The 112,726-nt window shown below is 73.2% G+C and carries 111 protein-coding genes, 7 tRNA genes and 1 other RNA gene (2 of these 119 running past the window's edge); 69 read left to right on the forward strand and 50 right to left on the reverse strand.

Features of this window, described 5'->3' with window-relative positions; genetic code table 11:
- Both Q6350_RS07250 and Q6350_RS07255 read right to left on the reverse strand, forming a co-directional pair.
- Positions 1-1,026, reverse strand: the 5' portion of a protein-coding gene (locus Q6350_RS07250) for an aminotransferase class I/II-fold pyridoxal phosphate-dependent enzyme (RefSeq protein ID WP_305065857.1). Its footprint begins 174 nt before the window's first position; 1,026 of the gene's 1,200 nt are visible here — the first part of the coding sequence; it begins with the start codon at positions 1,024-1,026; the stop codon falls past the left edge of the window.
- 144 nt (positions 1,027-1,170) lie between these two features.
- Complete coding sequence (locus tag Q6350_RS07255; RefSeq protein ID WP_305065858.1) at positions 1,171-1,716, reverse strand: hypothetical protein; 546 nt, start codon at positions 1,714-1,716, stop codon at positions 1,171-1,173.
- A gap of 217 nt (positions 1,717-1,933) precedes the next feature.
- On the opposite strand from Q6350_RS07255, the gene Q6350_RS07260 reads away from it, so the two are divergent.
- The 13 genes from Q6350_RS07260 (at position 1,934) to Q6350_RS07320 (ending at position 13,423) form a co-directional block, all read left to right on the forward strand.
- Entirely contained in the window at positions 1,934-3,196 is a 1,263-nt protein-coding gene (locus Q6350_RS07260; protein WP_304603504.1) for a CpaF family protein, read from the forward strand.
- Positions 3,196-4,053: a type II secretion system F family protein gene (locus Q6350_RS07265; RefSeq protein ID WP_304603505.1), complete on the forward strand. Its 858-nt coding sequence runs from the start codon at positions 3,196-3,198 to the stop codon at positions 4,051-4,053. Before Q6350_RS07260 ends, Q6350_RS07265 begins: the two co-directional genes overlap by 1 nt.
- Positions 4,050-4,982 (forward strand): type II secretion system F family protein, encoded by a 933-nt coding sequence (locus Q6350_RS07270; protein ID WP_305065859.1) that lies wholly within the window; start codon positions 4,050-4,052, stop codon positions 4,980-4,982. The genes Q6350_RS07265 and Q6350_RS07270 overlap by 4 nt, the downstream gene beginning before the upstream one ends.
- A gap of 20 nt (positions 4,983-5,002) precedes the next feature.
- Positions 5,003-5,197 carry a hypothetical protein gene (locus Q6350_RS07275; RefSeq protein ID WP_304603507.1) on the forward strand — a complete coding sequence of 65 codons (195 nt, stop codon included), beginning with the start codon at positions 5,003-5,005 and terminating at the stop codon, positions 5,195-5,197.
- Between the two features lie 68 nt (positions 5,198-5,265).
- Positions 5,266-5,616 carry a TadE/TadG family type IV pilus assembly protein gene (locus Q6350_RS07280; RefSeq protein ID WP_304603508.1) on the forward strand — a complete coding sequence of 117 codons (351 nt, stop codon included), beginning with the start codon at positions 5,266-5,268 and terminating at the stop codon, positions 5,614-5,616.
- Positions 5,613-6,095, forward strand: coding sequence for a pilus assembly protein (locus Q6350_RS07285; RefSeq protein WP_304603509.1), 483 nt, complete (start codon positions 5,613-5,615; stop codon positions 6,093-6,095). Before Q6350_RS07280 ends, Q6350_RS07285 begins: the two co-directional genes overlap by 4 nt.
- Before the next feature lie 26 nt (positions 6,096-6,121).
- Positions 6,122-6,547, forward strand: a complete 426-nt coding sequence (locus tag Q6350_RS07290; protein WP_305065860.1) for a hypothetical protein — start codon at positions 6,122-6,124, stop codon at positions 6,545-6,547.
- A gap of 98 nt (positions 6,548-6,645) precedes the next feature.
- A complete protein-coding gene (locus tag Q6350_RS07295) occupies positions 6,646-8,058 on the forward strand; it encodes a ferredoxin reductase family protein (RefSeq protein WP_305065861.1) in 1,413 nt (470 codons plus the stop codon).
- 6 nt (positions 8,059-8,064) lie between these two features.
- Positions 8,065-8,643: an FMN-binding protein gene (locus Q6350_RS07300; protein ID WP_305065862.1), complete on the forward strand. Its 579-nt coding sequence runs from the start codon at positions 8,065-8,067 to the stop codon at positions 8,641-8,643.
- Positions 8,640-9,428 (forward strand): FAD:protein FMN transferase, encoded by a 789-nt coding sequence (locus Q6350_RS07305; protein ID WP_305065863.1) that lies wholly within the window; start codon positions 8,640-8,642, stop codon positions 9,426-9,428. The genes Q6350_RS07300 and Q6350_RS07305 overlap by 4 nt, the downstream gene beginning before the upstream one ends.
- Before the next feature lie 269 nt (positions 9,429-9,697).
- Complete coding sequence (locus tag Q6350_RS07310) at positions 9,698-10,525, forward strand: hypothetical protein (RefSeq protein ID WP_305065864.1); 828 nt, start codon at positions 9,698-9,700, stop codon at positions 10,523-10,525.
- Positions 10,526-10,652: 127 nt separating this feature from the next.
- Positions 10,653-11,540 (forward strand): cysteine synthase CysM, encoded by an 888-nt coding sequence (gene cysM, locus Q6350_RS07315; protein ID WP_370375382.1) that lies wholly within the window; start codon positions 10,653-10,655, stop codon positions 11,538-11,540.
- A gap of 161 nt (positions 11,541-11,701) precedes the next feature.
- Entirely contained in the window at positions 11,702-13,423 is a 1,722-nt protein-coding gene (locus Q6350_RS07320; RefSeq protein WP_304603516.1) for a vWA domain-containing protein, read from the forward strand.
- Positions 13,424-13,519: 96 nt separating this feature from the next.
- Here Q6350_RS07320 and Q6350_RS07325 read toward each other — a convergent pair whose 3' ends face one another.
- From Q6350_RS07325 to Q6350_RS07335, 3 genes are all read right to left on the reverse strand, one after another.
- A complete protein-coding gene (locus Q6350_RS07325; protein WP_304603517.1) occupies positions 13,520-13,873 on the reverse strand; it encodes a hypothetical protein in 354 nt (117 codons plus the stop codon).
- A 70-nt stretch (positions 13,874-13,943) separates the two neighbouring features.
- Complete coding sequence (locus Q6350_RS07330; protein ID WP_304603518.1) at positions 13,944-14,636, reverse strand: SRPBCC family protein; 693 nt, start codon at positions 14,634-14,636, stop codon at positions 13,944-13,946.
- A 52-nt stretch (positions 14,637-14,688) separates the two neighbouring features.
- Positions 14,689-15,474 carry an HNH endonuclease family protein gene (locus Q6350_RS07335; protein WP_305065866.1) on the reverse strand — a complete coding sequence of 262 codons (786 nt, stop codon included), beginning with the start codon at positions 15,472-15,474 and terminating at the stop codon, positions 14,689-14,691.
- A 111-nt stretch (positions 15,475-15,585) separates the two neighbouring features.
- On the opposite strand from Q6350_RS07335, the gene Q6350_RS07340 reads away from it, so the two are divergent.
- The 11 genes from Q6350_RS07340 to Q6350_RS07390 all read left to right on the forward strand — a co-directional run bounded on the left by Q6350_RS07340 (position 15,586) and on the right by Q6350_RS07390 (position 26,813).
- The gene (locus Q6350_RS07340; protein WP_305065867.1) at positions 15,586-16,701 is read left to right on the forward strand and encodes a magnesium and cobalt transport protein CorA; all 1,116 of its coding nucleotides are present in this window, start codon (positions 15,586-15,588) and stop codon (positions 16,699-16,701) included.
- An 84-nt stretch (positions 16,702-16,785) separates the two neighbouring features.
- On the forward strand, positions 16,786-17,241 hold the full coding sequence (locus Q6350_RS07345; protein ID WP_304603521.1) for an Rrf2 family transcriptional regulator: 456 nt from the start codon (positions 16,786-16,788) through the stop codon (positions 17,239-17,241).
- 44 nt (positions 17,242-17,285) lie between these two features.
- Positions 17,286-18,503: a globin domain-containing protein gene (locus tag Q6350_RS07350; protein WP_305065868.1), complete on the forward strand. Its 1,218-nt coding sequence runs from the start codon at positions 17,286-17,288 to the stop codon at positions 18,501-18,503.
- A 59-nt stretch (positions 18,504-18,562) separates the two neighbouring features.
- Positions 18,563-18,931, forward strand: a complete 369-nt coding sequence (locus Q6350_RS07355; RefSeq protein WP_171247499.1) for an ankyrin repeat domain-containing protein — start codon at positions 18,563-18,565, stop codon at positions 18,929-18,931.
- A 22-nt stretch (positions 18,932-18,953) separates the two neighbouring features.
- The gene (prfB, locus tag Q6350_RS07360) at positions 18,954-20,063 is read left to right on the forward strand and encodes a peptide chain release factor 2 (protein ID WP_171247500.1); all 1,110 of its coding nucleotides are present in this window, start codon (positions 18,954-18,956) and stop codon (positions 20,061-20,063) included.
- A 259-nt stretch (positions 20,064-20,322) separates the two neighbouring features.
- Positions 20,323-21,225: a cell division ATP-binding protein FtsE gene (gene ftsE / locus Q6350_RS07365; protein WP_171247501.1), complete on the forward strand. Its 903-nt coding sequence runs from the start codon at positions 20,323-20,325 to the stop codon at positions 21,223-21,225.
- 3 nt (positions 21,226-21,228) lie between these two features.
- Positions 21,229-22,140: a permease-like cell division protein FtsX gene (gene ftsX / locus Q6350_RS07370; RefSeq protein ID WP_304603523.1), complete on the forward strand. Its 912-nt coding sequence runs from the start codon at positions 21,229-21,231 to the stop codon at positions 22,138-22,140.
- Positions 22,141-22,146: 6 nt separating this feature from the next.
- Positions 22,147-23,700, forward strand: a complete 1,554-nt coding sequence (locus Q6350_RS07375) for a M23 family metallopeptidase (RefSeq protein ID WP_305065869.1) — start codon at positions 22,147-22,149, stop codon at positions 23,698-23,700.
- A 98-nt stretch (positions 23,701-23,798) separates the two neighbouring features.
- Positions 23,799-24,305: an SsrA-binding protein SmpB gene (gene smpB, locus Q6350_RS07380; RefSeq protein ID WP_171247504.1), complete on the forward strand. Its 507-nt coding sequence runs from the start codon at positions 23,799-23,801 to the stop codon at positions 24,303-24,305.
- A 143-nt stretch (positions 24,306-24,448) separates the two neighbouring features.
- Positions 24,449-24,817, forward strand: a transfer-messenger RNA (tmRNA) gene (ssrA, locus tag Q6350_RS07385).
- 199 nt (positions 24,818-25,016) lie between these two features.
- Positions 25,017-26,813 (forward strand): BCCT family transporter, encoded by a 1,797-nt coding sequence (locus Q6350_RS07390; protein ID WP_304603525.1) that lies wholly within the window; start codon positions 25,017-25,019, stop codon positions 26,811-26,813.
- A 169-nt stretch (positions 26,814-26,982) separates the two neighbouring features.
- Here Q6350_RS07390 and Q6350_RS07395 read toward each other — a convergent pair whose 3' ends face one another.
- Positions 26,983-27,951 carry a DUF4349 domain-containing protein gene (locus Q6350_RS07395; protein WP_304603526.1) on the reverse strand — a complete coding sequence of 323 codons (969 nt, stop codon included), beginning with the start codon at positions 27,949-27,951 and terminating at the stop codon, positions 26,983-26,985.
- Between the two features lie 175 nt (positions 27,952-28,126).
- Here Q6350_RS07395 and Q6350_RS07400 point away from each other — a divergent pair, with 175 nt between their 5' ends.
- The 9 genes from Q6350_RS07400 (at position 28,127) to Q6350_RS07440 (ending at position 38,370) form a co-directional block, all read left to right on the forward strand.
- The gene (locus Q6350_RS07400) at positions 28,127-29,281 is read left to right on the forward strand and encodes an ROK family transcriptional regulator (protein WP_304603527.1); all 1,155 of its coding nucleotides are present in this window, start codon (positions 28,127-28,129) and stop codon (positions 29,279-29,281) included.
- Positions 29,282-29,355: 74 nt separating this feature from the next.
- Positions 29,356-30,702, forward strand: a complete 1,347-nt coding sequence (locus Q6350_RS07405; RefSeq protein WP_304603528.1) for an extracellular solute-binding protein — start codon at positions 29,356-29,358, stop codon at positions 30,700-30,702.
- A 99-nt stretch (positions 30,703-30,801) separates the two neighbouring features.
- Positions 30,802-31,743 carry a carbohydrate ABC transporter permease gene (locus Q6350_RS07410; protein ID WP_304603529.1) on the forward strand — a complete coding sequence of 314 codons (942 nt, stop codon included), beginning with the start codon at positions 30,802-30,804 and terminating at the stop codon, positions 31,741-31,743.
- Positions 31,740-32,645 carry a carbohydrate ABC transporter permease gene (locus tag Q6350_RS07415; protein WP_171247510.1) on the forward strand — a complete coding sequence of 302 codons (906 nt, stop codon included), beginning with the start codon at positions 31,740-31,742 and terminating at the stop codon, positions 32,643-32,645. The genes Q6350_RS07410 and Q6350_RS07415 overlap by 4 nt, the downstream gene beginning before the upstream one ends.
- A gap of 1 nt (position 32,646) precedes the next feature.
- Positions 32,647-33,642 (forward strand): ROK family protein, encoded by a 996-nt coding sequence (locus Q6350_RS07420; RefSeq protein WP_304603530.1) that lies wholly within the window; start codon positions 32,647-32,649, stop codon positions 33,640-33,642.
- An 84-nt stretch (positions 33,643-33,726) separates the two neighbouring features.
- Positions 33,727-35,040: an extracellular solute-binding protein gene (locus Q6350_RS07425; RefSeq protein ID WP_305065870.1), complete on the forward strand. Its 1,314-nt coding sequence runs from the start codon at positions 33,727-33,729 to the stop codon at positions 35,038-35,040.
- Positions 35,041-35,062: 22 nt separating this feature from the next.
- Positions 35,063-35,845, forward strand: a complete 783-nt coding sequence (gene nagB, locus Q6350_RS07430) for a glucosamine-6-phosphate deaminase (protein WP_305065871.1) — start codon at positions 35,063-35,065, stop codon at positions 35,843-35,845.
- Between the two features lie 360 nt (positions 35,846-36,205).
- Positions 36,206-36,523 (forward strand): DUF3039 domain-containing protein, encoded by a 318-nt coding sequence (locus Q6350_RS07435; protein WP_171247513.1) that lies wholly within the window; start codon positions 36,206-36,208, stop codon positions 36,521-36,523.
- A gap of 65 nt (positions 36,524-36,588) precedes the next feature.
- Positions 36,589-38,370 carry a DEAD/DEAH box helicase gene (locus Q6350_RS07440; RefSeq protein WP_304607412.1) on the forward strand — a complete coding sequence of 594 codons (1,782 nt, stop codon included), beginning with the start codon at positions 36,589-36,591 and terminating at the stop codon, positions 38,368-38,370.
- Between the two features lie 30 nt (positions 38,371-38,400).
- Here the strand turns inward: Q6350_RS07440 and Q6350_RS07445 are convergent, their stop codons facing one another.
- Positions 38,401-39,831, reverse strand: a complete 1,431-nt coding sequence (locus tag Q6350_RS07445) for a nicotinate phosphoribosyltransferase (protein ID WP_305065872.1) — start codon at positions 39,829-39,831, stop codon at positions 38,401-38,403.
- A gap of 97 nt (positions 39,832-39,928) precedes the next feature.
- On the opposite strand from Q6350_RS07445, the gene clpS reads away from it, so the two are divergent.
- From clpS to Q6350_RS07470, 5 genes are all read left to right on the forward strand, one after another.
- Entirely contained in the window at positions 39,929-40,243 is a 315-nt protein-coding gene (clpS, locus tag Q6350_RS07450; protein ID WP_304607266.1) for an ATP-dependent Clp protease adapter ClpS, read from the forward strand.
- Positions 40,240-40,902 (forward strand): DUF2017 family protein, encoded by a 663-nt coding sequence (locus tag Q6350_RS07455; RefSeq protein ID WP_304607267.1) that lies wholly within the window; start codon positions 40,240-40,242, stop codon positions 40,900-40,902. The genes clpS and Q6350_RS07455 overlap by 4 nt, the downstream gene beginning before the upstream one ends.
- Positions 40,903-40,995: 93 nt before the next feature.
- Positions 40,996-41,799: a glutamate racemase gene (gene murI / locus Q6350_RS07460; protein WP_304603535.1), complete on the forward strand. Its 804-nt coding sequence runs from the start codon at positions 40,996-40,998 to the stop codon at positions 41,797-41,799.
- On the forward strand, positions 41,796-42,602 hold the full coding sequence (locus Q6350_RS07465; RefSeq protein WP_171247519.1) for an MBL fold metallo-hydrolase: 807 nt from the start codon (positions 41,796-41,798) through the stop codon (positions 42,600-42,602). The genes murI and Q6350_RS07465 overlap by 4 nt, the downstream gene beginning before the upstream one ends.
- Before the next feature lie 26 nt (positions 42,603-42,628).
- Entirely contained in the window at positions 42,629-43,000 is a 372-nt protein-coding gene (locus Q6350_RS07470) for a DUF3054 domain-containing protein (protein ID WP_304603536.1), read from the forward strand.
- Between the two features lie 91 nt (positions 43,001-43,091).
- Here the strand turns inward: Q6350_RS07470 and rdgB are convergent, their stop codons facing one another.
- From rdgB to Q6350_RS07505, 7 genes are all read right to left on the reverse strand, one after another.
- Positions 43,092-43,754 (reverse strand): RdgB/HAM1 family non-canonical purine NTP pyrophosphatase, encoded by a 663-nt coding sequence (gene rdgB, locus Q6350_RS07475; RefSeq protein ID WP_305065873.1) that lies wholly within the window; start codon positions 43,752-43,754, stop codon positions 43,092-43,094.
- 1 nt (position 43,755) lies between these two features.
- A complete protein-coding gene (rph, locus tag Q6350_RS07480; protein ID WP_304603538.1) occupies positions 43,756-44,493 on the reverse strand; it encodes a ribonuclease PH in 738 nt (245 codons plus the stop codon).
- Between the two features lie 45 nt (positions 44,494-44,538).
- Entirely contained in the window at positions 44,539-45,330 is a 792-nt protein-coding gene (locus Q6350_RS07485; protein WP_305065874.1) for a LytTR family DNA-binding domain-containing protein, read from the reverse strand.
- Positions 45,331-45,335: 5 nt separating this feature from the next.
- On the reverse strand, positions 45,336-46,670 hold the full coding sequence (locus Q6350_RS07490) for a histidine kinase (RefSeq protein WP_304607270.1): 1,335 nt from the start codon (positions 46,668-46,670) through the stop codon (positions 45,336-45,338).
- Positions 46,657-48,351, reverse strand: a complete 1,695-nt coding sequence (locus Q6350_RS07495; protein WP_304607271.1) for a cation acetate symporter — start codon at positions 48,349-48,351, stop codon at positions 46,657-46,659. Before Q6350_RS07495 ends, Q6350_RS07490 begins: the two co-directional genes overlap by 14 nt.
- Positions 48,348-48,677 carry a hypothetical protein gene (locus tag Q6350_RS07500; RefSeq protein WP_171247525.1) on the reverse strand — a complete coding sequence of 110 codons (330 nt, stop codon included), beginning with the start codon at positions 48,675-48,677 and terminating at the stop codon, positions 48,348-48,350. The genes Q6350_RS07495 and Q6350_RS07500 overlap by 4 nt, the downstream gene beginning before the upstream one ends.
- Positions 48,678-48,739: 62 nt before the next feature.
- Positions 48,740-49,201 carry a hypothetical protein gene (locus Q6350_RS07505; RefSeq protein ID WP_246246648.1) on the reverse strand — a complete coding sequence of 154 codons (462 nt, stop codon included), beginning with the start codon at positions 49,199-49,201 and terminating at the stop codon, positions 48,740-48,742.
- Positions 49,202-49,476: 275 nt separating this feature from the next.
- On the opposite strand from Q6350_RS07505, the gene Q6350_RS07510 reads away from it, so the two are divergent.
- From Q6350_RS07510 to Q6350_RS07520, 3 genes are all read left to right on the forward strand, one after another.
- On the forward strand, positions 49,477-49,800 hold the full coding sequence (locus tag Q6350_RS07510; RefSeq protein WP_171247526.1) for a DUF4212 domain-containing protein: 324 nt from the start codon (positions 49,477-49,479) through the stop codon (positions 49,798-49,800).
- Entirely contained in the window at positions 49,797-51,473 is a 1,677-nt protein-coding gene (locus Q6350_RS07515) for a sodium:solute symporter family protein (RefSeq protein WP_305065875.1), read from the forward strand. The genes Q6350_RS07510 and Q6350_RS07515 overlap by 4 nt, the downstream gene beginning before the upstream one ends.
- Positions 51,474-51,656: 183 nt before the next feature.
- Complete coding sequence (locus Q6350_RS07520) at positions 51,657-52,169, forward strand: DUF1697 domain-containing protein (protein ID WP_304607272.1); 513 nt, start codon at positions 51,657-51,659, stop codon at positions 52,167-52,169.
- A 76-nt stretch (positions 52,170-52,245) separates the two neighbouring features.
- On the opposite strand, the gene Q6350_RS07525 is transcribed toward Q6350_RS07520, so the two are convergent.
- Together Q6350_RS07525 and Q6350_RS07530 are read right to left on the reverse strand one after the other, a co-directional pair.
- Positions 52,246-53,883 (reverse strand): ABC transporter permease, encoded by a 1,638-nt coding sequence (locus Q6350_RS07525; RefSeq protein WP_304607273.1) that lies wholly within the window; start codon positions 53,881-53,883, stop codon positions 52,246-52,248.
- The gene (locus tag Q6350_RS07530; protein ID WP_305065876.1) at positions 53,880-54,824 is read right to left on the reverse strand and encodes an ABC transporter ATP-binding protein; all 945 of its coding nucleotides are present in this window, start codon (positions 54,822-54,824) and stop codon (positions 53,880-53,882) included. Before Q6350_RS07530 ends, Q6350_RS07525 begins: the two co-directional genes overlap by 4 nt.
- Before the next feature lie 149 nt (positions 54,825-54,973).
- On the opposite strand from Q6350_RS07530, the gene Q6350_RS07535 reads away from it, so the two are divergent.
- Complete coding sequence (locus Q6350_RS07535; RefSeq protein WP_305065877.1) at positions 54,974-56,599, forward strand: ABC-F family ATP-binding cassette domain-containing protein; 1,626 nt, start codon at positions 54,974-54,976, stop codon at positions 56,597-56,599.
- A 27-nt stretch (positions 56,600-56,626) separates the two neighbouring features.
- Here the strand turns inward: Q6350_RS07535 and Q6350_RS07540 are convergent, their stop codons facing one another.
- On the reverse strand, positions 56,627-57,196 hold the full coding sequence (locus Q6350_RS07540) for an NUDIX hydrolase family protein (RefSeq protein ID WP_171247531.1): 570 nt from the start codon (positions 57,194-57,196) through the stop codon (positions 56,627-56,629).
- Between the two features lie 144 nt (positions 57,197-57,340).
- Between Q6350_RS07540 and trxA the strand changes: the two genes are divergently transcribed.
- The gene (gene trxA, locus Q6350_RS07545) at positions 57,341-57,718 is read left to right on the forward strand and encodes a thioredoxin (RefSeq protein ID WP_171247532.1); all 378 of its coding nucleotides are present in this window, start codon (positions 57,341-57,343) and stop codon (positions 57,716-57,718) included.
- A gap of 72 nt (positions 57,719-57,790) precedes the next feature.
- Here trxA and Q6350_RS07550 read toward each other — a convergent pair whose 3' ends face one another.
- The 4 genes from Q6350_RS07550 to bcp all read right to left on the reverse strand — a co-directional run bounded on the left by Q6350_RS07550 (position 57,791) and on the right by bcp (position 61,268).
- Positions 57,791-60,106: a glycosyl hydrolase gene (locus Q6350_RS07550; RefSeq protein WP_304607278.1), complete on the reverse strand. Its 2,316-nt coding sequence runs from the start codon at positions 60,104-60,106 to the stop codon at positions 57,791-57,793.
- A 210-nt stretch (positions 60,107-60,316) separates the two neighbouring features.
- Positions 60,317-60,574: a hypothetical protein gene (locus Q6350_RS07555; protein ID WP_171247534.1), complete on the reverse strand. Its 258-nt coding sequence runs from the start codon at positions 60,572-60,574 to the stop codon at positions 60,317-60,319.
- 90 nt (positions 60,575-60,664) lie between these two features.
- Positions 60,665-60,749 (reverse strand) — tRNA-Leu (locus tag Q6350_RS07560).
- 36 nt (positions 60,750-60,785) lie between these two features.
- Positions 60,786-61,268, reverse strand: coding sequence for a thioredoxin-dependent thiol peroxidase (gene bcp, locus Q6350_RS07565; RefSeq protein WP_304607279.1), 483 nt, complete (start codon positions 61,266-61,268; stop codon positions 60,786-60,788).
- Positions 61,269-61,446: 178 nt separating this feature from the next.
- Between bcp and Q6350_RS07570 the strand changes: the two genes are divergently transcribed.
- The 3 genes from Q6350_RS07570 (at position 61,447) to Q6350_RS07580 (ending at position 62,053) form a co-directional block, all read left to right on the forward strand.
- Positions 61,447-61,743 (forward strand): co-chaperone GroES, encoded by a 297-nt coding sequence (locus Q6350_RS07570; RefSeq protein WP_304603803.1) that lies wholly within the window; start codon positions 61,447-61,449, stop codon positions 61,741-61,743.
- A gap of 90 nt (positions 61,744-61,833) precedes the next feature.
- A tRNA-Lys gene (locus Q6350_RS07575) sits at positions 61,834-61,909 on the forward strand.
- A 71-nt stretch (positions 61,910-61,980) separates the two neighbouring features.
- Positions 61,981-62,053, forward strand: a tRNA-Lys gene (locus Q6350_RS07580).
- A gap of 50 nt (positions 62,054-62,103) precedes the next feature.
- Here Q6350_RS07580 and Q6350_RS07585 read toward each other — a convergent pair.
- Together Q6350_RS07585 and Q6350_RS07590 are read right to left on the reverse strand one after the other, a co-directional pair.
- Complete coding sequence (locus Q6350_RS07585) at positions 62,104-62,394, reverse strand: helix-turn-helix transcriptional regulator (RefSeq protein ID WP_305065878.1); 291 nt, start codon at positions 62,392-62,394, stop codon at positions 62,104-62,106.
- Positions 62,391-63,035, reverse strand: a complete 645-nt coding sequence (locus tag Q6350_RS07590) for a DUF2975 domain-containing protein (protein ID WP_305065879.1) — start codon at positions 63,033-63,035, stop codon at positions 62,391-62,393. Before Q6350_RS07590 ends, Q6350_RS07585 begins: the two co-directional genes overlap by 4 nt.
- Before the next feature lie 36 nt (positions 63,036-63,071).
- Here Q6350_RS07590 and Q6350_RS07595 point away from each other — a divergent pair, with 36 nt between their 5' ends.
- The 5 genes from Q6350_RS07595 (at position 63,072) to trmB (ending at position 66,976) form a co-directional block, all read left to right on the forward strand.
- Positions 63,072-63,773: a type II CAAX prenyl endopeptidase Rce1 family protein gene (locus Q6350_RS07595; RefSeq protein WP_305065880.1), complete on the forward strand. Its 702-nt coding sequence runs from the start codon at positions 63,072-63,074 to the stop codon at positions 63,771-63,773.
- 191 nt (positions 63,774-63,964) lie between these two features.
- On the forward strand, positions 63,965-64,891 hold the full coding sequence (locus Q6350_RS07600; protein ID WP_305065881.1) for a hypothetical protein: 927 nt from the start codon (positions 63,965-63,967) through the stop codon (positions 64,889-64,891).
- Positions 64,892-64,966: 75 nt separating this feature from the next.
- Positions 64,967-65,617, forward strand: a complete 651-nt coding sequence (locus Q6350_RS07605; protein ID WP_305065882.1) for a hypothetical protein — start codon at positions 64,967-64,969, stop codon at positions 65,615-65,617.
- 103 nt (positions 65,618-65,720) lie between these two features.
- Positions 65,721-66,128: a pilus assembly protein CpaE gene (locus tag Q6350_RS07610; protein WP_171247546.1), complete on the forward strand. Its 408-nt coding sequence runs from the start codon at positions 65,721-65,723 to the stop codon at positions 66,126-66,128.
- Positions 66,129-66,163: 35 nt separating this feature from the next.
- Positions 66,164-66,976 (forward strand): tRNA (guanosine(46)-N7)-methyltransferase TrmB, encoded by an 813-nt coding sequence (gene trmB / locus Q6350_RS07615; protein ID WP_304603553.1) that lies wholly within the window; start codon positions 66,164-66,166, stop codon positions 66,974-66,976.
- Position 66,977: 1 nt separating this feature from the next.
- Here the strand turns inward: trmB and Q6350_RS07620 are convergent, their stop codons facing one another.
- Genes Q6350_RS07620 through Q6350_RS07640 form a run of 5 tightly spaced genes read right to left on the reverse strand, consistent with a single transcriptional unit; the run spans position 66,978 to position 71,372 of the window.
- Positions 66,978-67,583: an energy-coupling factor transporter transmembrane protein EcfT gene (locus tag Q6350_RS07620; RefSeq protein ID WP_304603554.1), complete on the reverse strand. Its 606-nt coding sequence runs from the start codon at positions 67,581-67,583 to the stop codon at positions 66,978-66,980.
- The gene (locus Q6350_RS07625) at positions 67,580-68,272 is read right to left on the reverse strand and encodes an energy-coupling factor ABC transporter ATP-binding protein (RefSeq protein ID WP_305065883.1); all 693 of its coding nucleotides are present in this window, start codon (positions 68,270-68,272) and stop codon (positions 67,580-67,582) included. Before Q6350_RS07625 ends, Q6350_RS07620 begins: the two co-directional genes overlap by 4 nt.
- The gene (locus Q6350_RS07630; RefSeq protein WP_305065884.1) at positions 68,269-69,366 is read right to left on the reverse strand and encodes a beta-ketoacyl synthase N-terminal-like domain-containing protein; all 1,098 of its coding nucleotides are present in this window, start codon (positions 69,364-69,366) and stop codon (positions 68,269-68,271) included. Before Q6350_RS07630 ends, Q6350_RS07625 begins: the two co-directional genes overlap by 4 nt.
- Entirely contained in the window at positions 69,363-70,778 is a 1,416-nt protein-coding gene (locus tag Q6350_RS07635; protein WP_305065885.1) for a class I adenylate-forming enzyme family protein, read from the reverse strand. The genes Q6350_RS07630 and Q6350_RS07635 overlap by 4 nt, the downstream gene beginning before the upstream one ends.
- Entirely contained in the window at positions 70,779-71,372 is a 594-nt protein-coding gene (locus Q6350_RS07640; RefSeq protein WP_304607286.1) for a biotin transporter BioY, read from the reverse strand.
- Between the two features lie 215 nt (positions 71,373-71,587).
- On the opposite strand from Q6350_RS07640, the gene Q6350_RS07645 reads away from it, so the two are divergent.
- Both Q6350_RS07645 and Q6350_RS07650 read left to right on the forward strand, forming a co-directional pair.
- Positions 71,588-73,072: an NAD(P)/FAD-dependent oxidoreductase gene (locus Q6350_RS07645; RefSeq protein WP_304603559.1), complete on the forward strand. Its 1,485-nt coding sequence runs from the start codon at positions 71,588-71,590 to the stop codon at positions 73,070-73,072.
- A 65-nt stretch (positions 73,073-73,137) separates the two neighbouring features.
- Positions 73,138-74,052, forward strand: a complete 915-nt coding sequence (locus Q6350_RS07650) for a RimK family alpha-L-glutamate ligase (protein ID WP_171247555.1) — start codon at positions 73,138-73,140, stop codon at positions 74,050-74,052.
- Positions 74,053-74,146: 94 nt separating this feature from the next.
- Here Q6350_RS07650 and Q6350_RS07655 read toward each other — a convergent pair whose 3' ends face one another.
- The 8 genes from Q6350_RS07655 to Q6350_RS07690 all read right to left on the reverse strand — a co-directional run bounded on the left by Q6350_RS07655 (position 74,147) and on the right by Q6350_RS07690 (position 79,407).
- Positions 74,147-75,061, reverse strand: a complete 915-nt coding sequence (locus Q6350_RS07655) for an ABC transporter substrate-binding protein (protein ID WP_304603560.1) — start codon at positions 75,059-75,061, stop codon at positions 74,147-74,149.
- A 74-nt stretch (positions 75,062-75,135) separates the two neighbouring features.
- The gene (locus Q6350_RS07660; protein WP_304603561.1) at positions 75,136-75,819 is read right to left on the reverse strand and encodes an ABC transporter permease; all 684 of its coding nucleotides are present in this window, start codon (positions 75,817-75,819) and stop codon (positions 75,136-75,138) included.
- Between the two features lies 1 nt (position 75,820).
- Complete coding sequence (locus Q6350_RS07665; protein WP_171247560.1) at positions 75,821-76,459, reverse strand: ABC transporter permease; 639 nt, start codon at positions 76,457-76,459, stop codon at positions 75,821-75,823.
- Positions 76,456-77,289 carry an ABC transporter ATP-binding protein gene (locus tag Q6350_RS07670; protein WP_171247561.1) on the reverse strand — a complete coding sequence of 278 codons (834 nt, stop codon included), beginning with the start codon at positions 77,287-77,289 and terminating at the stop codon, positions 76,456-76,458. The genes Q6350_RS07665 and Q6350_RS07670 overlap by 4 nt, the downstream gene beginning before the upstream one ends.
- Before the next feature lie 96 nt (positions 77,290-77,385).
- Positions 77,386-77,862 carry a GyrI-like domain-containing protein gene (locus tag Q6350_RS07675; protein WP_304603562.1) on the reverse strand — a complete coding sequence of 159 codons (477 nt, stop codon included), beginning with the start codon at positions 77,860-77,862 and terminating at the stop codon, positions 77,386-77,388.
- Positions 77,863-77,956: 94 nt separating this feature from the next.
- Positions 77,957-78,032, reverse strand: a tRNA-His gene (locus Q6350_RS07680).
- A 58-nt stretch (positions 78,033-78,090) separates the two neighbouring features.
- Positions 78,091-78,729, reverse strand: a complete 639-nt coding sequence (gene orn / locus Q6350_RS07685) for an oligoribonuclease (protein WP_304603563.1) — start codon at positions 78,727-78,729, stop codon at positions 78,091-78,093.
- 604 nt (positions 78,730-79,333) lie between these two features.
- A tRNA-Arg gene (locus Q6350_RS07690) sits at positions 79,334-79,407 on the reverse strand.
- 245 nt (positions 79,408-79,652) lie between these two features.
- Here Q6350_RS07690 and Q6350_RS07695 point away from each other — a divergent pair.
- The 8 genes from Q6350_RS07695 (at position 79,653) to Q6350_RS07730 (ending at position 90,076) form a co-directional block, all read left to right on the forward strand.
- Complete coding sequence (locus tag Q6350_RS07695; RefSeq protein WP_171247566.1) at positions 79,653-79,973, forward strand: DUF3467 domain-containing protein; 321 nt, start codon at positions 79,653-79,655, stop codon at positions 79,971-79,973.
- An 82-nt stretch (positions 79,974-80,055) separates the two neighbouring features.
- Positions 80,056-81,711: a GTPase gene (locus Q6350_RS07700; protein ID WP_305065886.1), complete on the forward strand. Its 1,656-nt coding sequence runs from the start codon at positions 80,056-80,058 to the stop codon at positions 81,709-81,711.
- Positions 81,708-83,291, forward strand: coding sequence for a GTP-binding protein (locus Q6350_RS07705; RefSeq protein ID WP_305065887.1), 1,584 nt, complete (start codon positions 81,708-81,710; stop codon positions 83,289-83,291). Before Q6350_RS07700 ends, Q6350_RS07705 begins: the two co-directional genes overlap by 4 nt.
- 53 nt (positions 83,292-83,344) lie before the next feature.
- A complete protein-coding gene (locus tag Q6350_RS07710) occupies positions 83,345-83,854 on the forward strand; it encodes a single-stranded DNA-binding protein (protein WP_305065888.1) in 510 nt (169 codons plus the stop codon).
- 83 nt (positions 83,855-83,937) lie between these two features.
- On the forward strand, positions 83,938-85,620 hold the full coding sequence (gene ettA / locus Q6350_RS07715; RefSeq protein WP_304603567.1) for an energy-dependent translational throttle protein EttA: 1,683 nt from the start codon (positions 83,938-83,940) through the stop codon (positions 85,618-85,620).
- A 184-nt stretch (positions 85,621-85,804) separates the two neighbouring features.
- Positions 85,805-87,868: a dynamin family protein gene (locus tag Q6350_RS07720; protein WP_305065889.1), complete on the forward strand. Its 2,064-nt coding sequence runs from the start codon at positions 85,805-85,807 to the stop codon at positions 87,866-87,868.
- Positions 87,865-89,541, forward strand: a complete 1,677-nt coding sequence (locus tag Q6350_RS07725; protein ID WP_305065890.1) for a GTPase — start codon at positions 87,865-87,867, stop codon at positions 89,539-89,541. Before Q6350_RS07720 ends, Q6350_RS07725 begins: the two co-directional genes overlap by 4 nt.
- Before the next feature lie 37 nt (positions 89,542-89,578).
- Positions 89,579-90,076 (forward strand): thioesterase family protein, encoded by a 498-nt coding sequence (locus Q6350_RS07730; protein ID WP_304607294.1) that lies wholly within the window; start codon positions 89,579-89,581, stop codon positions 90,074-90,076.
- Between the two features lie 100 nt (positions 90,077-90,176).
- On the opposite strand, the gene Q6350_RS07735 is transcribed toward Q6350_RS07730, so the two are convergent.
- From Q6350_RS07735 to Q6350_RS07745, 3 genes are all read right to left on the reverse strand, one after another.
- Complete coding sequence (locus tag Q6350_RS07735) at positions 90,177-91,790, reverse strand: SDR family oxidoreductase (protein ID WP_305065891.1); 1,614 nt, start codon at positions 91,788-91,790, stop codon at positions 90,177-90,179.
- Between the two features lie 69 nt (positions 91,791-91,859).
- Positions 91,860-92,756 carry an acyl-CoA thioesterase II gene (locus tag Q6350_RS07740; RefSeq protein WP_171247580.1) on the reverse strand — a complete coding sequence of 299 codons (897 nt, stop codon included), beginning with the start codon at positions 92,754-92,756 and terminating at the stop codon, positions 91,860-91,862.
- A 205-nt stretch (positions 92,757-92,961) separates the two neighbouring features.
- On the reverse strand, positions 92,962-93,345 hold the full coding sequence (locus Q6350_RS07745) for a globin (protein WP_171247582.1): 384 nt from the start codon (positions 93,343-93,345) through the stop codon (positions 92,962-92,964).
- Between the two features lie 126 nt (positions 93,346-93,471).
- Between Q6350_RS07745 and Q6350_RS07750 the strand changes: the two genes are divergently transcribed.
- The gene (locus Q6350_RS07750) at positions 93,472-93,711 is read left to right on the forward strand and encodes a glucose PTS transporter subunit EIIB (RefSeq protein WP_171247583.1); all 240 of its coding nucleotides are present in this window, start codon (positions 93,472-93,474) and stop codon (positions 93,709-93,711) included.
- A 75-nt stretch (positions 93,712-93,786) separates the two neighbouring features.
- On the opposite strand, the gene Q6350_RS07755 is transcribed toward Q6350_RS07750, so the two are convergent.
- Complete coding sequence (locus Q6350_RS07755; protein WP_304603573.1) at positions 93,787-94,800, reverse strand: mechanosensitive ion channel family protein; 1,014 nt, start codon at positions 94,798-94,800, stop codon at positions 93,787-93,789.
- A gap of 137 nt (positions 94,801-94,937) precedes the next feature.
- On the opposite strand from Q6350_RS07755, the gene malQ reads away from it, so the two are divergent.
- Positions 94,938-97,112: a 4-alpha-glucanotransferase gene (malQ, locus tag Q6350_RS07760; RefSeq protein WP_304607297.1), complete on the forward strand. Its 2,175-nt coding sequence runs from the start codon at positions 94,938-94,940 to the stop codon at positions 97,110-97,112.
- 242 nt (positions 97,113-97,354) lie between these two features.
- On the opposite strand, the gene pepN is transcribed toward malQ, so the two are convergent.
- A complete protein-coding gene (gene pepN, locus Q6350_RS07765; RefSeq protein ID WP_305065892.1) occupies positions 97,355-99,928 on the reverse strand; it encodes an aminopeptidase N in 2,574 nt (857 codons plus the stop codon).
- Positions 99,929-100,450: 522 nt separating this feature from the next.
- Between pepN and Q6350_RS07770 the strand changes: the two genes are divergently transcribed.
- Positions 100,451-101,182 carry a hypothetical protein gene (locus tag Q6350_RS07770; RefSeq protein ID WP_304603576.1) on the forward strand — a complete coding sequence of 244 codons (732 nt, stop codon included), beginning with the start codon at positions 100,451-100,453 and terminating at the stop codon, positions 101,180-101,182.
- Between the two features lie 90 nt (positions 101,183-101,272).
- On the opposite strand, the gene Q6350_RS07775 is transcribed toward Q6350_RS07770, so the two are convergent.
- Entirely contained in the window at positions 101,273-103,285 is a 2,013-nt protein-coding gene (locus Q6350_RS07775; RefSeq protein WP_304607300.1) for a M13 family metallopeptidase, read from the reverse strand.
- A gap of 74 nt (positions 103,286-103,359) precedes the next feature.
- On the opposite strand from Q6350_RS07775, the gene Q6350_RS07780 reads away from it, so the two are divergent.
- Both Q6350_RS07780 and Q6350_RS07785 read left to right on the forward strand, forming a co-directional pair.
- Positions 103,360-103,821, forward strand: coding sequence for a ribose-5-phosphate isomerase (locus Q6350_RS07780; RefSeq protein ID WP_305065893.1), 462 nt, complete (start codon positions 103,360-103,362; stop codon positions 103,819-103,821).
- A 1-nt stretch (position 103,822) separates the two neighbouring features.
- On the forward strand, positions 103,823-104,815 hold the full coding sequence (locus Q6350_RS07785) for an Fpg/Nei family DNA glycosylase (RefSeq protein WP_305065894.1): 993 nt from the start codon (positions 103,823-103,825) through the stop codon (positions 104,813-104,815).
- A gap of 9 nt (positions 104,816-104,824) precedes the next feature.
- On the opposite strand, the gene eis is transcribed toward Q6350_RS07785, so the two are convergent.
- The gene (gene eis, locus Q6350_RS07790; RefSeq protein ID WP_305065895.1) at positions 104,825-106,132 is read right to left on the reverse strand and encodes an enhanced intracellular survival protein Eis; all 1,308 of its coding nucleotides are present in this window, start codon (positions 106,130-106,132) and stop codon (positions 104,825-104,827) included.
- 64 nt (positions 106,133-106,196) lie between these two features.
- Between eis and Q6350_RS07795 the strand changes: the two genes are divergently transcribed.
- The gene (locus Q6350_RS07795) at positions 106,197-106,526 is read left to right on the forward strand and encodes an MGMT family protein (protein ID WP_304603580.1); all 330 of its coding nucleotides are present in this window, start codon (positions 106,197-106,199) and stop codon (positions 106,524-106,526) included.
- A gap of 1 nt (position 106,527) precedes the next feature.
- Here the strand turns inward: Q6350_RS07795 and Q6350_RS07800 are convergent, their stop codons facing one another.
- Positions 106,528-107,559 (reverse strand): LLM class F420-dependent oxidoreductase, encoded by a 1,032-nt coding sequence (locus Q6350_RS07800; protein WP_304607414.1) that lies wholly within the window; start codon positions 107,557-107,559, stop codon positions 106,528-106,530.
- Positions 107,560-107,667: 108 nt separating this feature from the next.
- On the opposite strand from Q6350_RS07800, the gene Q6350_RS07805 reads away from it, so the two are divergent.
- The gene (locus tag Q6350_RS07805) at positions 107,668-108,057 is read left to right on the forward strand and encodes an MmcQ/YjbR family DNA-binding protein (RefSeq protein ID WP_304603581.1); all 390 of its coding nucleotides are present in this window, start codon (positions 107,668-107,670) and stop codon (positions 108,055-108,057) included.
- Between the two features lie 3 nt (positions 108,058-108,060).
- Here Q6350_RS07805 and Q6350_RS07810 read toward each other — a convergent pair whose 3' ends face one another.
- The 5 genes from Q6350_RS07810 to Q6350_RS07830 form a co-directional block, all read right to left on the reverse strand.
- Positions 108,061-109,074, reverse strand: coding sequence for a DUF1648 domain-containing protein (locus Q6350_RS07810; protein WP_304603582.1), 1,014 nt, complete (start codon positions 109,072-109,074; stop codon positions 108,061-108,063).
- On the reverse strand, positions 109,071-109,427 hold the full coding sequence (locus tag Q6350_RS07815) for a GntR family transcriptional regulator (RefSeq protein WP_304603583.1): 357 nt from the start codon (positions 109,425-109,427) through the stop codon (positions 109,071-109,073). The genes Q6350_RS07810 and Q6350_RS07815 overlap by 4 nt, the downstream gene beginning before the upstream one ends.
- Before the next feature lie 191 nt (positions 109,428-109,618).
- On the reverse strand, positions 109,619-110,251 hold the full coding sequence (cysE, locus tag Q6350_RS07820) for a serine O-acetyltransferase (protein WP_304603584.1): 633 nt from the start codon (positions 110,249-110,251) through the stop codon (positions 109,619-109,621).
- Positions 110,252-110,256: 5 nt separating this feature from the next.
- The gene (cysK, locus tag Q6350_RS07825; RefSeq protein ID WP_171247605.1) at positions 110,257-111,189 is read right to left on the reverse strand and encodes a cysteine synthase A; all 933 of its coding nucleotides are present in this window, start codon (positions 111,187-111,189) and stop codon (positions 110,257-110,259) included.
- Between the two features lie 504 nt (positions 111,190-111,693).
- A tRNA-Gly gene (locus tag Q6350_RS07830) sits at positions 111,694-111,764 on the reverse strand.
- 161 nt (positions 111,765-111,925) lie between these two features.
- Here Q6350_RS07830 and Q6350_RS07835 point away from each other — a divergent pair.
- Positions 111,926-112,002, forward strand: a tRNA-Pro gene (locus Q6350_RS07835).
- A 239-nt stretch (positions 112,003-112,241) separates the two neighbouring features.
- On the opposite strand, the gene Q6350_RS07840 is transcribed toward Q6350_RS07835, so the two are convergent.
- A protein-coding gene (locus Q6350_RS07840; RefSeq protein WP_305065896.1) for a lycopene cyclase family protein crosses the window boundary here: on the reverse strand, positions 112,242-112,726 show its end. It continues 643 nt past the right edge of the window; the window shows 485 of its 1,128 coding nt (coding positions 644-1,128); its start codon lies beyond the right edge, outside the window — the gene reads right to left on this strand; its stop codon occupies positions 112,242-112,244.

Consider the following 112,726-nt stretch of genomic DNA (forward strand, 5'->3'; position numbering starts at 1 on the left):
GTCGTGGCCGTTGGTGAAGCCGAGCGGCGCGCCGTCGGCCACCACGAAGTAGGTGCCCTGCGGGACGACAACGTCGAACCCGGCCCGCTCGAGGCCCGCGCAGAGCAGGTCACGGCGTTCCGCCAGGGAGTCCGCCAGGGCGCGGGGGGTCTCCTCGTCGGCCAGCGCGAGGGCGATCGCCGGCTGGAACGCCGACCCCGAGGTGTAGGTCATGAACTGCTTGAGCGTGCGCACCGCCGTGATGAGGTCCGCGGGGCCGTGCATCCACCCGACCTTCCAGCCGGTGAGGCTGAACGTCTTGCCCGAGCTCGACACCGTCAGCGTCCGCTCGGCCATCCCTGGCAGCGTGGCGATCGGGACGTGCACGGCGTCGTCGAACACCAGGTGCTCGTAGACCTCGTCGGTGAGCACGAGGGTGTCGCGCTCGCGGGCAAGGGAGGCGACCTGCTCCAGCTCGGCGCGGGTGAGCACGGTGCCGGTCGGGTTGTGCGGGGTGTTGACCAGGATCATCGCCGTGCGGTCGGTCGCGGCGGCACGCAGGGCGTCGGCGTCCAGGCGCAGGTCGGCGGTGAGCGGCACGGGCACGTGGGTGGCGCCGGCCATGGCGATCGCGGCCGCGTGGGAGTCGTAGAAGGGCTCGAGGGTGATGACCTCGTCGCCGGGCCCGGTCAGCGAGAGGATCGCGGCGGTGAGCGCCTCGGTGGCGCCCGTGGTGGCCAGGACCTCGGTGTCCGGGTCGACGTCGAGGCCGTAGCGGCGGCGCTGGTGGTCGGCGATGGCGTGGCGGAGCTCGGGTACGCCGTCGCCGGGGGCGTACTGGTTGCGGCCGGCGTCGATGGCGGCCTTGGCGGCCTCCTTGACGTAGTCGGGGCCGTCGACGTCGGGGAAGCCCTGGCCGAGGTTGACCGCGCCGGTGCGGTTCGCCAGCACCGTCATCTCGGCGAAGATCGTCTGGGCGATCGTCCCGTCGTCGGAGAGCAGGCCGGTGGCGGCGGCGACCTGGCGCCACCGAGGTGTGGACGTCATGCAGGCGACACTACCGACGGAAGTCGGTCGGCGGGCTGGACCGAGCCGGGTATCGGACCGCCGGGCATCGTGCACCGCTTCCCCGCGGTTCTGCATCGATCTCTGGCGACGTTGCTCGGGCGCCATGTCACCGGCGCACGCCCGTCAGGGCACCTCATACCCCTCCGCGGTTTTCGCCAGGTAGGTGCTGAGAAGCCGATCGAGCACGCGAGCTCTCCAGCGGACGGTGGGAATGATCGTGATCAGGCCGAGTGCGACAAAGACTGCGCCGCTGACCAGGAAGTCGCTCGCGCCGAGGTCTTGAGGACCCGTCGCCGGGCCTTCGAAGATCGACACGATGAAGTAGATGCATCCAAGAAGTGCGGAGGCGATTCCGACTCCGACCAACAGTCCTGAGACGAACCGCCTCCCTGGCGCCTTCTTCCACAGCTTCTGCCGCAGATGGTTGTCCCGTTCCAGAACCGTCTCCGTCTGGATCTGTCGAATCTCCTCGGCGATCCGCTCATCCAGCACGCCGGTGGCCTGGCCCTGTTCGGCCAGCGTCGCGCGGAGCGTGGCCAGTCGTTGCAGCCGGTGGAGCTTACGAGCGGAGAACTCGCCAGACCACGCTCTGGAGAGCAACGCGAGGATGGGGGCGGCGATCGCCGCGACCCCTGCCAGCAGCGTCGCAACCGTGGTCATCACTTCCATCGGACTTCACGCTAGCCATGCTCGGTGGTGCTCGCCTCGGGGATCTCGGCTCGCGACAGTGATGCCGGACGAGCCCGGTTCTGCGGTCACACCGGTCCGCCCCGCTCGCAGTTGTCCACAGGGTGGATGGCCCCAGGCGCAGCGGGCGGGAACTTCGCTACGCTCGGTCGCGCTTGAGTGGATTTGCCCGATTGACCCCGACGGAGAGGTTCCACGGGTGGACGCCGACGTTCTGACCCACGACGAGGCGGGCAGCCTGCTGACCGGCGAGGTCCGCGAGCTCGTGCGCCGCCGTGGCATCGACCCGGTGACCGATCGCCACGGACTCGACCGCCTGGTCGGGGAGGCCGTGGCCGACTACGGGGACCGGGCCACCCTCGGGGTCGTTCCGCCGCTGGTCGACCCGGCTGCCACCACTCGTGCGCTCATCGACACCTTCGGCGGGTTCGGTCCGTTGCAGCCCTACCTCGACGATCCGGAGATCGAGGAGATCTGGATCAACAACCCGGCCCAGGTGTTCGTCGCGCGTCGCGGAGTCAGCGAGCTGACGACGACGCTGCTCACGGGCCAGCAGGTCCGGGACCTCGTCGAACGGATGCTCAAGTCCTCGGGGCGCCGGCTCGACCTGAGCTCGCCGTTCGTCGACGCCACCCTGCCTGGCGGCGAGCGCCTGCACGTGGTGATCCCGGACGTCACCCGCGAGCACCTGGCTGTCAACATCCGCAAGCACGTCGTGCGTGCCCACCACCTCGACCACCTCGTCCGCCTCGGCTCCCTGACGACGCACGCTGCCGCCTTCCTCGACGCGGCCGTCCGCGCGGGGGCCAACATCCTGGTCTCCGGCGCCACGCAGGCGGGCAAGACGACGATGCTCAACGCTCTGGCGGGGTCCACGCCGGCGGGTCAACGCGTCATCTCCTGCGAGGAGGTCTTCGAGCTGCGACTGCCCGTGCGCGACCACGTCGCGATGCAGTGCCGGCAACCGAGTCTCGAGGGGACCGGGGAGATCCCGCTGCGACGTCTGGTCAAGGAGGCGCTGCGGATGCGGCCGGACCGCATCGTCATCGGAGAGGTGCGGGAGGCCGAGAGCCTCGACATGCTCATCGCCTTGAACGCGGGAGTTCCCGGGACGGGAACCGTGCACGCGAACTCGGCCCGTGAGGCGATCACCAAGATGTGCACGCTTCCGCTGCTCGCCGGAGAGAACATCTCGGACCGGTTCGTCACGCCGACGGTGGCGGCAGCGCTGGACGTGGTCGTGCACCTCGGGGTGACGCCGGGAGGGGTGCGGCAGTGCCGCGAGATCGTGGCGGTGACGGGACGTGTCGAGGAGGGACGGGTCGAGACGGCCCAGCTCTTCCGTCGCAGGCCCGCCTCGGCCGGTGGTGAGCTCGTGCGCGGGGACGGCTTCCCGGCCGAGGTCGAGAAGTTCGAGCGTGTCGGCGTCGACGTGCACGCGCTGCTGGCCGGGGAGTGCTGATGGGAGTGGTCGTCGGGCTCGTCGGCGGAGCCGGGCTGTTCTGCCTCTGGTGGTCCTGCTGGGAGCAGCCGGAACGCGGCCGGCGGCGCAGTCGTCGACACCGCACGGTGCAGGACCTGCTCGTCCAGGCCGGTGCGCCGACGGTGACCCCGGCGGCCCTCTACGTCCTCAGCATCGGGCTCGCCCTCGTCGTCCTCCTGCTCGGGCTGGTGCTGACGCGGTCCCCGGCCATCGCCGCCTGCTTCGCGGTCATGGCGGTCGTGGCGCCGGAGGCGCTGGTCCGGGCACGGGCACGCCGACGCCGCGACGACCTGCGCGAGGTGTGGCCGGACGTCGTCGACCACCTCGCCAGCGGCGTGCGGGCCGGTCTCTCCCTGCCGGAGGCGGTCGCGCAGCTCGGCGAACGTGGGCCGCAGGCCCTGCGGGAACCGTTCGCCCAGTTCGCTGCCGACCACCGGGCGACCGGGCGCTTCGGCGAATGCCTCGATCTCCTCAAGGACCGCCTCGCCGACCCTGTGGCTGACCGCATCATCGAGGCCCTCCGCCTGACACGTGAGGTCGGCGGGACGGACCTCGGTCGGTTGCTGCGCAGCCTGTCGAGCTTCCTGCGCCAGGACCTGCAGACCCGTGGCGAGCTCGAGGCGCGTCAGTCCTGGACCGTGAACGGTGCGCGGGTGGCAGCCGCCGGCCCGTGGGTCGTGCTGGCCCTGCTCGCCAGTCGTCCGGAGACGGCGCAGGCGTACAACTCGGCGGCAGGGGTCGCGGTGCTGCTGACCGGTGCGGCCTGCTCCGTCGTGGCATACCGCGCGATGCGCCGGATCGGCCGACTGCCCGAGGAAGGTCGGGTGCTGCGATGACGCCGATCGTGACCGGTGCCCTGCTGGGCCTCCTCGCGGGATGCGGCCTGCTGCTGGTGGCTGCCGGCGTCCGGGGGCGACGGATCAGGCTCGACGAGCGGCTCGCCCCGACCCTGCGGCCCCGGGACGCGACCTCCGGGCTGCTGCGCGAGCAGGCGACGCGCGGCCCTCTCGGGGTGCTCGAGCAGCTCCTCGCCCCGTGGGTCGACGACGCCGCCGCGTGGTTCGAGCGGTTCGGCTCGACGCGAGAGGACGTCCAGCGTCGGCTCGACCGTGCCGGTCTGCGCGAGACCGTCGAGCAGTTCCGCGCACGGCAGCTCGTGTGGACGACGTTGGGGCTGGCAGGCGGCCTCCTGCTGGCCGTCCTGCTCGCCGCGACCCGAGGCTCCTCGGTCGTCGTGCTGGCCGTCCTGGTGCTGCTCACCGGTGCGACCGGCTTCGTCGGCTGTGACCAGAGGCTCTCCGGTGCTGCACGGCGGCGGGAGGAGCGGATGCTCGCCGAGTTCCCCACCGTCGCAGAGCTGCTGGCGCTCGCAGTCACGGCCGGCGAGGGGCCGGTGCCGGCGCTCGAGCGGGTCGCGACGACCGCCCGGGGCGAGCTGTCCGGCGAGTTCTCCGTGATGCTGGCCGACGTCCGGGCAGGAGCACCGATCACGGCCGCTCTCACGGCGATGGCCGACCGCACCGGTCTGCCGACGCTGTCGCGGTTCGCCGAAGGCGTGGCCGTCGCGCTGGAGCGCGGCACACCTCTGGCAGACGTCCTCCGTGCCCAGGCACAGGACGTCCGGGAGTCCGGGCGTCGGGCCCTGATGGAGGCCGGCGGGAAGAAGGAGGTCGCCATGATGGTGCCGGTGGTCTTCCTCATCCTGCCGATCACGGTCGTCTTCGCCGTCTTCCCCTCCCTGGCCACGTTGCAGATCGGTCTGTGACCTCGACGAAAGGATGCTCCATGACCACCAACCCGCCCGACAGCACGCGCTCCCGGCACCTGCCCGAGGCCGACGACCCGGAACGCGGCGACGTCCCCGGCTGGGTTCTCGTCACGCTCATGACGGCAGGTCTGGTCGTCGCGCTCTGGGCACTGGCGGGTCCGCTGCTCGAGGACGCCTTCACCCAGGCGATCGAGAGCGTCACGGGTCTGTGACGTCCGGGTCATGGGCACGAGCCGATGGCTCGGCGGCCGGCCGGTCCGACGGTGAGCGCGGCTCGGCGGTGGCGGAGTTCGCCCTCGTCTCGGCGCTGCTCGTGGCGCTCTTCCTCGGCGTCGTGCAGGTCGCGCTCGCGTTGCACGTCCGGGCCGTTGCGATCGATGCGGCGGCTGAAGGCGCACGGCTGGCGGCGCGGACCGACCACGACCTCGGTGCCGGTGCCCAGCGGACCCGGGACCTGCTCGCGTCGGCGCTGAGCGAGCGGTACGCGGGCGACGTCGTGGTCGGCACGACGAGGCGCGGTGGACTGGACCTCGTCCGCGTCACGGTCACCGCGCCGCTGCCCGTGGTGGGTCTGCTCGGCCCGTCAGGTGCGATGACCGTCGAGGGGCATGCCGTGGACGAGTCGGCATGACCGGGCGTCCAGACGGCCCCGACGACCCCGAGTCGTCACCGACCGGATCTGGGGAGGAAGGTGCCGCCGTGGTCGAGTTCCTGGGAGTGGGTGTGCTGCTGCTCGTCCCGCTCGTGTACCTGGTCGTCACCGTCGGCCAGATCCACGCCGCGGGGTTCGCCGTCGAGGGCGCGGCCCGGGATGCCGCGCGGGCGGTGGTGACCGCCGAGTCGTCGGCGACCGGTGCCGCACGTGCTCGGGCGGCGACGGAGGTGGCGCTGGCAGATCAGGGCTTCGTCGTCGACGGCGCCGATGTCCTGGAGCTCGAGTGCTCGGCGAACCCGTGCCTGACACCGGGGGCGACGGTCGGCGTGCGGGTCCGTGTCGAGGTGCCGCTACCGTTGGCGCCGCCCGCGCTGCAGGACTGGGTGCCGCTGAGCATCCCGGTCGAGGCGGCCCACGTCGCACCGGTCGAGGAGCACGTCGGGACCCGGCCGTGACGGCGGCACGCGAGGAAGGGCGGATCATGCTGCTCACCGCGGGCTTCGTCGCGGTGGGGCTGATGCTGGTCGGCATGGTGGCCTCGGCCGCGTCCGTGCACCTGGACCGCAAGCACCTGTTCGACCTGGCGGACTCGTTGGCGGTGGCCGGTGCCGACTCGATGACCCGGGAGACCTACTACGGGGAGGCGATGGCCCCGGACGGGTCGGGCGTGCTGACCTTGACGGACGACGGCGTGCGCACCGCCGTGGCCGAGCACCTGGCCGTGCAACCGGCATCCTCGGCCCCAGGACTGCGCGGCGTGAGGGTGCAGGAGGCCGCCACGCCGGACGGCCGCAGCGCCCGCGTGAACCTGGTCGCCACCTCCCACCCGCCGTTGATTCGTTGGTTCACCGACGCCTTCGGTGGGGGCATCACCGTGACTGCCACGGCAACGGCACGGGCAGGTTGAGCAGGTTCTGTCGTTCGCCGGCGTCCGACGCCGCGATCCCCAGGCAATTCGTAGGTTCGTCGCAGGCTCTCCCCGGGTAGGCCGCGCACTGTGGACCTATGACAGCGACGACGAGCCACCCCGGCCCTTCCGTCCCGTTCGTGGCGGGCCGGCACCCTGCGCGGTCCCGCGTCCGTCGGGACGCGGCCGTCCGGTACGTCGCCGTCGCAGCGCTGTGGCTCGCGCTGCTCGGTGTCGACTGGATGTGGGCCGCCGACGGCGGTCTGCAGGCCCTCACCGCCTGGGACACCGCGTTGACCTCGCTCGGGCAGATCACGGGGCTGGCGTCGGCGGCGCTGCTGCTCGCCCAGGTGCTGCTCATGGCCCGGGTGCCCGCGCTGGAGGCGGCATTCGGGCGCGACCGGCTCGTGAGCATCCACCGGCTGGTCGGCCTGTGGTCGTTCAACCTGCTCGTCGCCCACCTCGTCCTCATCACCTGGGGGTACGCCGCCGGGAGCATCACTGCCTGGCCCGCGACGTTCTGGGAGCTGATGTGGCAGTACCCGGGCATGCTGCTGGCCGTCGGCGCGACCGTGGCGCTGGTGCTGGTCGTGGTCACCAGCGTGCGGGCCGCCCGACGCCGGCTGCGCTACGAGTCGTGGCACCTGCTGCACCTGTACGGGTATCTCGGGGCGGCGCTCGCCCTGCCGCACCAACTCTGGACCGGTCAGCAGTTCCTGGCCCGCCCCGCCGTCACCGCCGTGTGGTGGACGGTGTGGGCGTTGGTCTTCGCCGCCGTCCTCGTGTGGCGGGTCGCGCTGCCGGCCTGGCGCACCTGGCGTCACCAGATCCAGGTCACCGGCGTCGTGCCGGAGGCGCCCGGCGTGGTGTCCGTGCACCTGACGGGCCGGCGCCTGCACCGACTGGTCGAGCCCGGGCAGTTCCTGGTCTGGCGGTTCCTGGGCCGGCAGGGCTGGACCCGGGGCAAGCCGTACTCGGTCTCCAGCGCCCCGACGTCCCGCTCCGCCCGCGTGACGGTCGCCGCCGTCGGCCCGGCCAGCACCGCGGCCGCCGACCTGCAGCCGGGCACCCGCGTCGTCGTCGAGGGAGCCTACGGCCGCCTCACCCGCCGCGCGCGCACCCGGCGCAAGGTGCTGCTGATCGGTGCGGGCTCCGGGCTCGCACCGCTGCGCGCGCTGGCCGAGGGCCTGGACTACGCACCCGGGGAGGCCGTGCTCATCGAGCGGTACCGCGAGCACCCGCTGTTCGCGGCCGAGCTCGACCACCTCGCCGCCACCCGGGGCCTGGGGGTGGTGCGGCTGCCCGGACGACGCCGGGCCGACGGCTCGTGGGTCGGGCCCGGGTTCGACGGCGACGACGACGAGCGGGTCCTGCGCGGCTGGGTGCCCGACGTCGCCGAGCGCGACGTGTACGTCTGCGGGCCGCCCGCGTGGACGCAGAGCGTCCGCGAGGCCGCCCTCGCTGCCGGCGTCCCCGCCGCGCAGATCCACAGCGAAGACTTCGGATGGTGACGCGAGATGAAGAAGATCGTCCTCTGGGTGCTGTCGACGGTCACCGTCCTGGTCCTGCTGCTGGGCTACCGCACCTCGACCGACCCTGACGCGCTGAGCACCTCGACGTCGGTGGTGCAGGCGGCGACCGGGACGTCGGGGTCGACGAGCAGCCCCGGGTCGACCAGCAGCACCACCGGTGACGGGGGCGGGTCTCCCGGCTCCGGGTCGACCGACACCTCGAACGGGTCCGGGTCCTCGAACGGCAACGGGCGATCGTCCGGCTCCGGCAGCTCCGGCTCCTCGGGGTCGTCCTCCTCCGGGACGGCGAGCACGACGGCGTCCGGCGACGTCGTCCAGACCCGATGGGGCCCGCTGCAGGTGGAGATCACCGTCAAGAACGGAGAGATCACCGCCGTCGACGTCCCGGTGTACCCGGACCAGAACGGCAAGGACCGGCAGATCAACGGGTACGCGCTGCCGGTGCTCGTCCAGGAGACGCTCGACGCCCAGAGCGCCTCGATCGACATGGTCAGCGGCGCCACCGTGACGAGCACGGGGTACACGCAGTCGCTGCAGAGCGCGCTCGACCAGGCGGGGCTGTGAGCGGCGCGGGGACCCGGCCGGCGGTCCGCCGCCGGGTCGTGCACGTCATGGGGATGCCCGTCAGCGTGGCGCTGAGGGGCCGCCACGCCGAGGGGCCCGCCGCGGACCGGGCCTGGGACCGGGTGGTCGCCGAGCTGCAGCACGTGGACGCCACGTTCAGCACCTACCGGGCCGACTCGGTGATCAGCCGGCTGGCGCGCGGCGAGATGGGCGTCGACGCCCTGCCCGACGAGGTGCGCGAGGTGCTGGCGCTGGGGGAGGAGGCCCGCCGGGCGTCCGACGGCGCGTTCGACGTCGTGCAGCGGCACCCGGACGGCACCGAGACCTTCGACCCGAGCGGGGTCGTCAAGGGCTGGGCGATCGAGCGGGCCGCCCGGCACCTGCGCGCACTGGAGGGAACGGACTTCTGCCTCTCGGCCGGCGGCGACATGGTGTGCCACGTGGCCAGTGAAGACGCCGAGCCCTGGCGGGTCGGGATCGAGGACCCGCACGCCCCGGCGCGGCTCGTCGCCGTCGTGCCGGTGCGGGACGGCGCCGTGGCGACCTCCGGGCTCGCGCACCGGGGAGACCACGTCGTCGATGCGCGCTCCGGGCGGACGCCGACGGCGCTCGCGTCCGTGACCGTCGTCGGGTCGAGCCTGACGTGGGCGGACATCGACGCCACGAGTGCCTTCGCGCTTGGTGCCGACGGCCGCGACTGGCTGCGGACGCGGCCGGGGGAGACGGGGCTGGTGGTCTGGGCGGACGGGCGTGCCGAGCCGTTCGCCGGCATCGGGTCCCGATGATCTGCCGGGACGACTGGCGTGCAACGTCGCCGCACGGTGGGGTCCGGCCGCGTCAGAGGCCTACCCGGTTCACGCAATGTCTCGCCTGCCGCACCCCCCCCGGCACCCCGGGAGCCACCGGGTGATGAGGGTGATTTCTCCCCGCTGAACGCGCCTCGGTCCTCTTTGTCATCGACGATGGGTCACACGGCGACCGTGCACGTTCGACGCTGACGTGCCAGGGGGGACAAAGGCGTCCCTCGCATCGTGACAGATGGGGTGATGGGGGCGTGGCCCGATCCCGTGGACGACTTGCCGGCCTGGCGCTGTCGGTCGCGTCGGCCCTGTTGGTCGCAGGCTGTCTCGGGACCGACTACCGCGACCTGCCGCTCGACCTGTCCGCGTGGGACGACGGGTGGCTCGTTGCGGTCGAGCCGGACGAGGAGCTCTCGGTCGGACTCGACGGCAACAACCTCCACCCCGACCAGGCGTGGGAGCTCGTCGAAATCGATGAGGCGGTGCTGCGGCTGACCACGAGCGAGCACGAGGTGCCGCCTCCGGGGGCGGACGACCCCGGCGACCCGCACATCTCGACGACCGTCTTCGGGTTCGTCGGGGTCGACGTAGGCCGCACGCCGTTGCGTTTCGAGATGGTCGTCGACGGCGAACGCGTCGACGTCGCGGAGTACACGGTCGACGTGGTCGACGACGCCTGCGCGGCCGAGACCGCCGCCGTGGCGAACCGCTGCGGTGGGGAGCTGTTCTCCTACCAGCCGCAGTACCTCCAGGCGCTGAACCACGGCGAGCAGGTGAACCTGGGGGTGGGGGAGGAGACGGAGCTGGTCCTGACCGCGAACGCCCTGCATCCGGACACGGCGTGGCAGGTGGCCGACCACGACGGCGGCGTGGTCGCGGTGGACGGCCCGGTCGACCTGGGTCCGGCCCGTTCGCCGGGAGACTTCAGCGAGGTCGACCCGGAGGTGCGGCACTCGTTCCTGCCGGCCTGGCGGTTCACCATCACCGGTACGGCGCCGGGGGAGAGCCCGCTGGTGCTCGAGCTGACGGTGGACGGCGAGCGGATCGACGTCTACGAGCTCGTGGTGCTCGTCGGCGCGTAGGTCCAGGGGCTGGTCACGAGGCCGGATCTCGCTGCTGGGCTGGCGCCGGCCACCGGGGCGGCGGACCTCTCGTGGCGACCGCCGCCGTAGACTCCGGCGGGTGAGTAACCCACCGACGTACCCCACGATGGAGGACGTCATCGGCGGCACCCCGCTGGTGCGTCTGCAGCGTCTGCCGGGGTCGGAGAACGAACGCCGCGGCAACGTGCTGCTCGCCAAGCTGGAGGGGAACAACCCGGCCGGCTCGGTGAAGGACCGGCCCGCGATCAGCATGATCCGGGGCGCCCAGGAGCGAGGGGAGATCTCCCCCGGCGACACCCTGCTGGAGGCCACGTCCGGCAACACCGGGATCGCGCTGGCCATGGCGGCGGCGATCAGCGGCTACCCCCTGGTCATCGTGATGCCCGAGGACGCCTCCACCGAGCGGATCCAGACGATGAAGGCGTACGGAGCCGACCTGGTCCTCACCTCGGCGAAGGGCGGCATGGAAGAGGCCCGCGACGTCGTGACGCGGATGGAGCGGGAAGGTCGCGGCCGGGTCCTGGACCAGTTCGGCAACCCGGACAACCCGCGTGCCCACGAGGTCGGCACGGGCCCGGAGCTGTGGCGCCAGACCGAGGGACGGATCACGCACTTCGTGTCCGCGATGGGCACCACCGGCACGATCACCGGGGTCTCGCGGTTCCTCAAGTCCCGCAACCCCGATGTCCAGATCGTCGGGGCGCAGCCCGCGGAGGGCTCGAGGATCCCCGGGATCCGCGCCTGGCCGCCGGAGTACGTGCCGAGGATCTTCGACCCGTCGGCGGTGGACCGGACGGTGGAGGTCAGCCAGACCGATGCCGAGGAGATGGCCCGCCGGCTGGCCCGCGAGGAGGGCATCTTCGGCGGTGTCTCCGCGGCCGGTGCGTGCTGGACCGCCCTGCAGGTGGCCGAGGAGGTCGAGGGGGCGACGATCGTCTTCGTGGTCTGCGACCGCGGCGACCGGTACCTCTCCAGCGGCGTGTTCCCCGCCTGAGAGTCGCGTGCGTGACGCGCTGGTGACGTTGTCGTGACGCTCTCGTAGGCGCGTGTAGGTCATGGTCGCAAGGTTGGTGGGCGACCGCAGGGTCGCCTTCAAGACCTCAAAGGGAGGGCCGACCCATGAAGCGGTCGATGCGTGCAGGGGCCGTTCTCGGAATGGCTGCAGCGGGGGTGATGATGGCCGGCTACGCGGTGGCGGGGACCGACTCGACGACGCTGGCCAACGGGGCTGACCTGTCGGTGACGGTCAGTACCCCGACCACGGGGGACACGTTCCTGGTCCCGACGGGGTCGACGACCGTCGACGTCCCCGTCGAAGGCAGTGCCTCGATCGGCGAGGGCGAGCCGAACGTGCACTGGACCTATGTTGTCGACGTCAGCGGCAGCACCGGCGCCGGCTGTGGATCGGTCGGCGGCACCGTGCTGGACTGCGAGAAGCAGGCCGTCACCAACCTCAACAATGCGGTGGTCGCCGACGGGTCCGGCAAGGACGTCGGCGTCAGCGTGTTCGGGCGCGGCGGCGCGTCCGCGGACATGAGTGGCGCCGCCGGCAACCAGCCGATCGTGGCTCCGGACGACCCGGGAGTCGACGTCGTCATCGGCTCGATCGTGATCGGAGGCGTCAACCTCTACACCCCGCGCGCGGTCAACCCCAACGACACGAACTTCAGCGCCGGACTGACAGCGGCGGGCACCAGCGTCTCCGCGTCCACCGCCGCGTCCAAGAACGTCGTCTTCCTGTCCGACGGCGAATCCAACCTGGGCGGCGGCAACTTCAATGCGGCAGTTGCCGCGCTGGACTCCGCGGGTGCCACGATCTACTCGTTCGCCGTCGGTAGCGGTGCGAGCTGCGCCGGCGGATCGGACGGCACGCTCCAGGCGATGGCTGACGCGACCGGCGGCACCTGCACCAACGTGCCGAACCCGGCCACGCTGCCCGACATCGTCCAGAACGTCACCGACACCGCGATGACGGACGTCGCCCTCGAGGTCGACACGGTGAGCACGTCCTTCGACACGCTCACGCAGACGCCCCCGTTCGACGGCCCGGGCAGCACGGACTTCACGGCCACCGCGGCCGACCAGGCGCCGGGTGCGCACGAGGTGTGCGCGTCCGCGACCGGCACGGGGCCGAAGAGCGATGCGAGCTCGGAGCAGACGGTCACGCAGTGCGAGACCTATGACGTGTACGCGTTCTCCCTGACTCCCGAGACCGCCACCAACGAGCTCGGGTCGGACAACGAGCACACCGTCACCGCCACCGTGGACGGGCCCGCCGGGAAGCTGGCGGGATGGCCGGTCGAGTTCGCCGTGACCGGGCAGAACGCCGGGGCGAGCGGGACGTGCGCCCCCGCCTCGTGCGAGACCGACGCCGACGGTGAGGTGACCTTCACCTACAGCGTCCCGGTCGAGCCGAACAGCCTGGGCACCGACACCATCTCGGCCACGGTCACCGTCAACAGTGACTCCGCCACGGTGGACGTGACCAAGGAGTGGGTGGACACGACGCCGCCGACGGCCACGTGCGAGCCCGGACCCAACCCGGGCGGACAGATCCCCGCCGCCCCCGGCGAGGGCGGCCAGGGACAGAACCAGGACGGGTTCTACACGATCACGGCGACCGACGACGTCTGGGGCGCTGAGTCCCTCGACGTCTTCGTCATCGACGACGGCACCGGGACCGTCTTCGGCCCCTACGCGAACCCGACCAACCTCAAGTGGACCGAGGCCAACGGGGCCGATCCCAGCGAGAAGGCCGGCTCGGGTGCCGTCGACTGGGCGCTGAAGGGTCAGGGCGACGCGCAGATCACCGCCGTCGACGGTTCCGGCAACGTGTCGGACCCCGTGGCCTGCCTCGTCCCTCCCGCCCCGCAGTGACGGCCGAACCGACCGCCCCTGCCTGACACCGGCGTGGCCGGTACCCGGACGTCACACTCCGGGTACCGGCCACGACCACGATCCGCTGCGACGCACCTATTCGTCGATGCGTTCGGGTGCTCCCGACGCGGGGACGCACCACACCTCGATCCGCAGCGTCCGCAGTACCTCGGGTGGGATGCGGCGCACCTTTGGCACCACGTCCTCCGGGACGACGACGGCGTAGCGCGTCGCACCGCTCAGGTCCGTCATGCGCCGGAGCAGCTGCCCGAACATCGTGTCAACGTCGAGTCCGGGACTGCTGGTGTGACCTGTTGTCTCCGCGACGAGCGTCCTCTCCTCGGGGCGCTTCGCGATGACGTCGACATAGCCCGGGTCGTCCAGCGTGACCTTCCAGCCCTGAGCGGTGAGATGGTCGGCGAACCGTCGCTCGACCTCGGTCTCCTTCATACCGATCACCCTCCTCGCTGTCACCGTTGGCTCGTCGACGAGGCATCCTGCTCGTGTCGTGGAAGGCGGCTCAGCCGGACCGCGGCGGAGCGGTCGCCAGCTCGGTGAGCCGGTGCATCATGCGCCAGCTCATCACCGCGCTGACGGTGCTGAGCACCTCGGAGACGGCCCGGTCGACCGGCCGCTCCGACTCGTACCGCTCGCGCATGTGCAGCCGCGTCGCCGGCGCCGGGCCCACGTGCACCGGTTCCAGGTGGAAGGCCCACGTGAAGTCGTGGCCCTCGGGCGCGCCCTCGGCGCCCTGGGACGTCACGACGAGGTCGCTGCCGGGCTTCACCTCGGCCACCCGCAGCGCGACGTCCGGGTGCAGCCGGAAGGCGTCGCCGGGGTGGACGTCCTGCCACTCGGGGTGGATGGTCGTGGCACCGGTGATCTGGCACCCGACGAGGTTCTCCAGCGCCTCGAACGAGTAGAAGCCGGCCTTGTCCTGCCCGATCTGGGCGACCCAGGGCCAGACCTCCGCGGGCGTGGCCGCGATGGTGCAGGCCCGGTCGGCCTGCACGACGCCACCGGTCATCAGCTCGTCGCCGGGCAACCAGGCGCGCGTCTCGGGCTCGGTGGCGCCGAGCCGTCGGTGCGCACCGGTGACGAGCACCGCCGCGCCGGCGGCGAGACCTGCCACGACCGGCGCCGCGAGCGCCGCCGTCAGTGCACGGCGTCGTCCCCGCCGCGGGGCGTCCTGTTCGCTGTCGTTCTCGCCCACGGTGTCCAGTCTGCTCCGAACGCCCGCGGTCGCACGGCGCGGCGGCAGATCGTCAGCAGGATTCGAGAACCCGGTTCATCGCGTCCTTCTCGGGCTGGGTGATCGCGAGCTCGTACGCGGCCTTGACCTCGATCTGGGTGGCGACGTACTCGCAGCGGAACGCCTTGTTCGGCGGCAGCCACTCGGCGGCGTTCGCGGCTCCCTTGGTGCGGTTCTCGCCGGGGTCGACCATGAGCAGGTTCGCCGGGTCGTTGGCGAACTTCTCGCGGCGGTTGTCGTTCCAGTCGTGGGCGCCGGAGATCCACGCGTTCTGCAGGGCGACGACGTGCTCGGCGTCCAGGGAGACGGCCAGGTCGTCGCTGCCGCGCTCGAAGGCGCGGTTCTTCTCGCCGGTGTACGGCTCGACGTCGTAGGTCCCGGACAGGACGGTGCAGCCGTCGTCGTCCACCTTCTCGTCGCTCAGGTCGCGGGCGAGCATGTCGTTGCGGGCGTCGCAGCCGTTGCCGTCCGGGTCGGTCCAGTGGTCGAACTCGTCGCGGTCGTAGCCGGTCTGCGGGGCCTTGCCCTTGACGGTGAGCCCGTCGAGCTGCCGGGTGACCTTGGTGACGTCCACCGACCCGTCGGGACTCGCCCCCGAGCCACCGGAACCACCGTCCCCGGAACCACCGTCCCCCGACCCGTCGTCGAGCGAGGCGACGTCCTCGGCGGCGTCGCCGATGACGGCCCTGGCGTCGTCGGCGACGGAGTCCAGGTCGAGGTCCCCACCGCTGCCGGTGACCTGGACGAGGACGAGGGCGACGAGGAAGGCGGCAGCCAGGCCGAGGAGTGTGCGACGCATCCGCACACCCCACCAGGTCCAGGCGACTTCGTCGCGGTGCCCACGCCGGTGCCGCCCCTGCTGGGACGACATCTCGTGCGTATGCTCGCGGTCGAGGAGAGGGGTGGCTGCATGGCTGAAGGGGAGAAGGCGGACCCGCCGTCGCGCCGCAGGGACAGGCTGCGCCGGCGGTCGGGCGTCGCGGCGACGCCCGCTGTGGCCGAGGTCCCGCGCTTGACCCGCTACGTCGAGGACGGACGCCCGAGCCCGGCCCCCGGGGGTGCGAGCGTGGCCGACGGGCTGCGGTTCGCCGAGGGTGCCTCCGACCGCATGACCATGTCGCTCTACCCGCGCCCGACGACGGCCGCGATCCACGAGCTCGCCGAGGCCTGGGAGCTGCACCCGCTGGTGGTCGAGGACCTCCTGCACGCCCGCCAGCGACCCAAGGTCGAACGCTACGGCGACCTGCTGTTCCTCGTGGTGCGCTCCGCCTGGTACGTCGACGCGGAGGAGGACGTCGTCCTCGCCGAGTTCCACGTGCTGGTGCGCCCGGGTGCCGTCGCCGTGCTGTGCCAGGACGGACGGTGGATCGACGGCACGCCGGCCGAGCGCCTCGACGAGTCGACGTTCGGGTCCGAGGAGGAGGCCCGTGCGCTGCTCCCGGGCGAGGACCTGCTGCGGCTCGGTCCGGAGGCGGTCGTCTACCGGTTCCTCGACGCCATCGTCGACGGTTACACCCCCGTGCTGCAGGGCGTGGCCATCGACAAGGAGCAGATCGAGCGCCAGGTGTTCAGCGGCGACGCCGCGGTGGCCGAGCGCATCTACCGGCTCAGCCAGGAGGTCATCGACATGCAGCACGCGACCTCGTCGATGACGGAGGTCGTCGAGGCGCTGCGCGCGGGGTCCGCCGAGCCCGCCATCGCGACCGAGCTCCAGACCTACCTGCAGGACGTCTCGGACCACCTCACCCGCGCCACCGCGCGGGTGGCGGAGTACCGCGAGGCGCTGGGGCAGATCCTCGACGTCAACGCGACGCTGGTGGCGCACCGGCAGAACGAGGACATGAAGAAGATCTCCGGCTGGGCGGCGATCCTCTTCGCGCCCACCCTCGTCGCCGCCGTCTACGGCATGAACTTCGACGTGATGCCCGAGCTGCACTGGGTGTTCGGGTACCCGATGGCGGTCACCCTGATGGTGGCGTTCTCCGTCGTCCTGTTCGTGGTGTTCAAGCGCGGCCGGTGGATGTAGTCCGGGACGGCCTCCGCAGCCTGTGACGTGATGCACACGGCCAAAAGGCGAATCTGAGATGCGTCTTTAGATACGGTGCGGGTCATGCAGCTCACGGCGTTCACCGACCTGGGCCTCCGGATCGTCATGAGGCTCTCCGTGCTCGGCGAGGCCGAGCACGCCACCACCGGCGTGCTCGCCGAGGAGCTGCACGTGCCGGCCAGCCACGCCGCCAAGGTCGTCACCCGGCTCGCCCGCCTCGGCGTCGTCGAGGCGCGCCGCGGTCGCGCCGGCGGGCTGCGTCTGGCCGACGGCGCCGAGCGCCTGTCGATCGGTCGCATCGCGCGGGACCTCGAGGGCGACGGGGAGGTGGTCGACTGCGAGGGGGCGAACCCGTGCCCCCTGCGCAACGGCTGCCGGCTGCGCGGGGCGCTCGCCCGCGCGCGCGAGGCCTTCTTCGCCGTGCTCGACCCCCTGACGATCGCCGACATGGCCGCCCCACCGACCCGGTCCGTCCTCCTCACCCTCGGAGCCGGACCGCCCGCCGGGTCGACGCCGTGACGTCGCCCGCCACCCTGCAGGTACCCGAGGAAGGATCCCTCCCGATGCTCACTGCCGAGTCCACCGCCGTCGTCCGTGCCACGCTTCCCGTGGTCGGGGCCGCGATCGGCGACATCACGCCGCTGTTCTACCGCAAGATGTTCGCCGCGCACCCCGAGCTCGAACGCGACCTGTTCAACCGGGGCAACCAGGCGCAGGGCGACCAGCAGCGGGCGCTCGCGGCCTCGATCGCCGGGTACGCCACGCTCCTCGTCGACGAGGACGGGCCGGACCCGAGGTCGGTGCTCGCGCGCATCGCCCACAAGCACGCCTCGCTCGGGATCCTCCCGGAGCAGTACCAGATCGTGCACGACCACCTGTTCGAGGCGATCGCGGAGGTGCTCGGCGACGCCGTCACCCCGGAGGTGGCCGCGGCGTGGGACGAGGTCTACTGGCACATGGCCGAGGCGCTCATCCAGATCGAGCAGGGGCTCTACGACGAGGCGGGTGTCGCCACCGGTGACGTCTGGCGCTCGGTCCGGGTGCGGCGTCGGGTCCAGGAGTCGCCCGACACCATCTCGCTGGAGCTGGCCGACCCCGACGGTGCCGCCCTGCCCGCCGGCCGGCCCGGCCAGTACCTGTCGGTCGCCGTCCGCCTGCCCGACGGCGCGCGGCAGATCCGGCAGTACAGCCTGACCGGCGCGGCGGACCCGGGCGCGTGGAGCGTCTCGGTGAAGGCGATCCCCGCGTCGCACGACGGCGACCGGATCGCGCCGGCCGGGGAGGTGTCGAACCATCTGCACGCCACGGTCTTCGAAGGGGACGTGCTCGAGGTCTCGATGCCCTTCGGCGAGCTCCGGCTCACCGAGAGCACGCGGCCGCTGGTCCTCGTGTCCGCCGGGATCGGCATCACGCCGATGATCGGGTTCCTGCACCACCTGCGCCGCACCGGCACCGACCGCCCCGTGACGGTGCTGCACGCCGACCGGTCCCCGGCGCGCCACGCGCACCGGGCCGAGCTGGCCGGGCTGGTCGACCAGATTCCCTCGGCGACGCTGCACCGGTGGTACGAGGACCTCGGCGCCCGGCCCGTCGGCGACGGCCTGCGCCCCGGCTACCTCGACCTCGACGGCGTCGACCTGCCGGCCGACGCGGACGTCTACGTCTGCGGCCCGCTGCCCTTCATGAGTCTCGTCCGTGGCGAGCTCCTGCGCAGGGGCGTCCCGGCGGACCGCATCCACCACGAGGTGTTCGGTCCCGGCGAGGAGGTGGCGGCCGCTTGAGCCGTCGGGCCGGGCCGGCGGGGCGCCGTCGGCCCGGCCCGGTCCACTAGGCTCGAGGTATGGCCGACGACAAGCTCCCCGTCGATCTGAACCAGATGTTCGAGCTGGCCCGGGCCGGCGCCGACCTCCTGCTGGAGTTCGTCGACGCCGGCGTGCCGGTGGACCACGCGGACGCCCACGGCAACACCCTGCTCATGCTGGCGGCGTACCACGGGCACGCCGACCTCGTCCGCGGTCTGGCCCGGCGCGGGGCGGACGTGAACCGGCTCAACGAGCGGGGCCAGTCGCCGCTCGCCGGAGCCGTGTTCAAGGGCGACCCCCACGTGATCGACGTCCTCGTCGAGGCCGGGGCCGACGTCGACGCCGGCCGACCGAGCGCCCGGACCACGGCCGAGATGTTCGGTCAGCCGGTGCCGGGGGAGTCGTGAGCGAAAGGTAGGCTGGTTCCTCGTGGCCACTATCGACTTCCCCGCCGAGATCAAGGGGCTCCGCTCCACCCTCGAGTCCATCGAGTCGGTGAGCGACCCCTCTGCCCTGGAGGCGAAGATCGCCGAGCTCTCCGAGCAGGCGGCCGCTCCCGACCTCTGGGACGACCAGGAGAACGCGCAGCGGGTCACGTCCGCGCTCTCGCACGCGCAGGACGAGCTGGAGCGGGTCAAGCGGCTGTCCCAGCGGATCGACGACGTCGAGACCCTGGTCGAGCTCGGCCACGAGATGGACGACCCCGACTCCCTGACCGAGGCGGAGTCCGAGATCACCGCGCTGCGCAAGGAGCTCGACTCGCTCGAGGTCCGTACCCTGCTCAGCGGCGAGTACGACGCCCGCGAGGCCGTCGTGACGATCCGCGCGGGCGCCGGTGGCGTCGACGCCGCGGACTTCGCCGAGATGCTCATGCGCATGTACCTGCGCTGGGCCGAGCGCCACGGCTACCCGGCCAAGGTCATGGACACCTCCTACGCCGAGGAGGCGGGCCTGAAGTCCGCCACCTTCGAGGTCAACGTCCCCTACGCGTTCGGGAACCTGTCGGTCGAGGCCGGCACCCACCGCCTGGTGCGCATCTCGCCCTTCGACAACCAGGGACGGCGCCAGACGTCGTTCGCCGCGGTCGAGGTCATCCCGCTCATCGAGCAGACGGACCACATCGAGATCCCCGAGAACGAGCTGAAGATCGACGTGTTCCGGTCCTCCGGGCCGGGCGGCCAGTCGGTGAACACCACCGACTCCGCCGTGCGCATGACGCACATCCCGACCGGCACCGTCGTGTCGATGCAGAACGAGAAGTCGCAGATCCAGAACCGCGCCGCGGCGCTGCGCGTCATGCAGTCCCGCCTGCTGCTGCTCCGTCAGCAGGAGGAGGCCGCGAAGAAGAAGGAGCTCGCCGGCGACATCAAGGCGAGCTGGGGCGACCAGATGCGCTCCTACGTCCTGCACCCGTACCAGATGGTCAAGGACCTGCGCACCGAGCACGAGGCCGGCAACACCCAGGCCGTGTTCGACGGCGCGATCGACGAGTTCATCGAGGCCGGCATCCGCTGGCGCCGCAACCAGTCGGAGAACTGAGGTCCGTCCGGCCCGGCCCTGACTCGGCGCGTTCCGCCCTGACTCGCCACGGTCGGGCCTGACTCGGCGCGTTCCGCCCTGACCCGGCACGAGGTGTGCCGGCCCGGCCCACCGGACAATCCCGGACGATTGCGGCCAGCAACGGACCGGTGCCCGCGACACGCCGCGTGTCTGCCGTCGGGGGCAGGATCTCGCGTGCGACTCTCGGATCGGGTGAACGCCTGCGCCTGGCAGGCATCCACCCGGTGGGAGGTACGCCGTGATCCGGTTCGAGAACGTCTCGAAGGTCTATGCGCGGGGGGCGCGACCCGCGCTCGACGACGTCTCCGTCGACGTCGAGCGGGGCGAGTTCGTGTTCCTCGTCGGCGCGTCCGGCTCCGGCAAGTCCACCTTCCTGCGGCTCGTGCTGCGCGAGGAGCGCCCCACCGGCGGGCGGGTGTACGTCGCCGGGCGCGACCTGACCCGGCTCTCGCCCTGGCGGGTGCCCGGTCTGCGTCGGGGCATCGGCATGGTCTTCCAGGACTTCCGGCTGCTGCCGAACAAGACCGTCTACGAGAACGTCGCCTTCGCGCTGCAGGTCATCGGGCGCCCACGCCACCACATCCGCACGACCGTGCCGGAGGTGCTGGAGTGGGTGGGGCTCGACGGCAAGGAGAAGCGGCGGCCGCACGAGCTGTCCGGCGGGGAGCAGCAGCGCGTCGCGATCGCCCGCGCCTTCGTCAACCGCCCCAAGATCCTGCTCGCCGACGAGCCCACCGGCAACCTCGACCCGACGACCTCCCAGGGCATCATGCGGCTGCTGGACCGGATCAACCGCACCGGGACCACCGTGGTGATGGCGACCCACGACGACGAGATCGTCAACGAGATGCGCCGCCGGGTCGTCGAGCTCTCCACCGGGCACGTCGTGCGCGACGAGAAGGACGCCGTCTACGGCCGCCGCGAGGAGATCCTGCCGCAGGTCGGCCCCGTCGCCGTCCTGGACGCCCCCGGGCGGGGGGTGCCCGCCCGCCGCATCTCGGTGCGCCCCGAGCCCGGTGACGTCGCCGCGGAACGTGCGGCCGACCAGGCCGCGGCCCGGGGGGTGGACCCGCCGCCGGCGGAGACCGACGACGAGGAGGTCCGGGCGATGTCGGGGGCGTCCCGGGCCGAGGAGGCCTGAGCGGTGCGCCTGCAGTTCGTCTTCGGCGAGGTCCTGCGTGGTCTGCGCCGCAACGCCACGATGGTGGTCTCGGTGGTGCTGGTGACGTTCGTCTCCCTGACGTTCGTCGGAGCCGCCGCGCTGCTGCAGGTGCAGATCGACAAGCTCAAGGGTGACTGGTACGACCTCGTCGAGGTCTCGGTCTTCCTCTGCCCCGAGGGTTCCACCGAGCCGACGTGCGCCGAGGGCGAGGCCAGCCCCGAGCAGATCAGCACCCTGGAGCGCACGATCAGCACCGAGCTCGACGGCGTCGTGTCCACGGTGTACTTCGAGTCGAAGACCGACGCCTTCGAGGCCTTCTCCGCCCAGTATCCCGACGGCTACCAGGGCACCCAGCTCACCGCGGACGACATGCAGGCCTCGTTCCGCCTCCAGCTCGCCGACCCCGAGCAGTACCAGGTCGTGGACGAGGTGCTCTCCGGTCGGGACGGCGTCGAGGTGGTCGAGGACCAGCGGGCGATCTTCGACCCGCTGTTCCTGGCGCTGAACCGTGCCTCGCTGGTGGCCGTCGGTCTCGCCGTCGTCATGCTCGTCGCTGCGGCGCTGCTGATCATCACCACGATCCGGCTCTCCGCGGTGTCCCGGCAGCGCGAGACCGGGATCATGCGGCTCGTGGGTGCCTCGACCCTGTTCGTCCAGCTGCCGTTCATGCTCGAGGGCGCCATCGCGGCACTGCTCGGGGCCGTCCTGGCGGTCGTCGGGCTCTGGGCGGCCGTGCAGTACCTCGTCGTCGACTGGCTCGCCGCGTCGGTGGACTGGGTCGAGCACGTGACCCCGGCCGACGTGCTCACCATCGCCCCGCTGCTGCTGGGCCTGGCCGTGGCGGTCGCCGCCGTGTCCTCCGCCGTGACCCTCCACCGCTACACGAGGGTGTGATCCGCCGTGCCCGACGTCGTCCGCCTGCGCCGCGCCCTCGCCGGGGTGCTGGCCGCGCTGCTGCTGATCGGCCCGACGGCACCGGTCGTCGCCGACGAGCTCGACGACCAGCGTGCCGCCGCGGAGGAGCAGCAGCGCCAGAAGCGCGAGGAGCGCCAGGACCTGCAGCACGAGCTCGAGGACACCAACGACAAGTTCGCCCAGGCGGTGCTCGACCTCAACGAGGTCGAGGGGCGTCTGCCGGTGGCGCAGGCCGAGCTCGCCGAGGCGCAGGCCGCCCTCGCCGAGGCCCGCCGCAAGGCGGCGGTGCTCGCCGACCGGCTCGCCGACGCCGAGGACGAGGAGAAGGCCGTCGCCCAGGAGATCGAGGCCGGCGAGGGCAAGGTCGAGGAGGCGCGGGACGACGTCGCCGCGATGGCGCGCGAGGCCTACCGCCGCGGGGACGACGCCAGCACCATCGGGTTGGTCACGGGGGCGCAGTCCACGGAGGAGTTCCTCGACGACCTGTCCGTGACGGCGTCGGCCGCGCGCAGCCGGTCCCGCTCGGTGACCGAGCTGCAGGAGGCCGAGACCGTGGCCCGCAACCAGCAGGCGCGGCTCGACGCGATCCGGGAGACGATCGCGGTCCTCAAGGCCGAGGCGGACGCGAACGTCGTGGTCGCGCAGGAGGCCGAGCAGCAGGCGGCGGAACGCAAGGCCGAGGTGGAGCGGCTCATCGAGGAGCAGAAGCGGCTCAAGGCCACGATCGCGGACCAGCGGGACGAGACGATCGCGGAGCTCGAGGAGAACGAGGCCGAGCGCGACCAGCTCCAGTCCGAGATCAAGGACATCATCGCCAAGCAGGCCGAGCGCGACCGTCGGCTCGAGGAGGAGCGCAAGCGTCGCGAGGCCGAGGAGCGCCGACGCCAGGAGGCCGAGGCACGCCGGCAGGCCGAGCGCGAGGCCGAGCAGCGCGCCGCCGAGCAGCGTGCGGCGGAGCGCGGCCAGCAGGACTCCGGTGGCGGGTCGGGCCAGGGCGGCGGGGGAGGCTCCGGCTCCGGCGGCGGCTCGGGCGGCGGGGGCGGCTCCGGCTCGGGCGGCGGTTCGGGCTCCGGCGGTGGCTCGAGCGCGGGTGGCGGAGGCGGGTCCAGCTCCGGCGGCTCGTCGACCCCCTCGGGTCCGTTCCTGGGCTGGCCGACGAACTACCGGGTGGTGACCAGCAGCTACGGCATGCGCTACCTGCCGATGTACGGCTACACCCGGCTGCACGCGGGCACGGACATCCGCAGCTACTGCGGCACCCCCATCTACGCCGCCCAGAGCGGGTACGTGGAGCAGGCCTACTACGGGTCGAGCCCCGGCAACAACGTGCTCATCAACCACGGCAGGCACCGCGGGGACAGCGTCATGAGCCGGTACCTGCACCTGTCGCGCGACGTGGTCTACGTCGGGCAGAAGGTCTCCAAGGGCCAGGTGATCGGGTACTCCGGGAGCAGCGGGTCCTCCGGGGCGTGCCACCTGCACTTCGAGGTGTGGCTCAACGGCAGCACGGTCGACCCGATGCGGGGCTGGCTGAACTGACCTGCGGAGCGGCGTGACCGCCCTGAGCGAAAATCCGCTGGTCCCGGAGCCGGGGCCGCGTATCCTGGAGCGTCGCGTCACCCAGGGAGGAGGAGACCGTGTCCAACAAGTCCAAGGGCGCCAAGAAGAAGCAGCAGTCGGCGGACCCGCGCCAGGTCGTGGCGAACAACAAGAAGGCCCGCCACGACTACGTGATCGAGGACGTGCTCGAGGCCGGGATCGTCCTGTCCGGGACCGAGGTCAAGGCGCTGCGCATGGGGCGTGCGTCGCTGGCCGAGAGCTACGTCACCGTCGACCACGACGAGGTCTGGCTCGAGCACGCGCACATCCCCGAGTACTTCCAGGGCACCTGGAACAACCACGCGCCGCGCCGTCGACGCAAGCTGCTGCTGCACCGCGACGAGATCGACCGCCTCGGGGTCAAGTCCCGGGAGAAGGGCAAGACGATCGTCCCGCTGCGGCTGTACTTCCTGGACGGGCGGGCCAAGCTCGAGATCGCGCTGGCCCACGGCAAGAAGGAGTTCGACAAGCGCCAGGCCCTGCGCGAGAAGCAGGACCTGCGGGAGGCCCAGCGCGCCATGCGACGCCAGGAGCTGCTCGGCTGACGGCGCTGCGGCGCACCGTGCCGCGGCTCGCGGCGGCGCTGCCCCGGTGCGGAAATATCTGTGCGACCTGGGGCGTTCATCCACTACGATGGACAGACCGGCGGTGGTCCGCCACGGCCGGTGCGGATCTTGACAAATCCATAGGGGCTGATCGGTTTCGACGGTGGTCGTGCTTCCAGGGGAAGCGGGCCGAGGATGCAGTGCTCATCTCGTTAACGCTTGCCTGCAAACCTATAGGTGCCGATAACAAGCGCACCGACTTCGCCCTCGCCGCCTGAGCGAGCTCCGAAGTCCGTGAGCCCGGGAGCGCTCTCGACCCGGTAGCTCACGTCATCTAGAGAGCCACTGCTCGTCGCCCTCGTCATCGGGGCGGCGGGGACTTCCAGATGACTGGGCCCGTCCGCACCTTGTCTGCGTGAGTGCGGGGGCCGAGAAAATCGCAGCAGACTGCGCCCGGAGAAGCCCTGGAAAAGCGCTACCGGACCCGGGTTCGATTCCCGGCAGCTCCACTCGTCACGACGAAGGCCCGCCTGACACCACGTCAGGCGGGCCTTCGTCGTGCCCGGGGATCACGGTCGGTCAGGGAAGACGGCCGGCCCGACGAGTCCGACGAATTCGCGCTAGCGGTGGACAGCGTGGTCCGCCTTCGCCAAGGTGGACGAATCCCGGCGTGACGGGGACCACCCGCCCGAGTGCGAAAAGAGGTCGGCCATGGCCGAAGCACGACTCGACAGGCTCGCCCGGCGGCTGGGCCTGGAGACGAACCCCACGATCTTCTTCACCTCCGCCGGCCTGATGGTGCTGTTCCTGCTCCTGCTGCTGGTCTTCCCCACGCAGATCGGTGACGCGTTCGGAGCCGGCCGGGAGTGGATCGTCACCAACCTGGGCTGGTTCTTCATCATCGGCGTGACGTTCTGGCTGGTGTTCCTCGCCTACGTGGCCCTGAGCAAGTACGGTCACCTGCGCCTGGGTGACAACGAATCACGGCCCGAGTACTCGAACCTGTCGTGGTTCGCGATGCTCTTCGCCGGCGGCATCGGCACGGTGCTGATGTTCTGGGGCGTGGCGGAACCGATCTCGCACTTCTCGACGCCGCCGTTCGACGACGTGGCCCCGTACTCCGCCGAGGCGGCGAGCGACGCGATGTCGATCTCGCTGTACCACCTCAGCCTGCACACCTGGGCGATCTTCACGTTGCCGGGCCTGGCCTTCGGCTACTTCGTCTACCGGTACAAGCTGCCGCTGCGCGTCAGCTCCGTCTTCTACCCCTTCCTCAAGGAGCGCATCCACGGACCGATCGGCAAGACGATCGACATCTTCGCGGTGCTCGGCACCCTGTTCGGCCTCGCGGTCTCCCTCGGTCTCGGTACCTCCCAGGTGGGGGCGGGGGTCAACGCGCTCTTCCCCAGCATCGAGAACGGCACGCTGCTGCAGGTCGTCGTCATCACCGTGCTGACCATCACGGCCGTGAGCTCCATCGTGGCCGGGCTGGACAAGGGCGTGAAGCGCCTGTCGAACATCAACATCCTCATGGCCGTCGGCCTGATGATCTTCGTCCTCATCGCCGGGGACACCCTGTTCCTGCTGCGCCAGATCCCCGAGAGCGTGGGCGTCTACGCCCAGGACCTCATCGGGCTGGCCTTCTGGAACGACGCGATGTCGCAGTTCACCAGCGAGGGAGGCTGGGGCTGGCAGGGTGGCTGGACGGTCTTCTACTGGACGTGGACCGTGACCTGGGCGCCGTTCATGGGCGTGTTCCTGGCCCGCATCTCCAAGGGCCGCACCATCCGGCAGTTCGTCGGCGGCGTGCTCATCGCCCCGTCCGTGTTCACCATGGTGTGGTTCGTCATCTTCGGCTGGTCGGCGATGGAGCTCGACGGCATCGGCGGCAGCGGAGGCGCGATCTCGGAGGCCGTGGCCGACAACGTGGCGCTGGCGATGTTCACCTTCTTCGAGAACTACCCGGCGGCCACCCTGGTCTCGGGGATCGCCGTCATCGTCGTCGCCCTGTTCTTCGCCACGTCGTCGGACTCCGCGTCCCTGGTGGTCGACATGCTCTGCGTGGGCACCGCCGACTCGGGCCCCACCCGGCAGCGCGTGTTCTGGGGAGTCAGCGAGGGCATGCTGGCCGCGTCGCTGATCATCCTCGGCGGGGTGACCGGCCGGGACGGTCTCGCCGCGCTCCAACAGGTGATCACGGTGATCGGGCTCCCGATCTTCATCCTGAACTTCCTGATGGTCTTCAGCCTCTACAAGTCGCTGCGGACCGAACGCCATACCGCCGTCGAGGCCCAGTTCGCCGGATTGATGGCCCGATGGCGCTTCATGGGGCGCGCCGGCGCGGGGCAACGCGGGGCGTCGGCACGTGCGGCCGCGCTGCAGGGGGCCGCGGTGTCGTCCGGGGCGACGACCGGGAGCGCTGCGGCGACCGAGCGCTCCGCAACCGGCAGTGAGGAGCCGCCCGAGACGGGGCCCGGGGAGCCGGACACCGGGACCAGGACCGACTGACCGGTCGCCGCCGCACGGCGGCGCGGCCGAGGTCGCAGGGCCGAGGGGGCCCGGGGCATGACGTCCCGGGCCCCCTCGGCCGTGCACCAGACCTGCGCGCGACCTGCTCGAGGGGCGGGCGTCGTCCTGCCGGCGCACCCGGGTCCGCCGGCCCGGTGGCCGGCTGCGGTCAGCCGACCAGCTCGGGTTCGCGGTCCGACGCGCCCGTGCTCGGGGCGGGCGACCCCGGACCCCGGGGGTCGTCCTCGCCCCGGCCCGGCCCGGACGGGGGAGCGGAGGACCGCCGCCGACGCAGGAACCACACGATCAGGCCGACGGCACCGATCGGCAGCAGCCACGGCAGCAGCACGCCGAGGACGAGCACGACGGTCTTCGCGGCGGCCACGAGCGCGCTCCACCCGGTCTCCAGCCCGTCGACGAACCCGCTCGCCGGCGCCGTCACCGGAGCCGTCCGGGGGGTGATCTGGATGTGCAGCGTCGACATCGCGACCTGGTCGCTGAGCGCCTCGCGCTGGGCGACCAGGGAGTCCAGCTCCGCCTGGCGGGCCGCGAGCTCACGCTCGACCTCGAGCAGGTCCTCGGTCGAGGTCGCCTGGGACAGCAGCTCGTCCAGGCGCTTCGTGGAGGTCGTCAGAGCCGAGATCCGCGCGTCCAGGTTCTGTCCCTGCCTCGTGACGTCGTCCTTCGTGACCTCCACGTGCTGGACGGTCGCGAGCTCCGAGAGCGCCTCGACGGCGCTGGTCGTCCGTGCCGCCGGGATCCGCACGGTCATCGACGCGGGGCCCGGCTCGCCGTCGAGGTCGGGCGACTCGGTGAGCTGGTCGACGCGTCCGCCGGCCCCCTCGACCATCCGGGTCAGCTCGGCCGTCGTGCGGGAGGGGTCGGGGGAGGTCATCTCGATCCACCCGGTGACCACCACCTCGCGGTCGACGGCGGCGGTGCGGTCCGCCTCGGTGACGACGGACTCCTCGGCGACCGCCGCGGCGTCGGCGGCGGACGTGCTCGCCACGTCGTCGGTGGCGGTGTCCACGCCGACGGAGACGTTCTCGTCGGAGCCCGTGCAGGCGGCGAGCCCGAACGTGAGGATCGCAACGACGGTGAGGGCGGTGGCTCGGCGACCGAGTGCGCGGGTCGGCATGACCCCGACTCTAGGCCCCTGACCAGCGAGGATCCGGTCCTTCGCACCGATCGTGATGCGACCGTGCCAGGACCGTGACATCCGGCCCGGGACGAGTCCAGGGCAGGTAACGATCAAATAACGAAGGGCTCCGTACGATAGACAGGCGATCTGTAAGGACGCTCTACTAACAAACATGACCACGACAACGACGCGCACCAGCCGACGGGGCCTGGGCGGCGGTCTGCGAGCGACCTCCAAGGTGCTCCCCGAGCACGCTCGGGCGCACAACCGGTCGCTGGTGCTCCAGCACCTGTTCCACGAGGGGCCGACCTCGCGGGCCGGCCTCTCCCGGTCCACGGGCCTGACCCGGGTCACGGTCTCCGACCTCGTCGGCGTCCTGCTGGCCGAGGGCCTGGTCGAGGAGCTCGGGACGCAGCCCGGACGCCGCGTCGGCAAGCCGGCGATCCTCGTGGGGATGCGGACCGACGCGTACCAGATCGTCGGGCTCGACCTCTCCGACGACACCGTCCTGCGCGGCGCCGTCCTCACCCTCACCGGCGAGGCCGTCGACCGCCAGGTCCTGCCGGTCGACGGCCGGCGGGGACAGGACCTGGTCGACCTGCTGGCCCGGTTCGCCCGGCGCCTCGTCGCGTCGGCGACCCGCCCCGTCATCGGCATCGGTGTCGGTTCGCCGGGCGTCGTCGACGACACCGGGCGCGTCGTCGAGGCGCCGAACGTCGAGTGGAGCGACCTGCCCCTGGCCGCGCTGCTCACCGACCGGCTCGGCCTCCCGGTGCACGTGGCCAACGACGCCAACTCCGCGGCGCTCGCCGAGTACACCTACGGCGGGGGCGGCGACTCGATGATCGTGCTGACCGTCGGCAAGGGTGTCGGCGCCGGCGTCATGGTCGACGGTGCCCGCGTGCACGGTGCCGGTGACGCCGCCGGAGAGCTCGGGCACGTCACCGTCGTCGAGGAGGGTGGTCAGCCGTGCGCCTGCGGGCGGCGCGGCTGCCTCGAGACGGTCCTGTCCGCCCCGGCGCTCCGGCGCGCGACCGAGGGGCTCGACGCGCACCAGGCCGAGGCCGTGCTGGCCGACGTCGGCCGCACGCTCGGCAAGACCCTCGCGCCGGTCGTCGGTGCGTTGAACCTCGGCGAGGTCATCCTCGCCGGCCCGCCCGAGCTGCTCGCGGAACCGCTCCGGACCGCGGCGCTCGAGACCATCACCGCGCGGACCATGCCGGCCACCTCGGCCGGCCTGGACCTGCGCATGGCCGCCCTGGACGACGACGTCGTCCTGGCCGGGGCGGCCGTCCTCGTCCTGGGCGCCCAGCTCGGCGTCTCGTGACCCGTCCCTCCGAACCTCATCCATCGGCGGCGCGAACAGAGCCGTCCCCGCAACACCGTGGAAGGAACCATCCCGTGAAGAGAACCCGACTCGTCGCCGCCGCCGCGGCCTCGACGATCACCCTGACCCTGGCGCTGACGGCCTGCAGCAGCGACACCACCGACACCGGCTCGGAGGGCACGGAGACCGAGGCTGCCGGCGAACCGGAGGCCGCCGACCTCACGATGTGGGTGGCCGGTGGCGACACCCCCGACGAGCTGCGCGAGTACCTCGTCGAGACCTTCGAGGCCGAGAACGAGGGCTCGACGCTGACCATCGAGGAGCAGGACTGGGGCGACCTGGTCACCAAGCTCACGACCGCGCTGCCCGACGCCGAGAACACCCCGGACGTCGTCGAGCTCGGCAACACGCAGGCCCCGACCTTCACCAACGCCGGCGCGTTCCGCGAGATCTCGCCGGAACTCTACGAGGAGCTGGGCGGGGACAACCTGCTGCCGTCCTTCGTCGAGGCGGGCTCGGTCGACGGCACCGTCTACGCGTTGCCCTACTACTTCGGCTCGCGCTACATGTTCTACCGCGCGGACATCTGGTCGGACGCCGGCCTCGAGGTCCCGACGACGCTCGACGAGTTCGGCGCGGCCGTCAAGGAGCTGCGCACCGACGACATGTCCGGCTTCGCCCTCGGGGGCCAGGACTGGCGCAACGGCATCTCGTGGATCTTCGCCCACGACGGCGAGCTCGCCGTCAAGGAGGGCGACGAGTGGGTCTCCACCCTCTCCGACGAGAACACGATCGCCGGTCTCGAGCAGTGGCAGGACGTCTACCAGGGCGCCTCGAACCTGCCGGCCACCGACCGCGACGTGGCCTACTGGGACTTCCTCAACGACACCGCCGAGGGCGGCGCCCCGGACGCGGCGACGATCATGGCGCCGGGCTGGGCCCGCTGGTCGATCGGTGACCTCACCGAGAACGACGAGGGCGAGGAGGTCCGCGACGGCATGGCCGACGCCTCGACGTTCGACATCTTCGCCCTGCCGGGTGTCGACGGCGGCGTGGCCCCCGTCTTCGCCGGTGGCTCGAACATGGCGGTCTCGGCCCAGTCGCAGCACCCCGAGCTGGCCGAGAACCTCCTGCGGGTCATCTACTCGGACGAGTACCAGACGATGCTCGCCGAGAACGGCCTGGGGCCGGCCAACACGGAGTTCACCTCGGTGATGGAGACCGACAAGTTCGGTGAGGTCACCGTCGAGACCGCTGAGAACTCGAAGCTGACGCCGGCCGCCCCGGGCTGGGCCGCCGTCGAGGGTGCCTCGGTCTACGAGGAGCTCTTCCAGAAGATCGCCGAGGGCGGTGACGTGGCCGAGCTCGCCGCCGAGTACGACGAGACGATCACGCCGATGCTCAACGGCCAGGCGGGCTGACGACCGGCTCGTCACCGCACGCAACACCCTGACGGGCGGGGTGGCGCCGCACGACCAGGCCGCCACCCCGCTCGTCCCATGACCGGGAAGGAGGACCGCATGACCCTGACCACTGGCAGGACCGCCGGATCGGACGGCATCGCGATCCGCCGTCGGCGCAAGCCGGCCACCCCCTATCTCCTGCTGATCCCCGCGGTCGCCGCCCTCCTGGTCGGCCTCGGCTACCCCGTCTACTGGCAGATCATCACCTCGCTGCAGGAGTTCGGGCTCATGCAGCAGTTCGGTGCCCCGCCGGAGTTCATCGGCCTGGACAACTACACCCGGATCTTCACCGACCCCGAGGTCTGGTCCGTGGTGGCGAAGTCCATCGCGTTCTGCCTCGTCAACGCCCTGGTGACCGTCGGTCTCGGCCTCGGCCTCGCGGTGCTGATGCGGGCGGTGCCCGGCTGGGTGCGCATGTCGATGCAGATCACCCTGCTGCTGGCCTGGGCCACCCCGCTGGTCGCCGCCGTGACCGTGTTCCGCTGGCTCTTCGACGACCGCAACGGCGTCGTGAACTGGATGTTCGTCCAGCTCGGCCGGGAGAACCTCGACGGGTACAACTGGCTCGGCAACGTCTGGACGTTCTTCCTGGTGGCATCGCTCGTCGTCATCTGGATGTCGGTGCCGTTCGTGGCCCTGTCCATCTACGCCGGGCTCACCCAGGTCTCCGAGGAGGTGCTCGAGGCCGCGCGCATCGACGGTGCGGGCTCGCGGCAGATCCTGTGGCGGATCATCATGCCGCTCGTGCGGCCGGTCATCGCGATCGTGCTGCTGCTGCAGATCATCTGGGACCTGCGGGTCTTCGCCCAGATCCGGCTCCTGCAGGACGCCGGCGCCCCGATCTCCGAGACGAACCTGCTCGGCAACTACATCTACGAGCTCGGGGTGGGCAGCCAGGACTTCGCCGGCGCCGCCGCCGTCTCGCTCTTCGTCCTGGTGCTCACGATGGTCCTGTCGGGGCCGTACGTGCGCTATCTCATGAAGGAGGACGCGGCATGAGCGCCGTCCTTGCGGACACCGCAGCCCCCGCGGCACGCACCGGGGAGCGACGTCCCGTGCGCCGTCGTCGGATCCGGCCGGGCAAGATCCTGCTGAGCGCCCTCGGCCTGCTGATGGCCCTCGTGTGGGTCTTCCCGGTCTACTGGATGATGAACTCGGCGGTCACCCCGGACGCGATCCTCGGTGCCGACACCCCGCAGCTCCTGCCCGTCAGCTTCACGCTGACCAACCTCCGATCGGTGCTCACCGACTCCGGGTTCCTCAACGCCCTGGGCATGAGCGTCATGGTGACGTTCCTGACGATCACGCTGGTGCTGGCCTTCGCGTTCCTCGCGGCCCTGGCGATCAGCCGGTGGCGGTTCCGGGGCCGGACGAGCTTCATCCTCGCGGTGCTGTTCATCCAGATGCTGCCGGCCGAGGGTCTGTTCATCGCCCAGTACCAGATGATGTCCAGCCTCGGTCTGCTCAACCAGGTCATCGGCATCTCGGTGCTGTACGTGGCCATGCTCGTGCCCTTCACCGTCTGGATGCTGCGCGGGTTCGTCGCGGGCGTCCCGATCGAGCTGGAGGAGGCCGCGATGGTCGACGGGCTCTCGCGGCCGCGGGCCTTCCTGCGGATCACGTTCCCGCTGCTGGCCCCCGGTCTCGTCGCCTCCGGGGTGTACGCGTTCCTGCAGGCGTGGAACGAGTTCACGACCGCGCTGGTGATCCTGCCCGCCGAGTCGGCGCAGACGCTGCCGATCTGGCTGCGCAGCTTCCTGTCGGCGTCGGCCAACCGGGGCATCAACTGGGCGGAGGTCATGGCGGCCTCCACGCTCATCGCCGTGCCGGTGATCGTCTTCTTCCTGTTCGTGCAGGGGCGGATGACCTCGGGTCTGGTCTCCGGGGCGGTGAAGGGCTGACGTGGACGAGAACGGCACGGCGACGCCTCCGGCGTCGCCCGGACCCAGCGTGGGCCTGGACATCGGCGGCACCAAGACGCTCGCCGTCCTGCTCGCCCCCGACGGCACCGTCGCGGCGCAGACGCGCCTCCCGACGGCCCCCGGGCCCCGCGGCGTCCTCGACGGCGCCGTGCGCGCCGTCGAGGGTGTCACCCGCGCGGCGGACGTCCCGGTCGAGGACGTCACCGGGGTGGGCGTCGGCATCCCCGGTCTGGTGGACGCCGTCGACGGCAGCGTGCGCCACGCGGTCAACCTCGGCCTGGACGGGGAGGCCTTCGAGCTCGCGACGCTGCTCTCCGCGCGGCTCGGCGGGATCGGCGTCGGCGTCGAGAACGACCTGAACGTCGCCGCCGTCGGGGCCGCCCACCTCCTCGAGGTCGCCGACCCCACCTCCGGACCTGTCGACCTGGCGTTCCTGGCCCTCGGCACCGGTCTGGCCGCCGGGGTCGTGCTGGACGGCAGGCTCCGTCGCGGCAGCCACGGGGCGGCCGGCGAGATCGGTCACGTCCCCGTGGACCCCGCCGGTCCGCCGTGCGCGTGCGGCCAGCGCGGCTGCCTCGAGCTCTACGCCTCGGGCTCGGCGATCAGCGCCGTCTGGCCGACGACGTCGGGCCGGCCCGCCCCGGTCGAGCTGTTCGAGGCGGCCGAGGCCGGGGACCCGCGGGCCGTCGCCGTGCGCGACCGGTACGCGAGCGCCGTCGCGGCCGCCGTCCGCCTGCTCGTGCTCAGCGTCGACGTGCGCTACGTCGTCCTCGGCGGCGGGGTCTCCCAGCTCGGCCGGCCGCTGCTCGAGGCCGTGCAGGGGGCCCTCGAGGACGAGTCCGCGGCCTCCGGGTTCCTGCGCAGCCTCGACCTTCCCGGCCGCGTCCGCCTGGCCCCCGGCCGGGTCCCGGTGGGAGCGGTCGGCGCCGCCGTCGTCGGGCGCGGGCACGCTGCCCGGGTGCCCGACCTGCGCTGAGGCGCGTCCCGACCGGCCCTGCGCCGACACCCCGCCCGTCCGGCACGCCGCCGACGCGGGCACGACCGAGAGGAACCATCGACCGTGCGACTCCGCCGGGCCCTGGCCGCGACGGCCGCCGTCGTGCTCGCCGCGCTGTCCGCCGGGTGCGGGGCGGGCGAGGTCGAGCCGGAGGTCTCGGACGACATCGTCCTGTGGCTCGTCGGCGCCGACACCGGTGACGAGCTGCGCGACCACCTCGTGACGACCTTCGAGCGGCGCCATCCCGGCGCGACGCTGACCATCGAGGAGAAGCAGTGGCCCACCCTCGTCGACGACCTCCACCGGGCCCTGGGCGATCCCGCCGCGACCCCCGACGTCGTCGAGCTCGGCAACACGCAGGCTCCGACGTTCACCCATGCGGGTGCGTTCCGTGAGATCTCGCCCGCGCTGTACGCCGAGCTCGGCGGGGACGACCTGCTGCCGTCCTTCGTCGAGGCGGGGTCGGTCGCGGGCACCGTGTACGCCCTGCCCTACTACTTCGGCTCCCGCCACGTCTTCTACCGCAAGGACGTGTGGCGCCGCGCCGGGGTCGAGGTGCCCGAGACGCTGGGCGAGTTCGGCGACGCCGTCACGACGCTCACCACGGGCAGTCGTGCCGGGTTCGCCCTGGGCGGCCGGGACTGGCGCAACGGGATCTCCTGGGTGTTCGCCCACGGCGGCGACCTGGCCGTCGAACGGGACGGCTCGTGGGTCTCGACGCTGTCCGACCCGGACACGGTGGCCGGGCTCGAGGCCTGGCAGGACGTCTACCGGCACGCCTCGTTCCTGCCCACGACCGAGGTCGACACCGGCTACTGGGAGTACCTCAACGACGGCGTCGAGTCCGGCGTCCCGGCGGCGGCCGCGATGATGGCCCCCTCGTGGGCCCGCTGGGAGATGGGGGACCTGGTCCGGGACGACCAGGGCGTCGAGGTCCGCGACGGCATGGCCGACGAGGACACGTGGGGGGTGTTCGCGCTCCCGGGCGTCGACGGCGGGGTCGCGCCGGTGTTCGCCGGCGGCTCGAACCTGGCGATCTCGTCGCTGACCCGCAACGCCGCGCTCTCCGAGGACCTGCTGCGCGTCGTCTACTCGGACGCGTACCAGACGATGCTCGCCGAGTCCGGGCTGGGTCCCGCCGACACCCGGTTCACCGACCTGATGACCGACGACGTCTTCGGTCGCACACTGGTGGCGACGGCGGAGGCCTCACGGCTCACCCCGGCCGCGCCCGGCTGGGCGGAGATCGAGTCCCGAGGTCTCTACGAGGACCTGTTCGAGGAGATCGCGCGCGGCGGCGACGTCGCCGCGGTCGCCCGGGAGTACGACGCGCTCATCACCCCGCTGCTCGACGGCACGGCCGACGACGGCGCATGACCGACGAAGGAAGGAGACCTCGATGGAGGTCGTGATCGCTCCCGCCCAGGAGCTGGCGGTGCTGGCCGCCGAGGCGATCGAGGCGTTGCTGCGGCGCAGGCCGCAGGCGGTGCTCGGTCTGGCCACGGGGTCCAGCCCCTCGCAGGTGTACGACGAGCTGGCGCGACGCCACGCCGAGGGCGGGCTGTCGTTCGCCCAGGCCCGCGGCTTCATGCTCGACGAGTACGTGGGGCTGGCCGCCGACCATCCGGAGCGGTACCGCAACGTCATCGCCGCCGACATCGCCGAGCGGGTGGACTGGCCGGCGGACCAGGTGCAGGGACCGGACGGGCTCGCGTCGGATCTCTCGGCCGCGTGCGCGGCGTACGAGCGGGCGATCGCGGACGCCGGGGGAGTGGACCTGCAGCTGCTCGGGATCGGGACGGACGGGCACATCGCCTTCAACGAGCCGGGGTCGTCGCTGGCCTCGCGCACGCGGATCAAGACGCTGACGACCCAGACGCGGGTGGACAACGCGCGGTTCTTCGACGGGGACGTCGAGCAGGTGCCCACCCACTGCCTGACCCAGGGGCTGGGCACGATCATGGAGGCCCGGCACCTGGTGCTGCTGGCCACGGGCCGGCACAAGGCCGAGGCCGTGCACCAGCTGGTCGAGGGGCCGGTCTCGGCGCTGTGGCCGGCGACGGTGATGCAGTTCCACCCGCACGCCACGGTCCTCGTCGACGAGGCCGCGGCCTCGCGGCTCCAGCTCGCGAGCTACTACCGGCAGACGTACGACTCCAAGCCGGCCTGGCAGGGCCTCTGACCCGCGGGCCAGGATGCCTGGTCGCGGGTCAGGATGCTCGGTCGCGAGTCAGGATGCCTGGTCGCGAGTCAGGATTCTTTGCCGCGGGTCAGGGGACGGCAGCGCGGAGCACGTCACGGTGTGACGTTCCGCGCGCTGCGTCCTGGTGCGCCCGGGCCGAACCGTCGGCGGGCGCACCTCCTCGTCCCGGGCCCGCCCTGACTCGCGGAGGACCGTCCTGACTCGCACGGCAGCGCCCTGACTCGGCGGAACGTGCCCTGACCCGGCGCGTGCGGACCTGACTCGTGACCCGTCCGGGACGCCTCGGTGGAGGTGCCGGTTCGCCTCGACCCACGATGTCCGGCACGTAGGATGGGGCGCATGAGCGAGCCCCTCTCCACCCCGCCGGCCGACCCCTCGCAGGACACCGGGTCGGGGACGAGCGTGCTCGAGCGCCCCGACACGCGGGAGCAGTCGGCGGAGCCGGGTGACCACGAGCGGTTTGCGCACTACGTGCGCAAGGAGAAGATCATGCAGTCGGCGATGTCCGGCAAGCCCGTGATCGCGCTCTGCGGCAAGGTCTGGGTGCCGGGCCGCGACCCCGCGAAGTTCCCGGTGTGCCCGATCTGCAAGGAGATCTACGACGGCCTGCGTGACCCGCAGGACGGCGACGACGGCAACTCCGACTCCGAGTCGTGAGCTTGCCGGTTCCCGAGTCGGAGTCCGTCGACCTCTTCGCCGCCGCCGCCGAGCCGGCCAAACCGCTGCCGCAGTCGCCCTCGGTCTCGGCCGCCTCCCACCTCAGCCCCGCGTACCCGCGTCGTGCCCCGTGGGGGACGGCGTCGAACCTGCGGGCGTGGCAGGCCGAGGCCCTGGAGCTCTACCACCAGCGCTCGGCCCGTGACTTCCTGGCCGTCGCCACGCCGGGCGCAGGCAAGACCACGTTCGCCCTGCGGGTGGCCACCGAGCTGCTCGACGCCGGCGTGGTCCGGCGGGTGACGGTCGTCGCGCCGACGGAGCACCTCAAGCACCAGTGGGCGGACGCCGCCGCGCGGGTGGGCATCCGGATCGACCCGTCGTTCAAGAACGCCCAGGGAAAGCACGGGTCGCACTACGACGGCGTCGCGCTGACCTACGCCCAGGTGGCCGCCAAGCCCGCTCTGCACCGGGCGCGCACCGAGGCCGCCCGCACCCTCGTCATCCTCGACGAGGTGCACCACGGGGGTGACGCCCTGAGCTGGGGCGACGCCATCCGGGACGCGTTCGAGGACGCCACGCGACGTCTCGCGCTCACCGGCACCCCGTTCCGGTCGGACACCGCCTCGATCCCGTTCGTCACCTACGAGGCCGACGCCGAGGGCATCCGGCGCTCGAGGGCCGACTACACCTACGGCTACGGCGACGCGCTGCGCGACCACGTCGTGCGCCCGGTGCTGTTCATGACCTACTCCGGCGAGATGCGCTGGCGGACCCGCGCCGGGGACGAGGTCAGCGCACGCCTCGGCGAGGACATGACCAAGGACATGCACTCCCAGGCGTGGCGCACGGCCCTGGACCCGCGCGGCGAGTGGATCCCCTCGGTGCTGGCGGCGGCCGACCGGCGGCTGACCGAGATGCGCCGCTCCGTCCCGGACGCCGGCGGCCTCGTCATCGCCACGGACCAGGCCGACGCCCGCGCGTACGCCGGGCACCTGGCCCGCATCACCGGGACCTCGCCGACGGTCGTGCTCAGCGACGACGACGGCGCCTCGGCGCGCATCGACGAGTTCTCTGCCGGGACGGACCGCTGGATGGTGGCGGTGCGCATGGTCTCCGAGGGCGTCGACGTGCCCCGGCTGGCCGTGGGCGTCTACGCCACGAGCACCTCGACGCCGCTGTTCTTCGCCCAGGCGGTGGGCCGGTTCGTCCGAGCCCGCAAACGCGGCGAGACCGCGTCGGTGTTCCTGCCGAGCGTGCCGCTGCTGCTCGGCCTCGCCAACGAGCTGGAGGCGGAGCGCGACCACGCCCTCGACCGCCCGCAGACGGCCGAGGAGCAGGGGATCGAGTACGACCCGGAGGCCGCCCTGCTGGCCGCGGCCAACAAGGAGGAGAAGGCGTCCGGGGAGCTGACGGGTTCCTTCGAGGCGCTGGACGCGCAGGCCTCCTTCGACCGTGTGCTGTTCGACGGCGGCGAGTTCGGCACCGGCGGCGACATCGGCTCGGACGCCGAGCAGGACTTCCTGGGGATCCCGGGGCTGCTGGACGCCGACCAGGTCTCCACGCTGCTGCGCCAGCGTCAGGCGGCGCAGACCCGCGGCCGCGACGGCGCCACCACCGGCGAGGCCGTCCTGGAGCAGTCCGAGCAGGAGCACCGCCGGGCGGCGGCGCTGCGCAAGGAGCTGTCGAAGCTGGTCTCCGCCTGGGCGCGCAAGAGCGGGACCCCGCACGGCAAGGTGCACAACGAGCTGCGTCGGCGCTGCGGCGGTCCCGAGGTGCCGCTGGCCACCGCCGACCAGCTCGACGCCCGGGTCGAGACCGTGCGCGGCTGGTTCGTCGGCAAGCGCTGACGCGCGCTCCCGCGGCCACGCCGCGGCCGGTCAGGACAACGACTCGGTGACCGTGGGGATCGCCGGGTCGCCGGCCGAGAGCCGCCGGGCTCCCCGGGGCAGCTCGTTGCGGGACCTGGTGTGCTGCTCGGCCGCCGTGCTCACCCCGTGGGCGCCGACCCACCGCGAGTCGATCGCCCCGTCCGTGACCAGCGGCACCTGCAGGGGGCGCAGTCGGCCGCCGTCGGCGGCGCTCTCGGGCGGCTCCCACGCCACGACGTCCTCGTCCGGACCCGTGAACAGCACCTCCTCGACGGCCCGCTCGTCCTCGTCCAGCCGGCGGGCGGCCGCCTTGCGCCCGCCCGCTGTCGACTTGTGCGCCGAGGCCTTCGCCACCGCCTGCAGCCGGCCCGCCGAGTCGGCGCGCGCCACGAGCTTGTAGACCATCCCGCAGGTCGGGGCGCCCGAACCCGTCACCAGCGCGGTGCCGACGCCGTAGGCGTCCACCGGTGCGGCGGCCAGGCCGGCGATGGCGTGCTCGTCCAGGTCGGAGGTCACCACGATCTTGGTGCCGGTGGCCCCGAGCTCGTCGAGCCGGGCCCGGACGTCGATCGCCATCGCCCCGAGGTCGCCGGAGTCCAGCCGGACGGCCCCCAGCCCGGTGCCGGCCGCCTCGATCGCCCGGTCCACGCCGCGTCGCACGTCGTAGGTGTCCACCAGCAGCGTCGTCCCGACCCCGTGCCACGAGACCTGGGAGGAGAACGCCGAGCTCTCGTCGTCGTGCAGGAGCGTGAACGCGTGGGCGGCGGTACCGATCGTCTCGAGCCGGTAGCGGTAGCCGGCCTCGAGGTTCGACGTCCCGACGAACCCGCCGACGACGGCGGCCCGGGCGGCGGCGACCGCGGCGACCTCGTGCGTGCGCCGCGAGCCCATCTCCATCACGGGACGGTCCACCGCGGCGCTGGTCATCCGGGACGCGGCCGAGGCGATGGCGGAGTCGTGGTTGAGGATCGACAGCACCAGCGTCTCCAGCACCACCGCCTCGGCGAAGGTGCCCTCGACCTGCAGCACGGGCGACCCCGGGAAGAACGTCTCGCCCTCCGCGTAGCCGGTGACGGTCCCGGTGAACCGGAAGTCCTGCAGGAACTCCAGGGTCCGGTCGTCGACCACGCGCTGCCGGGCCAGGAAGTCGAGCTCGGTGTCCCCGAAACGAAAGGCGGGCAGCGCCTCGAGCAGCCGGCCCGTGCCGGCCAGCACGCCGTACCGTCGGCCGGCCGGGAGGTGACGGGTGAACACCTCGAAGACGCAGTGGCGGTGGGCGGTCCCGTCGGCGAGCGCCGCCGCGAGCATCGTCAGCTCGTACCGGTCGGTGAGGAGCCCGAGCGAGGGCCGGGGTGCGGTCAGGGGGACGTCCGAGGAGGACGGCGGGACGGTCAGGGGGCTCGTCGCCGGGTCGTCGTCGGCCCGTCGCTCGTCGGTCATGCCCCTACGGTACGGCGCGCGCGCCGCTTCGGGCAGGAGGAACGGGTGCGGCGCGTGCGGTCCCGCCCCCGCGCGGCCGTCCCCGTAGGGTGGTGGCATGACGGAAGCGGCGACGCAGGAGGACACCAGCACCGAGGCGGTGTTCGGACTCGCCGACCCCTGGGTCACCATCGTGTGGAACGACCCGGTCAACCTCATGAGCTACGTCTCGTACGTCTTCGAGAGCTACTTCGGGTACCCCGAGGCGAAGGCACGCACCCTGATGCTGCAGGTGCACCACGAGGGCCGGGCGGTCGTGTCGACCGGCCCGAAGGAGCGCATGGAGGTCGACGTGCAGGCGATGCACGGGTTCGGCCTGTGGGCCACCATGCAGCAGTCGGACGCGCCGGGCGCGGCAGGGGAGGGGGCATGACGCCGTTCCGGTCCACCCCTGCCGGGTACGTCGCCACCTGGGAGCCCGTCGAGCGCGAGGTGCTGGCGCGCGTCGCCCGCGACGTCGCCGACCTGCTCAGCGCGGACTCGGGGCTCCCCGAGGACGCCGCGGAGTCCGCCGAGGTCGCCTTCACGGGGGTCGCTCGCGTCCCGCGCGACCCGGCCGTCCAGCGGCTGCTGCCGGACGCCCACCGGGAGGACGAGGAGGTCGCCGCCGAGTTCCGCCACCTGACCCAGACGGACCTGGCCGCGGGCAAGGTCGCCCGGCTGCGGGGGTTCGCCGAGACCGTCGACCCGTCCGTCGAACCGGTCACCGACCCGGGGGACGGCGACCAGGTGCTCGTCGAGCGCGACGGCGCCCAGGACTTCGCCGCCGCCCTGACGGACGTGCGGCTCGTGCTCGCCGAGCGGCTCGGCCTCGACGACGACGGCGACGTCGAACGGCTGCACGACGAGGTCATGTCGGGGTTGATGTCCGAGGACGAGCACGGCGACGACCGGGACCCGGACGAGGCCTCGGGGTTCGACGCCGAGCAGCGCGTCTACTGGGGCGGGGTGTTCGTCGCGGCCGGGTTCGCCCAGGAGTCCCTGATGGACGAGCTCCTCGCCGACCTCAGGGCCCGCCGCGGCACGGACTGAGGGCCGTCGGCGGCCCGGTGCTGTGGTGCGTGCCACGCGTGGCTCCGATCACGAAACCGGTGCTCAGGACGTTGCGACGTTAGGCTGCCAGCCGTGAACGACGCCCCGATCGGGATCTTCGACAGCGGGGTGGGCGGTCTCACCGTCGCCCGCTCGATCCTCGACCAGCTCCCGCACGAACGCCTGCACTACATCGGCGACACGGCGAACGGCCCGTACGGGCCCAAGCCGCTGGCCGCCGTGCGTGCCATGGCGCTCGCCGTGATGGACCGGCTGGTGGACGACGGCGTGAAGATGCTCGTCATCGCCTGCAACTCCGCCTCGGCGGTCGCGTTGCGGGACGCGCGCGAGCGGTACACCGTCCGCCGCGGCATCCCCGTGGTCGAGGTGATCCTGCCGGCGGCGCGCCGGGCCGTCGTCGCCTCCCGCTCCGGTCGGATCGGTGTCATCGGGACCAAGGCGACGGTGGACTCGCTGGCCTACGACGACGCCTTCGCCGTCACCCCCGGGATCGAGGTGACGAGCCAGGCGTGCCCGGAGTTCGTCCGGCTGGTCGAGGAGGGCACGACGTCGGGACCGGAGGTCTTCGACATCGCGACCCGGTACCTCGCCCCGGTGCGGGCGGCCGGCGTGGACACGCTGGTGCTGGGCTGCACGCACTACCCGCTGCTGGCGGGCCCGATCTCGTACGTGATGGGACAGGACGTGACCTTGGTGTCCTCGGCGGAGGAGACGGCCCTGGACGTGTACCGCAAGCTCGTGGCGCACGACCTGGAGCGGTCGCTGGACGCTCCCGCGCCGGAGCACCGCTTCGCCGCGACCGGGAGCCCGGCACCGTTCGCGGACCTGGCCCGCCGGTTCCTCGGACCGGAGGTCGACCTCGTGGAGGCTGCATGAGACTCGTGACCGTCGGTGTCTCCGGCTCGTTGCCGGGGCCGGACTCGCCCGCGTCCTGCTACCTGGTGCAGGCCGACGACGCGGAGCGGACCTGGAACGTGGTGCTCGACCTGGGGTCGGGTGCGCTGGGTCCGCTGCAGCGTCATGTGGACCCGGCCGACCTCGACGCGATCGGCCTGTCCCACCTGCACCCCGACCACTGCTCGGACCTGAGCGGGCTGTACGTGTACCTCAAGTACCACCCGGAGCGCGGCGTCGTCCGCACCGGGGTCCCGCGCGAGCTGCCGGTGCTGGGGCCGTCCGCGACCTGCGAGCGGGCCGCGGCGATGTATGGGCTCGAACCGGGCGAGGACATGGCCACCGAGTACGCCTTCCGCACCTGGGAGCCCGGGTCGCCGGTCCGGGTCGGCCCGATGACGCTGGAGCCTTTCCGCGTCAACCACCCGGTCGAGGCCTACGGCGTGCGGGTGACCGGGCCGTCGTCGGACCGTGCGGGGGAGTCCGCGACCCTGGTGTTCTCCGGGGACACGGACATGTGCCCCGGGTTGGTCGAGGGGGCACGGGGCGCCGACCTGCTGCTGTGCGAGGCGGCGTTCCTCGAGGGACGTGACGACGGCGTGGAGCGCGGCATCCACCTCACAGGCCGGCGCGCCGGGAAGGTCGCCGCCGAGGCGGCTGTCGGCCGACTGCTGCTGACGCACCTGCCCGCGTGGACCGACCCGGCCGACACGCTCGCCGAGGCCCGCGGCGTGTTCGACGGCCCGACGGAGCTCGCCGTCGCCGGCGGCGTCCACACGCTCTGAGCCGGCGGGTGGGTACGCTCGACGCCGTGCAGAAGCTTCCCGTCTGGCCGGCCGTGATCGCCGACCTCGTGTGCGTGCTGGCCTTCACCCTCGTCGGCACGGCGAGCCACGCCTCGGCGGGGTCGGCCGGTCACGTGGTGGCCGTGGCCGCGCCGTTCGTGATCGGGCTGGCCGTCGGCTGGCTCGCGACCCGCGGGTGGCGGGCGCCCGCGCAGCCGTGGCCGACGGGCGTGGCGATCTGGTTCGCGACGGCGGCTCTCGGCCTGCTGCTGCGCCCGCTGTTCACCGGGGGCTTCGCCTGGTCGTTCAGCCTGGTCACCGCGGTGTTCCTGGCGCTAACCATGATCGGCTGGCGGCTCCTGGCCGCTCTCGCCCAGCGCCGCCGCCAGACGTCCTGACCAATCGGGACGTTGTGGGCATGAAATCGGCAGCTCGACCCCCGGGTCGAGCTGCCGATTCCATGCCCACAACGGTGGTGGGCGGACGGGGTCAGGGGCGCAGCGCGGCGGCGATCGCCGGGGCCAGGGAGCGCAGCGCCTTGCCGCGATGGGAGATCGCGTTCTTCTCGGCGGCGCTCAGCTCCGCCGAGGTGCGCCTGCCCGGTGTCCCGTCCGGGCCGGCCGGCTGCTCGACCGGCACGAGGATCGGGTCGTACCCGAACCCGCCCGTGCCGCGCGGCGAGCGCACCAGCACCCCGGGCATCTCGCCCATCGCGACCTCCTCGCGGCCGTCGGGGGTCACCAGGGCGGCCGCGCAGACGAACGCCGCCGCGCGGTGCTCGTCGCGCACGTCGCCGAGCTGACCGAGCAGCAGCTCCAGGTTCGCCGCGTCGTCACCGTGGCGGCCCGCCCAGCGGGCCGAGAAGATCCCCGGGGCGCCGCCGAGCACGTCGACGCTGAGCCCGGAGTCGTCCGCGACGGCGGGCAGCCCCGTCGCGGACGCCAGGGCGCGCGCCTTGATCAGCGCGTTCTCGGCGAAGGTCACGCCGTCCTCGACCGGCTCAGGGGCGTCCAGGTCCCCGGCGGTGACGACCGCGTCGTCGGGCAGGTCGGCCAGCCCGGGCTCGGCGTGCAGGATCGCCAGCAGCTCGACGAGCTTCTTGCGGTTGTGCGTGGCCAGCACCAGCCGGGCCGACGCCGGGGCGCCGGCCACCTCAGGCGCCCTCGGCCAGCGCCGCCTGCTGGGCGGCGGTGAGCTCGGTGGTGCCCGCCACCGCGAGGTCGAGCAGCGCGTCCAGCTCGTCCCGACGGAAGGGGACGCCCTCCGCGGTGCCCTGGACCTCGACGAAGGCGCCGTCACCGGTGGTGACGACGTTCATGTCCGTCTCGGCGCGCACGTCCTCGACGTAGGGCAGGTCCAGCATCGGGGTGCCGTCGATGATGCCGACGCTCACGGCGGCCACGGACCCGGTCAGGACCGTCTTGCCGCCCGGGGTGATGACGCCGTGCCGGGTGCCCCACTCCACGGCGTCGGCGAGCGCCACGTACGCGCCGGTGATCGCGGCGGTGCGGGTGCCGCCGTCGGCCTGCAGCACGTCGCAGTCCAGCACGATCGTGTTCTCGCCCAGCGCCGAGACGTCGACGACGGCGCGCAGCGCGCGGCCGATGAGACGGGAGATCTCGTGCGTGCGGCCGCCGATCTTGCCCTTGACGGACTCGCGCGGGCTGCGCTCGTTGGTCGCGCGCGGCAGCATCGCGTACTCGGCCGTCACCCAACCCTCGCCGGAACCCTTCTTCCAGCGGGGAACGCCCGCGGTCAGCGACGCGGTGCACAGCACGCGGGTCTTGCCGAACTCGATGAGCACCGAGCCCTCGGCGTTCTCGCTCCAGTGGCGGGTGATCGTCACCGGGCGGAGCTGGTCAGGGGTACGGCCGTCTGCACGCGTGGTCATGGCCCTCACCCTAACGGGGCGGGCCGGGCACCCGTCGGGCCCGCGTCACATGCCGAACCGTCGCCGCAGCTCGCGGGCGTGACGCCGCGAGACCTCGACCCGGGACCGCTGCCGGTCGTCCATGACGACCACGAGAGAGCCCTGGAAGTCCGGGACGAGCTCGCGCACGTGGTCGAGGTTGACCAGGTAGGACCGGTGGGCCCGGAAGAAGTGTCCGCGCAGGCGTCGCTCCAGCTCGTTGAGCGACATCGTGACCAGCAGCCGCTCGTCGGCGAGCTTGAGGTAGGAGTACCCGCGGGCCGCGCTGGCGTACACGATCGAGGCACCGTCGACCAGGACGGTGCGGCCGTCGCGGTGCACGGGGATGCGCACGAGGGTGTCGGCCTCGCCGCCCGACGGCGGGCGCGGACCGGGCGGCGGGCTCGTCGCGCTGTCGTCGCCCCGGTCGGCGGCCGGCTCCGCGGTGCCTCCGCCGTCGGTGCGCAGGGCGCGCTCCAGGGCACGCTGCAGCCGGTCGGCGTCGAACGGCTTGAGCAGGTAGTCCACGGCCGCGAGGTCGAAGGCGTCCACGGCGTGGTCCGGGTACGCGGTGGTGAAGATGACCTTGGGCGGGCGGGGACGGTCCCGCAGGGCGGCGGCGACGTCGAGCCCGGAGCCGCCGGGCATCCGCACGTCCAGCAGCACGAGGTCGTAGTCGAGGGAGCCCAGCAGCAGCAGGGCCTCCTCGCCGTTGGTGGCCTCACCGACGACCTGGACCTGGCCGACCTCCTCGAGCAGGTAGCGCAGCTCGGCCCGGGCGGGGGCCTCGTCGTCCACGATCAGCGCCTTCGGTCGCACGGGCGTCACCTTAGCGGGATCCGCAGGTCGACGGTCGTGCCCTTGCCCGGCCGCGAGGCGACGTCGAACGAGTACCGGTCCCCGAACAACGCGTCGAGGCGCTGGGAGATGTTCCACATGCCCACCCCGGAGTGGTGCGCGCCCGACGCCGCGGGGTCGGGTCGCCGGCCGGCCAGGAGACGTTCCAGCGTCTCCGGCGGCATGCCGACGCCGTCGTCGCTGACCCGGATCGAGGTCGTGCGGGTCAGCGGGTCCACGCGCGCCCGCAGGTGCACCGTGCCGCCCGAGACGGAGTCGGCGATCCCGTGCTTGACGGCGTTCTCGACCAGCGGCTGGATGACCAGCACCGGCACGCGCGAGGTCAGCACCTGCGGGTCGATGTCGTAGCGCACCCGCAGCCGGTCGCCGAACCGCGCCTGCTCCAGCGACACGTAGGTGCGCACGAAGAAGTACTCCTGGCTGAACTCCGCGAAGTGCCCGTCCTGGCGGACGGCGTAGCGGAAGAAGTCGCTCAGCCGCAGCAGGAGCTGACGGGCCTCGTCCGGGTCCGTGCGGGACTTGGAGGCGATGGTGTTGAGGATGTTGAACAAGAAGTGCGGGTTGATCTGCGCCCGCAGGGCGTCGAGCTGGGCGTCGGAGGCGAGGTGGCGCTCGCGGTCCATCTCGGCCAGCTCCAGGTGCAGCGACAGCATGGAGGCCATGTCGTCCACGAGCACCCGCGGGGCCGGCTCGTCCTGGGTGCGGTAGACCTTCAGGGTGCCGACGATCCGGTCGGCGACCGCCAGCGGGGCGACCACGGCGGTGCGCAGGGGGCAGCCGGGCTCGGGGCAGCCGATGCCTTCGCGGGCGTGCACGACGACGGTGCGGCCCTTGCCGAGCGCGAGCCGGGAGACGCGGGTCTGCATCGCCTGGCCGACCTTGTGGTGGTCGCTGCCCGGGCCGACGAACGCGAGCACCTGCTCGGTGTCGGTGATGGCGATCGAGTCCCCGCCGAGCAGCGGCCGGATGAGCTGGGCGGTGCGCCGGGCCGCGTCCCGGGTCAGCCCGTTGCGCAGCGGGACGGACCGGCCCGCCGCGGCGATCGTCAGACCGTCGCGCAGGCCGCGGGGGTCCTGCGGCCGGGCCCCCGGGCGCCAGGCCCGCGTGCGGGTGCCGGACCCGGACCGCGGCCCGCGCAGGGCCGACGGGTAGCCCAGGACGACGACGGTGCTCACCACGAGACCGGCGACCATCGTCGCGAGCACTCCGAGCGGGGGCGTGACCAGCACCTGGGTGACCAGGTACACCAGCCCCCAGGCCGCCACGAGCACCGCCGCCAGCAGCCAGCTACCGCCGCGCACGTCGCACCTCCCGGCGCCGTCGGCGCGACTCGGCGAGGACGAGCCGGGCCAGCGCCTGCGTGTGCCGGTCGGCTGCCGTGCCGTGCATGATCAGCCACGACCGCTCGACGTCGGGCGGCGGCGCGGTGGACCGGGAGACGACGACGGTCACCACGGTGGTCAGCGGTGCGGCCAGCAGGGTCGGGGCGAGCAGCAGGTCGGGCCACGGGGAGCCGTCGGCGACCGTCCCGGCGGTCAGCATCGCGATCACGACCACGACGCCGGTGGTCATCCCGGCGACGGCGCCGACCGCCGTGGTGCGGCGCCACCAGATCGACAGCAGGAACACGGGGGTCAGCGCGGAGCCGGCCACCGCGAACGCCCACGTGACCATCGTGGCCACGATCGAGGGGGTCGAGGCGGCGAAGGCCTCGGGCCGCAGCACCAGCCCGATCCCGGCCGCCGTGCCGGCGGTCACCAGGGTGGTGATGCGCCCGGCGCGCACGGCCTGCCGCTGGGTGGCGCGGGGGTTGAGGTGGCGTTCGTAGACGTCGTGGCCCCAGGACGCGGCCGCGGCGAGCAGCAGACCGGCGATGGTCGACAGCACCGCGATGAGGGCACCGGCCGCGACGACGCCGAGCCCCGCGTCGCCGCCGTAGATCCGGCCCAGCACCGGCAGCGCGTGCTCGGGGACCGTCAGCACGCCGTCCACGGTGAGCTCGTCGAGCCACGGGTTGTCGGCCACGGCGCCAGGGACGATCTCGCGGGCCGCGGTGCCCAGCATGACCGCCACGGCGTAGAACACCCCGGCCAGGCACAGCACCCACACGGTGGTGGTGCGGGCGGCGCTGCCGGTGGGGGAGGTGAAGTACCGGTTCATCACGTGCGGCAGCCCGGCGGTGCCCATCGCGAGCGTGACCATGAGCGCGATCTGGCCCAGCACGTCGTAGCGGGCACCCGGTTCGCCGAACACCGCGGGTTCGCCCGGGTGCAGGGCGTTGGGCTCCGTGGCCAGCCCGCCGTCCGGCGCCGGGTTCCCCAGCGGCGCCGTGGAGATCTGCTCCACGGCGTCGCCGTAGTGGAAGCCCTCGCCGATCACGGTCGCGGCGAGCCACAGCAGCGCCCCGAGCAGCAGCAGGAACTGCACCGCCTGCGTCCACGTGGTGCCCCGCATGCCCCCGAACGAGACGAGGGCGGCCACCACCGCCGTGGACACCACGATGCCGGTGGCGTACGGGCTCAGCCCGGCCACGCCCTGACCGACCAGCAGCTCCCAGGTGATGCCGGACCCGACCGTCTGCGGGACCAGGTAGGACAGGATCACGAGCTGGACCACGCCGACCGCGACGAGCCGCACCCGCTCCGAGCCGAGCCGCCGGCCGAGGAAGTCCGGGATGGAGAACTCGCCGAACCGGCGCAGCGGGGCGGCGACGAACAGCAGCACCGGGACGAACCCGGCGGCGAAGCCCACGGCGTACCAGGCGCCGTCCAGGCCCGTGGCGTACACCGCGGCGGCCACGCCCAGGAACGACGCGGCGGAGAAGTAGTCGCCGCAGATCGCCCACGCGTTCGTCGCCACGCCCACGCGCTGCCCGGCGAGGTAGAAGTCGACGGTCGACGTCCCGCGAGGGCGCATCACCAGCGCGACCACCGACACGAGGGCCAGGACGACGGTCAGCGTCAGACCGCTGGCCAGCGTCACCGGGCGTCCTCCTCGTCCACGGTGTCGTCCGCGGGCTGGGCGGCCTCGCCCAGCATCCGGTGCTCCACGGCCGAGGACAGCCGGGCGGCCGCGATCCCCAGCACGGCGAAGAAGCCGTACAGCCCGAAGGCGGCGACGAGGAAGCCCGGGCTCATGCCGCCGACGAGGCGTGCCTGCGACCACCAGTCGAGGGTCAGCGTCAGCACCGGGAAGGCCGCGACGCCGAGCAGGAACACGACGAAGTAGCCGACGGCGACGCGTCGCAGGGTGCGGAAGGTCGCATCCACCTCGGCGGGCGTGTCCCGCGTGCCGACGTCGTCGTCCATGACCGAGCACTGTACGGAGCGCCGGGCCGGCGGGGAAGAGCCGGACGGGGCGCCCCGCCGGGTCATGACGCGGCGACGGCGGGGGAGCGCAGCACCCGGACACCCGTGGCGAGCAGCACGACGGCACCACCGGCCGCCATGACCAGGCCGATGCCGGGCATGGCCTGGCCCCAGGAGTCCGTGGCCGCGCTGACCTCGCCGAGCCGCACGAGCTGCCAGCCCACCACGAAGGCCACGGAGGTGCCGGCGACGAGGCTGTGGGAGATCGCGACCCAGCGGCGCGGGATCACCGCGCCGGCCACGGCGACGAACCCTGCGCACAGCGTCCACAGCCCGGGGCCGGCGGTGCCGCTCAGGGTGCCGACCGGGGTGATGACCCAGGGCAGGAGGCTGCCGACGATCACGGCGAGCGCCCCGAGCAGCATGCCCAGACTGCCCGGGTGGAAGACCCGGGTCCGTCGGGCCGGCGTGCGTCCGCCGGCGCGCAGCAGGTTGCCCAGGGAGGTGCTCGTCGTCGAGGCCATGGGTCCGACTGTAGGTCCCGGACGGCGGGAGGGAGCCCGGGAGTCGGTGAGCGGCACGGTTCGTCCCGCGGGCGGTCGGTCGGGCCGCCCGAGCGGTGCGGTCGCGCGGGGGCGACCGGTGGGCGCCGTCTGCCGACCGTTCGCGGGACGGACCCTGCCGCCGGGGTGTGAAGGTCTTGTGACCGCGGTCACCGCTGCGCTTCGCTCGGGTGCGTACGAGGACGGACGTGCCCCGGACGACGACGTCCGGGGGAACGCGACGAAGGGAGCGTCCGATGGTCGACACCGAGCGAGGCAGCTCGCCGGATCCCGGGCCACCGCCCGACAACGGGTGGCGCCAGGAGTACTGGAAGAAGAACCTGCGGCTGATGATCGTGCTGCTCAGCATCTGGTTCCTGGTCTCGTTCGTGTGCGGGATCCTGTTCATCGAGCAGCTCAACACGATCGAGGTCTTCGGCTTCCCCCTGGGGCTGTGGTTCGCCCAGCAGGGCTCGATCTACACGTTCATCGTCCTGATCCTCGTGTACACGCTGCGCATGGACAGGCTCGACGACGAGTACGGCGTGGCCGAGCGTGACGAGGAGGGCCGGCGGCTGTGAGCGACATCCAGATCTGGACCCTCGTCTTCGTGGGTCTGTCCTTCGGGACCTACCTGACCATCGCGTGGCGCAGCCGCGTCCGCGAGACCAAGGGCTTCTACGTCGCGGGCCAGGGCATCCCCGCCGTGGCGAACGGTGCCGCCGTCGCCGCCGACTGGATGTCCGCGGCGTCGTTCATCTCCATGGCGGGCCTCATCGCCTTCCTGGGGTCGGACGGTTCCGTCTACCTCATGGGCTGGACGGGCGGCTACGTGCTGCTGGCGCTGCTGCTCGCCCCGTACCTGCGCAAGTGGGGCAAGTTCACCGTCCCCGAGTTCGTCGGGGACCGGTACTCGGAGTACGTGCGGCTCATCGCGGCGGTGGCCGCGATCATCGTGTCCTTCACCTACGTGGTGGGACAGATGCGCGGCGGCGGCATCGTGTTCAGCCGGTTCCTCAACCTCACGATCGAGGGCGGCGTGGCCGTGGCCGCGGGCGTCATCTTCCTGTACGCGGTGCTGGGCGGGATGAAGGGCATCACCTGGACCCAGGTCGCCCAGTACACGGTGATGATCGTCGCCTACCTCATCCCGGCGTGGACGATCGCGCAGAAGATGACCGGTTTCCCGGTGCCGCAGGTGACGTTCGGGCAGATCCTCGACGAGCTGAACGCGCTGAGCCAGGAGTTCGGCCTCGAGCAGTACACCGAGGCGTTCGCCGTGCGGCCCCAGCTCGACGTGTTCCTGGTGACCCTGTCGCTGATGATCGGCACCGCGGGTCTGCCGCACGTCATCATCCGCTTCTACACCACGAAGTCGGTGCGCGGTGCCCGGTTCAGCGCGCTGTGGGCGTTGGTGTTCATCGGCCTGCTGTACACCACGGCCCCGGCCGTGGGGGCGTTCACCAAGCTGAACCTCATGCAGTCGGTGAACGGGGTGGCGGTGGACGCCCTGCCGGCCTGGGTGAACAACTGGGCCGCCACGGGGCTGGTGACCGTCTCCGACTCCGCGTCGACGATCACGACGTTGAGCAACGACCCCGCCTCGGGGGCGGACCTCGTCGTCAACAACGACATCCTGGTGCTGGCCACCCCGGAGATCGCCGGGCTGCCGGCACCGATCGTCGGGCTGGTCGCGGCCGGTGGCCTGGCCGCCGCGATGTCGACGGCGGCCGGTCTGCTGCTCGTCATCTCCTCCTCGGTGTCGCACGACCTGTACTTCCGGGTCGTGAAGAAGCCGACGTCGGACTCGCGCCGCCTGCTCGTGGGGCGGATCGCGATGGGTGCCGCGGTGCTGGTGGCGATCTACGGCGGCATCAACCCGCCGGCGTACGTGGCCCAGGTGGTCGCCTTCGCCTTCGGGCTGGCGGCGTCGACGTTCTTCCCGATCCTCGTGCTGGGGATCTTCTGGAAGCGCGCCAACGCCGTCGGGGCGGCGTCCGGCATGATCTCCGGCCTGGCGTTCACCGGGGCGTACATGCTCTACACCCTCGAGGTGTTCGGGACGTCGTCGCACGAGTTCCTGTTCGGCATCTCGCCGGAGGGCATCGGCGCGCTGGGCGCGCTGGTGAACGTGGTCGTCACGGTCGTCGTCTCGCAGCTGACGACGCCACCGACGGAGCACGTGCAGGAGATGGTCGAGGAGCTGCGGTACCCGGCGCGCCGGGTGACGTCCCCCGTGGCGGAGACCGAGTAGTGGTGCACGGGATGACGTCCCCTCGCGCGGTCGCGCTCACGGGCGCTGCGCGCCCTCCGCTTCCGGTCTGACGACCGCGCGAGGGGACGTCGTCCCCGTGCTCGACGTCCGGGCCCGGACCCCGCGTGGGGTCCGGGCCCGGACGCGTCGGGTCAGAGCGGACCGCTCAGGCAGGATGGGTGCGTGCACGTGGCCTTCTTCCGGAATCTCAACCAGGGTCAGCGTTCGCAGCCCACGACGGCCGACCTGCGGGCGGTCTTCGCCGAGGCCGGCGCCGCCGTGGCCGAGCCGTACCGGTCGAACGGCACGGTGGTCTTCGCGGGCGACGACCCCGACGCCGTGGTGGACGACGTCCTGACCGCGCTGGCCGTGCGCACCTCCTATCACGACCTGGTCCTGGTGCGGCCCCTCGCGTTCCTCGAGCAGGTCGTGGACCGGCACGCCGGACCGGACGCTCACCGCTGCGAGCTGACGCTGTTCCCGGGCACCACGGTGATCGCCGACGACGTCCTGGCCCACGAGGCGGGACGCCGCCGGTGCGCGGTCGTCGACCGCGGACCGGGCTGGGCGGTCGTGCAGAACGACCGCGACCGGCAGAGCAACGGGACACCGGCCCTGGAGGCGGCCGGGGCCCGGCGCGCCACGTCGCGCGGTGTGCCGACCCTGGCCGGGCTCGTGGAGCGGTTCGGCGGCTGACCCCGGGACGCGGCGTCCAGGTCGGCGTCGCGCGGACGGGCGGATCGTGGCGCCGCCGGAACCTCGGCGCGGGCGGTCACCGGGCCAGGTCCCGCCGGCGGAAGCCGACGAACCCGACGAGGAGGAACCCCACGGTGACCAGGCTGATCCAGGCCAGCCCCGTGAGGTCGACGTCCGCGGCGCTGACGTCCGGGACGTGCCAGAAGGGGCTGATGCCGAGCACCCAGTCGTCGAGGCCGAACGTCGGGCCGAGCAGGGTGAGGAGGAACGAGACGAGGACGCCGACCCAGGCGACGAGGGCGACGGCCGGCCGGGCGCCGACGACGGCGACGGACACCGCGACGACCGTCCAGACGGCGGGCACGGTGGCCACGGCCTGGCGTAGGACGTCGCCGACGCCGACGCCGATGTCGGCGGTGCCGGCGAGCCATCCGATGACCGCCCCCGCGACCAGGACGTACAGACTCGACGCCCCCAGGGCGAGGAGCACGTGACGTGCGTAGTAGCGGGTCCGTGAGACGGCGGTGGCCAGGATCGGCTCGACGCGGTCGACGGTCTCCTCGCTGCGGACCTTGAGCATGATCTGCACACCGGGGACGGCGGCAATGATGCCGACCAGGCTGAGGATCGTAACGACGAACGCCGAGGTGAGCTCGTCGGGGCTCGTGGCGCCGGCGGCGAGGATCTGCTGCACGGCCGGGTCCGCGCCGAAGATGTCCGTGATCGAGGTGGCGAGGTAGCCGAAGACGACGCCGAGCATGAGGGACGCCAGGGCCCAGGTGACGAGGGGGCCGCGGTTGAGCCGCACGGCCAGGCGCCAGGCCGTGGTGTCCTTCCCGCGGGCCGGGCCGGGGCCGGGGGTGATCGTGCCCTGGCCGAAGTCGCGACGGGCCTGGAGGGTGAACGCGACGGCGAGCAGCACCAGGGTCAGGGCGACGGCGAGCGCCAGCGGCCACCAGGTGTTCCCGCTGGCGGGACGCGTCTCGGTCATCCACGACAGGGGATTGACCCAGGAGGTCCACCCCGGGGCGTCGACGGAGTAGGCGAAACCGCGCAGCACGAACAGCACCCCGAGGGTGCCCACGGCCATCGAGCTGGCGGTGCGGGCGTCGGCGCCGAGCTGGGCGGTCACCGCGGCGACGCCGGTGAACATCCAGCCGGTCGCGGTGAAGGTGGCACCCAGCAGCAGCGTGGCCTCCCACCCGCCGCCGCACAGCACGGTGACCAGAGCGGCGACCACGCCCAGCACGAGGGAGCCGATCAACGCCATCGCGGCGCCCGTCAGCAGCCGGCTGCCGCGCCCCAGCACGCCGGACGCGAGCAGCTCGGCCTGGCCGGAGTCCTCCTGGGCCCGGGTGGCCCGGATCACCGCGAAGATCGCACCGAGGGCGGACAGGAAGCCGCCGAGGGCCAGGGCGCGCCAGGCGTTGAAACCGTCCGCGGTGGACAGGTCGTAGGCCGGGCCGAAGATCAGGCCGAGAGCGGGGTTGGACCCCACCGCGGCCGCCAGACCCTCACGGCTCTGCTGGGTGGGGAACACCCAGGGGTAGACCAGCACCGACGAGGCGGACAAGAGGGTGGCGATCGCGATCCACGGGGCGAGCAGCCGCCCGTCGTGCCGCAGCGACGTGCGCAGCAGCGGAGCGGTGCCGGTCAGGTGGCCGCCCCGGGGCTGTGCGTGCGCCGGGTGGTGGGCCGTGGCCGTCGTGCTCACGGTGCGGTCCCGGTCTCGCCGCTGGTCGTCGTCCCGGTCGGGGCGGACGCCTGCTCGTCCTCGTACAGGCGCAGGAACAGGCTCTCGAGCGACGGCGGCTCGACGGTGAGCGAGACCAGACCGTAGTCGGTGAGCAAGGTCATCGCCTCGCCGATCCGGGTGGACTCCACCGTCGCCGTGAGCCGGTCGCCGTCCAGGTGGACGTCGTGCAGCGAGGACAGCTCGTCGATCGCGGGAGCCCGTTCGAGCACCGCGCGCACGGTCGTGCGCACGTCACCGCGCAGCTCCTTGAGGGTGCCGGTCTGCACGATCCGTCCCTCGCGGATGATGCTGAGCCGGTCGGCCAGCGTCTCGACCTCGGCCATGATGTGGCTGGACAGCAGCACGGTCGCCCCGCGCTGCCCGGCCTCGCCGATGACCTCCTGGAACACGGCCTCCATCAACGGGTCCAGGCCGCTGGTGGGTTCGTCGAGGATCAGCAGCTCGACGTCCGAGGCCAGGGCCGCGACGATCGCGACCTTCTGCCGGTTGCCCTTCGAGTACTGCCGGCCCCGCTTGGTCGGGTCCAGCTCGAACCGCTCGACCAGGTCGGCGCGCCGCGTCTCGTCCAGGCCGCCCCGCATCGAGCCGAGCAGGTCGATCGCCTCACCGCCGGTCATGCCCGGCCACAGCGACACGTCGCCGGGCACGTAGGCGAGGCGGCGGTGCAGCGCGACGACGTCCGACCACGGGTCCTGCCCCAGCATCCGGACGGTGCCGCCGTCCGCCTTCAGCAGGCCCAGCAGCACCCGGATCGTCGTGGACTTCCCGGCCCCGTTCGGGCCCAGGAATCCGTGCACCTGGCCCCGCTCCACCTGCAGGTCCAGTCCCCGCAGCGCCGGGAACCTGCCGTAGGACTTGGTCAGCCCGACGACCTCGATCACCGGGTCCGATCCGCTCATGTGCTGGGTCCTCTCGGGTGCCTGCCGCCGGACACGGCGGCCTGACCACAGCACACTCCATCACCGGGACACTCGCATCGCCGACCTGCGAGCGGTCGCCGGGCCGCCCAGCGGTCGGGTGCCCACGTCGACGTGCCTAGGCTGGTCCGGTGCAGCTCGTCGCGTCCGACCTCTCCTACGCCTACCCGGAGCACCCCGTGCTCCGGGGCGTGGACCTGCGCGTCTCCGACGGCGTGCGCCTGGGCGTCGTAGGGGAGAACGGGTCCGGCAAGTCCACGCTGCTGCACCTGCTCGCGGGCACCTTGCCGCTCCAGGGCGGACGACTCCAGCGGCACGGGTCGGTGGCGCTGGTGACCCAGGAGCTCACGGAGGCGGCGGGCCGCACCGTCGGCGACCTCGTCGCCGGCACCCTCGCCGACCTGCGGGCGCTCGCCACCGACCTGCAGCGGGCCGCCGAGGCCTTCGACCACGACCGTGGCGACCTGCGCGCGCTGGGGGAGCTGCTGGGCCGGGTCGAGCACCTCGCGGCGTGGGACGCCGACCGCCGCGTCGACGAGGCACTGACCCGGCTGGGTGCCGCCCGCGACCACGCCCGCCGGCTCGACACGCTGTCGGTCGGGCAGCGCTACCGCGTCCGGCTGGCGTGCCGGCTCGCCGAACGGGCCGACCTGCTGCTGCTGGACGAGCCCACCAACCACCTCGACGACTCCGGCGTCGACTACCTGACCGAGCAGCTGCGGACGTGGCGCGGCGGCGTCGTCCTGGTCACGCACGACCGGCAGCTGCTGGACGACGTCGTGACCGCCGTCTACGACCTCGACCCCTCGATGGACGGCCGGCCCGTGCTGTACGGGCAGCCCGGCTACCACGCCTACCGGTTCGGCAAGGCGCAGATGCTCGCCCGCTGGCAGCAGCGCTACCGGGCGGAGCAGGAACGCGCCGCCACGCTGTGGCTCCGCCGGGACAGGTCCTACGAGGGACTCTCCGACGAGTGGCGCCCGCCCAAGGGTTCCCAGAAGCACCGCCGCGGGACGCGAGCCCGCATCCACGTCAAGGCGGCCGACCGCCTCGTGGAGAAGCTGGAGGCCGAGGCGCTCGACGTCCCGCCCCCGCCGCTGGAGCTGGCCTTCCCGGACCTGCCGGCGATGTCGCCGGGCTGGGACCCCGGCGACCCGCTGGTCGAGCTGCGCTCGCCCCGGGTCGTGGCCCCGGACGGCGGCCTGATGCTCGACCTGCCCGGGACGCGGCTGGCGATCCCGCCGTCGGGCCGGCTCCTCGTCGTGGGGCCCAACGGCACGGGCAAGTCCACCGTGCTGTCGGCGCTGACCGGGACGGGCACGCTGGCCCGCGGTACCCGCACGCTGCGGCCGGGGGTGCGTCTCGGCACCGTCGCGCAGGAGGGGCGGGTGCCCGACGGCGCGCGGAGCGGCTTCGACACCTACGCGGCCGAGGCGCTGACGCTCCTGGACCGCGGCGAGCTCGACCCGGACCACGTGGTGCCCGTCGCGGCGCTGGGGCTGCTCACGGAGGACGAGCTGGACCGGCCGGTGACCGAGCTCAGCGTGGGACAGCAGCGCCGTCTGGACCTGGCGCTGGCGCTGCTGCACGCCCCGCACCTGCTCGTGCTCGACGAGCCCACGAACCACCTGTCCGTCGACCTGGTCGACGCCCTGACGCCGGCGCTGCAGCGCACCCCGGCGGCCGTCGTCGTGGCCACCCACGACCGGCGGATGCGCGCGGACCTGGCCGGCTGGCCGGTCCTCGACCTCGGCTGACGGCGGGCCGCCCGCTCCCGGGCCGGGTCAGTCGAGACGTCCGACGTGCGCCATCGCCTGGCGCACCAGGGTGCCCTGGCCGTTGACCATCTCGGCCTGCACGGTGTCGCTGCACGCCTCCTCGGGCGTGAGCCAGGCGAGGTCCAGGGCGTTCTGCTGGGGTCGGCAGTCCCCGGTGACGGGCACGACGTAGGCCAGTGAGATGGCGTGCTGGCGGGGGTCGTGGAACGGGGTGATCCCGGGGGTGGGGAAGTACTCGGCGACCGTGAACGGCTGCGGCGAGGCCGGCACGCGCGGCAGCGCGACGGGCCCGAGGTCCTTCTCGATGTGTCGCAGTAGGGCGTCGCGCACCCGCTCGTGGTACAGCACCCGTCCGGTGACCAGAGCGCGGGTCATGTTGCCCAGCGGGCTGGCGCGCAGCAGCAGCCCGACGGCCACGACGTCTCCCGAGTCGTCGACGCGTACCGGGACGGCGTCGACGTACACCAGGGGCAGCTGCGCGCGCACGGCGGCGAGGTCCTCGGGCGTCAGCCAGCCGGTGGGGGCGGACTCGGGCCCGTTGTCGTCGTCCGGCGGGAACTCGGCGGTGTCGGTCACCCCTCGTTTCTACCAGTCGCGCGGTGGCTGGGGCCTGCGCAGGTGTGATCTGCTGGTCGGAGGCCGGACGCGACGGGCCGGGAATACCCAGTGGGGTTTTATTGCTCGCACCCGTAGCAGCACATCCCAACGAGAGGACTTCGCATGGCCACCGTCGAGCTCACCGACTCCACCTTCGAGCAGGCGATCAAGGACAACGACATCGTGCTGGTCGACTTCTGGGCCTCCTGGTGCGGCCCGTGCCGCCAGTTCGCGCCCGTCTACGAGGCGTCGAGCGAGGAGCACCCGGACGTCGTGCACGGCAAGCTCGACACCGAGGCTCAGCAGCAGATCGCCGCTGCCGCCGGCATCAGCGCCATCCCGACCCTGATGGCGTTCCGCGAGGGCATCATGGTCTTCAACCAGGCCGGTGCGCTTCCCGCGCCCGCCCTCAAGCAGGTCGTCGACGCGGTCAAGGACCTGGACATGGACGACGTCCGCGCCCAGATCGCCGCCGCGGAGAACGGTCAGCAGCAGAACTGAGACCACCGCACGACGAACGGCCGCCCCGGGACAGGTCCCGGGGCGGCCGTTCGTCGTCTCAGCGCAGTGGCGTCAGGGAGTCGAGCCGCCCCCGCTGAACGACCGGGCGCCGGTGGCCACGACCTGGCCCGCCGGCACGTCGACGACGGTGCCGTCGGAGAAGGTCACCGTCTGGTCCGTCGCCGTGACGTTCGACGCCACGTAGGTGCGGCCGCCCGTCCCGTCGAAGGCCGCCGCCATCGGGTCGTCGGCGTGCACGTCGGTCGCCACCGTGCCGAGCGCGGCCAGGTTCGCGATCCAGTGGTAGGTGTGCGCCGGCGTCTCGCCCTCCTCGGGGGTGAACGTCGTCGACTGCAGCAGGGACAGGGCGCGGTCCCCGTCGCCGAGGGCCAGGTACTGCCACAGGATGTCCTGCCAGACGGTCGGCGGGCCGCCGTTGACCTGCTCCAGGTGGTCGTACGAGGCGCGCACCGTCTCGGGCGAGGTGCCCAGGTAGAGGTGGGACCCGGTGATCGGCAGGGTGTTGATGCCCTGGATCATCTCGGCCTCGCCGCTGAACCACGTGGCGTAGGCGCCGCCGTCGCCCCAGACCATCCCGACCACGGGGTGCCCGAACGCGTCGGGGTACGTGGTGCCCTCGGAGTCGAACCAGTACCGCTCGATCGCCGCGGCCTGCGTGGCGTAGAGGTAGGCGCCGGCGTCGCGGACCGCGGTGTCACCCGTGGCCTCGCCCCACTGGACCAGGGCACCGGCGAAGTTCATGCCCTCGGAGCTGGACTCCTGGTTGTTCCCGGCGTTGAAGCCGGCGTGCCCGGAGGCCCAGTCGTGACCCGCGTAGATGTCGAAGTCGCGCAGGTACGGGAACCGCGTCTCGGTGCGGTCGTAGTTGTTCGCGTCCCGGATGAGCAGGTCCACCATGCCGCCGTAGTCGGAGGCCCACTGGGGGTCGAACCGGGCGAGGGTCGCCGCGGCCGCGATGTAGTAGCCGTAGTGGAAGTGGTGGTCGTTCAGCTCGGTGTCCGAGCCGTACGAGCCGGGGTAGCCGATGAGCGTGCCCCACTCCGCGTCGTAGCCGAACACCTGCTCGGTCTTGCCGGGCGTCGCGGTGAACCACTCGGTGAGCACCGAGCGCACCGAGGCCAGGGCCTCGTCACGCTGCTGCGTGCGGCCGAGCTGGTCGGCGATCTCGATCACACGGGTCGCCCGGCCGAGCGCCTTGCCCGTCCAGTAGGTGTCGGTCCGCTGGAGGTCCAGCGGGTCGGAGATCTGGTCCAGCAGGGCCTCGAGCTCCGCCTGCTCGGCCCCGGTGCCCGTCGCGACGGCGGGGACCTCCGTCAGGACGCCGCCGAACGGCGTGGCCGTGGTGAACGAGTCGACGCCGGTGAGCACGGTCATGTCACCGCGCGCCGAGGTGTAGGTGCCGGTCGCGGGCGTCGCACCCTGCAGGTACGCGCTCTGGTGCGGGTACAGCGCGGCGACCGTGCCGGCGTCGGTGGCACCCGGCCACGGGGTCGTCTCGAACGTGTAGGTGGTGGTGACCTGGCCGGCGGCCTCGTCGTAGCTGTAGTCCATGCGGGTCGACGTGACCGGGGCGCGCCCCGCCGCGGTGTAGTCGTCCACGAGCGCGTCGCGCTGCGCCGTGCTGACGTCCGGCATCACGGCGACGGCGTACCGCTGCGTCGGCGCGGTGACCGAGCGGCCGCGCACGCCCCAGCTCACGCCCTCGGGTGCGACCGCGAGGTAGTCGCTGCCGCCGGAGGTGAACCCGATGCGGCCGGGCTCGTCGAGCCAGACGGAGGCCGGGCCCTGCGTGGTCAGCTGTGCGTCGCCGCCGGTCGCCTCGAACCAGGAGATCGGCAGCCCGTGGCCGATGGTGGCGCGCAGCGTCTGCTGCCCGTCGTCCCACACGGGGGTCACGGTCCAGTCGGTCCAGTCGGCCACCTTGACGTCCTGGGCCGAGAGCCCGCTGACGCCCGCGAGCACGTCCTGGGAGTAGGCGTAGTGGTACTCGTTGGTGCTCAGGGTCGGCTCGGTGGTGTAGCCGATGCCGAGGCCCGTGTTCGTGGGCTTGAACGACGCCGGGTGGGCGTGCAGCGGGGTGCTGAAGCGGCAGTCGGAGAACTTGTACGCCAGCGACGACCACCAGTCGTTGGTGGGCAGCGGCGTGCTGGGCGCGTCCGGCGTGACGAAGGCGCGGGCGTCAGCGGTCACGGCGGCGCAGCCCTCGGGCGTCGGCCCGACGGGGTCGGTCGTGTAGCTGCCCGACCCCACGTCCACGACGTCGGCCGAGGCCGGGGGAGCGGTGGCGGACACGATGCCGGCCAGCAGGAGCGCGGGCACCGCGATCCGTGCAGTGCGCCGACGCCGGGCGGAGTTCCAGAACGTCATCGTTCACCTCATCGGTCGGTCGCTCGGCCTCGACGACCGTCGGCAGCCTCGCCGGCGTCGTCACCGGCTCCGAACGATCGCGTGGGAGCGATCCCACGACCCTAGTGACACGGTGGTGACACGTGCAACCAATGTCTCAGTCCCTGGGAGCGTGCAGGTCAGCAGGGTGCGGTGACCCGTCGGGGCGCCACCCGGCTCGAGAGCGGGTCGTCAGGGTCGCCACTCGTCGCGGTAGTCGGGGTGGTCGGAGAAGTCCGCCGCGCTCTCGCGCATCAGCCCCTCGGCCCAGGAGGCCTGCGCGGGACCGAACAGGCCCTGCTCGTACTGGTCGGCGTGGGCGTGGAGCTCGCGCAGCTCCGCCTCGCGCTCGGGGGTGAGCGGGACGTGACCGTGTTCCCCGCGGTGCTTGCCCTCGTGCTCCAGCAGCTCGGAGATCCGGGCCTTGAGGAATGCGCTCAGCGTGGACATGACGTCGCTCCCTTCACCGCCGCGACGGCTCGCGCCGCGTGCGCGCCGTCATCCTCGACGGTACGCCGCGACGGCCCGCGCGGCGCGGGATGGTGCGCGAGGCGGGAGTCGAACCCGCACGTCCGAGGACACCAGGACCTAAACCTGGCGCGTCTGCCTGTTCCGCCACTCGCGCGTGGCCACCCCGATCCTACGGGGCGGCGTGCCCGGGTCAGGCGGCGTCGATCCCCAGCTTCGTGCGCAGCCGTGCCACGTGCCCGGTCGCCTTGACGTTGTACTGGGCGAGCTCGACGGTCCCGTCGGTGCCGACCACCACCGTCGAGCGGATGACGCCGACGTAGGTGCGGCCGTAGTTCTTCTTCTCGCCCCAGGCGCCGTAGGCCTCCAGGACCTCGTGGTCCGGGTCCGAGGCCAGCGGGAACGTCAGGCCGTCGCGCTCGGCGAAGGTGGCGAGCCTGGCCGGCTCGTCGGGGGAGATGCCGACGACGGCGTACCCGGCCCCCTGCAGCGCCTCCAGGGAGTCGCGGAAGTCGCAGGCCTCCTTCGTGCACCCCGGCGTCATCGCCGCGGGGTAGAAGTACACGACGACACCCTGCTCGGCGCTCTCGCGCAGCGTGGCCAGCGACACGGTGCTGCCGTCGGCGGTGGGGAGGGTGAAGTCGGGGGCGGTGTCGCCGGTGGCGAGACGGGTCACGGGTGCTCCTGGTGCTGCGGGGACGGGACCGTCGCTCAGCCTATCCGCAGGTCGCGCGACGACGTCGGGCGATGCGGTGCGCGGACGGTTCTCGCGTAGCGTGGACCTCGTGAGTCCCGCAGCACCTCCCACCGCGGCCGGGGACGGCGAGCAGGCCGTCGAACCGCTGCCGATCCGCATGCTCCACGACCGGGTCCTGGTCGACCCCGAGGTCGACTCGGCCGAGCGGCAGTCCTCGGCCGGGCTCGTCATCCCGGCCACCGCCAGCGGTCCGAAGCGGCTGGCGTGGGCGAAGGTCGTGGCCAAGGGCGAGCACGTGCGCCAGGTCGAGGTCGGCGACCGGGTCCTCTACGACCCCGAGGAGCGCGCCGAGGTCGACCTGGGTGGCACCGACTACGTGCTGCTGCGCGAGCGCGACGTGCACGCCGTCGCCGAGCGGTCCGACGACGGCGGGGCGACGGGTCTGTACCTGTGACCTGCGCCGCTGTCGCGGAGGTCACACACCGCGCGGCGAGATCCGGTTGTCACCCCGCGCCGCGGTGCTGGTAGAGTTCCATACCGCTACGCGCCATTAGCTCAATTGGCAGAGCAGCTGACTCTTAATCAGCGGGTTTGGGGTTCGAGTCCCTGATGGCGCACCACGCACGCGGAGCTCACGACGTGGTCTCCGCGCGCACAGCGGCCGGCATCGAGCACTCGACGCCGTCGTGTCGCGCCATTAGCTCAATTGGCAGAGCAGCTGACTCTTAATCAGCGGGTTTGGGGTTCGAGTCCCTGATGGCGCACCGCACGAAGGCCCCCGTCGCTCCGGCGACGGGGGCCTTCGTGCTCTCTCCTAGCGGCCGTCCGTGCCGGCCTGGCGGTCACCGTCGCCGTCGCCGCCCGGGCCGGGTTCCACGCTGAGCAGGTCGCCGGGCTGGCACCCGAGCGCGTCGCAGACCGCCGTGAGCGTCGAGAAGCGGATCGCCCGGGCCCGGTTGTTCTTGAGCACCGAGAGGTTCGCCACGGTGACGCCCGCGGACTCGGCGAGCTGGGCGAGGGTCAGCCCGCGACGTTCGAGGAGCCGGTCGAGGTGGGCCACCACGCGGTGCGGGGGGCCGTCCGTGGCGTCGTCGCGTGGTGTCACACCAGTCCTCGCAGCTCGTCCCGCATGGCGGCCCCGTGCCGCAGCAGCACCGCCACCCCCCAGAGGGTCGCGGCCACCGCGAACGCCGTCACGGGCACGACGACCTCGCCCGCCGGGACGGTCGCCCCCGGTGCCGTGAGGGAGCCGGCGGCGACGGCGTCGCGCACGAGCACGAGATGGCCGGCCGTCGCGACGGCCGCGGCGAGCAGGCCCCCGCCCAGCACGACCGTGCCGACCTGCCTCAGGTGCCGCGCGTTGTCGGGGTGGAAGGCGTCGCCGGTCTCGGTCGTCCGGACGACACGGCGCAGCAGCAGCCCGCAGGCGACCGCGGTGAGGCACCACGCCACGGCGGGGGCGAACACCCACAGGCGCTCGCCGGCCGTGGGCTCGACGATCGTCAGCGTCGAGGTCGTGGTCCCGCCCAGCAGGTGGCGGCCGTCGTCGCTCGCGGTGGTCGCCGCCTGCCCGGTGACGGGGACGAGGATGTTGTCCGCGACGAGCGCACCGGTCCCGGCGAGCAGGGCGGCCACGGCGGCCAGCACGGTCAGCACGGTGACGGCGCGTGAGGCCGTCCGTCGTGGTGTGGAGGCGTCGTCGGTCCGCCGACGGCGCCATATCGACAATCGATACGCTAGGGTCATGGCATCACGATAATCGATATGCCAGTGAGGTGCCCGATGTCGACCCTCCCTTCCCGCACCAGCGCCCGGACCCGGGCCGGAACCGTCACCCTCTTCCTCGTCGGCTGCCTGCTGTGGTTCGTGGGCGCGCCGATCGTCGTCAGCGTCCTCGACCTCGGGGCGGTCGTGCTGGTCGGCCTCGCCGTCGTCCAGCTCGCGGGGGCGGCGGGGACGGCCGCGTGGTGGCTGCGACGCCGCGGGGCCGGGCCCGCCGCCGTCGGGATCGGGGCCGGTCGGTGGCGGCGCGACACGCTGCTGGCCCTGGCGACGGTCCCGCCCCGGCTGGCGCTCGAGCTGGGCGTCCTCGTCCCGCTGGCCGGGGGAGTGGCGAACGAGGGCGTCCAGGAGGTCCTGCGCCTGACGTCGGGTGGCTGGTCGGCGGTCGTGGGCGCGCTGGTCCTGGGCGTGGTGGGTGGCGGGCTGGCCGAGGAGCTGTGGTTCCGCGGCGTCCTCGTCGGCGCCGTCCCGCAGGTGTTCGCCGATCGTCGTCGGGCCCGGGCCATGGCCGTCGTGGTCTCGGTCGTGCTCTTCGCCGTGCTGCACCTGCCGGCGACCGTGCCCGACCTGGTCTCGATCCTCGTCGCCGGGGCGACCTACACGGCGCTGTTCGTCGGTACGGGGCGTCTCACCGCGCCGGTGGTGGCGCACTCGTGCTGGAACGCCACCGTGATCGTGGCGCTGGTCGTCCAGCACGGGTGACCCGGACCGCCGTGACCGCATTGTCGGGTCAGCGTCCAAGGTCCCGGTCGCACAGGGTCGTCCTGCACTGACCGGACAGGGATGTCCGGCGTGACGATCGAAGGACATCTCAGGGATCCGGTGCCGCCCCGGACCAGCGTGGCCCCTCGGTGGTCGAGATCCCGCGCACGGGAGCGAGGCGAACGATCATGATGACGAGGTCGACGCGACGTGGCGTCGGAGCTGTCGCGGGAGCGGTCCTGCTGACGACGATGAGCATCACCGGCGTCCAGGCGGCGCCCGGGGGCGGCGGCCCGCCCCATCCCCCGGGCGACGAGGGCGAGCTGGGGGCCAACAACCTGTCCGTCCCGACCGTCTTCGTGCCCGGCGCGGCGGGGTCGCCGTTCGGGGGGACCTGCACGGACGGCGACGACTCGGTCGACCCGGCCGGGACGAAGGGCGTCGACACCGACGGTGACGGGATCCCCGACGAGCACCTGGACTACTGGGTCCAGGGGATCGCCACCTGGCAGGCCGACTGCGCCGAGGCCGCGGCCGACACGCTGACCGTCGGTGCCGAGTGGGGGGACAACCTGCAGAACGCCCCCCTGAAGGCCGGGACGCCCATCCGGGTGGAGATCGGCCTGTTCGCCGACCCGACGGCGTTCCCGATGCCGGGGTACACGGTGGTGAAGCTGGACCCGACGCTGCTGGACCGTGAGTCCCACTACGGGACGCTCGGTGTCGAGGAGTCCCCGTACCCGGAGGTCCGGGCCTGGGACGGCGGCGCCACCCTCGACATCCGCACCACCGACGGCTCGGTCGTGGTGGCGGACGAGATCGCCTACGTCGCGGAGGTCAACTCCACGGGCCGGGTCGTCTACGGCTACAACTGGCAGAAGCCCGTCGGCGGTGAGTACCTGATCACCGTGACGACGCCGGCCGTCGGGCTCGGAGCGACCGATGCCGGCACGCTCAGCGACAGCGACGGCGACGGCGTCGACGACACGGTCACCCTCGTGGTCAACGTCGGGAACAAGGGCGGCGGCAACGGCGGCGGCAACGGCGGCCGTCCGGCCGACCGTCCCCGAGGTGGCAACGGCGGTCAGGGCGGCGGCAACGCCCTCGGCCGGGGCTGATCCGGTCGGGCCGCGTGGGTCGGGTGCCGCCACGGGTGGCACCCGACCCGGCCGGCCGGCGGAGAGGAGTGGGACATGTCCAGGATGGTGAGCAGGGTGTCGCGGACCCTGCTGGCGGTGCTCCTCGTCGGAGCCTCCGCCCAGGTGGTCGCGGCGGCGGAGGGGGAGTCCACCCCCGGGGTCACCGTGACGGCGGTCAACCCGGCGTCCGCGCTGCGCGACGGCGGGCTGCGGATCGCCCTGACGGCGCACAGCGGGACGGACGGTGACGGCGTGACGTCGTGCCGGCCGCAGGACGCGACCATCGACTGCTGGGGCTCGCTGGTCCTGCAGACGCCCGGGTCCGACGGGCTGCGCCTGGCGGACCTCGAGGTCCATCGCGTCATGGTCGGCGGTGAAGGCGGCGGTCACGGCCCCGGCGGCGGTCACGGCGGGGGCCATGACGGCCATGACGGCCACCTGGCCTTCCCGGACGCGGTCGTGGACGGCGCCGGGCAGCAGGCCGTCGTCAGCGGGCAGGCCGTGCTGCGCGACCCGGGGAGCACCGGGCTGCCCCGCGGCAGCGCCGTGCAGGTCAGGATCCACCTGACGGACGTCTCGCAGGTCGCGGGGCACGACCTGGTCGACGTGCAGGTCAACGAGCTCGTGCACGGACCTGTGAAGCCCGTGCTGTACGAGTCCGGGCCGCAGCCGGTCCAGCAGGTGGGGATCCACCCGCAGGGCTGACCCGTCGAGGAGCCGCGGCCCGGCCGGGAGCGCACCCCGGCCGGGCCGCCCGCGCCGCCGGCGACCCGTTGGCGTCCACGGCCTGACGGTGCACGATGGGGTGATGATCTCCACGGAGCTCGCCACCCGGTTGCGCGACGCGGGACTCCTCTGGAAGCCCGCCGACGGCGACCGCTTCCACATCGACGCGCCCGACCTCCTCGAGGACGTCTTCACGGTCTCGACGCTCGTGGTGGAGGCGCACCACTTCGACACCGGCACGATCCTGGGGTTCAACGGGACCACCGAGTGGGCGCTGGACTCCGTCGACCTCGACGACACGCTGTGGCTGCCGCGCGAGGACCAGCTCCGCGAGCTGCTCGGCAGGACCTTCCGGGCCCTGCGGTACGACGGAGAGGTCTTCGCCGTCGAGGTCGAGCTGCTCGGCGAGCAGCGCGTCTTCGAGGCCCGCGACGCGTCCGACGCCTACGGGGAGGCGCTGCTGGCGCTCATCGGGCTGTCCTCGGTGTGACCCGCGCCGGCGGCGGGCACGACTACCCTGGTCCGGTGCCGAACCCATCGCAGGAGAACCCCGGGACCCCGCAGGACACCCCGGGAGACGACACCGTCGACACCCGTCACCACCGCCGTCCGCTCAGCTTCGTGCGGCGCACCGCACGCCTGACCCCGGGGCAGCAGAAGGCGTGGGACACGCGCCGTCACCGCTACCTGGTGGACGTCCCGCACGAGCACCGGGACCTCTCGGTGCACCCGGACTGGCAGTTCGACCCGGTCGCGGAGTTCGGCCGCACGGCCCCGCTCGTGCTCGAGATCGGGACGGGCCTCGGCGAGTGCGTCGTGCACGCCGCAGCGACCCACCCCGAGCGTGACCACCTGGCGGTCGAGGTCTACCGGCCGGGCGTCGCGCAGACCATCGTGCGGGCCGGGCACGCCGGTGCCGACCCGGCGGTGGCCGGCGGGGACCCCGGGCACGAGCTCGACAACCTGCGGATCATGCAGGTCGACGCCGCCGAGCTGCTCGGTCACGGGCTGCCCGAGGGCAGCCTGGACGAGCTGTGGGTGTTCTTCCCGGACCCGTGGCCCAAGAAGCGGCACCACAAGCGCCGCCTCGTGACCCCGGCCTTCGCCGAGCTGGCGGCCCGCGCGATCCGGCCCGGCGGCCGATGGCGGCTGGCGACCGACTGGGCCGAGTACGGCGAGGTCATGCTGGAGGTCGGCGACGCCGCCGACGGCTTCCGCAACGCCCACGGACCGGGCGGCCGGGCGCCGCGCTTCGAGGGCCGGGTCATGACCAGCTTCGAGCGCAAGGGCCTGAACGCCGGCCGTTCGGTGACGGACCTGGAGTACGTCCGGGTCTGACTCAGTCGTCCAGCCCACGGGCCCGCAGGGCCTCGCCGAGGGCGTCGGCCCGGCGCAGGGACCCGACGACCAGCGGGACGGCGAACGCGCGCACGTCCGCCTCCCGGCCCCGCGCCCGCTGGGCGTCCCGGACCCGCGCGGCCAGGTCCGCCAGGACCGGTACCGAACGCAGCGTCAGGGCCAGCACGAGCGCCACCCGCTCGGGGTCGACGCCCCACCGGCGGCCCGGCCGCAGCGCGCTCTCCAGGGTGTCCAGGACGTCCTGCGTCGCCGTGGTGGCCGTCACGAGACCGGCGAGGGCCACCAGGGCGACGAGCCGGGTGCTGAGCACGACGGCCTCGACCGGGCCCAGCAGCCACCACTGCACCGCCAGCAGGCACACGACCACCCAGCGCAGCGGGCGGACGTGAGCCCACAGCACGCGGGGGCCGAGACCGGCGAGCGCGTGCAGCGCGACGACACCGACGACGGCGATCCCCGCCCCGAGCGGACCGCGCACGCCCAGCAGCGCGAGCGAGCACAGGCACAGCGCCACCAGCTTCGGGCCGGCGCCGAGCCGGTGCACGGGCGAGCCGCCGGTCGGGGCCGCGGAGGTGGTCCCGGTCATCGGACCGGGGCCGCCATCAGCGTCCGGTAGGCCGGCACGGCCACGGCCGGGACGTCGTCCACCACGACGCGACCCTCGTCGACCACGAGCACCCGGTCGTAGCCGTCCACGAGGTCCAGGTCGTGGGTGACGAGCACGACCCGCTGCTCCAGGGCCGCCAGCCGGTCCGCGATCAGCCGGGTGTTGCGCAGGTCCAGCAGCGTCGTCGGCTCGTCGGCCACCACCAGGTCGGGGGCGGTCACGAGGACGCTCGACAGCGCGAGCAGCTGCTTCTGCCCGCCCGAGAGCAGGTGCGCCGGGTGGTCGGCGTGGTCCGCCAGCCCGTGCCGTGCCAGCTCGGCCGCCACCCGGTCCCGGACCTGCGCGCGGGACAGCCCCGAGCCGCGCAGCGAGAAGGCGACGTCCTCGGCGACGGTCGGCATGACGATCTGCGCGTCCGGGTCGGTGAAGACGAACCCGACCCGGCGACGGACGGCCCGGCCGTGCCGCCGCACGTCCAGCCCGTCGACCAGCACGCGGCCCGACGTCGGGGTCACCAGTCCGTTGAGCAGCCGGGCCAGGGTCGACTTGCCGGACCCGTTGGCGCCGATCACCGCCACCCGCCGCTCGGTCAGCCGCACCGACACCCCGCGCAGCACGTGCCGGCCCTCGCGCCGCACGTGGACGTCGTCGAGCACGATCTCGCTCATCGCACGACCTCCAGCAGCAGCGCCACGCCGACGCCCCCGGTGCCGGCGGCCGTGGCCACGCCCAGCGCCCCGGCCGGTGCCCCGCCGCGGACCAGGCGGGAGTACAGCCGCACGACGGCGATCGCCCCGCTCGCCCCGAAGGGGTGCCCGGCCCCCAGCGCGCCGCCGTCCGGGTTCCAGCGCGGGTCACCCAGCGGGTCCAGCCCCAGGTCCTCGGCCACGACGAGCGCCTGGACGGCGAAGGCCTCGACCAGCTCGACCGCCGCCAGGTCCGCCGTCCCGACGCCGGTGCGCTCGCACACCGTGCGCACCGCCCGCACCGGCGCGAGCAGAGGCATGTCCGGACCGCACGCGACGGTGGCCGCACCGCGGACGCGCAGCCCGGGGGGTCCGTCGGGGACGAGCGCCACGGCGGCGGCCCCGTCGGCGGCCGGGGCCGCCGAGGCCGCCGTCACCGACCCGTCGGGGCCGAAGGCGCCCGGCAGCCGGTCCAGGACCCGGCCGGGCAGCGGTCGGGCGTGCTCGTCGCGGTCCAGGCCGCCGACGCCGGTGACCTCCGGCCCGAACCACCCGGCCTCGTGGGCCGCTCGTACGCGGCTGTGCGAGGCGATGGCGCAGGCGTGCTGGCGCTCGCGGGTGACGCCGCGAGCGCGGGCGAGCCGGTCCGCGGCCCGACCCGCGTCCGGGTCGGCCCACGGGGGCGGGGCGAACGAGGCCCGGCGATAGTCGAGGCGGCCGTGCGACCGCGCCGGGGCGCGGGTCGTGCTCTCCACCCCGCCCGCGAGCACGACGTCCGCGTGACCGGCGTCGACCAGCGCCGCGCCCGTCGCCACGGCCGCCAGCCCGGAGGCGCACTGCCGGTCCACGCTGATCCCGGGCACGGCGAGGCCGAGCCCGGCGAGCGCCGCCCGCCGGGCCACGTTCCCGCCGTGCCCGGCGGCGTTGCCCAGCACCACGTCGTCCACCCGCCCGGCGGCCGCGTCCTGCGCCGCGGCGCTGAGGACGGCGGCGGCCAGCCGTGTCTCGTCCGCGTGGGCGTGCCCGGCGGCAGGACGCCCGACCCAGGTGCGGCGTGCCGCGACGACCACGCTCACCGAAGCACCGTGAGGTCGCCGACGCGCGCGGACGGGTCGTGTCCTGCCACGGCCGCGCCCAGCGCGGACCGCGCAACCTTGCCGTTGGAGGTCCGGGGCATCGCGGCGAGCCGGTACCAGCGGCGGGGCCGTTGCGCGGGGGTGAGCGTCGCGCGTGCGACGCGCTCGAGATGTGCGCGCAGGCCGGACCGCTCGTCGGCCTCGACCACGGCGACGACGACCGCGCCGAACCGGCGGTGCGGCGCCCCGACGACCACGACGTCGCGCACCCCGGGCACCGGGCGCAGCGCCGCCTCCACGTCCTCGGGGACCACGGTGGCGCCGGCGGTGAGGATCGCGCCGTCACCACGGCCGCGCAGCCGCAGCGCGCCGTCGGCGGGCAGCGACGGGGTGCCGGAGGTCGGCAGGTCGGCCAGGTCACCGACCGTGCACCATCCGTCCTCCGTGCGCAGCGGACCGGAGGCGCCGGCGAGGTACCCCGTCGCCGTCCAGGGCGAGCGCACCCAGACCTCGCCCAGACGGGTGCCCGGCTGCGGACGCACCTGGACCTCCACCTCGGGGAACGGGACGAGCCCGGCTCCGGTGTCGATCGCCACGAAGCTCAGCTCGACCGCGCCGTAGTAGGTGACGACCCCGACCCCGTGGGCGCGGGCCCGCTCGTGCTGGACGGGGTCCGTCCCGGCCCCGCCGACCACGGCGGTGCGCAGCCGGGAGGGCATCCCGGCGTCGAGGGCGTCCAGCACGTCGTCGAGACGGGACGGCACCAGGTGGGCGACGTCGGCCGCGGCGAGCGCCGCCGTCGTGGCGGGGGCGGAGGGTGCGAGCGTCACGCCGGCACCGGTCGCCAGGGCGTGCACCGCGGCGAAGCAGTGCAGCGAGCTGGTGAGCGGCCCGGTGACCAGCACCGTGTCCTCGGGTCGGGTCCCGGTCAGCCGGGAGACGTGCTCGAACGACGCCGTCCACGACCCGCGGCTGCGCACCACCGCCCGCGGGCGCCCGGTGCTGCCCGAGGAGAACCCGGCCCAGGCGGGGGTCGACGGGTCCGGGGCGGGCCCGGGGGACGGGGGAGGACCGCCGTGGCCGCGGGGGAGCGGGGTGCGCACCTCGGTGGCCGGAGCCAGGGCGCGCAGCACCTCGGACCGTTGGTGCCCGGGCCAGGCGGGGTCGCCGACCAGTCCGACGCCGCCCGCGTGGTCCACGGCCAGCAGCGCGACCAGGGTGTCCAGCGGGTCGGGGAGCGACAGCACCACGAGGTCGCCGGTGACCGTGCCGGTGGCCCGCAGGTGCCCGGCCCCCGCGACGACGTCGGCCGCGAGCTCGGCGTAGGTGCGGCTGCGCTCGCCGCCGCGCACGGCGACCCGGTCGGCGGCGGGGCCGTGCGCGTGGCGCAGGACGTGGTGGGCGACCGGCACTCAGCCCTCCTGCCCCGGCCGGCGCAGCGCCGACGGGTACGCCCGTGCCACGGCGGCGGTGACGGCGGCGCAGGCCAGCGCCTTGAGCACGTCCCCGGGGAGGAAGGCCAGCGACAGCATCGCCGTCTCGGGCAGGGGGACGCCCGTCAGCGCGGCCTGGACGGGGATCCCGACGGCGTAGACGACGCCCACCCCGCCGGCGAGCGCGGCGGCCAGCACCCCGAGGAAGGTCACGCGGCGCTGCCGCTCGACGAGCCAGCCCACGACGAAGGCGCCCGCGACGAACCCGACGAGGTATCCGGCCGAGGGGCCGACGAACACGCCCAGCCCGCCGCGGCCCCCCGCGAGCAGCGGCAGTCCGGCCGCCACGAGGGCGAGCAGCGTCAGCACGGCCAGTGCACCACGCCGCGCGCCCAGGATCGCCCCGGCGAGCATGACCCCCAGCGTCTGCAGGGTGATCGGGACGGCGTTGCCGAACAGCGCGATCGACCCCGGCAGGCCGAGGACGGCGATGAGGGCGGCGAAGGTCGCGATCCGCGCGGCGTCGGCGGTGGTGGTGGTCCGGGTCGTGGTCCCGGCGACGGTGTCGGTCAACGGTGCTCCTTCGTCGTGCGCGGTGCGGGGGCGATCCCACTCTGCTGTCCCCGCCGCGTGCGGGGCGCCGGTCCGGTCGGCCAGCCCGGCCCCACCATCGTGCACGAATCCCACAAGCGGTTGTCGGGTTCGGCCAACCTCGCGGTCCCCGGGTGGTGGGACACCGCAGCACGACTCACGCTGCGGAACCCGCCGCGACGCGACACGATGCACCGATGGAGCAGACCTACGACGTCATCGTCATCGGGGCCGGCCCCGTCGGGGAGAACGCGGCCGACCGGGCGGCGCGCGGCGGGTTGTCCGTCGCGGTCGTCGAGGCCGAGCTGGTGGGTGGGGAGTGCTCGTACTGGGCATGCATCCCCTCCAAGACGCTGCTGCACCCCGGGGCGGCCCGGCAGGTGGCGCGCGACGCGGCCGGCGTCGCCGACCCCGGCCCGCTGGACGTGTCGGCGGTGCTCGCCCGGCGCGACGAGATGACCGGCGAGGGGGACGACTCCGGCCAGGAGGACTGGCTCGCCTCGGTGGGCATCACGCTGGTGCGGGGGCACGGCCGTCTCGTCGGTGAACGCCTCGTCGAGGTGGTCCCGGCCACCGGTGTCGACGACGACGCCGAGGGGGAGACGCACCGGCTGGCCGCGCGCTGCGCCGTCGTCGTCTCCACGGGGAGCGCGCCGGTGGTCCCGGACGTGCCCGGACTCGCCGCCGCCAACCCGTGGACCTCGCGCGAGGCCACCGCGGCCGAGGCCGTGCCCGAGTCCCTGGTGATCCTCGGCGGGGGCGTCGTCGGGGTCGAGATGGCGACCGCCTACGCCGACCTCGGCGCGCGGGTCACCCTGCTCGCCCGGGAGGGGCTGCTCGAGGGCGCCGAACCCTTCGCCGGGGAGATGGTGGCCGACGCGCTGCGTGCCGCCGGGGTGGACGTGCGCCTCGGGGTCGAGGCCCGGCGGGTCGAGCGACCGGCACCCGGAGGGCCCGTCACCGTGACGGTCGCCGGTGACGACGGGCCCGGGCCCGTCACCGGGGCCGAGCTGCTCGTGGCCACCGGCCGGCGTCCCCGCACCGGGGACGTCGGGCTGGACAGCGTCGGGCTGGAGCCGGGCACGCCCCTGACGATCGAGGACTCGACCGCCGTGCAGGGCGTCGCACGCGACGTCGTCGGGCACCCGTGGCTGTTCGCGTGCGGCGACGTGACGGGGCGGGTCGGGACCACCCATCAGGGCAAGTACCAGGCGCGCGTGGCCGGGGACGTGATCGCCGCCCTCTACGGGTCCGGCGGGGACGGCGAGGCGGCAGCCGCGTCGTCGGGCTCCGGGTGGAGCCGGTACGCCGCCCGGGCCGACCACGGGGCGCGCACGCACGTCGTGTTCGCGCACCCCGAGGTCGCCTGGGTCGGTCCGACCGAGGCCGAGGCGACCCGTGCCGGCCTGCCGGTGCGGACGGTCTCCGTCGACCTGGGCGGCGTCGCCGGCGCCGCGGTCACCTCGCCGCACTACGCCGGACGCGTCCAGGTGCTCGTCGACACCGAGCGCGAGGTGATCGTCGGGGCGACCGTCGTCGGTCCGGACGCCGCCGAGATGCTGCACGCCGCCACCATCGCCGTCGTGGCCGAGGTGCCGCTGGGCACGTTGTGGCACGCGGTGCCCGCCTTCCCCACGGTCAGCGAGATGTGGCTGCGCCTGCTGGAGGCCTACGGCCTGTGAGCCGGGGCGGTCCGCCTGCCGGTCGCTCGCGCCCGGTCCCGCGAGGCCCCGATATCCTGGGGCCCGTGACCACCACGACGAAGCGAGTCGGACTCGCCACCTGCTCCGTCCTGCCCGACCTCGACGCGGACGACCGTCCGATCCTCCCCGCGCTCGCCGCACGCGGCGTGACCGCGGAGCCGGTCGTGTGGGACGACCCGGACGTCGACTGGTCGTCCTACGACCTCGTCGTGGTGCGATCCACCTACGACTACTCCCCGCGCCGCGACGAGTTCATCGAGTGGGCCCGGTCGGTGCCGAACCTGGCCAACGCCGCCGACGTCATCGCCTGGAACACCGACAAGACCTACCTGCAGACCCTCGACGAGGCGGGCGTCCCGGTGATCCCCACGATCTGGCTCGACCCCGAGCGCCACCTCGGCAAGCGCGCCATCCACACCCGGATGCCGGCCTTCGGCGACTTCGTCGTCAAGCCGGTCGTGTCGGCGGGCGCGAAGGACACCGGCCGCTACCAGCCGGTGAGCGCCGAGTCGCGGGCCCTGGCGATCGAGCACGCCAAGGCGCTGCTGGACGACGGCCGTGCCGTGATGATCCAGCCCTACGTCACCAGCGTCGACACCGCCGGGGAGACCTGCCTGGTCTTCGTCGACGGCGAGGTGCAGCACGCGGTGCGCAAGAACGCGCTGCTGACCGGCCCGAGCCGGCCCACCGCGGGGCTGTACCGCAAGGAGCAGATGGAGCCGGTCGAGCCCACCGCGGCGCAGGTCGACGTGGCCCGCCGGGCGATCGCCGTGGCGCACGACCGCCTCGGGGTGACGAAGCCGTTCCTCTACGCCCGGGTCGACCTGGTCACGGGCGAGGACGGCACCCCGACCGTCATCGAGCTGGAGCTCACCGAGCCGTCGCTGTGGCTCAAGCACGCCGGTGACGCGGGGACCGCGGAGCGTCTCGCCGACGCGATCGTCGCCCGCCTCGGCTGAGGCCACCCCGGACACGCATCGAGCGTGCTCACTCGGGCCCTTTCCTGAGCGAATGAGGGCCCGAGCGAGCACGCTCGATGTGCGTGCGGGACGGTCAGGCGAGACCGTTCTCGCTGAGCCAGTCGGCGGCGATGTCCTCGCTGGAGCGCTGCTCCTCGGTGGACTGGACGTTGAGGTCGACCAGACCCTCCGGGGTCAGGGCGGCGCTGACCGGGTTGATGACGTCCGCCACCTGGTCGGCCACGTCGGTGCTGACCAGCGGCACGACGTTGGAGGCGAGGAACAGACCCTCGGGGTCCTCCAGCGTCACGAGGTCCTCGGTCTGGATGCGCGGGTCGGCGCTGAAGACGTTCGCGACGTCCACCGTCCCCGCCACCAGGTCCTGCACGGTCGTGTCACCGGTGGCCTCGAACGCGACGTCGACGTCGTAGACCTCCGACAGCCCCTGCGGACCGTACGGGCGCTCCTCGAGCTCGGCCGGACCGCCGAGCGTGAGGTCCTCGAGGCCGGCGAGGTCCCCGATCGAGGTCAGCCCCTCGGCCTCGGCGAACGCGGCCGTCACGTTGTAGGAGTCCTGGTCGGTGGCCGGTGACTGGTCCAGCACGGTCAGCGACTCCGGCAGGGCGTCGGCGAGCTCGGCGTAGACGTCGTCCGCCGAGGTGGCGGTCGTCTCCGGGTCGTAGTACTGCAGCAGGTTGCCGGTGTACTCCGGGAAGACCTGCACCTCGCCGGCCTCGAGCGCCGGCATGTAGGCGTCCCGCTGGCCGATGGAGTAGTTGCGCTCGACGGTGAAGCCGTCGGCCTCCAGGGCCTGGGCGTAGATCTCGGCGATGATCTCGTTCGAGTAGTAGGCCTGCGAGCCGACGACGATCGTGTCGGAGGACGTCTCCTCGCCGCCGTCGCCCGTGTCCTGCTCCAGCGGGTCCGAGTCGCCCCCGCACGCGGTGAGGGTCAGCAGTGCCGCTGCTGCGCCGGCCACGAGTGCGGTGGTGCGTCGGATGGTGCGCATCTGTGTGCCTCTTTCCAGGTGCCAGGTCGGCGTGGGCCGTCCCAGTCAAGCACGGGGTGCCCGGTTCGTCCTGTTCAGTCGGCGGAGCGTCGGGCCGCGACACCGTGCGGCACGACCGCGCGCTCCAGCAGCGCGAACAGCAGGTCGAGCACGACGGCGAGCACCACGATGACCAGCGCCGCACCGAGGATCTGCGCGAAGTCGCGGATCTGGATGCCCTGGACGATGTAGAAGCCCAGCCCCCAGCTCCCGACGTACCCGGCGAGCGTCACCGTGGCCACCACCTGCAGGGTCGCCGAGCGCAGGCCGCCGATCAGCAGCGGCAGACCCAGCGGGATCTCCACCTTGCCCAGCACCTGACGTGACGTCATGCCGACCGCCCGTGCGCCGTCGACCACTCGGCGCTCCACGGCCTCCACGCCGGAGTAGGCGCCCGCGAGGATCGGCGGGATCGCCAGCAGCACGAACGCCGTCGTCGACGCCCCCACCTTGTGGGTGACCCCGAAGACCAGGACGAGCAGCAGCACCAGACCGAACGACGGCACCGCCCGCGCCGCGCCCGACAGCGCGACCGCGGCCTCGCGCCCCCGGCCGGTGTGCCCGACGAGCCAGCCGGCCGGGACGGCCACGGCCGCGGCGATGAGCACGGACACGAACGTGAACGCCAGGTGGGTCCAGATCGCCTCGGGAAGAGGCAGCGAACCCGACTGCGCGTCGGGGGAGAAGATCCAGGCGATCGCGTCGGCGAAGAGGTCCATCTCACGCCCCCTTCCGGGTCCAGGGCATGAGCGCCCGCCCCGCGAGCACCAGCAGCCAGTCCACCAGCAGCGCGATGACGACGACGGCGACCACGCCGGCGAGGATCTCGGGGATGATCTGGCGCTGGTAGCCGTTGGTGAACAGGTAGCCGAGGTTGTCGATCCCGATGAGGATGCCGACGGTGCACAGCGAGATGGTCGACACCGCGGTCACCCGCAGGCCGGCCAGCACGACCGGGCCGGCCAGGGGCAGGTCCACCTGCCAGAACCGCCGCCACGTGCCGTACCCGACGGCGTCGGCCGCCTGCCGCACGGACGGCTCGACGGAGGACAGCGCGTCGGCGACGAACCGGGTCATGATCGCCACGGCGTAGATCGTCAGCGCGACGATCAGGTTGACCTCCGACAGGAAGCTGATGCCCAGCAGCGGCGGCAGCAGCGCGAACAGCGCCAGCGACGGGATCGTGTACAGCAGGCCCACGGCCGTCAGCACCACGCCGCGGGTGAGGCGGAAGCGGAACGCGAACCAGCCCGCCGGGATCGACAGCAGCAACCCCAGGACGATGGGCAGCGCGCTCTGCCGCAGGTGCTCGACCGTCAGCCGACCGATGAGGTCGAGGTTCTCGACGACCCAGCTCATGCGGTGCCTTCGTCGTCGTCCCCGACCAGCCGGCCCTGGGTGCGGCCCGTGGCGTCCACCAGCACCGTGCCGTGACCGGTCTCCTTGGTGCGCAGCGCCCGGGCGCCCCGCTCGGTGCCGATGAAGCTGGCCACGAACTCGCTCGCCGGGTTCTCGATGATCTCGCTCGGGGAGCCGATCTGGGCGACCTGCGCACCGGTCTCGAGGATCACCACCTGGTCCCCGAGCAGGAACGCCTCGTCGATGTCGTGGGTGACGAACACGACGGTCTTGTGCAGCTCCTGCTGCAGGCGCAGCGTCTCCGTCTGCAGCTCGGCCCGCACGATCGGGTCGACGGCACCGAACGGCTCGTCCATGAGCAGGATGTTCGGGTCGGCGGCCAGCGCGCGCGCCACCCCGACGCGCTGCTGCTGGCCCCCGGAGAGCTGGCTCGGGTAGCGGGTGGCCAGCGAGCGGTCCAGGCCGACGACGTCGAGCACCTCCATGGCGCGGTCCCGGGCCTGCTGCTTGGGCGTGCCCTCCAGCCGCAGCACGGTGGCGACGTTGTCGACGACGCGGTGGTGGGGGAGCAGGCCGCCGTTCTGCAGCACGTACCCGATGCTGCGCCGCAACCGCACGGGATCGCGCTCCGCGATCGACTCGCCGTCGATCTCGATGGTGCCCGACGTCGGCTCCACCATGCGGTTGATCATCCGCAGCAGGGTGGTCTTGCCGCTGCCGGAGGAACCGACCAGCACCGTCGTGGTGTGGGCGGGCACGACCAGGGAGAAGTCGTCGACGGCGTGCGTGCCGTCGGGATAGGTCTTGGTGACCGACCGGAACTCGATCATCGGGTCTGCTCGCCTCCGGGCGCTCGCGGGGATACCGGCCCCAGCCGATCACACCTGGGCGCGGTGTGCGAGCGAACCCGCCGGTCGCGGCGGCTCTCAGCCCACGAGATCGACGCCGACGAGCGTCTCGGTGCGGGACGGGTCGCCGCCCGGCGACGGTTCGGTGAGGTACTGCTCCCAGGCGATCCCGGTCGGGACGAGGCCCTGGGCGGCGACCCAGCCGAAGAGGTGCTCGTAGGCGGGCGCGATCTGGTCGTACTCGCCGCGCACCAGCACCGTGGCCGCGCGGCCGGCGGGCAGGGTCTCGCCGGCGACCTCGCCGTCGTCGGCGAACGGTTCCGCGACCGGGACGGCGACCGACAGGTCGAGGGTCTCGGCGGGCATGCGGTGGCTGATGCCCAGCGGCGGCGCGACGGGTTCGACGCCCGCGCGGCCCAGGGCCGCGAAGATCAGCGGGAACGCCCGGTCGTAGAGAGCGGGGATGTCGGCGAGGGCGACCGTCTCGCGGACCACCGCGAGGTGCTGCTCGCCGCGGGTCTCGATCGTGGGGTCGGTGAACGACGGTGCGGACATGGTCGGACTCCCTCGCGTCGGTGCGGTGGGATCGATCCTAGCGAGCCGGGAGACGAGGAGACGGTCCCGGCGCGTCGCGCCGAGACCGTCTCGATGGGGTGGCTAACCGGGCTTGAACCGGCGACCTCCTGGACCACAACCAGGCGCTCTACCGACTGAGCTATAGCCACCACGGCCGCCGCGCAGAGCTTTGCGGCCGTCGAAAAGTGTACATGGTCAGGGACGTGATCAGGACATCGAGGTCGAGTTCGTGACCGAGGTCTCCTTGATCCGGGCAGCGACCTGGCGGGCGGTCTTGGTGTCCGGACCGGGCTGGGGCACGAACAGCGCCTCGCGGTAGTACCGCAGCTCGTCGATCGACTCCAGGATGTCCGCCAGCGCGCGGTGGCCCCCGTCCTTGGGCGGGGAGGCGAAGTAGACCCGCGGGTACCAGCGGCGGGCGAGCTCCTTGACGGAGGACACGTCGACGATCCGGTAGTGCAGGTGGCCCGTCAGCTCGGGCATGTCCCGCTCCAGGAACACCTTGTCGGTGCCCACGGAGTTGCCGGCCAGGGGCGCCTTGCGCACCTCGGGCACGTGTTCGCGGACGTACGCCAGCACACGAGCCTCGGCGTCGGCCAGCGTGGTGCCGTTCTCCAACTCGGTGAGCAGGCCGGACGTCGTGTGCATCTCGCGCACGAAGTCGTTCATCTGCTCCAGGGCCTCGGCCGGCGGTCGGATGACGACGTCGACGCCGTCCCCGAGCACGTTGAGCTCGGAGTCGGTGACCACGGCGGCCACCTCCACCAGGGCGTCCGCCCGGGTGTCGAGGCCGGTCATCTCGCAGTCGATCCACACGATGCGGTCGTTCGGGTTGCTCGGGCTCACGGGGATCAGCCTACGTTCCGCGCGGCACGGGTCGGGGGAGCGGCCCGCCGCAGCAAGGAGCCCCGGCGGTCCGGACGCTCGGAGAGGTCGCGGTCCGCCGGGGCTCGGTGGACGGGTGGTCGTGCCGGGGCGTCATGCCACGCGGACGCCGGACACGTGGCCGACGGACGGCCGCCGCACCGGGAACAGGTGCCGCAGTCGCGGCCGCCGCGGGGATGCTGACGCCTGCGGGGCGGCGCGCCGCTCCCGGGCATGCCGGGCACGTGCTGCCTCCGCCTGCCGCTCCTCGTGGAGGGCTCGGGCGACGGCATGTGCTTCGAGGGGATGCATGGATCGACTTCTTTCGTGACGTGGGGAGATATGGCCCGGGCCAGGGGCCACCCGTGCGCCCGGAAGGGTCCGGACGACGTCACCGCGGTGTGGTTCGAGGATGCCTCGAGGGGTGGACCGAATGCACGGTCTTTTCTGACAGGGAGCCGGGGGAGGCGTCCGGAGTACGTTTCGGGCCCGACTTCACCCACCGCGGCCGGCCGGGGTGGGTCCCGGGATGTCCCGGTCACGAGGGCGGTCGGCGAGCCGACGACGTCGTGCGTCGCTGTGTCGGTGCCCCCGGCAGGATTCGAACCCGCGACCTAGTCATTAGAAGTGACCCGCTCTGTCCAGCTGAGCTACGGAGGCAAGCGTGCCGAGTTTAGCGGAGCACCCGGACGGTCCGAGCGGGCTCGAGCACGGTCCGTCGCCCGGTCCGTCCGCAACGACCGACGGGGCCTCCCTCGGGGGCCTCCAGAAGGGACGGCCGGCGGTCCAGGGTGCTGGACGCCGCCGGATTCCGGAGTCTCGCCGATCGTGTCGCGCTTCCCCGATCGCGGTGTGTCGGCCGGGTACGGTCGAGGGGACCGACTCCCTGTCGCGAGAGGACCGTCATGGCCAGCAGCGAGCTCCGGCTCCAGGTCGACCTGCCCACCGAGCACGAGACGGGGGTGCCCGCCGACTTCGCCTCCGTGTGGCACACGTCGGCCTCGTTCGTCCTCGACTTCGTCGCCGCGAAGTCCCCGGCCAAGGCGGCCGTCGACAAGACGACCGGGGCCGAGACGGGCGGGAGGGTGATGCCCGCCCGGGTCGTCTCCCGCGTGCGGATCCCGCCGCAGCAGGTGTTCGAGCTGGCGCGCGCCCTGACCCAGCAGCTCGACGCGTGGGAGCGGGAGACTGGTCACAAGGCGGACGGGTCCGGTCCGAAGGACTGACCGCCCTGGTCCGGACGGCGGAAACGTCGGCCGGTCGGCGCGCGCGTTTGGCACCGACCGCCCGGCAGGCCAGGATGTTGGCGTGACTACCTCCATGCGCTCGAGCCGGTTCCTCGGTGGACGGTCCGGCGCCGATGCGGACGCGGAGATCGGTCTCACCGTCTACGACGTCGCCAAGGACCTGCGGCGCGACGTCGCCGCGGTGCGGCTGCCCATGCCCCTCGACGGAGCCGCCGAGGCGGAGGGTTCGCGCGACCGGCTGCTCGCCCAGCTCGACGAGCACCTCCTGCCGCGGATGGCCGAGCTCAGCTCGCCCGCGATCGTCGTCGTCGCGGGTTCCACCGGCGCCGGCAAGTCGACGCTGTACAACTCGCTGCTGGGGGAGGAGATCTCCGCCGCCGGCGTGCTGCGCCCGACCACCCGTGAACCGGTGCTCGCCTTCAACCCGGCCGACGCCGACGTCATCGCCGAGGGGCCGGTCACCGAGCTGTCCCGGGTCGTGCACCACGAGGGCGTGCCCCGCGGCACGGCTCTGCTCGACGCCCCCGACCTCGACTCGTTCGTCCAGGAGAACCGGTCCACGGCCCAGCAGCTCCTCGAGGCCGCCGACCTGTGGCTGTTCGTCACCACGGCCTCCCGGTACGGCGACGCGCTGCCCTGGCAGGCCCTGGCGCGGGCGACCGAACGCGGCGCCTCCGTGGCGATGGTGCTCAACCGCGTCCCGCGCGAGGACCTGGTCACCATCCGCGGGGACCTCATGAGCCGGCTCCGTGCGCACGGCATGGTCGACACGCCGCTCTTCGTCGTGCCCGACGTCGGACCCCACGAGGGGCTGCTCGAGGACAAGCCCGTCGCCCAGGTCAAGCGCTGGCTCACGATGCTGGCCGGGCCGGAGCGGTCCCGTGCCGTCGTGGTGCGCACGCTCAAGGGATCCCTGAACGCCCTGCCGGGCTGGGTGACGTCCCTGGCCGACGCCGTCGAGGCCCAGGCCGCGGCCGCGACGACGCTCCGTCGCACCGTGGAGGCCGAGGTGCCCGCCGCCCGGGGGCTCGCCCGGGACGCCGTCGGCGCCGGCGTCGTCGCGGGTGCCGCGGTCGAGGCACGGTGGCGCGAGCTGTCGGGCACGGCGCGGATCGACCGGCTGAAGTTCCGCGGTGACCACGTCCGCAGCACGCGTCGCGCCGGGCGGATCCGTTCGGCGGGTCTCGACCTGCTGCGCGAGGACATCCGGCAGGCCGCCGAGCACACCCTCACGGCCTCCGGAGCTCGTGTCGCCGACCGGTTGCGTGCCGTGCTGGACGGTCCGGCCGCGCCGCCCGGTGGCGCGGCCGTCCTGCCGGACGCGGACGACCGGGCGACCGACCGCGAGCAGGCCGTCCCCGCGACGGTCTCCGCCTGGGCCGACGAGGCCGACCGCCGGGTCGCCGACGTCCTCGGCGCCGAGCCGTCCCGACCCGTCACCGCGGCCGCCCGGGCGTTCGGGGAGCGCGGTCTGGCGACCCTGCTGCTCGCCGCGGCGGCCGGCAGCGACGACGCGCGCCGGCTGCTGGACCGCGTGCTCGGGGACGTGCTGGACGACCAGGTCGACGCACTGCGCGACGACCTCGCCGACCGGGCCGCCGCCGTCGTCGACCGCGAGGTCGACGCCGTGCTGGAGGGCCTGGACTCACCCCACCTGGCCGACGACGCGGCCTCCCCGCTGCGCCTGCGCCTCGCCGAGCTGAGGAGGCTCACGTGAACCCCTCGCACGACGCGACCCTGCGGGCCCGCACCGAGGACCTCGCCCGGGCCCTCGACCTCGCCGGCCCGCGTCTCGACGCCGCGACCGCCGAGCGGGTCCGGACCGCGGTCGAGGGAGTGCGGCAACGCCTCGACCTCGGCGTCGACCACACCGTGGTGGCGCTCGCCGGCGGCACCGGATCGGGCAAGTCGAGCCTGTTCAACAAGATCTCCCGGCTGTCGTTCGCCGACGTGGGCGTCAAGCGGCCGACGACCGCCCGCGTGACGGCCTGCTCGTGGTCCGACGAGGCCGATCCGCTGCTGGACTGGGTCGGCGTCGACCGCGAGCGGCGCATCACCCACTCGGAGGTCCTCGAGGGGGACGGCGCCGGGGCCATGGCGGGTCTGGTGCTGCTCGACCTGCCCGACCACGACTCCGTCGAGCCGGCCCACCGGGAGGTCGTGGACCGGGTGCTGCCGCTGGTCGACCTGCTGGTGTGGGTCGTGGACCCGCAGAAGTACGCCGACGACGCCCTGCACTCCGGCTACCTGCGTGCCCAGGTCGGTTCGGAGTCCTCGATGGTCGTGGTCCTGAACCAGGTCGACACCGTCCCGGACTCCCAGCGCGACAACCTGGTGGAGGACCTGGAGCGGCTGCTCGCCGACGACGGCCTGCACGACGTCTTCGTCCAGCCGGTCTCCGCGCGCACCGGTGAAGGTGTCGCCCGGGTGCGCGAGGTGCTCGAGGAGGCCTGCGCGCGCCGGTCCGTCGCAGCCGGGCGGGCCGCGGCCGAGCTCGACGCCGCCGGGTCCGCGCTGCTGGCGCAGACGCCGGCGGACGTGCCCTGGCGGCTCGACGCGGCGGTCGACCGTGAGCTCGAACCGGTGGTGGCCGCGACCGGTCTCGACGCCGTGGCCAGCCAGGTGGGTGCCGCGGTGCGCAACCGGTACGGGATGCCGGAGCTGCCCGCGCCGGACCGGGACGCCATCGCCCTGGCGCGCGCACGCTGGCTGACCCGCGCCGGGGCGTCGCTGCGTCCCGGGTGGCAGCGGTCGCTGGCCGAGTCGGCCGCCTCCGCCGACCAGCTGCGCGCCGCGGTGACCGCGGCGCTGCGTGAGGTCGACCTGGACGTGAGCGGCCCGCGGCACGCGCGGGCGCTGCGCCGGGTGGCGTGGGTCTGCCTCGCCCTGGGCGTCGTGCTCGGGGTGGTCGGTGGGCTCGCGCTCGGCGACGTGCTGTCCCTGGCCCAGCCGTGGGGGCTGGTGCTGGCGGCGTCCGGCGGTGCCCTGGTGGTGGCGGCCGCGGTGCTCGCGGTCGTGCGGGTGGTGCAGCGTCGTCGCAAGGCTCGGCGTCGGCAGGAGGAGGTGCGCTCCGAAGGGCGGCGGGCCGTCCGGGACGTGCTGGTGGCCCGGCTGGGTGAGCCCACCGAGCGCGTGCTCGGCGAGCACCGACAGGTGCGCGACCACGCCCTGTCCGTGCGGGAGCTGCCGTCGGCGGCACCGCTGACCGGGAGCCACCGGCTACCCACAGCGGACGAGATCGCCGCGTCGTCCACCGACGCGACCGACGAGGGGGACCGAGCCGGCGCCGTGACGTGAACCTGGGGCGGACGGCCGGCACCGCGCCGGCCCGAGGATCCCAGGAGGACGCGATGAGCGACGCGAAGGTGACCGTGACCGGCTACGTCGGGACGACCCCGGTGCTGCACCTGTCGGCCCACGACGTGCCGTGGACGAGCTTCCGGGTGGGCAGCACCCGGCGGCTGCGTGACGCCGCCACGGGGGAGTGGCGCGACGGACGGACCACGTGGTTCACCGTCAAGGCCTTCCGCGGTGCGGCGCGCACGATCTGCGAGTCGATCACGCCGGGACAGCCCGTCGTCGTCACGGGCCGCCCCTCGACCGAGGAGTGGGTCGACAAGGAGGGCCGGGACCGGTACGCGCTGATCATCGACGCCGACGCCGTCGGCCCCGACGCGAGCCGTGGACTGACGCGGTTCACCAAGGTGACCCACGACGACCCGGCCACGGAGCGGACGCCGTCCGGCTCGGCGACCCCGCCCGACCCCTGGGACGGCGGGGCCGACGCGGCGGAGGACCGCGACGGAGCCCACGACCCCGAAGATGCCCTCGATCCCGCCGCGGAGGCCGCCGTCGCGTAGGCTGGGTCACCGGCCGCACGCCGCGAGGCGGCGTGTCTGCCGGAACCCCAGACGAAGCGCGATCGAACGGTGGAAGCAAGCCAGTGGCTGAGTTCATCTACTCCATGTACAAGGCGCGCAAGGCGCACGGCGACAAGGTCATCCTCGACGACGTGTCGCTGAACTTCCTGCCCGGCGCCAAGATCGGCGTCGTCGGCCCGAACGGCGCCGGGAAGTCGACGATCCTCAAGATCATGGCCGGGCTCGACCAGCCCTCCAACGGCGAGGCGCGCCTCTCCCCGGGCTACACGGTCGGCATCCTGCAGCAGGAGCCTCCGCTCAACGAGTCCAAGACCGTCCTCGGGAACGTCGAGGAGGGCGTGGGCCCGATCAAGGCGAAGGTCGACCGGTTCAACGAGATCTCCGCTCTCATGGCCGAGCCCGACGCGGACTTCGACGCCCTGATGTCCGAGATGGGTGAGCTCCAGGAGGCCATCGACGCCGCCGACGCCTGGGACCTCGACAGCCAGCTCGAGCAGGCGATGGACGCGCTGCGCTGCCCCCCGCCGGACGCCGAGGTGTCGGTGCTCTCCGGTGGTGAGCGCCGCCGCGTGGCGCTGTGCAAGCTGCTGCTCGAGAAGCCGGACCTGCTGCTGCTGGACGAGCCCACCAACCACCTGGACGCCGAGTCCGTCCTCTGGCTGGAGCAGCACCTGGCCACCTACCCGGGCGCCGTCCTGGCGGTCACCCACGACCGCTACTTCCTCGACCACGTCGCCGAGTGGATCTGCGAGGTCGACCGCGGCCGCCTCTACCCCTACGAGGGCAACTACTCCACCTACCTGGAGAAGAAGCAGGAGCGCCTCAAGGTCCAGGGCAAGAAGGACGCCAAGCTGTCCAAGCGCCTCAAGGACGAGCTCGACTGGGTGCGGCAGAACGCCAAGGGTCGGCAGACCAAGTCCAAGGCGCGTCTGGCCCGCTACGAGGAGATGGCCGCCGAGGCGGAGCGCACCAAGAAGCTCGACTTCGAGGAGATCCAGATCCCGGCCGGTCCGCGGCTGGGCAACGTGGTGCTCGAGGCCGAGAACCTGCAGAAGGGCTTCGGCGACCGCCAGCTCATCGACGGCCTGAGCTTCACGCTGCCGCGCAACGGCATCGTCGGCGTCATCGGGCCGAACGGTGTCGGCAAGACGACGCTGTTCAAGACGATCGTCGGCATGGAGCCCCTCGACGGCGGCGACCTCAAGGTCGGCGAGACGGTCAAGATCTCCTACGTCGACCAGTCCCGCGGCGGTATCGACCCGGACAAGTCCCTGTGGGAGGTCGTCTCGGACGGTCTCGACTTCATCCAGGTCGGCAACGTCGAGATCCCCTCGCGCGCCTACGTGGCCTCCTTCGGCTTCAAGGGTGCCGACCAGCAGAAGCCGGCCGGGGTGCTCTCCGGTGGTGAGCGCAACCGTCTGAACCTGGCGCTGACCCTCAAGCAGGGCGGCAACCTGCTGCTGCTCGACGAGCCCACCAACGACCTGGACGTCGAGACCCTCGGCTCGCTGGAGAACGCGCTGCTCGAGTTCCCCGGCTGCGCCGTCGTCGTGTCCCACGACCGCTGGTTCCTCGACCGCGTGGCCACGCACATCCTGGCCTACGAGGGCACCGAGGAGAACCCCGCGAACTGGTACTGGTTCGAGGGCAACTTCGCCTCCTACGAGGAGAACAAGGTCGAGCGGCTCGGCGCCGAGGCGGCCCGGCCGCACCGCGTGACCTACCGTCGCCTGACCCGCGACTGATCCTCCCCTCGCGGGCGAAGCCCGTGACCTCGACGACGTCGGGTCACGGGCTTCGCCGTGCTCCGGGTCACGGAGCAGCGACGGCGCTCCTGACCAGCATCGTCACCCGGTGGGCCGCAGCAGGGGACGACACGGACACCGGGACGTCCCTGCACCGAACGTCCGGAGTGTGCAGACTGGGCACATGACGCAGACCGGCCCGCAGGAGGAACCCGCCGAGCCGTCGTCGACCCCCGAGGACACCACCGCACCCGCCGAGCAGCCGGTCTCGGCGAGCTCGGCGCTGACCTCGGACGCGACCACCGCCGCCCTCGTCGACGCGCTCGAGGGGCTGCGCGCCCGGCTCGGCGCGCTGCGGCTCCCCCTGGAGGTCCCCGGGGCCGCCCACGCCCGCGAGGACCTGGCCCGGGCCACGGACCAGCTCGACGACTACCTGCTGCCCCGGCTCCGGGCCGAGCGCGCACCCCTGCTCGCCGTCGTCGGCGGGTCGACCGGCGCGGGCAAGTCCACCCTGGTCAACTCCCTGCTCGGCGAACAGGTCACGACACCCGGCGTGCTGCGACCCACCACCCGGTCACCGGTGCTCGTCCACCATCCTCTGGACGCGCGCTGGTTCGGTGCCGACCGCGTGCTGCCCGGGCTCGCACGCGTCGCGACGCACGGCGGGTCGACCGAGGCGTCCCCGGACCACGACGGGGCCGGGGCGCGAACCCGGACCTTGCGCCTGGTGCCCAGCGCCAACCTGCCCCAGGGGCTGGCTCTGCTCGACGCCCCGGACGTCGACTCCGTCGAGGAGGCCAACCGCGAGCTCGCCGGCCAGCTCCTCGGCGCGGCCGACCTGTGGCTGTTCGTCACCACCGCGGCGCGGTACGCGGACGCCGTCCCCTGGGAGCTGCTGACCGCCGCCGCGTCGCGCCGGGCGCAGGTCGCCCTCGTGCTCGACCGTGTCGACCCGGGGACGGAGGAGGTCGCCGCCGACCTGCGGCGCCTCATGACCGAGCACGGCCTGGGCGAGGCGTCGCTGTTCGTCGTGCCCGAGACCGGTGCCGTCGGCGAGGAGCGGATGATCGACGGGCTGCTGCCCGAGTCCGCCGTGAGCGAGCTGGCGACCTGGCTGTCCGGCGTCGGCGGGGACCCGGACTCGCGCGCCCGCGTCATCACCGCCACCCGCGACGGCGTGGTGGACGACCTCGTGCGCCGCACCAACGCCCTGGCCGACGCCGCCGACGCCCAGCAGGCGGCCGACGCCCGACTGCGCGGCGCCGTCGAGCGGCACCACCGTGAGGCGCTGCGCCAGGTGGAGGCCGCCACGTCCGACGGCGCCCTGCTGCGCGGGGAGGTCCTCGCCCGGTGGCAGGACTTCATCGGCACCGGCGAGTTCTTCCGGTCGCTCGAGGCCGGTGTCGGCAAGGTCCGCGACGCCCTCGGCCGGTTCTTCCGGGGCCGGCCCAAGGAGGCGCCGCACGTCGAGCAGGCCATCGCCCACGGCCTGGAGTCCGTGCTCCTCGACGGTGCCGAGCAGGCTGCCGAACGCACCTACGCGGACTGGCGCGACGACGTCGCCGGCTCCGCCCTGCTCGACGGCCTCGAGCTGTCCCGCACCGCCCCGAACCTGCGCGCCGAGGTTGCCGAGGCCATCCGCGGCTGGCAGGGCGACGTCCTGGCCCTGGTGCGCGAGCAGGGGGAGGGGCGCCGGGGAACCGCCCGGGTGCTGTCCTTCGGTGTCAACGCCCTCGGCGTGAGCCTCATGGTGCTCGTCTTCGCCTCGACCGCCGGCCTGACCGGCCTGGAGATCGGGATCGCCGGCGGCACGGCCGTGGCCGCGCAGAAGCTCCTCGAGGCGGTGTTCGGCGACGACGCGGTGCGGCGCCTGGCGGCGCAGGCCAAGGAACGGCTCACCGCTCGCGTGGACACCGTGCTGCGCGGGCAGGCGGCCCGCTACACCGCCCAGCTCGACGCCCTCGGCGCCGACCGGGCCGACGGACGGCGCCTCCGGGACGCGGCGCAGGACGTCGCCGAGGCGGCCCGGACGGAACGTTCGGGGCGCGAGCGCCCGGCCGACGGGCTCACCCGGCCCTGGAGCGGAGGCCTGCTGCGGGGTGCCGGGACGTTCCGCCCCCCGACCGGTCCCGACGGGGTCCCCCGCGTGCCGGGGACGCTCGCCGGGCGGGACACGGGCGCCACGGCGTCCGGGGAGGAACCCCGCAGACCGTTCTGGAAGCGCTGGCGACGGAAGGACCGTGCATGAAGGCCCCCGACCTGTCGACCCGGACCGCGGCGCTCGACCGTGCCGTCGAGGCCGGGCAGGGGCGGCTGGACCGCGAGCTGGCGGACTCGGCGCGCGGCGTGGTCGAGCGTGCCCGCGAACGCGGCGGGCTGAGCGCCGAGCACACCGTCGCGGCGCTCGCCGGAGCCACCGGGTCCGGCAAGTCGAGCGTGCTCAACGCCGTCGCCGGCGCCGACGTCGCCGAGCCTGGCGTCCAGCGGCCCACGACGGCGCACGCGCTCGCCGCGGTCTGGGGTGAGGGCGCCGACGAGCTGCTGGACTGGCTGGACGTGCCGCGTCGGCACGAGATGGAGCCCGTCGAAGGACAGGCACCGGCGACCGGCGTGCTGCGTCGCACCCGGCCGGCCGGCATCTCGACGGGTCTCGTGCTGCTCGACCTGCCCGACCACGACTCGGTGGTGGTCGAGCACCGCGTGCGTGCCGAGCGTCTCGTGGAACGGGCCGACCTGCTGGTGTGGGTCGTCGACCCGCAGAAGTACGCCGACGCCGCGCTGCACGAGCGATACCTGCGCCCGTTGGCGGGGCGGTCCGAGGTGGTCGTGATCGCGCTGAACCAGGTCGACCGGTTGTCGTCGGCGGAGACGGACGCTCTCCTCGCGGACCTGCGTCGTCTGGTGGCCGCCGACGGTCTGGGTGGTGCCCGGGTGCTGCCGGTGTCGGCCCGCACCGGGCAGGGGATCGACGCGCTGCGCGGTCTGCTGGCCGAGGCGGCGCGTCGTCGCGAGGCGTCCACCGCCCGGCTGACCGCCGACGTGCGAGCCGTGGCCGGACGGGTCCTCGACGAGAGCGGGCAGGCACCGCCGGCCCGGGCCGCCGACCGTGCCCAGGGCGCGCTCGTGGACGCTCTCGAGGACGCGGCCGGGGCGACGACCGTGGTCGAGGCGGTGCGGAGGTCGGCGCGTCGGGACGCGCGGCTGGCCACCGGCTGGCCGGTCACCCGCTGGATCGGACGGACTCGCCACGACCCCCTGCGTCGGCTCGGACTGCGACGCGACGACCTGCGCGTTCCCGTCGACCGTCCGGATCTCGCGCGCACGTCCCTGCCGCAGACCCGGCCGAGCGTGCGGGCGGCCACGGCGACCGCGGTGCGTTCCTACATCGACCACGTCACCGACGGGGCGCCGGACGCCTGGGTGCTGGCCGCCCGGGACCGCGGGTCGACGGCGATCGACCGCCTGCCCGACGCCCTGGACCAGGCCGTCGCGGGCACGCGTCTCGAGGAGGAACGTCGTCCCCTGTGGTGGCGGGTCGTCGGGGTGCTGCAGTGGCTGCTGCTCGCCGCGGCGGTGGTGGGGCTCGGCTGGCTCGGACTCGCGGCCGTGCTGTCGTACTTCCAGCTGCCGCCGCTGCTCGTGCCGGACCTGACCGTGGACCTCACGGACCGGGGCGGCGGAACCTTCGAGCTGCCGTGGCCCACGGCCCTGGCCCTCGGAGGGATCGTGGCCGGCCTGCTGCTCGCCCTCCTCTCCCGCGGGGCGGGCGCCCTGGGTGCCCGACGGCGCGCCGGTCGGGTCCGGCGGCGGCTCCGGGCCGCGGTGAGCGAGGTCGCCGAGGCCGAGGTCCGCCGCCCGGTGGCGGCCGAGATGGAGGCGCTGGCGACGTGCCGGGAGGCGGCGGCGGTCGCCGCCGCCTGAGGACGGCCGCCGGCCGTCGGCGTGCGACGATGCCGCCATGACTCGTCTGCACGTCCCCGTCTCGCTGCGCTGGTCGGACCTCGACGCCTACCAGCACGTCAACAACGTCGCGATGCTCCGGCTGCTCGAGGACGCGCGGATCACCGCGTTCTGGCGGCACCCGGAGGCCGAGGACCCGTGGCCGACAGCGGTCCTGGCCACGGGTCCGCACGCGACCTCGCACACCCTGGTGGCCGGCCAGCAGGCCGACTACCTGCGTCCGCTGGGATTCACGCGCGACCCCGTCCGCGTGGAGATGTGGATCGGTGCGATCGGGGGCGCGTCCCTCGAGGTCTGCTACGAGGTGTACGACGGGGCGCACGGCGGCTTCCCGCGGACGGGTCCCGCGTCGGGGCTGGAGCCCTACACCCGGGCCACGACGACGATCGTGGTGATCGACGCCGCCTCGGGTCGGCCGCGGCGGATCACGCCCGAGGAGCGGTCCGTCTTCGAGCGGTTCGCGGAGGACCCGATCGAGTTCCGCCGGCGCCGCTGACCCACCCCACCCGTTGTGGGCATGAAATCTGCAGCTCTGGACCTGTCCGGAGCTGCAGATTTCATACCCACAACGCGGCGGGCCGGCGCTCGCGGAGCGCTCAGGCGCCCGAGTCGGCGTCGTGCTGCTTCGCGGCCCGCTGCTCGGCAGCCCGGGCGACGTTGCGCTGCATGCCGCCGAACACGATCCCGTGGAACGGGGCCACGGACCACCAGTACGCCTGGCCGAGCAGGCCGTGGGGGTAGAACAGCGCCCGCTGAGCGAAGTACGTCCGGTGCGGTCCGTCGGCCTCCTCGGGAGCTGGTCCCGTCGTGTCCTCGTCGGTCATCTCGGCAGCCGACTCGTCGACCCGGAGCTCCAGCCAGGCCAGGCCGGGCAGCCGCATCTCCGCCCGCAGCAGCAGCCGACGTCCCGGTTCCAGCGCCTCGACCCGCCAGAAGTCGAGCGCGTCGTCGACCCGCAGGCGGCGCTCGTCGCGGCGGCCGCGCCGCAGTCCCGGCCCGCCGACGATCCGGTCCAGCAGGCCCCGCATCCTCCAGGCCAGCGACCACGAGTACCACCCGTCCTGGCCGCCGATCTCCTCGATGACCTGCCACAGCACCTCGCTCGGCGCCTCGACGACCGTGCTGCGCTCGTCGACGTAGAGCGACCCGCCCGCCCAGTCGGGGTCCGTCGGCAACGGGTCCGACGGCGCACCCGGGACCGAGGCCGACGTCCACCGGGTCGTCACCTCGCCGTCGTGGATGCGCGTCAGGGCCAGCTCGAGGGCGCGCGTGACGTCCAGTCGTCCGTGGGGCGGATCGGGGACGTACTCGCGGATGTCGTCCTCGAGGCACACGACCTCGTGCTGCAGCGACTCGACCAGGGGTCGCGCGATCCCGGACGGCACCGGCGTCACGACCCCGACCCAGTGGCTCGACAGCCGCGGTGTCAGCACCGGGACGCCGACGATGAGGCGCCGGGGGAGACCCGCCACCTCGGCGTAGCGCTGCATCATCTCCCGGTAGGTGACGATCTCCGGGCCGCCGATGTCGAAGCCGCGGGAGACGTCGGCGGGCATCGCGGCCGCACCGACCAGGTAGCGCAGCACGTCGCGGATCGCGATCGGCTGGATGCGGTTGTCCACCCAGCGGGGCGTCGTCATCGCGGGCAGTCGTTCGGTCAGGTAGCGCATCATCTCGAACGACGCCGACCCGGAGCCGAGGATCACCGCGGCCCGCAGCACCGTCGTCGGCACCCCGGAGGCGAGCAGGATCTCCTCGACCTCCTTGCGGGAGGACAGGTGCGGCGACAGCTCACCCTCGGGCACGTCCGGGTAGAGACCGCCGAGGTAGACGATCCGCCCGACGCCCGCCTCCCGGGCGGCGCGCGCGAACGTCAGGGCGTTGCGGCGGTCACGCACCTCGAAGGTGCGCCCGGTCCCGAGGGAGTGCACCAGGTAGTAGGCGACGTCGACGCCGTCGAGCGCCTGCCGCGTCGCATCCAGGTCGGAGACGTCCACGCGCACCGCCTCGACGTCGTCGGCCCAGCGGCGGCCCGCGAGCCGGTCGGGGTTCCGCGTCAGGGCGCGGACCGTGTACCCGGCCTCGAGGAGCTCGGGCACCAGCCGTCCACCGACGTAACCGGTCACGCCGGTGACGGCGACGGTGGCGGGGGTGGCGGTCGGGACCGCGGCCGTCACCGGGTCCGGGGCAGGGGAGTCGTCGGTTCGCACCTCGTCAGTCTGCCGCCCGAACGCCTCGGGCACAGCCTGAACGCTGCGCCGGCTGCGACGCGGTGAGGATCAGGCGGGCAGGCGGACCATGCCCTCCTGGGCGATCGTGGCCACCAGGGCGCCCGCGCGGTCGTAGACGCGGGCCAGGCCCAGGCCGCGACCGCCCTGCGCCCCCGGCGACTCCTGGACGTACAGCAGCCACTCGTCGGCCCGGGCGTCCCGGTGGAACCACATCGCGTGGTCCAGCGACGCCATCGGCACGGTGCCGCCGACGTCCGCCCAGGACTTGCCGGCGGCCCGCAGGACCGGCTCCAGCATGACCTGGTCGCAGCCGTACGCCAGCAGTGCCCGGTGCAGCAGCAGGTCGTCCGAGTCGATCGCGTGCCGTGCTCGCATCCAGACCATCTGCTCCGGTCGGGGGTCGTCGGCGGGCCCCACGTAGAGCGCGCCCCCGATGTGCGCGAGCTCGAAGGCCGAGTCGAACGCCCAGTACCGCGCCGCCGGGTGGTCGATGCCGCGCAGGGCCTCGAACGCCGAGGTCACCTCCTCCGGCGGCGGGACGTCGGCTGGCATGGCGGCCTGCGTCTCGTAGCCGGGCTGGTCCACCTGGAACGACGCCGTCAGTGACAGGATCGGTCGGCCCGCCTGGATGGCGTGCGTCCGGCGCGCGCTGAAGGACCGGCCGTCGCGCAGCCGCTCGACGGCGAAGTCGATCGGCGAGTCCAGCGCCCCCTCCCGCAGGAAGTAGGCGTGCAGGGAATGCGGCAGCCGGTCGTCCTCCACCGTGCGGCCGCAGGCCAGCAGCGCCTGGGACAGGACCTGTCCTCCGTAGACCCGGCGCCCGGGACCGGGCACGGACTCACCCCGCCAGACGTCCTCCTCGCCACGTGGGCCCCAGCCCTCGATCTCGCGCAGGTCGAGGGCGGCCAGGAGCCGGTCCAGGGGGCCGTGGGGGGCGTCGCTCACGCTCGTTCACATTCCTCGGGTCGTCGGGGCGGGGTGGTGCTGGTTGCTCGGAATGCTGCTGTGCTCGGGTCGGGACGGGCCCTCGTTCCTCGGGCCCACCCTCGCCTCGCTCCGCATCATTCCTGGTGCTGGTTGCTCGGAATGCTGCTGTGCTCGGGTCGGGACGGGCCCTCGTTCCTCGGGCCCACCCTCGCCTCGCTCCGCATCATTCCTCGAAGGTGTTGATGAGACTGAACGCCGCGCGCTCCAGGTAGTCCCACAGCTGGGACTCCTGGGCCGGGGCCAGGTCCAGGGACTCGACGGCGGTGCGCATGTGCGCCAGCCAGCGGTCCCGGGCGTCGGGGTTCACCTTGAACGGCGCGTGGCGCATCCGCAGCCGGGGGTGTCCCCGCTGCTGGCTGTACGTCGTCGGCCCGCCCCAGTACTGCTCGAGGAACATCGTCAGACGTTCCTTCGCGGGGCCCAGGTCTTCCTCGGGGTACATCGGGCGGAGCACCTCGTCGGTCGCCACGCCCTCGTAGAACACGTCGACGAGCCGGACGAACGTCTCGTGTCCGCCGACGTCGTCGTAGAAGGTGGGGGTCGTCACGCGCACATCTTCCCAGACGACGGGGCCGTCCCACCGTGGCCGAGGTCACCGTCGGAGGCGGCGAGGGGTTAGGCTGATCACGGAACTGCAACGGCGCAATCCGACGACACCTTGGGGAGAGACCGAATGAGCAAGGCGGAGAACATCCTCGCAGCACTCGGCGGGACCACGAACGTGGTCGAGCTCGAGCCGTGCATCACGCGGCTGCGCGTCCAGGTGTCTGACCCGGGGAAGGTCGACGAGCCGGCGCTCAAGGAGTCCGGGGCGTTCGGCGTCGTGCGGTCCGGCCGGATCATCCAGGTCATCGTCGGCCCGGAGGCCGACAACCTCGCGGCCGAGCTCGACGGACGGCTCGCCTCGGCCTGACGGCACGGCGACCCCGGCGGACGGGTCCGGCGCGGCGTCGTCGCGACGTCCGGACCCGCCCGCAGCAGTCTGCGATCAGGCCTTGTCGGGGGCGTCGACGCGCTCACCGCGCACCGCGCCCATCGTGTGCAGCTCGTCCTGCGCGGCCCGCAGCAGCGCACGGGACACGGTCCACTGGGCGCCGGGCCGCGTCTGCGCCATGATCGTGAAGGACATCGAGAAGTCCGACACCGAGTCCACGCCGCTGCGCACCGACGGCTGCTCGAGGAGCTCGTGACCCAGCTCCTCGCTGCGCGCGACGGTGTCGCCGGCCCGGCCGAGCGCCGCACGCACCCCGTCGACGTCGGCGTCCACCGGCACGTGCACCTCGGCCAGCGCGCGCGACCAGCGCTGCGTGCGGTTGCCCGCGCGCAGGATCTCGCCGTTGCGCACCCACCACTGCGTGCCGTCCAGCGCGCGCAGCTTGGTCGTCCGCAGCTGGACCTCCTCGACCTCGCCCTCGGCGCCGGAACCGAGGTCCACCCAGTCGCCCACGCCGTACTGGTCCTCGATGAGGATGAAGATGCCGGAGATGAAGTCGCGCACCAGCGACTGGGCGCCGAAACCGATGGCGACACCGACCACACCGGCGGAGGCCAGCAGCGGTCCCACCTCGAAGCCGACCGTCGACAGCACGCTGAGCAGCACCACGACGCCGACGACGATGTTCGCCGTGGAGGTGAGCACCGATCCCACGGTGCGGGCACGCTGGGCGCGCCGTGCGTTGGACAGCGGGTTCGCCACGGTCACGGCGTCCTCGACGAGCGGGGAGCCGAACCAGCTCTTCGCGTCGCGCTGCGAGGCGGCGGGGGCCTTGTCGCCGCCGGTCGCGATGCGCTCGGCGGTGTGCCGGATGACGCGGCGCAGCGCCACCAGCACGATCGTGCCGACCAGCAGGATGAGGACGACCTGCAGCGGCCAGCCGGTGAACCACTCCCAGAAGGAGCTACCGGCCTCCTGGGTCAGTTCCAGCACCCCCTCGGAGGTGCTGGGCTCGGGTGCCGGGGTGGTGTCGGACGACAGGGACAAGATCACGGATTCATCACGCACGCAGGACACGGTAACGTCCTGCCGACGCGGCTCGGTAGGCCGTCCCGGCGGCCAGACGGGTCGGCCGACCTGGGCGGAAGCGCCTCGACCGGCGCGCGGTGTCGGCCTGGCCGGGCCGATGGTGGCAGGATCGTCGTGTGAGCCTCGACGACCAGACCTCGGCCGTTTCCGACGACGATGCGCCCAGCGAGCTGCACGAGCTCGCCGCGGCGCACGGTGTGCTCACCGAGTACCACCAGTTCGGCGGTGGCGTCGCCCACGTCTCCGACGCCACCCTCGTGGCGGTGCTGACCGCGCTGGGTATCGCCGCGACGACGCGCCAGGAGGTGTCCCAGAGCCTGCGCCGGGCCCGCGACGAGGAGTGGCGCGCGGTGCTGCCCCCGACCGTCGTGGTGCGCCAGGGCGAGCCGCGCGACGTCGCCGTGCACGTCAGCGACGGCGCGTCCGTGCACGTCTGGGTCGAGCTCGACGGGGCCGAGCCCGAGGCCCGCCCGCACGAGCTGCGACGTCGCCGGGACCTGGAGCAGCGTGACGTCTTCGTCCCGCCGCGTGAGGTCGACGGCCGCCCGGTCGGGCGCGCGACCTTCGCCGTGCCGGACGGCCTGCCGCTCGGCTGGCACACCCTGCACGCCCTGACCGAGGGGCAGGAGTGGTCCGCCACGCTGGTGGTCACCCCCGCCCGGCTCGAGCTGGGCGACGACCTGGAGCGGCACCAGGCCTGGGGTGTCCTCGCCCAGCTGTACTCCGTCCGGTCCCGCACCTCGTGGGGCATGGGCGACCTGGCGGACCTGGCCGACCTGGCCTGGCTGACGGCGCACCAGGCCGGCGCCGACTTCGTCGCGGTGAACCCCCTGTCTGCGGCCGAACCCACCGTCCCCATGACGCCGTCGCCGTACCTGCCGACGTCGCGCCGGTTCGGCAACCCGATCTACGTCCGGGTCGAGGACATCCTCGAGACCGCCTACCTCTCCGCGGCGGACCGGTCGCTCGTGGAGTGGGCCGCCGACCCGGTGCGCGACCTGGACACGGACGCCGGCGCGCTGGACCGGGACGCGGTCTGGGAGGCGAAGAAGGCAGCCCTCGAGGTCGTGCACACCGCCCCCCGCCGGGCGGCCCGGCAGGCCGCCTACGAGGCGTTCGTCGCCTCGCAGGGGCAGGGGCTGCAGGACTTCGCCACGTGGTGCGCCCTGACCGAGGAGCTGGCCGGCGCCCCGTGGCCCGACGAGCTGCGCGACCCGGCGTCACCGGCCGTGGCGGCGGCCCGCGAGCGGCTGGCCGAGCGCATCGACTTCTACTGCTGGCTGCAGTGGGTCTTCGACGAGCAGAAGCACGCCGCGCAGCGCACCGCCCTCGAGGCCGGGATGCGGCTCGGGATCATGCACGACCTCGCCGTGGGTGTGCACCCGGACGGCGCGGACGTCTGGGCCCTCGGCGACGTGCTGGCGCGAGGCGTGGGTGTCGGCGCCCCGCCCGACATGTACAACCAGCAGGGGCAGAACTGGTCCCAGCCGCCGTGGAACCCGCGGATGCTCGCCAAGGCCGGCTACGCCCCGTACCGGGACATGCTGCGCACGGCGCTGCGGCACGCCGGCGCCCTGCGCGTCGACCACGTCCTCGGCCTGTTCCGGCTGTTCTGGGTGCCGGACGGCATGCGCCCGACCGAGGGCACCTACGTGCGCTACGACCACGACGCCCTGGTCGGGATCCTCTGCCTCGAGGCCCACCGGGCCGGCGCCGTCGTCATCGGCGAGGACCTGGGCGTGTTCGAACCGTGGGTCCGTGACTACCTCGCCTCGCGCGGGGTGCTGGGCACCTCGGTCTTCTGGTTCGAGAAGTCCGACGGGCGGCCCACCCCTCCGGAGGACTACCGGCACCTGACCTTCGCCACCGTCGGCACGCACGACATGCCGCCCACGGCCGGGTACCTCGCCGGGGAGCACGTCGACCTGCGCGACCGGCTCGGCCTGCTCACGGAGGACCCCCAGGTCCTGCGGGCGCAGGCGCGGGCGGAACGGCAGGCGGCCGTGGTGGCCCTGTCCCAGCGCGGACTGGTCGGGGACTCGCCGTCCGAGCGAGAGGTCGTCGAGGGGCTGCACCGGTACCTGCGCCGGTCACGCGCCGCGCTGGTCGGGGTCCAGCTCGTCGACGCCGTGGGGGAGCGGCGCTCGCAGAACCAGCCTGGCACGGACACCGAGTACCCGAACTGGAAGGTGCCGCTCGGCGACTCGGCGGGCAACAACGTGCTGGTCGAGGACCTGTTCGACAACGCCCGGCTCCGCTCGCTCTTCGCCGCGGTGGCCTCCGCCCGCTAGGCAGGTCGGCACCGCCTGTCGCGAGTCAGCACCGGCTCCCGCAGGTCAGCGCCGCGGGCGGCGAGTCAGGACGGTTCCCGACGAGTCAGACCGGCGAGGGTGCGGACGTGGGCCTCGGCCGCGGCGTCCTGACTCGGCCCTCGACGTGCTGACTCGCGAGGAATCGCGCTGACTCGCTGTGACGGACGCGGGCCCGGCCGGAGCGATCCGGCCGAGCCCGCGTCCTCCTCCACGGAGGGGTGTCAGGAGGCGGCGTCGACCGCCTGCGCGGCCAGGGCCCGCTCGGTGCCGGCGAGCCCCTCGACGACCATGCGCCGCAGCGCCGCCGGTGCGTCGGGGTGCGTCTCGAGCCAGCCGCGGACGGTGTCCCGCAGCTCGACCGAGGCCAGCGGGGCCGGGTAGAGACCTTCCACGAGCTCCTCGGCGATGTGGTAGCTGCGGCTGTCCCAGATCGGCAGCAGGGCGTCGACGTAGCGCTGTGCGAACGGCTCCAGCACCGCCGGGTCCGTCACGTGCACGAACCCGGAGGCCGTGGCGCGGATGATCGCGTTCGGTGCGTCCGAGTCGTCGACCACGGAGGCGAAGGCGCGCTCCTTGCCGGCGGTCGTCGGGATCGTCGCACGGGCCCGGGCCGCGGCCTGACGACCGGTCGCGGTGTCGTCCGCGGCCTGAGCGGTGTCGATCTCCGCCTCGTCGGCGGCGCCGAGCAGCACCAGTCCCTGCAGCAGCTCCCAGCGCAGGTCGGTGTCCACCGACAGCCCCTCGAGGACGACCGACCCGTCCAGCAGGCCGCGCAGCGGTTCGACGTGGTCCTCGGTGGACGCCAGCGCCGAGAAGTACTTCACGAGCTGCAGCTGCAGGTCGGAGCCGGGCGAGGCCTTCTGGGCGAGGGCCCACAGGGTGTCGCCGACCCGCTGGAGCGTCGCGGCACGCCGCTCCGGCGCCACGTACGTGCGGGTGGCCAGGCCGAGCTGCGCCAGGGTCGTCCGCACCGTCGTCGACTCGGTCTCGGCGGCGATGTTGCCCAGCACCAGGTCGACGTACGCCGAGGCCGGCGTCTCGCCGTCGCGCACCGCGTCCCACACCGAGCTCCACACCAGCGAGCGGGCCAGCGGGTCGGCGATCCGCGACAGGTTCTCGACCGCGAAGGTCAGCGAGGCGTCGTCCAGCCGCACCTTGGCGTAGGCCAGGTCGTCGTCGTTGATCAGCACCAGGGCCGGCCGGTCGAGCTCGATGAGCTCGGGCACCTCGGTCCGCTCGCCGTCGACGTCCACCTGGACCGACCGCGTCCGCACCACGTTCCCGGCGGTGTCGAAGTCGTAGAAGCCGATCCCGAGCCGGTGCGGACGGATCGTCGGGTAGTCCTCGTGCGCCGACTGCTCGATGACGAACGAGGTGATGCGTCCGTGCGCGTCCAGCTCGATCGCCGGGCGCAGGGTGTTGACCCCGGCGGTCTCCAGCCAGGCCTGCGACCATGCGGACAGGTCGCGGCCGCTGGTTGCCTCGAGCTCGACCAGCAGGTCCCGCAGCTCGGTGTTGCCCCAGGCGTGCTTGCGGAAGTAGGCCGAGACACCCGCGACGAACTCGTCACGGCCGACCCACGCCACGAGCTGCTTGAGCACCGACGCGCCCTTGGCGTAGGTGATGCCGTCGAAGTTGACCTGGACGTCCTCCAGGTCGTTGATCGGCGCCACGATCGGGTGCGTCGACGGCAGCTGGTCCTGGCGGTAGGCCCACGTCTTCTCCATGGCGTTGAACGTGGTCCACGCCGCCTCCCACTCGGTGGACTCGGCGGTGGCGAGGGTGGAGGCGTACTCGGCGAACGACTCGTTCAGCCACAGGTCGTTCCACCACTTCATGGTGACGAGGTCGCCGAACCACATGTGCGCCAGCTCGTGCAGGATCGTCACGACGCGGCGCTCGCGGATCGCGTCGGTGACCTGGGAGCGGAACACGTAGGACTCGGTGAAGGTGACGCAGCCCGGGTTCTCCATCGCGCCCATGTTGTACTCGGGCACGAACAGCTGGTCGTACTTGTCGAACGGGTAGGCGACGCCGAACGTCTCCTCGTAGAAGCCGAAGCCCTGCCGGGTGGTCTCCATGATCGCCTCGGCGTCCAGGTGCTCGGAGAGCGAGGCGCGGCAGTAGACGCCGAGCGGGACCACGCGGCCGTCCGACGACGTCGCCTCGCCGCGCTCGACGGCGTAGGGGCCCGCGACGAGCGCCACGAGGTAGGTGGAGATGCGCGGGGTCGGCCCGAACTCCCAGCGGGCCGCCTCGACGCCGGTGTCGGTCGCGTGCGTGGCCGGGGTCGGCTCGGGGGTCGGCTGGTTGGCGACGACCTGCCAGCGGGCGGGTGCGGTCACCGACAGCTGGAAGGGTGCCTTGAGGTCGGGCTGCTCGAAGGTGGCGAACACGCGGCGCGCGTCGGGGACCTCGAACTGGGTGTACAGGTAGACCTCGTCGTCGACCGGGTCGACGAACCGGTGCAGGCCCTCGCCGGTGTTCATGTAGGCGCAGTCGGCGACGACGCGCACCTCGTTCTCGGCGGCCAGGCCGTCGAGGGCGATCCGCGAGTCGGTGAACACCGCGTCGACGTCGAGCGACCGGCCGTTCAGCACGATCTCGTGCACCCGCGGGGCGACGAGGTCGAGGAACGTGCCCGCACCCTCGGTGGCCGAGAACCGGATGACGGTGGTCGACGCGAACGTGTCGGGTCCGGTGGTCAGGTCCAGGTCGATCGCGTAGGACTCGACGGCGGTGACGACGTCGGCACGGGCGATCGCCTCGGCACGGGTCAGGTTCTCTCCGGGCACGGGTGCTCCCTCGCATGGTGGTCGTGGCGGCGTGTCGCGAGGTCGTCGCGGCACGCCGACGATCATGCCACTTCCTGGGTGCCCGACCGAACGGATTCGCGAGGTTTCAGCCGGTGTCCGGGGGAAGGGTTCGACCCCCGACACGCGCTCGTGACATCCTGCTCGATGCATGTGACGCGTCGGCACCGACCGGCGCGGGAGGGAGAACTGATGTCCGGCACGGTGCCGCCACCCCCGCCGCCCGGCCCTGGTCCCCAGGAGCCCGGTGGCGCGTCCTCGCCCGCCGCGGCGCCCCGACGGGCCTCCGCCGCCCCGGCGGCGCCGCCGTCGTTCGCGCCGCGCGGCGCCGGTCGGCGGGAGACGACGGCGACACCGGACGAGCAGGCGACCCGTCCGCACGCCCCCGTGCCCCCGGCCCCGGGGGCGTCCTCGCCGTCCACGGCCTCGCCCGCGTCCCCGTCCCCGCACGCCGCGCAGACGACCGCGTGGAACGCGACCGCCCCGGTGGCAGGTTCGGCTCCCGTGCCCCCGCAGCAGGCCCCGTCGCGGGTTCCCGCGGGGATGCCTCCGCAGCAGTACGGGTACGGCTACACGCCGCAGCAGTACGCCTACCAGCAGCCGTCGGCCGCACCCGGCGGCGGCACCCCGCCGTCCGGGACGACGCAGCAGCCGTCCGTCGGCGGGCGGGGCCGTCGGCTCAGCGCCGGCTGGATCGCGTTCATCGCGCTGGACGCCGTCCTCCTCGTCGTCGCCCTCGTGTTCGCGGTGGGCGCGCTGGGCGGGTCGGACCTCCCCGACACCCAGGCCGAGGGCACCGCGGAGGCCGCCGGCGAGGGCGCTGCGAACGGCGACGGCGACGGTCAGGGCGGTGCCGAGCAGGACGCCGACTCCGGGCCGGGCGAGCTGGTGACCGAGTTCGCCTCGCCGTCGCGCAACATCACCTGCGAGGTCTACGCCGACCAGGTCACCTGCGGTCTGGCCGAGCGGGACCAGCAGCCCGTCCCGGTGGAGGACTGCGACGGGACGAGCGGGTACGCCGTCACGCTGACCGGCGGCGGCGAGGTCTCGCTGCCGTGCCTGGCCAAGGGGGAGAAGCCCAAGAAGGCGCCGAAGAACATGGAGCAGCTGCCCTACGGCGAGTCCCGCACCGAGGGCGACTTCACCTGCACCAGCGAGACCGACGGCATGTACTGCCAGCACGATCCCAGCGGCAACGGGTTCTCCCTGGCCCGGGCCGGCGTCGGGACGTTCTGACCGGTAGCTCTCCGGCACGACGACGGACGCCCCGGACCCTCGAGGGTCCGGGGCGTCCGTGTGTCCGCCGCGGTGGTCAGCCGGTGGCCGTCACCAGATGCTGACGCGCTCCTGCGGGGGCAGGAAGAGCGCGTCGTCCGCCGTGACGTCGAAGGCGCGGTAGAACTCGTCGACGTTGCGCACCACCCCGTTGCAGCGGAACTCGTTGGGGGAGTGCGGGTCGGTGGCCAGGCGGCGCTCCACCTCGGCGTCGCGGCCCTTGGCCTGCCACACCTGCGCCCAGGACAGGAACACCCGCTGCAGGCCCGTGTAGCCGTCGATGACGGGGGCGTCGTCGAGCGAGCCGCCCAGTGCGATCCGGTACGCCTTGATCGCGATGGACAGGCCACCCAGGTCGCCGATGTTCTCGCCGATGGTGAGCGAGCCGTTGACGGTCGGGCCGTCCTCGCCGAGCTGGGCCGGGCGGAACTGGTCGTACTGGGCGACGAGGTCCTTCGTGCGCTTCTCGAACTCGGTGCGGTCGGTCTCGGTCCACCAGTCCTCGAGGCGGCCGTCGCCGTCGTACTTCGAACCCTGGTCGTCGAACCCGTGGCCGATCTCGTGCCCGATGACCGCACCGATGCCGCCGTAGTTCACGGCGTCGTCGGCCTCCGGGTCGAAGAACGGCGGGTGCAGGATCGCGGCGGGGAAGACGATCTCGTTCATCCCCGGGTTGAAGTAGGCGTTGACGGTCTGCGGCGTCATGAACCACTCGTCGCGGTCCAGCGGCTTGCCGATCTTGCCCAGCTCGTAGTCCTGCTCGAAGGCGTGGGCCCGACGCACGTTGCCGACGAGGTCGTCCGCGGACAGCTCCAGGCCGCTGTAGTCGCGCCACTTGACCGGGTAGCCGACCTTCGGGGTGAACTTCGCCAGCTTGGTCAGTGCACGCTGCTTGGTCTCCTCGGTCATCCAGTCGAGGTTCTCGATCGACTCGCGGTACGCGGCGATGAGGTGCTCGACCAGGACGTCCATGCGCTCCTTGTGCTCCGGCGGGAAGTGCCGGGCCACGTACTCCTGGCCGACGGCCTCGCCGAGGGCGCCCTGCACGAGGCTCACGCCACGCTTCCAGCGCTCGCGCACCTGTTCGGCGCCGGAGAGGACCTTGCCGTAGAAGTCGAAGTTCGCCTGGACGATGTCGTCGCTGAGGTACGGGGCCCGGGCGGTGACCAGGTGGTACGCCGCCCAGAGCTGCCAGTCCTGCAGCGGGAGGCTCGACCACAGCTCGGCCAGGCCGGTGACGAACGACGGCTCGCGCACGACCAGGGCGTCCATCGCCCCGGCGGGGGCGCCGAGCGCGTCGGCCCAGGCCGCCCAGTCGAACCCGGGGGCCGACTCGACCAGGTCGGCGAAGGACATGGGGTTGTAGGTGAGCGTCGCGTCACGGTCGCGGACGACGTCCCAGTGGTGCGTGGCGAGCCGGGTCTCCAGGGCGACCACGCGCTCGGCGGCCTCCTGCGGGCTGACGCCCCAGTCGTCGGTGCCGACGCCGGCGATCGCGAGCATCCGCGCCACGTGCGGGGTGTACGCGGCCCGGACCGGCTCGTACTGGTCCTCGCGGTAGTACGCCTCGTCGGGCAGGCCGAGGCCGCCCTGGACCATGATCGTCACGTACCGCTCGGGGTCCTTGGCGTCGTTGTCCACGCCGAAGGCGACGGCCCCGCCGCCCCCGGTGCGCTGCAGGGCGCCCAGGACCCGGGTGAGGCCCTCGCGGTCGGTGGCGTCGCGGACGGCGGCGAGCTCCTGGACGATCGGGGTCGTGCCGAGCTCCTCGATGCGCTCGGTGTCCATGAAGCCGGCGTACAGCGCGCCGATCTGCTTCTGGGGTCCGGTGGCGGTCCCGGACCGCACGGCCTCGCCGGCGTCCGTGATGATGTCGCGGACCTGGTCCTCGGCCTGGTCGTGCAGCTCCCGGAACGCGCCGTCCATGGCGCGGTCGGCCGGGATCTCGTGCGAGGCGAGCCAGCGCCCGTTCACGTGGCGGAACAGGTCGTCCTGGGGCCGGACGTTCTCGTCGAGTGCAGCGGTGTCGATGCCGGACCTCAGCCCGGTCGCGTCGGTCGTCATGTCGCCACACTACGCGGCCGCCCGGGCGGCGAGACGCGGCGTCCTCCGTGGCCCTCGTCGTGGACAATGGGGCCATGCGTCTGCACATCGCCGCCGATCACGCCGGATTCGAGCTCAAGTCCCACCTCGTCGAGCACCTGCGCGCCGCCGGGCACGACGTCGTCGACCACGGGGCACACACCTACGACGCGCAGGACGACTACCCCGCGTTCTGCTTCGCGGCCGGTGAGGCCGTCGTCGCCGAGCCGGGGTCGCTCGGCATCGTCATCGGCGGGTCCGGCAACGGGGAGCAGATCGCCGCGAACAAGGTGCCGGGCGTGCGCGCGGTGCTCGCCTGGTCGACGGAGACGGCACGTCTGGGCCGACAGCACAACGACGCCAACGTCGTCGCCGTCGGCGGTCGCATGCACTCCCTCGACGAGGCGACCGGGCTGGTCGAGGCGTTCGTCGCGGAGCCGTTCTCCGGCGACGCCCGCCACCAGCGCCGGATCGACCAGCTCGCCGCCTACGAGGCCGCCCGGCCGACCGCGTCCTGACGTGCCCGAGGGGCACACCGTCCATCGGTTGGCCCGGACGCTCGACGAGCTCTTCGCCGGGCAGCGGGTCGCCGTCAGCAGCCCGCAGGGGCGGTTCGACGCGGGCGCCGCGCTGCTCGACGGCGTGCCGTTCGCGGGGGCCGAGGCGTGGGGCAAGCAGCTGTTCTGTCGCTTCGACGCCGGGGCCGGGGACGACCGCTGGCTCCGGGTCCACCTCGGCCTCTACGGCGCCTGGACGTTCGCCGGGGACGGCAGCGCCGACGTCGTGCACGCCATCGGGGCGCCCCGCCGGCGGATCGGCGAGCGGGACAGCACCCCCGCGGGGTCGCCCGACCGGACGTCCGCGGGGGAGTGGACCCCGCCCGCGCCCCGGGGTGCGGTCCGGGTGCGCCTGCTGGGTGCGCACGCGGTGGCGGACCTGACCGGCCCGACCGCCTGCGAGGTGCTCACCGCGGCGGAGAAGGACGACGTCGTGGCGCGTCTGGGGCCGGACCCGATCCGGTCCGACGGCGGCCGGGCGTCCGCCGAGGCCGCCCGCGAGGCGTTCGTCGCCCGGGTCCGGCGCTCGCGCGTCACGGTCGGCCAGCAGCTCATGGACCAGGCGGTGATCGCCGGCGTCGGCAACATCTACCGGGCCGAGGCGCTCTTCCGGGCCGGCCTCGACCCGCTGCGGCCGGGCCGCGAGGTCCCGGCGGACACGCTCGCCGCGATCTGGGACGACCTCGTGGTGCTGATGCGCGACGGCGCCGGCACCGGACGGATCGTCACGACGCGTCCCGGGGACCGGGACACCGGCGCGCATCCGCCGCCCGGGGCGGGAGGGCGGGGACGGACCCGGCAGAACACCGACGACGACCCGGACGCGGTGCCTGCCGAGCAGGCGTTCTACGTCTACCACCGCGACGGGTTGCCGTGCCGGGTCTGCGCGACGCCGGTGCTGCTCAAGGAGCTGGGCGGCCGCACCCTGTACTGGTGCGGCGTCTGCCAGGCCTGAGCGGTCCGGTCAGAACACCCAGGAGCACATCGGCGCGACCGGCCACCCGAACGCGGTCGACGCCCGCGCCAGGGACTCGGGGGTCTGCTCCGTGACCAGCCCGGCGGCCGCCAGCGCCGTCAACGCCGTGCCGCCCAGGTAGGCGGCGCCGAGCTCCCGGATGTCCAGTGCCAGGTCGGCCTCCTCGGCAGCGGTCTCCGACGCGGTGCAGGACGCCGGGCCGAAGGCCTCGGCCCGCAGGTGCCAGACGCCCTCGTTGTCCGGCAGGCGGGTGTCGGTGACGGCCAGGGTGACGTCGAGGTCGGCCGCGTACCGGCGGCCGGCCAGCGCCGTCGGGACGTCGACGACCCGCACCCACACGTTGTCCGAGATCCGCAGGTCGGCGCCGCGACGGTCGACGAGCAGGCTGAGCAGCGGGTCGTCGGGGGCGACGAGGAACGGCTTGGTCTCGCTCATGAGGTCCAGGTCCACGAGCACGCCCCACAGCGCGCGCGAGGAGGCGGTGTCCAGCGCGACGGCCTCCGCCACGTTCACGGTGCCGCGGGGTCCGGTCACGTCCCAGTCGAGCTTGCGCCGCAGCAGGGCGTAGCCGCGGGGTTCGCCGTCGCGCTCGACGACGACCAGCCGGCGGGACTCGAAGCCCTGGCGGAAGGCGGCCGGGTCGTACCAGCGGTGCGCCTGCAGCTCCGCGGTCTCCGGGCCGGCCCAGCCCGGCCGGTTCAGCCCGAGCCCGCCCACGTCCTGCCCGGCGGCACGGTGGATGCCGAGCACCAGGTCCCGGTGGCGCTCGGCGTCGGCGTGCTCGATGCGCACGGTGTGCTCGGACGCGCCGGGGACGTCCCGCAGCGCCGCCCCACGGGGGAGGGTCACCCGCACGTCGTCGGCGGCCCGCCCGTAGCCGAAGCGTCCGTAGATCGCGTACTCCGCCGCGTACAGGGCCGACAGCGGCTCCCCGCGCTCGCGGCACCGGGCCAGGTGGAGGTCGATCATCGCCGAGGCGAGACCCCGCCGTCGGTGCTGCGGGTGGACGCCGACCCAGGTCAGCCCGGCGGTCGGCAGGGTGCCACCCGGCACCGGGAACTGCGTGAACGGGTAGGAGGCGTGCATCGCCGCCAGCGGGGAGCCGTCCGGGGTGTCCCCGTCGACCTGCACGCCGACGGCGCGTTCCCAGGTCAGCGGCGAGGGCATCTTCGCCATCTCCTCGGTCTCGACCGGGACCGGGAAGGCCCACGCGTCGAGGTCGAGCACGTCGTGGTGGTCGTCGGCGGTGAGCGGCCGGAAGCGGTAGCCGTCCGGGAGGGGGGTGTCCAGGCGCATGGCTCGATCCTCGCCCGACCCTCCGGGGCACGCCAGGGGATATCCCCGCCGGTAGCCTCGCGCCATGGCCACCGCGACCGGACCGAGCTCCGCCGACGAGTACCTCGCCGAGGTGCTCGCGGTCGTGGAGCGGGTCCCGCCCGGCCGCGCCACGACCTACGGGCTCGTCGCCGAGGCGGTCGCCGAGGTCCTCGGCCGGGGCGGGCCGCGACAGGTGGGTCAGGTCATGGCGCGGGCCGGTGGGGGCCTGCCGTGGTGGCGGGTGGTCAACGCGGCGGGTTCGCCGCCGGCCCACCACCTCGACGAGGCCCTGACCGAGCTGCGCGCCGAGGGCTGCCCGATGACCCGCGACGGACGCCGGGTGGACCTGCGCCGCGCCGTCTGGCTGCCCTGAGTCAGCCGAGCAGGACCGCCACGGACGCCGGGTCGCCCTGGACCAGCAGCGTCGTCAGCGCCGTCTGCTCCCAGCGGGCGAGGTCCGCGCGGACCTTGGCCGGCGGCCCGACCAGGGCGACCTCCTCGACCATCTCCGTGGGTACCGCCCGGGCCGCGTCCTCCTTGCGGCCCTCCAGGTACAGCCGCTGCACCTCGTCGGTGACCTCGCCGTACCCGAGCCGGTCCAGTGACGCCTTGTGGAAGTTGGCGCCCTTGGCACCCATGCCGCCGGCGTACAGGGCGATGTGCGGGCGCACGAGGTCGGCCGCGGCCTCGACGTCGTCGCGGACCACGACCGGGATGGTGGCCGCGACCTCGAAGTCCTCGGGCCGGGACCGCTCCTCGGCGCGGCGGGCGAACCCGGCCTCGAGGAGCTCGCGGTGCTCGGCGTCCGCGCTCGGGGCGTAGAAGCCCGCCATCCAGCCGTCGGCGATCTCGGCCGCGAGGGCGACGTTCTTGGGCCCCTGCGCGGCCAGCAGGATGGGGATCTCGGACCGCAGCGGGTGCACGGTCGGCTTGAGCGCCTTGCCGAGCCCGGTCGCGCCGGGCGTGTCCTCGCCGACCGGCAGCGTGAAGAACTCCCCGTCGTACGCGACGGGGCGCTCGCGGGCGATCACCTCGCGCACGATGTCGACGTACTCGCGGGTGCGGGCGAGCGGCCGCTTGTAGGGCTGGCCGTACCAGCCCTCGACGACCTGGGGACCCGAGGCGCCGAGACCGAGCACGAAGCGCCCGCCGGAGAGGTGGTCGAGCGTGATCGCCTGCATCGCGGTGGCGGTGGGCGTGCGGGCGGCCATCTGCGCGATGCCGGTGCCGAGCCGCAGCCGCGAGGTGTGCGACCCCCACCACGCCAGCGGGGTGAACGCGTCGGAGCCGTAGGCCTCGGCGGTCCACACGGAGTCCAGACCGGCGGCCTCCGCCTGCTGCAGGGCCTCGACGATGCCCGCCGGCGGCTTGCGGGACCAGTAGCCGGTCTGGATGCCGATGCGCAGGGTGGTCATGGGGCTCCTCGTCGAGTCGGTGTTATCCGGGACGTGCGGTCTCGGACAAGTCACTGTAGCCGAGGTGCGCGTGCGGCCCGCGCCTCGCACCCTGGAGTGATGGCGACCCTCGACGACGTGGCGCGCACGGCGCTCGACCTGCCGGGCACCACCGAGGTCACCTCGCGCGGGTGGCGGGTGTGGAAGGTCGAGGGCCGCCAGTTCGTCTGGGAGCGACCGTTCCGGAAGGCGGACCTGCGCCGGTTCGGCGACGATCCGGTGCCCGCCGGTCCGATCCTCGCGGCCGCCGTCGAGGACCTGGGCGAGAAGCAAGCCGTCCTGGCGGAGCATCCCGGGTCGCACTTCACCATCCCGCACTTCGAGGGGCACGCCGCGGTGCTCGTGCGTCTGGAGGCGGTGGACGACGACGTGCTCGCCGAGACGGTCGAGGACGCGTGGGCGGCCCGGGCCCCGCGCTCGACGGTCGCCCGGTACCGCCCTGATCGCTGACCGTCAGTGGGGCGTGCGGTTCTCGCGGGACCGGTCGGCCACGGTGTTGAGCAGCGCGGCGCCCGTGGCCGCGTCGTCGACGGTGACGACGAGAGACCGCTCCCCGGTGCGCTCCACCAGCAGGGCCTCACCGGCGCGCAGCACGATCCCGATCCGTCCGCCCCGGAACCCGACGCGCCAGCCCCAGCCCCCGAACTCGCGGAAGGGGTCGACGTGGACGACCGAGGCCGCCACGACCTCGTCCGCCGGGACGTGGGTCCCCGGCCACCCGAGGACGGAGCGCGCGGTGAGGCCGGTGGCGTCGACGCGCACCCGGAACGCGAACATCGCGGCGAACAGCAGGGTCAGCACGGCCGGGACGAGCAGCAACGGCCACTGGCGCGTCAGCACCGCGAGCACGGTCGTGACGACGACGGCGGCCGCGCCGACCGCCAGGCCCGTGCCGCCCTGCGCGGTCCGCAGCCACACGGCCCGCTCGTCCGCGCGCAGGTGCGTGCGTGCCGCCTCCGGCGGGACGGGGCCGTCGGCGGGCTGCCGGGCGTCGCCCGGGACGACCAGGGCGGCGACGACGGCCGGCACCAGCGGCAACAGGATCGTCGCCGCCACCGCCCAGCCCGACAGGGTCGCCGACGAGGCGTCGTCGAGCCCGCGCTGGGCGCCGGCGCCGACCAGCAGCAGGGTGGCGCCGAGACCCCCGGACCAGACGGCGGAACCGGCCGCCATCCGGCGGGTCGAGGCGCTGCTGCCCCAGACCAGACCGACGACGGCGAACAGGGCGAGGAGCCCGACGGTGAGCGCGAGCACGGCCGTCACGAGTCCGGTGACCGTCATCGTGGCGTCCGCGGTGCCGTCAGGGCCCCAGTGGGTGGCGACCCGGGCGGGCAGGTCGTCCCGCCAGCTCCGCACGACGGCCGCTGCCGCGAGGGTCAGCCCCAGCCCGGCCACGGAGGACCAGAGGGTCGAGCGGCGTGCGCGTCGGTGCCAGTCGGTGCGGACCGTGTCGAGGGGCGTGGTCATCGCTTCAGCTCTTCCTGGAGGAGGGTGGTGGTGGCTTCGGGGGAGAGGCGCGCCTCGCGGGCGGCCGCGACGAACGTGCGCAGGGCGTCCTCGACGGCGGTCAGGTCCCTCGCGGCGGCGGCGGTGATCACCGCGCCGCGGGAGCGCCGGAGGTCGACGAGTCCCTCGTCCCGCAGCTGCTGGTAGGCGCGCAGCACCGTGTGCACGTTCAGCTCGAGCGACGTGGCGAGCTCACGGGCGGCGGGCAGTCGGTCACCGGGCGCGAGATCGCCCCGTGCGACGGCGAGATGGGTCTGCGCGACGAGCTGGGCGTACAGCGGTTCGTCGCTTCCCGTGTCGATGGTCCAGAGCACGGCACGAGCATACTAGTTCTATGACAACTAGAACAAACGATGTCCACGTGACGTCTTCTTGACGTCAGGAGGGGGCCGATGCCTCGATGGGGCGTCAGACAGGTAAGTGGTGCAACGCGCCATTGCGCCGCACCACTATCCTTCTTAGTGGCACGGGCCACAGACGTTCAAGTCCCGTTGCCGAATCGCAATCAGATGACGTACTCGATGAGCTGGGACGGGTCCTCGATCACTCGCGGCGCGCTGCGGGACTCGCCGTTCGAGGACGTGTCGGGCACCGGCGGGGCCGGGACCTTGTTGCGGGCGGGCACGCCCACGGCCACGGCACCGCGCGGGACGTCCTTGGTGACCACGGCGTTGGCGCCGATCTTCGCGTCGTCGCCGATCCACAGAGGCCCGAGCACCTTCGCGCCCGATCCCACCATGACCCGGTCGCCGAGCGTGGGGTGCCGCTTGCCGGGATTCATGGTGCGCCCGCCGAGGGTCACCCCGTGGAAGAGGAGGCAGTCGTCGCCGACCTCGGCCGTGGAGCCGATGACCACGCCCATGCCGTGGTCGATGAACAGCCGCCGCCCGATCCGGGCCGCCGGATGGATCTCGACACCGGTGAACAGCCGGGAGGCGAGGGACAGCAGGCGCGCCGGCATGCGTAGGCCGGGCGACTGCCACATCACGTGGGCGATCCGGTAGTGCCACACGGCGTGCACGCCCGGGTACGTCAGCATCACCGAGACGAGGGAGTCCGCCGCCGGGTCCTGGGCGCGCGCGACCTCCGCGTCCTCGCGGAGGAGGCGGAGGAACGCGCGCGCCGGGGAGTCGGACATGGGGATCAGTCCAGCAGGTCCGCGAACAGCACGGTGGACAGGTAGCGCTCGCCGAAGCTCGGGATGATGACGACGATCGTCTTGCCGGCGTTCTCCGGGCGCTTCGCGACCTGGGCGGCGGCGGCCAGGGCCGCACCGGAGGAGATGCCGACGAGCAGCCCCTCCTCGCGGGCGGCGCGCTGCGCCCACTCGACGGCCGTCTCGGCGTTGACGTCGATGACCTCGTCGTAGATCTCCGTGTCGAGGATCTCCGGGACGAAGTTCGCGCCGATGCCCTGGATCTTGTGCGGGCCGGGGGCGCCGCCGTTGAGGATGGGGGACTCCTCGGGCTCGACCGCGATGATCTGGACCTCGGGCTTGCGCTCCTTGAGGACCTGGCCGACACCCGTGATGGTGCCGCCCGTGCCGATGCCGGCCACGACGATGTCGACCTCGCCGTCCGTGTCGGCCCAGATCTCCTCGGCCGTGGTCTCCCGGTGGATCTTCGGGTTGGCCTCGTTGGAGAACTGCCGGGCCAGGACCGCGCCGGGGCGCTCCGCCGCGATCTTCTCCGCCGCCGCGACGGCGCCCTTCATGCCCTCCGAGCCGGGGGTCAGGACGAGCTCGGCGCCGTAGGCGCGCAGCAGCGCGCGGCGCTCCTTGGACATGGTCTCGGGCATCGCCAGCACGACGTGGTAGCCGCGGGCGGCGCCGACGAAGGCGAGGGCGATGCCGGTGTTGCCGGAGGTGCCCTCGACGATCGTCCCGCCGGGCTGGAGCTCGCCGGAGGCCTCGGCCGCGTCGATGATCGAGACGCCGATGCGGTCCTTGACCGAGCTGGCCGGGTTGTAGAACTCGAGCTTGGCGGCGACGGTCGCCCCGGCGCCCTCGGTGAGGCGGTTGATCCGCACCAGCGGGGTCCGGCCGATGAGCTTCGTCGCGTCCTCGTAGATGGTCATGGGTGGAGGTTCCTCACTTGTCGGGTGATGCGGTGGTCGTGTCCGGTCGCCGACGGCAGGTTCTCGTCGGCCGGGGCCGTCCCGGGTGTCCAGGGGCCAGCAGGCTGCGAGCGTCGCGCGGTCGCCACGACCCCGGGGGGTCAGGCGTGAGGCGGACGCTCTACCGACAGCAGCAGGCGGCGGGGCCGACGCACGTCGGCCGCCGCTCGGGCAGAGCGGCGGCGGAGGTGTCGGGGCCGGAGACGGGGGAGGGTGCGATGATCATCGTGCGTCCCTCCTCCTGGTGCGCGGTGTGCGGTGGCGCAGTGCTCCGGCGGGCGTCGGACGTCCCGCAGTGACGAGCCTAACCATCTGCGGTCCGATCGACAAGATCACGCTCACATATCGAGCGGTTCGATGGGTTCCAGCGGCACCCGGCGACGTCCGCCCACGCGCGCGTGGAGGCTGCCTGGACGCAGAACGGCCCCGGTCACCGCGATGACCGGGGCCGTTCCGACTCCAGCGAGCGGGCGACGGGAATCGAACCCGCGTAATCAGTTTGGAAGACTGAGGCTCTACCATTGAGCTACGCCCGCACCGGTCCGACAGCAGGTCGCGAGGGCGAACCCGTCGGACGGCGGGCGCCAGCCTAGCAAAGTCGCACCCGTGCCTCCGCACGCGGCACGACGGCGAGTGCTCCGCCGCCGCGCACTACACTGGCCCACCGGACCCGCCGTCTCCGGGCGGACGGGTACCACGGGGTGTGGCGCAGCTTGGTAGCGCATCTGCTTTGGGAGCAGAGGGTCGCAGGTTCAAATCCTGTCACCCCGACCAGACAGCGAAGGGCCGTCGACCTGCGTCGTGCAGGGCCGGCGGCCCTTCACGCGTCTCCGCGGGCATCGAGACCAGGTCGGGTGCATGCTCGGCAGATCGTGGCACCGCCGCGACCCGTGCCGCGTTCCGGGACGGCCGTGTGCAAGGCTGGGCCCGAGAGCGAGGAGCGGGGTGTGGACGCAGCCGACGAGGTCCTCGGCATCGGCGACGCGGCGACGACGTACGCGACGGAGCGTGGGTCAGCCGCGCGGCCGCGTGGTGCCCAGCGAAGCGCGGACCAGCTCACCTCTGGCGGCCCACGGCATGTGCGTGAACATCCCCCACATGGTGCGCGCCAGCTCGCCCGCTCCGGAGCCGCGGGCGAGGAGCTCGCGACGCCGAGAGGCGGGGAGGCGGCCGAAGCCCTCGAAGAGTTCCAACGTGCCCCGCGTACTCAGCCGCAGCAGTGCGTTCAGGCCGACCTCCCGGAGGCGTTCGGCGGCGTCCATCGGGTCGGCGTCGTCCGGCACGTCCCCCTGTACGAGGGCCCGCGCGAGCTCGTCGGCGCGACGCAGCGAGTGCGCCACGGAGTAGCCGGTGATGCGGTGCCCGCCGCGTCCCGCGGTGCCGACCGCCAGGACCCCCGGCGGTGGGGGAGCGTCGCGGCCGCGCATGGGGATGCGCACGACCTCCCGGTCGAGCGGGTCCTCCACGACGGCCGGGTCGACACCGCGGGCCAGCAGGC

Origin of the sequence: Isoptericola sp. b515 (genome assembly GCF_030588125.1) — a bacterium.
Taxonomy (GTDB): Bacteria; Actinomycetota; Actinomycetes; order Actinomycetales; family Cellulomonadaceae; genus Isoptericola; species Isoptericola sediminis.

Bases quoted from the DNA above. Each gene is read 5' to 3' on its own strand.
- Q6350_RS07590 (WP_305065879.1), bottom strand. From the start codon at position 63,035: ATGACCCTAGCGTATCGATTGTCGATATGGCGCCGTCGGCGGACCGAC.
- Q6350_RS07730 (WP_304607294.1), top strand. From the start codon at position 89,579: ATGACTCGTCTGCACGTCCCCGTCTCGCTGCGCTGGTCGGACCTCGAC.
- Q6350_RS07255 (WP_305065858.1), bottom strand. From the start codon at position 1,716: ATGGAAGTGATGACCACGGTTGCGACGCTGCTGGCAGGGGTCGCGGCG.
- Q6350_RS07335 (WP_305065866.1), bottom strand. From the start codon at position 15,474: ATGCGTCGCACACTCCTCGGCCTGGCTGCCGCCTTCCTCGTCGCCCTC.
- Q6350_RS07285 (WP_304603509.1), top strand. From the start codon at position 5,613: ATGACCGGGCGTCCAGACGGCCCCGACGACCCCGAGTCGTCACCGACC.
- Q6350_RS07275 (WP_304603507.1), top strand. From the start codon at position 5,003: ATGACCACCAACCCGCCCGACAGCACGCGCTCCCGGCACCTGCCCGAG.
- Q6350_RS07410 (WP_304603529.1), top strand. From the start codon at position 30,802: ATGACCCTGACCACTGGCAGGACCGCCGGATCGGACGGCATCGCGATC.
- Q6350_RS07750 (WP_171247583.1), top strand. From the start codon at position 93,472: ATGAGCAAGGCGGAGAACATCCTCGCAGCACTCGGCGGGACCACGAAC.
- Q6350_RS07780 (WP_305065893.1), top strand. From the start codon at position 103,360: ATGCGTCTGCACATCGCCGCCGATCACGCCGGATTCGAGCTCAAGTCC.
- Q6350_RS07445 (WP_305065872.1), bottom strand. From the start codon at position 39,831: ATGACCGACGAGCGACGGGCCGACGACGACCCGGCGACGAGCCCCCTG.
- trxA (WP_171247532.1), top strand. From the start codon at position 57,341: ATGGCCACCGTCGAGCTCACCGACTCCACCTTCGAGCAGGCGATCAAG.
- Q6350_RS07655 (WP_304603560.1), bottom strand. From the start codon at position 75,061: ATGCGCACCATCCGACGCACCACCGCACTCGTGGCCGGCGCAGCAGCG.
- Q6350_RS07345 (WP_304603521.1), top strand. From the start codon at position 16,786: ATGCAGCTCACGGCGTTCACCGACCTGGGCCTCCGGATCGTCATGAGG.
- Q6350_RS07605 (WP_305065882.1), top strand. From the start codon at position 64,967: ATGTCCAGGATGGTGAGCAGGGTGTCGCGGACCCTGCTGGCGGTGCTC.
- Q6350_RS07400 (WP_304603527.1), top strand. From the start codon at position 28,127: ATGACCACGACAACGACGCGCACCAGCCGACGGGGCCTGGGCGGCGGT.
- Q6350_RS07665 (WP_171247560.1), bottom strand. From the start codon at position 76,459: ATGAGCTGGGTCGTCGAGAACCTCGACCTCATCGGTCGGCTGACGGTC.
- Q6350_RS07810 (WP_304603582.1), bottom strand. From the start codon at position 109,074: ATGACCACGCCCCTCGACACGGTCCGCACCGACTGGCACCGACGCGCA.
- Q6350_RS07295 (WP_305065861.1), top strand. From the start codon at position 6,646: ATGACAGCGACGACGAGCCACCCCGGCCCTTCCGTCCCGTTCGTGGCG.
- Q6350_RS07320 (WP_304603516.1), top strand. From the start codon at position 11,702: ATGGCTGCAGCGGGGGTGATGATGGCCGGCTACGCGGTGGCGGGGACC.
- Q6350_RS07595 (WP_305065880.1), top strand. From the start codon at position 63,072: ATGTCGACCCTCCCTTCCCGCACCAGCGCCCGGACCCGGGCCGGAACC.
- Q6350_RS07570 (WP_304603803.1), top strand. From the start codon at position 61,447: ATGCTCCACGACCGGGTCCTGGTCGACCCCGAGGTCGACTCGGCCGAG.
- Q6350_RS07465 (WP_171247519.1), top strand. From the start codon at position 41,796: ATGAGACTCGTGACCGTCGGTGTCTCCGGCTCGTTGCCGGGGCCGGAC.
- Q6350_RS07645 (WP_304603559.1), top strand. From the start codon at position 71,588: ATGGAGCAGACCTACGACGTCATCGTCATCGGGGCCGGCCCCGTCGGG.
- Q6350_RS07435 (WP_171247513.1), top strand. From the start codon at position 36,206: ATGAGCGAGCCCCTCTCCACCCCGCCGGCCGACCCCTCGCAGGACACC.
- Q6350_RS07265 (WP_304603505.1), top strand. From the start codon at position 3,196: ATGGGAGTGGTCGTCGGGCTCGTCGGCGGAGCCGGGCTGTTCTGCCTC.
- Q6350_RS07670 (WP_171247561.1), bottom strand. From the start codon at position 77,289: ATGATCGAGTTCCGGTCGGTCACCAAGACCTATCCCGACGGCACGCAC.
- cysM (WP_370375382.1), top strand. From the start codon at position 10,653: ATGGAGGACGTCATCGGCGGCACCCCGCTGGTGCGTCTGCAGCGTCTG.
- Q6350_RS07510 (WP_171247526.1), top strand. From the start codon at position 49,477: ATGGTCGACACCGAGCGAGGCAGCTCGCCGGATCCCGGGCCACCGCCC.
- Q6350_RS07270 (WP_305065859.1), top strand. From the start codon at position 4,050: ATGACGCCGATCGTGACCGGTGCCCTGCTGGGCCTCCTCGCGGGATGC.
- Q6350_RS07610 (WP_171247546.1), top strand. From the start codon at position 65,721: ATGATCTCCACGGAGCTCGCCACCCGGTTGCGCGACGCGGGACTCCTC.
- Q6350_RS07720 (WP_305065889.1), top strand. From the start codon at position 85,805: ATGACGCAGACCGGCCCGCAGGAGGAACCCGCCGAGCCGTCGTCGACC.
- Q6350_RS07775 (WP_304607300.1), bottom strand. From the start codon at position 103,285: ATGACGACCGACGCGACCGGGCTGAGGTCCGGCATCGACACCGCTGCA.
- Q6350_RS07795 (WP_304603580.1), top strand. From the start codon at position 106,197: ATGGCCACCGCGACCGGACCGAGCTCCGCCGACGAGTACCTCGCCGAG.
- eis (WP_305065895.1), bottom strand. From the start codon at position 106,132: ATGCGCCTGGACACCCCCCTCCCGGACGGCTACCGCTTCCGGCCGCTC.
- Q6350_RS07300 (WP_305065862.1), top strand. From the start codon at position 8,065: ATGAAGAAGATCGTCCTCTGGGTGCTGTCGACGGTCACCGTCCTGGTC.
- Q6350_RS07550 (WP_304607278.1), bottom strand. From the start codon at position 60,106: ATGACGTTCTGGAACTCCGCCCGGCGTCGGCGCACTGCACGGATCGCG.
- nagB (WP_305065871.1), top strand. From the start codon at position 35,063: ATGGAGGTCGTGATCGCTCCCGCCCAGGAGCTGGCGGTGCTGGCCGCC.
- Q6350_RS07350 (WP_305065868.1), top strand. From the start codon at position 17,286: ATGCTCACTGCCGAGTCCACCGCCGTCGTCCGTGCCACGCTTCCCGTG.
- Q6350_RS07805 (WP_304603581.1), top strand. From the start codon at position 107,668: ATGGCGACCCTCGACGACGTGGCGCGCACGGCGCTCGACCTGCCGGGC.
- Q6350_RS07325 (WP_304603517.1), bottom strand. From the start codon at position 13,873: ATGAAGGAGACCGAGGTCGAGCGACGGTTCGCCGACCATCTCACCGCT.
- Q6350_RS07500 (WP_171247525.1), bottom strand. From the start codon at position 48,677: ATGGACGACGACGTCGGCACGCGGGACACGCCCGCCGAGGTGGATGCG.
- Q6350_RS07415 (WP_171247510.1), top strand. From the start codon at position 31,740: ATGAGCGCCGTCCTTGCGGACACCGCAGCCCCCGCGGCACGCACCGGG.
- Q6350_RS07625 (WP_305065883.1), bottom strand. From the start codon at position 68,272: ATGAGCGAGATCGTGCTCGACGACGTCCACGTGCGGCGCGAGGGCCGG.
- Q6350_RS07620 (WP_304603554.1), bottom strand. From the start codon at position 67,583: ATGACCGGGACCACCTCCGCGGCCCCGACCGGCGGCTCGCCCGTGCAC.
- Q6350_RS07530 (WP_305065876.1), bottom strand. From the start codon at position 54,824: ATGAGCGGATCGGACCCGGTGATCGAGGTCGTCGGGCTGACCAAGTCC.
- Q6350_RS07340 (WP_305065867.1), top strand. From the start codon at position 15,586: ATGGCTGAAGGGGAGAAGGCGGACCCGCCGTCGCGCCGCAGGGACAGG.
- Q6350_RS07695 (WP_171247566.1), top strand. From the start codon at position 79,653: ATGGCCAGCAGCGAGCTCCGGCTCCAGGTCGACCTGCCCACCGAGCAC.
- Q6350_RS07725 (WP_305065890.1), top strand. From the start codon at position 87,865: ATGAAGGCCCCCGACCTGTCGACCCGGACCGCGGCGCTCGACCGTGCC.
- Q6350_RS07660 (WP_304603561.1), bottom strand. From the start codon at position 75,819: ATGGACCTCTTCGCCGACGCGATCGCCTGGATCTTCTCCCCCGACGCG.
- clpS (WP_304607266.1), top strand. From the start codon at position 39,929: ATGACGGAAGCGGCGACGCAGGAGGACACCAGCACCGAGGCGGTGTTC.
- Q6350_RS07675 (WP_304603562.1), bottom strand. From the start codon at position 77,862: ATGTCCGCACCGTCGTTCACCGACCCCACGATCGAGACCCGCGGCGAG.
- Q6350_RS07390 (WP_304603525.1), top strand. From the start codon at position 25,017: ATGGCCGAAGCACGACTCGACAGGCTCGCCCGGCGGCTGGGCCTGGAG.
- rph (WP_304603538.1), bottom strand. From the start codon at position 44,493: ATGACCACGCGTGCAGACGGCCGTACCCCTGACCAGCTCCGCCCGGTG.
- Q6350_RS07355 (WP_171247499.1), top strand. From the start codon at position 18,563: ATGGCCGACGACAAGCTCCCCGTCGATCTGAACCAGATGTTCGAGCTG.
- Q6350_RS07600 (WP_305065881.1), top strand. From the start codon at position 63,965: ATGACGAGGTCGACGCGACGTGGCGTCGGAGCTGTCGCGGGAGCGGTC.
- Q6350_RS07290 (WP_305065860.1), top strand. From the start codon at position 6,122: ATGCTGCTCACCGCGGGCTTCGTCGCGGTGGGGCTGATGCTGGTCGGC.
- cysK (WP_171247605.1), bottom strand. From the start codon at position 111,189: ATGACCATCTACGAGGACGCGACGAAGCTCATCGGCCGGACCCCGCTG.
- cysE (WP_304603584.1), bottom strand. From the start codon at position 110,251: ATGTCCGACTCCCCGGCGCGCGCGTTCCTCCGCCTCCTCCGCGAGGAC.
- Q6350_RS07710 (WP_305065888.1), top strand. From the start codon at position 83,345: ATGAGCGACGCGAAGGTGACCGTGACCGGCTACGTCGGGACGACCCCG.
- Q6350_RS07505 (WP_246246648.1), bottom strand. From the start codon at position 49,201: ATGGCCTCGACGACGAGCACCTCCCTGGGCAACCTGCTGCGCGCCGGC.
- Q6350_RS07455 (WP_304607267.1), top strand. From the start codon at position 40,240: ATGACGCCGTTCCGGTCCACCCCTGCCGGGTACGTCGCCACCTGGGAG.
- Q6350_RS07555 (WP_171247534.1), bottom strand. From the start codon at position 60,574: ATGTCCACGCTGAGCGCATTCCTCAAGGCCCGGATCTCCGAGCTGCTG.
- Q6350_RS07395 (WP_304603526.1), bottom strand. From the start codon at position 27,951: ATGCCGACCCGCGCACTCGGTCGCCGAGCCACCGCCCTCACCGTCGTT.